Annotated in this window: 97 protein-coding genes and 1 riboswitch (2 of these 98 running past the window's edge); of the genes, 51 read left to right on the top strand and 46 right to left on the bottom strand. The window is 67.3% G+C overall.

From position 1 onward, the window contains the following. Both Q5Z10_RS16100 and Q5Z10_RS16095 read left to right on the top strand, forming a co-directional pair. Positions 1-1,226: the 3' portion of an amino acid permease gene (locus Q5Z10_RS16100; RefSeq protein ID WP_442758922.1), read on the top strand. Its footprint begins 145 nt before the window's first position; only the last 1,226 of its 1,371 coding nucleotides appear in the window; the start codon falls outside the window, past its left edge; the stop codon is at positions 1,224-1,226. Between the two features lie 105 nt (positions 1,227-1,331). Then, the gene (locus tag Q5Z10_RS16095; protein ID WP_303636385.1) at positions 1,332-1,742 is read left to right on the top strand and encodes a VOC family protein; all 411 of its coding nucleotides are present in this window, start codon (positions 1,332-1,334) and stop codon (positions 1,740-1,742) included. A 187-nt stretch (positions 1,743-1,929) separates the two neighbouring features. Here Q5Z10_RS16095 and gcvP read toward each other — a convergent pair whose 3' ends face one another. Beyond that, the gene (gene gcvP, locus Q5Z10_RS16090) at positions 1,930-4,797 is read right to left on the bottom strand and encodes an aminomethyl-transferring glycine dehydrogenase (protein WP_303636384.1); all 2,868 of its coding nucleotides are present in this window, start codon (positions 4,795-4,797) and stop codon (positions 1,930-1,932) included. 62 nt (positions 4,798-4,859) lie between these two features. Further along, positions 4,860-4,962, bottom strand: a riboswitch (glycine riboswitch). 298 nt (positions 4,963-5,260) lie between these two features. On the opposite strand from gcvP, the gene Q5Z10_RS16085 reads away from it, so the two are divergent. The 3 genes from Q5Z10_RS16085 to Q5Z10_RS16075 all read left to right on the top strand — a co-directional run bounded on the left by Q5Z10_RS16085 (position 5,261) and on the right by Q5Z10_RS16075 (position 7,993). Beyond that, on the top strand, positions 5,261-6,487 hold the full coding sequence (locus Q5Z10_RS16085) for a multidrug effflux MFS transporter (RefSeq protein WP_303636383.1): 1,227 nt from the start codon (positions 5,261-5,263) through the stop codon (positions 6,485-6,487). Positions 6,488-6,627: 140 nt separating this feature from the next. Further along, positions 6,628-7,524 carry a siderophore-interacting protein gene (locus Q5Z10_RS16080; RefSeq protein WP_303636382.1) on the top strand — a complete coding sequence of 299 codons (897 nt, stop codon included), beginning with the start codon at positions 6,628-6,630 and terminating at the stop codon, positions 7,522-7,524. A 76-nt stretch (positions 7,525-7,600) separates the two neighbouring features. Continuing rightward, complete coding sequence (locus Q5Z10_RS16075; protein WP_303636381.1) at positions 7,601-7,993, top strand: hypothetical protein; 393 nt, start codon at positions 7,601-7,603, stop codon at positions 7,991-7,993. 203 nt (positions 7,994-8,196) lie between these two features. Here Q5Z10_RS16075 and Q5Z10_RS16070 read toward each other — a convergent pair whose 3' ends face one another. The 4 genes from Q5Z10_RS16070 to Q5Z10_RS16055 form a co-directional block, all read right to left on the bottom strand. Continuing rightward, entirely contained in the window at positions 8,197-10,161 is a 1,965-nt protein-coding gene (locus Q5Z10_RS16070; protein WP_303636380.1) for a M2 family metallopeptidase, read from the bottom strand. A 557-nt stretch (positions 10,162-10,718) separates the two neighbouring features. Then, entirely contained in the window at positions 10,719-12,368 is a 1,650-nt protein-coding gene (locus tag Q5Z10_RS16065) for a phosphoethanolamine transferase (protein ID WP_303636379.1), read from the bottom strand. After that, positions 12,365-13,117, bottom strand: coding sequence for a phosphatase PAP2 family protein (locus Q5Z10_RS16060; protein WP_303636378.1), 753 nt, complete (start codon positions 13,115-13,117; stop codon positions 12,365-12,367). The genes Q5Z10_RS16065 and Q5Z10_RS16060 overlap by 4 nt, the downstream gene beginning before the upstream one ends. Before the next feature lie 112 nt (positions 13,118-13,229). Then, positions 13,230-14,933 (bottom strand): ArnT family glycosyltransferase, encoded by a 1,704-nt coding sequence (locus Q5Z10_RS16055; RefSeq protein ID WP_303636377.1) that lies wholly within the window; start codon positions 14,931-14,933, stop codon positions 13,230-13,232. Between the two features lie 131 nt (positions 14,934-15,064). Between Q5Z10_RS16055 and Q5Z10_RS16050 the strand changes: the two genes are divergently transcribed. Further along, positions 15,065-15,775 (top strand): response regulator transcription factor, encoded by a 711-nt coding sequence (locus Q5Z10_RS16050; RefSeq protein ID WP_303636376.1) that lies wholly within the window; start codon positions 15,065-15,067, stop codon positions 15,773-15,775. Then, positions 15,756-17,045: a sensor histidine kinase gene (locus Q5Z10_RS16045; RefSeq protein ID WP_303636375.1), complete on the top strand. Its 1,290-nt coding sequence runs from the start codon at positions 15,756-15,758 to the stop codon at positions 17,043-17,045. The genes Q5Z10_RS16050 and Q5Z10_RS16045 overlap by 20 nt, the downstream gene beginning before the upstream one ends. A gap of 49 nt (positions 17,046-17,094) precedes the next feature. On the opposite strand, the gene Q5Z10_RS16040 is transcribed toward Q5Z10_RS16045, so the two are convergent. Then, positions 17,095-17,484: a VOC family protein gene (locus Q5Z10_RS16040; RefSeq protein ID WP_303636374.1), complete on the bottom strand. Its 390-nt coding sequence runs from the start codon at positions 17,482-17,484 to the stop codon at positions 17,095-17,097. Between the two features lie 157 nt (positions 17,485-17,641). Between Q5Z10_RS16040 and Q5Z10_RS16035 the strand changes: the two genes are divergently transcribed. Both Q5Z10_RS16035 and Q5Z10_RS16030 read left to right on the top strand, forming a co-directional pair. Further along, positions 17,642-18,892, top strand: a complete 1,251-nt coding sequence (locus tag Q5Z10_RS16035) for a DUF819 family protein (protein ID WP_303636373.1) — start codon at positions 17,642-17,644, stop codon at positions 18,890-18,892. Between the two features lie 210 nt (positions 18,893-19,102). Continuing rightward, a complete protein-coding gene (locus Q5Z10_RS16030; protein ID WP_303636372.1) occupies positions 19,103-20,248 on the top strand; it encodes a DUF3103 family protein in 1,146 nt (381 codons plus the stop codon). 388 nt (positions 20,249-20,636) lie between these two features. Here the strand turns inward: Q5Z10_RS16030 and Q5Z10_RS16025 are convergent, their stop codons facing one another. Continuing rightward, the gene (locus Q5Z10_RS16025; RefSeq protein WP_303636371.1) at positions 20,637-20,861 is read right to left on the bottom strand and encodes a YbdD/YjiX family protein; all 225 of its coding nucleotides are present in this window, start codon (positions 20,859-20,861) and stop codon (positions 20,637-20,639) included. Continuing rightward, positions 20,861-22,942 (bottom strand): carbon starvation CstA family protein, encoded by a 2,082-nt coding sequence (locus tag Q5Z10_RS16020; protein WP_303636370.1) that lies wholly within the window; start codon positions 22,940-22,942, stop codon positions 20,861-20,863. Before Q5Z10_RS16020 ends, Q5Z10_RS16025 begins: the two co-directional genes overlap by 1 nt. Before the next feature lie 266 nt (positions 22,943-23,208). Here Q5Z10_RS16020 and Q5Z10_RS16015 point away from each other — a divergent pair, with 266 nt between their 5' ends. Continuing rightward, positions 23,209-24,060, top strand: coding sequence for a pirin family protein (locus tag Q5Z10_RS16015; protein ID WP_303636369.1), 852 nt, complete (start codon positions 23,209-23,211; stop codon positions 24,058-24,060). A gap of 191 nt (positions 24,061-24,251) precedes the next feature. Here the strand turns inward: Q5Z10_RS16015 and Q5Z10_RS16010 are convergent, their stop codons facing one another. The 4 genes from Q5Z10_RS16010 to Q5Z10_RS15995 all read right to left on the bottom strand — a co-directional run bounded on the left by Q5Z10_RS16010 (position 24,252) and on the right by Q5Z10_RS15995 (position 29,285). Next, on the bottom strand, positions 24,252-24,710 hold the full coding sequence (locus tag Q5Z10_RS16010; protein WP_303636368.1) for a hypothetical protein: 459 nt from the start codon (positions 24,708-24,710) through the stop codon (positions 24,252-24,254). A gap of 196 nt (positions 24,711-24,906) precedes the next feature. Next, positions 24,907-25,626: an aquaporin Z gene (gene aqpZ, locus Q5Z10_RS16005; RefSeq protein WP_303636367.1), complete on the bottom strand. Its 720-nt coding sequence runs from the start codon at positions 25,624-25,626 to the stop codon at positions 24,907-24,909. Positions 25,627-25,746: 120 nt separating this feature from the next. Beyond that, positions 25,747-26,610: a pirin family protein gene (locus Q5Z10_RS16000; RefSeq protein ID WP_303636366.1), complete on the bottom strand. Its 864-nt coding sequence runs from the start codon at positions 26,608-26,610 to the stop codon at positions 25,747-25,749. 611 nt (positions 26,611-27,221) lie between these two features. Then, the gene (locus Q5Z10_RS15995; protein ID WP_303636365.1) at positions 27,222-29,285 is read right to left on the bottom strand and encodes a 3-hydroxyacyl-CoA dehydrogenase NAD-binding domain-containing protein; all 2,064 of its coding nucleotides are present in this window, start codon (positions 29,283-29,285) and stop codon (positions 27,222-27,224) included. Between the two features lie 234 nt (positions 29,286-29,519). Here Q5Z10_RS15995 and rpoE point away from each other — a divergent pair, with 234 nt between their 5' ends. The 9 genes from rpoE (at position 29,520) to recO (ending at position 38,149) form a co-directional block, all read left to right on the top strand. Next, the gene (gene rpoE / locus Q5Z10_RS15990) at positions 29,520-30,140 is read left to right on the top strand and encodes an RNA polymerase sigma factor RpoE (RefSeq protein ID WP_303636364.1); all 621 of its coding nucleotides are present in this window, start codon (positions 29,520-29,522) and stop codon (positions 30,138-30,140) included. Then, a complete protein-coding gene (locus Q5Z10_RS15985) occupies positions 30,137-31,000 on the top strand; it encodes an RseA family anti-sigma factor (RefSeq protein ID WP_303636363.1) in 864 nt (287 codons plus the stop codon). Before rpoE ends, Q5Z10_RS15985 begins: the two co-directional genes overlap by 4 nt. A gap of 74 nt (positions 31,001-31,074) precedes the next feature. Continuing rightward, the gene (locus tag Q5Z10_RS15980; protein ID WP_303636362.1) at positions 31,075-32,607 is read left to right on the top strand and encodes a DegQ family serine endoprotease; all 1,533 of its coding nucleotides are present in this window, start codon (positions 31,075-31,077) and stop codon (positions 32,605-32,607) included. A 180-nt stretch (positions 32,608-32,787) separates the two neighbouring features. Continuing rightward, entirely contained in the window at positions 32,788-34,581 is a 1,794-nt protein-coding gene (lepA, locus tag Q5Z10_RS15975; RefSeq protein ID WP_303639206.1) for a translation elongation factor 4, read from the top strand. Positions 34,582-34,635: 54 nt separating this feature from the next. Then, complete coding sequence (gene lepB / locus Q5Z10_RS15970) at positions 34,636-35,430, top strand: signal peptidase I (protein ID WP_303636361.1); 795 nt, start codon at positions 34,636-34,638, stop codon at positions 35,428-35,430. A gap of 34 nt (positions 35,431-35,464) precedes the next feature. Beyond that, positions 35,465-35,848 carry a DUF4845 domain-containing protein gene (locus tag Q5Z10_RS15965; protein ID WP_303636360.1) on the top strand — a complete coding sequence of 128 codons (384 nt, stop codon included), beginning with the start codon at positions 35,465-35,467 and terminating at the stop codon, positions 35,846-35,848. Continuing rightward, complete coding sequence (gene rnc, locus Q5Z10_RS15960; protein ID WP_303636359.1) at positions 35,838-36,518, top strand: ribonuclease III; 681 nt, start codon at positions 35,838-35,840, stop codon at positions 36,516-36,518. The genes Q5Z10_RS15965 and rnc overlap by 11 nt, the downstream gene beginning before the upstream one ends. After that, positions 36,515-37,411: a GTPase Era gene (gene era, locus Q5Z10_RS15955; RefSeq protein WP_303636358.1), complete on the top strand. Its 897-nt coding sequence runs from the start codon at positions 36,515-36,517 to the stop codon at positions 37,409-37,411. The genes rnc and era overlap by 4 nt, the downstream gene beginning before the upstream one ends. Positions 37,412-37,429: 18 nt before the next feature. Next, positions 37,430-38,149, top strand: coding sequence for a DNA repair protein RecO (gene recO, locus Q5Z10_RS15950; protein ID WP_303636357.1), 720 nt, complete (start codon positions 37,430-37,432; stop codon positions 38,147-38,149). Between the two features lie 162 nt (positions 38,150-38,311). Here recO and Q5Z10_RS15945 read toward each other — a convergent pair whose 3' ends face one another. After that, complete coding sequence (locus Q5Z10_RS15945; RefSeq protein WP_303636356.1) at positions 38,312-39,037, bottom strand: hybrid sensor histidine kinase/response regulator; 726 nt, start codon at positions 39,035-39,037, stop codon at positions 38,312-38,314. Between the two features lie 128 nt (positions 39,038-39,165). Here Q5Z10_RS15945 and rlmD point away from each other — a divergent pair, with 128 nt between their 5' ends. From rlmD to Q5Z10_RS15900, 9 genes are all read left to right on the top strand, one after another. Next, positions 39,166-40,500 carry a 23S rRNA (uracil(1939)-C(5))-methyltransferase RlmD gene (gene rlmD, locus Q5Z10_RS15940; protein WP_303636355.1) on the top strand — a complete coding sequence of 445 codons (1,335 nt, stop codon included), beginning with the start codon at positions 39,166-39,168 and terminating at the stop codon, positions 40,498-40,500. 33 nt (positions 40,501-40,533) lie between these two features. Further along, positions 40,534-41,019 (top strand): CYTH domain-containing protein, encoded by a 486-nt coding sequence (locus tag Q5Z10_RS15935; RefSeq protein ID WP_303639205.1) that lies wholly within the window; start codon positions 40,534-40,536, stop codon positions 41,017-41,019. Positions 41,020-41,090: 71 nt separating this feature from the next. Then, entirely contained in the window at positions 41,091-41,792 is a 702-nt protein-coding gene (locus Q5Z10_RS15930) for a DsbA family oxidoreductase (RefSeq protein WP_303636354.1), read from the top strand. Positions 41,793-41,917: 125 nt separating this feature from the next. Continuing rightward, on the top strand, positions 41,918-42,925 hold the full coding sequence (gene nagZ / locus Q5Z10_RS15925; protein WP_303636353.1) for a beta-N-acetylhexosaminidase: 1,008 nt from the start codon (positions 41,918-41,920) through the stop codon (positions 42,923-42,925). Then, on the top strand, positions 42,925-43,479 hold the full coding sequence (locus tag Q5Z10_RS15920) for a hypoxanthine-guanine phosphoribosyltransferase (RefSeq protein WP_303636352.1): 555 nt from the start codon (positions 42,925-42,927) through the stop codon (positions 43,477-43,479). Before nagZ ends, Q5Z10_RS15920 begins: the two co-directional genes overlap by 1 nt. Before the next feature lie 82 nt (positions 43,480-43,561). After that, complete coding sequence (locus tag Q5Z10_RS15915) at positions 43,562-44,308, top strand: S-methyl-5'-thioinosine phosphorylase (protein WP_303636351.1); 747 nt, start codon at positions 43,562-43,564, stop codon at positions 44,306-44,308. An 88-nt stretch (positions 44,309-44,396) separates the two neighbouring features. Continuing rightward, the gene (locus tag Q5Z10_RS15910; RefSeq protein ID WP_005410590.1) at positions 44,397-44,603 is read left to right on the top strand and encodes a cold-shock protein; all 207 of its coding nucleotides are present in this window, start codon (positions 44,397-44,399) and stop codon (positions 44,601-44,603) included. A 114-nt stretch (positions 44,604-44,717) separates the two neighbouring features. Continuing rightward, positions 44,718-45,986 (top strand): FAD-dependent oxidoreductase, encoded by a 1,269-nt coding sequence (locus Q5Z10_RS15905; RefSeq protein ID WP_303636350.1) that lies wholly within the window; start codon positions 44,718-44,720, stop codon positions 45,984-45,986. A gap of 180 nt (positions 45,987-46,166) precedes the next feature. Beyond that, entirely contained in the window at positions 46,167-46,436 is a 270-nt protein-coding gene (locus Q5Z10_RS15900; RefSeq protein ID WP_303636349.1) for a hypothetical protein, read from the top strand. A gap of 31 nt (positions 46,437-46,467) precedes the next feature. Here the strand turns inward: Q5Z10_RS15900 and pdeM are convergent, their stop codons facing one another. From pdeM to Q5Z10_RS15880, 4 genes are read right to left on the bottom strand one after another with little or no spacing between them, the layout of a single operon-like run. After that, positions 46,468-47,109 (bottom strand): ligase-associated DNA damage response endonuclease PdeM, encoded by a 642-nt coding sequence (gene pdeM / locus Q5Z10_RS15895; protein ID WP_303636348.1) that lies wholly within the window; start codon positions 47,107-47,109, stop codon positions 46,468-46,470. Beyond that, the gene (locus tag Q5Z10_RS15890; protein ID WP_303636347.1) at positions 47,099-49,558 is read right to left on the bottom strand and encodes a ligase-associated DNA damage response DEXH box helicase; all 2,460 of its coding nucleotides are present in this window, start codon (positions 49,556-49,558) and stop codon (positions 47,099-47,101) included. The genes pdeM and Q5Z10_RS15890 overlap by 11 nt, the downstream gene beginning before the upstream one ends. Next, positions 49,555-51,162 carry an ATP-dependent DNA ligase gene (locus Q5Z10_RS15885; RefSeq protein ID WP_303636346.1) on the bottom strand — a complete coding sequence of 536 codons (1,608 nt, stop codon included), beginning with the start codon at positions 51,160-51,162 and terminating at the stop codon, positions 49,555-49,557. Before Q5Z10_RS15885 ends, Q5Z10_RS15890 begins: the two co-directional genes overlap by 4 nt. Continuing rightward, positions 51,159-52,157 carry a ligase-associated DNA damage response exonuclease gene (locus Q5Z10_RS15880; protein ID WP_303636345.1) on the bottom strand — a complete coding sequence of 333 codons (999 nt, stop codon included), beginning with the start codon at positions 52,155-52,157 and terminating at the stop codon, positions 51,159-51,161. The genes Q5Z10_RS15885 and Q5Z10_RS15880 overlap by 4 nt, the downstream gene beginning before the upstream one ends. A 113-nt stretch (positions 52,158-52,270) precedes the next feature. Between Q5Z10_RS15880 and Q5Z10_RS15875 the strand changes: the two genes are divergently transcribed. After that, positions 52,271-53,908, top strand: coding sequence for an acyl-CoA dehydrogenase family protein (locus Q5Z10_RS15875; RefSeq protein WP_303636344.1), 1,638 nt, complete (start codon positions 52,271-52,273; stop codon positions 53,906-53,908). Between the two features lie 136 nt (positions 53,909-54,044). On the opposite strand, the gene Q5Z10_RS15870 is transcribed toward Q5Z10_RS15875, so the two are convergent. From Q5Z10_RS15870 to Q5Z10_RS15860, 3 genes are all read right to left on the bottom strand, one after another. After that, positions 54,045-54,455, bottom strand: coding sequence for a hypothetical protein (locus Q5Z10_RS15870; RefSeq protein WP_303636343.1), 411 nt, complete (start codon positions 54,453-54,455; stop codon positions 54,045-54,047). Positions 54,456-54,608: 153 nt separating this feature from the next. Further along, positions 54,609-54,950 (bottom strand): hypothetical protein, encoded by a 342-nt coding sequence (locus Q5Z10_RS15865; protein WP_303636342.1) that lies wholly within the window; start codon positions 54,948-54,950, stop codon positions 54,609-54,611. 122 nt (positions 54,951-55,072) lie between these two features. Next, on the bottom strand, positions 55,073-56,248 hold the full coding sequence (locus Q5Z10_RS15860) for a thiolase family protein (protein ID WP_303636341.1): 1,176 nt from the start codon (positions 56,246-56,248) through the stop codon (positions 55,073-55,075). Between the two features lie 181 nt (positions 56,249-56,429). Here Q5Z10_RS15860 and Q5Z10_RS15855 point away from each other — a divergent pair, with 181 nt between their 5' ends. Beyond that, positions 56,430-59,270 (top strand): autotransporter serine protease, encoded by a 2,841-nt coding sequence (locus tag Q5Z10_RS15855; protein ID WP_303636340.1) that lies wholly within the window; start codon positions 56,430-56,432, stop codon positions 59,268-59,270. An 84-nt stretch (positions 59,271-59,354) separates the two neighbouring features. Here the strand turns inward: Q5Z10_RS15855 and Q5Z10_RS15850 are convergent, their stop codons facing one another. Then, a complete protein-coding gene (locus tag Q5Z10_RS15850) occupies positions 59,355-60,452 on the bottom strand; it encodes a Glu/Leu/Phe/Val dehydrogenase dimerization domain-containing protein (RefSeq protein WP_303636339.1) in 1,098 nt (365 codons plus the stop codon). A 269-nt stretch (positions 60,453-60,721) separates the two neighbouring features. Between Q5Z10_RS15850 and Q5Z10_RS15845 the strand changes: the two genes are divergently transcribed. Continuing rightward, positions 60,722-61,801, top strand: coding sequence for an HDOD domain-containing protein (locus tag Q5Z10_RS15845; RefSeq protein ID WP_303636338.1), 1,080 nt, complete (start codon positions 60,722-60,724; stop codon positions 61,799-61,801). A gap of 3 nt (positions 61,802-61,804) precedes the next feature. On the opposite strand, the gene Q5Z10_RS15840 is transcribed toward Q5Z10_RS15845, so the two are convergent. From Q5Z10_RS15840 to Q5Z10_RS15830, 3 genes are read right to left on the bottom strand one after another with little or no spacing between them, the layout of a single operon-like run. Continuing rightward, positions 61,805-63,373, bottom strand: a complete 1,569-nt coding sequence (locus Q5Z10_RS15840; RefSeq protein WP_303636337.1) for a phospholipase D family protein — start codon at positions 63,371-63,373, stop codon at positions 61,805-61,807. Positions 63,374-63,421: 48 nt separating this feature from the next. After that, the gene (locus tag Q5Z10_RS15835; RefSeq protein ID WP_303636336.1) at positions 63,422-64,120 is read right to left on the bottom strand and encodes an RNA pseudouridine synthase; all 699 of its coding nucleotides are present in this window, start codon (positions 64,118-64,120) and stop codon (positions 63,422-63,424) included. Between the two features lie 48 nt (positions 64,121-64,168). Next, complete coding sequence (locus Q5Z10_RS15830; protein WP_303636335.1) at positions 64,169-64,669, bottom strand: M48 family metallopeptidase; 501 nt, start codon at positions 64,667-64,669, stop codon at positions 64,169-64,171. A 61-nt stretch (positions 64,670-64,730) separates the two neighbouring features. Here Q5Z10_RS15830 and Q5Z10_RS15825 point away from each other — a divergent pair, with 61 nt between their 5' ends. Together Q5Z10_RS15825 and Q5Z10_RS15820 are read left to right on the top strand one after the other, a co-directional pair. Next, entirely contained in the window at positions 64,731-65,288 is a 558-nt protein-coding gene (locus tag Q5Z10_RS15825; RefSeq protein ID WP_303636334.1) for a DUF2058 domain-containing protein, read from the top strand. A gap of 107 nt (positions 65,289-65,395) precedes the next feature. Next, complete coding sequence (locus Q5Z10_RS15820; protein WP_303636333.1) at positions 65,396-65,662, top strand: DksA/TraR family C4-type zinc finger protein; 267 nt, start codon at positions 65,396-65,398, stop codon at positions 65,660-65,662. A 42-nt stretch (positions 65,663-65,704) separates the two neighbouring features. Here the strand turns inward: Q5Z10_RS15820 and Q5Z10_RS15815 are convergent, their stop codons facing one another. Together Q5Z10_RS15815 and Q5Z10_RS15810 are read right to left on the bottom strand one after the other, a co-directional pair. Further along, complete coding sequence (locus Q5Z10_RS15815; protein ID WP_303636332.1) at positions 65,705-66,298, bottom strand: mechanosensitive ion channel family protein; 594 nt, start codon at positions 66,296-66,298, stop codon at positions 65,705-65,707. 35 nt (positions 66,299-66,333) lie between these two features. Then, positions 66,334-66,513: a hypothetical protein gene (locus tag Q5Z10_RS15810; protein ID WP_303636331.1), complete on the bottom strand. Its 180-nt coding sequence runs from the start codon at positions 66,511-66,513 to the stop codon at positions 66,334-66,336. Between the two features lie 127 nt (positions 66,514-66,640). On the opposite strand from Q5Z10_RS15810, the gene Q5Z10_RS15805 reads away from it, so the two are divergent. The 3 genes from Q5Z10_RS15805 to Q5Z10_RS15795 are packed head-to-tail and all read left to right on the top strand — an operon-like array spanning position 66,641 to position 68,636. Then, positions 66,641-67,219, top strand: coding sequence for an RNA polymerase sigma factor (locus Q5Z10_RS15805; protein ID WP_303636330.1), 579 nt, complete (start codon positions 66,641-66,643; stop codon positions 67,217-67,219). Further along, positions 67,216-67,746, top strand: coding sequence for a hypothetical protein (locus Q5Z10_RS15800; RefSeq protein ID WP_303636329.1), 531 nt, complete (start codon positions 67,216-67,218; stop codon positions 67,744-67,746). The genes Q5Z10_RS15805 and Q5Z10_RS15800 overlap by 4 nt, the downstream gene beginning before the upstream one ends. Before the next feature lie 11 nt (positions 67,747-67,757). Beyond that, the gene (locus Q5Z10_RS15795; RefSeq protein WP_303636328.1) at positions 67,758-68,636 is read left to right on the top strand and encodes a DUF4097 family beta strand repeat-containing protein; all 879 of its coding nucleotides are present in this window, start codon (positions 67,758-67,760) and stop codon (positions 68,634-68,636) included. 49 nt (positions 68,637-68,685) lie between these two features. Here the strand turns inward: Q5Z10_RS15795 and Q5Z10_RS15790 are convergent, their stop codons facing one another. From Q5Z10_RS15790 to Q5Z10_RS15780, 3 genes are all read right to left on the bottom strand, one after another. Then, complete coding sequence (locus Q5Z10_RS15790; RefSeq protein ID WP_012511788.1) at positions 68,686-68,868, bottom strand: hypothetical protein; 183 nt, start codon at positions 68,866-68,868, stop codon at positions 68,686-68,688. An 11-nt stretch (positions 68,869-68,879) separates the two neighbouring features. Further along, on the bottom strand, positions 68,880-69,131 hold the full coding sequence (locus tag Q5Z10_RS15785; protein WP_345783999.1) for a YkgJ family cysteine cluster protein: 252 nt from the start codon (positions 69,129-69,131) through the stop codon (positions 68,880-68,882). A 271-nt stretch (positions 69,132-69,402) separates the two neighbouring features. Beyond that, entirely contained in the window at positions 69,403-70,764 is a 1,362-nt protein-coding gene (locus tag Q5Z10_RS15780; RefSeq protein ID WP_303636326.1) for an Hsp70 family protein, read from the bottom strand. Positions 70,765-70,961: 197 nt separating this feature from the next. On the opposite strand from Q5Z10_RS15780, the gene Q5Z10_RS15775 reads away from it, so the two are divergent. Continuing rightward, positions 70,962-71,297 (top strand): zinc ribbon domain-containing protein YjdM, encoded by a 336-nt coding sequence (locus Q5Z10_RS15775; RefSeq protein ID WP_303636325.1) that lies wholly within the window; start codon positions 70,962-70,964, stop codon positions 71,295-71,297. 6 nt (positions 71,298-71,303) lie between these two features. Here Q5Z10_RS15775 and Q5Z10_RS15770 read toward each other — a convergent pair whose 3' ends face one another. Beyond that, the gene (locus Q5Z10_RS15770) at positions 71,304-72,488 is read right to left on the bottom strand and encodes a transglutaminase domain-containing protein (RefSeq protein ID WP_303636324.1); all 1,185 of its coding nucleotides are present in this window, start codon (positions 72,486-72,488) and stop codon (positions 71,304-71,306) included. Positions 72,489-72,717: 229 nt separating this feature from the next. Here Q5Z10_RS15770 and Q5Z10_RS15765 point away from each other — a divergent pair, with 229 nt between their 5' ends. From Q5Z10_RS15765 to Q5Z10_RS15750, 4 genes are all read left to right on the top strand, one after another. Further along, positions 72,718-73,320: an HD domain-containing protein gene (locus Q5Z10_RS15765; RefSeq protein WP_303636323.1), complete on the top strand. Its 603-nt coding sequence runs from the start codon at positions 72,718-72,720 to the stop codon at positions 73,318-73,320. A gap of 49 nt (positions 73,321-73,369) precedes the next feature. Beyond that, positions 73,370-73,549 (top strand): oxidoreductase-like domain-containing protein, encoded by a 180-nt coding sequence (locus Q5Z10_RS15760; protein ID WP_303636322.1) that lies wholly within the window; start codon positions 73,370-73,372, stop codon positions 73,547-73,549. Continuing rightward, positions 73,546-74,163 carry a DUF998 domain-containing protein gene (locus Q5Z10_RS15755; RefSeq protein ID WP_303636321.1) on the top strand — a complete coding sequence of 206 codons (618 nt, stop codon included), beginning with the start codon at positions 73,546-73,548 and terminating at the stop codon, positions 74,161-74,163. The genes Q5Z10_RS15760 and Q5Z10_RS15755 overlap by 4 nt, the downstream gene beginning before the upstream one ends. A gap of 95 nt (positions 74,164-74,258) precedes the next feature. Next, positions 74,259-75,584 carry a virulence factor family protein gene (locus tag Q5Z10_RS15750; protein ID WP_303636320.1) on the top strand — a complete coding sequence of 442 codons (1,326 nt, stop codon included), beginning with the start codon at positions 74,259-74,261 and terminating at the stop codon, positions 75,582-75,584. A gap of 69 nt (positions 75,585-75,653) precedes the next feature. Here Q5Z10_RS15750 and mprF read toward each other — a convergent pair whose 3' ends face one another. After that, positions 75,654-78,218 carry a bifunctional lysylphosphatidylglycerol flippase/synthetase MprF gene (gene mprF / locus Q5Z10_RS15745; protein WP_303636319.1) on the bottom strand — a complete coding sequence of 855 codons (2,565 nt, stop codon included), beginning with the start codon at positions 78,216-78,218 and terminating at the stop codon, positions 75,654-75,656. A gap of 192 nt (positions 78,219-78,410) precedes the next feature. On the opposite strand from mprF, the gene Q5Z10_RS15740 reads away from it, so the two are divergent. Then, positions 78,411-78,758, top strand: coding sequence for a RidA family protein (locus tag Q5Z10_RS15740; RefSeq protein WP_176020002.1), 348 nt, complete (start codon positions 78,411-78,413; stop codon positions 78,756-78,758). Positions 78,759-78,840: 82 nt separating this feature from the next. Here Q5Z10_RS15740 and Q5Z10_RS15735 read toward each other — a convergent pair whose 3' ends face one another. The 10 genes from Q5Z10_RS15735 to Q5Z10_RS15690 all read right to left on the bottom strand — a co-directional run bounded on the left by Q5Z10_RS15735 (position 78,841) and on the right by Q5Z10_RS15690 (position 88,658). Continuing rightward, on the bottom strand, positions 78,841-79,215 hold the full coding sequence (locus Q5Z10_RS15735; RefSeq protein ID WP_303636318.1) for a hypothetical protein: 375 nt from the start codon (positions 79,213-79,215) through the stop codon (positions 78,841-78,843). A gap of 592 nt (positions 79,216-79,807) precedes the next feature. Then, positions 79,808-80,221 carry an Rnf electron transport complex subunit RnfB gene (gene rnfB / locus Q5Z10_RS15730; protein ID WP_303636317.1) on the bottom strand — a complete coding sequence of 138 codons (414 nt, stop codon included), beginning with the start codon at positions 80,219-80,221 and terminating at the stop codon, positions 79,808-79,810. Positions 80,222-80,246: 25 nt separating this feature from the next. Further along, a complete protein-coding gene (locus Q5Z10_RS15725) occupies positions 80,247-80,837 on the bottom strand; it encodes an HAD family hydrolase (RefSeq protein WP_303639204.1) in 591 nt (196 codons plus the stop codon). Positions 80,838-80,913: 76 nt separating this feature from the next. Continuing rightward, complete coding sequence (gene metG, locus Q5Z10_RS15720; protein WP_303636316.1) at positions 80,914-82,995, bottom strand: methionine--tRNA ligase; 2,082 nt, start codon at positions 82,993-82,995, stop codon at positions 80,914-80,916. Positions 82,996-83,097: 102 nt separating this feature from the next. After that, positions 83,098-83,541, bottom strand: coding sequence for a DUF2147 domain-containing protein (locus tag Q5Z10_RS15715; protein WP_303636315.1), 444 nt, complete (start codon positions 83,539-83,541; stop codon positions 83,098-83,100). A gap of 126 nt (positions 83,542-83,667) precedes the next feature. After that, positions 83,668-84,069 carry an SMU1112c/YaeR family gloxylase I-like metalloprotein gene (gloA2, locus tag Q5Z10_RS15710; RefSeq protein WP_303636314.1) on the bottom strand — a complete coding sequence of 134 codons (402 nt, stop codon included), beginning with the start codon at positions 84,067-84,069 and terminating at the stop codon, positions 83,668-83,670. Beyond that, complete coding sequence (locus Q5Z10_RS15705) at positions 84,066-85,136, bottom strand: serine hydrolase domain-containing protein (RefSeq protein ID WP_303636313.1); 1,071 nt, start codon at positions 85,134-85,136, stop codon at positions 84,066-84,068. The genes gloA2 and Q5Z10_RS15705 overlap by 4 nt, the downstream gene beginning before the upstream one ends. Before the next feature lie 16 nt (positions 85,137-85,152). Then, the gene (locus Q5Z10_RS15700) at positions 85,153-87,096 is read right to left on the bottom strand and encodes a DUF885 domain-containing protein (protein ID WP_303636312.1); all 1,944 of its coding nucleotides are present in this window, start codon (positions 87,094-87,096) and stop codon (positions 85,153-85,155) included. Positions 87,097-87,192: 96 nt separating this feature from the next. Then, positions 87,193-87,978, bottom strand: a complete 786-nt coding sequence (locus tag Q5Z10_RS15695; RefSeq protein WP_303636311.1) for a queuosine precursor transporter — start codon at positions 87,976-87,978, stop codon at positions 87,193-87,195. Then, positions 87,975-88,658, bottom strand: coding sequence for a DUF502 domain-containing protein (locus tag Q5Z10_RS15690; RefSeq protein WP_303636310.1), 684 nt, complete (start codon positions 88,656-88,658; stop codon positions 87,975-87,977). The genes Q5Z10_RS15695 and Q5Z10_RS15690 overlap by 4 nt, the downstream gene beginning before the upstream one ends. A gap of 76 nt (positions 88,659-88,734) precedes the next feature. Here Q5Z10_RS15690 and Q5Z10_RS15685 point away from each other — a divergent pair, with 76 nt between their 5' ends. Continuing rightward, positions 88,735-90,051 carry a hypothetical protein gene (locus tag Q5Z10_RS15685; RefSeq protein ID WP_303636309.1) on the top strand — a complete coding sequence of 439 codons (1,317 nt, stop codon included), beginning with the start codon at positions 88,735-88,737 and terminating at the stop codon, positions 90,049-90,051. An 8-nt stretch (positions 90,052-90,059) separates the two neighbouring features. Here Q5Z10_RS15685 and Q5Z10_RS15680 read toward each other — a convergent pair whose 3' ends face one another. The 5 genes from Q5Z10_RS15680 to Q5Z10_RS15660 all read right to left on the bottom strand — a co-directional run bounded on the left by Q5Z10_RS15680 (position 90,060) and on the right by Q5Z10_RS15660 (position 94,740). After that, positions 90,060-90,776: a hypothetical protein gene (locus Q5Z10_RS15680; protein ID WP_154264141.1), complete on the bottom strand. Its 717-nt coding sequence runs from the start codon at positions 90,774-90,776 to the stop codon at positions 90,060-90,062. Between the two features lie 45 nt (positions 90,777-90,821). Then, on the bottom strand, positions 90,822-91,274 hold the full coding sequence (locus Q5Z10_RS15675; protein ID WP_032128978.1) for a DUF4442 domain-containing protein: 453 nt from the start codon (positions 91,272-91,274) through the stop codon (positions 90,822-90,824). Between the two features lie 193 nt (positions 91,275-91,467). Further along, a complete protein-coding gene (locus Q5Z10_RS15670) occupies positions 91,468-92,157 on the bottom strand; it encodes an ABC transporter ATP-binding protein (RefSeq protein ID WP_100461260.1) in 690 nt (229 codons plus the stop codon). A 33-nt stretch (positions 92,158-92,190) separates the two neighbouring features. Beyond that, positions 92,191-93,465, bottom strand: a complete 1,275-nt coding sequence (locus Q5Z10_RS15665) for an efflux RND transporter periplasmic adaptor subunit (protein ID WP_303636308.1) — start codon at positions 93,463-93,465, stop codon at positions 92,191-92,193. Between the two features lie 492 nt (positions 93,466-93,957). Further along, positions 93,958-94,740, bottom strand: coding sequence for a 4'-phosphopantetheinyl transferase family protein (locus Q5Z10_RS15660; RefSeq protein WP_303636307.1), 783 nt, complete (start codon positions 94,738-94,740; stop codon positions 93,958-93,960). A 586-nt stretch (positions 94,741-95,326) separates the two neighbouring features. On the opposite strand from Q5Z10_RS15660, the gene Q5Z10_RS15655 reads away from it, so the two are divergent. The 8 genes from Q5Z10_RS15655 to Q5Z10_RS15620 all read left to right on the top strand — a co-directional run. After that, positions 95,327-96,022, top strand: coding sequence for a thioesterase II family protein (locus Q5Z10_RS15655; RefSeq protein ID WP_100461253.1), 696 nt, complete (start codon positions 95,327-95,329; stop codon positions 96,020-96,022). 20 nt (positions 96,023-96,042) lie between these two features. Next, positions 96,043-96,876: an SDR family oxidoreductase gene (locus tag Q5Z10_RS15650; protein ID WP_154264138.1), complete on the top strand. Its 834-nt coding sequence runs from the start codon at positions 96,043-96,045 to the stop codon at positions 96,874-96,876. A gap of 60 nt (positions 96,877-96,936) precedes the next feature. Next, the gene (locus Q5Z10_RS15645) at positions 96,937-99,885 is read left to right on the top strand and encodes an amino acid adenylation domain-containing protein (protein ID WP_303636306.1); all 2,949 of its coding nucleotides are present in this window, start codon (positions 96,937-96,939) and stop codon (positions 99,883-99,885) included. Between the two features lie 51 nt (positions 99,886-99,936). Next, complete coding sequence (locus Q5Z10_RS15640; RefSeq protein WP_303636305.1) at positions 99,937-101,322, top strand: hypothetical protein; 1,386 nt, start codon at positions 99,937-99,939, stop codon at positions 101,320-101,322. 44 nt (positions 101,323-101,366) lie between these two features. Beyond that, entirely contained in the window at positions 101,367-102,176 is an 810-nt protein-coding gene (locus Q5Z10_RS15635) for a thioesterase II family protein (protein WP_303636304.1), read from the top strand. After that, entirely contained in the window at positions 102,177-109,106 is a 6,930-nt protein-coding gene (locus Q5Z10_RS15630) for a type I polyketide synthase (RefSeq protein WP_303636303.1), read from the top strand. 73 nt (positions 109,107-109,179) lie between these two features. After that, positions 109,180-111,999 carry a non-ribosomal peptide synthetase gene (locus tag Q5Z10_RS15625; RefSeq protein ID WP_303636302.1) on the top strand — a complete coding sequence of 940 codons (2,820 nt, stop codon included), beginning with the start codon at positions 109,180-109,182 and terminating at the stop codon, positions 111,997-111,999. Next, positions 111,984-114,464, top strand: partial view of a type I polyketide synthase gene (locus tag Q5Z10_RS15620; RefSeq protein ID WP_303636301.1) — the 5' end (the start) only. 2,694 nt of this gene lie beyond the right edge of the window; only the first 2,481 of its 5,175 coding nucleotides appear in the window; its start codon is at positions 111,984-111,986; the stop codon falls past the right edge of the window. The genes Q5Z10_RS15625 and Q5Z10_RS15620 overlap by 16 nt, the downstream gene beginning before the upstream one ends.

Raw genomic sequence — 114,464 nt, 5'->3', positions numbered from 1 at the left:
CGGCGGTGCTGGTGTCCTATCTGGTGGCCGGCGCGCTGGTGATCATCGTGATGAACGCGCTGGGCGAAATGGCGGCGGCCAAGCCGACCAGCGGCGCGTTCTCGGTCTACGCCGCCGATGCCATGGGCGCCACTGCCGGTGCGACCGTGGGCTGGCTGTGGTGGGTGCAGCTGGTGATCGTGATCGCCGCCGAGGCGGTGGGTGCGGCCGGATTGCTGGCCACGGTATGGCCGGCCATACCGGTGCCGATGGCGGCGCTGGCGTTCATGCTGTTCTTCACTGCGATCAACCTGCTCGGCGTGAAGAACTTCGGCGAGTTCGAGTTCTGGTTCGCCATCCTCAAGGTGGCCGCGATCCTGGGTTTCATCGCCATCGGCATCGCCCTGCTGATGGGCTGGCTGCCGCAGGTCGCCTCGCCGGGCCTGAGCAATTTCACCGCCCATGGCGGCTTCGCGCCGAAGGGGCTGGCCGGCATCGGTGCGGCCCTGCTGGTGGTCGTCTTCGCGTTTGGCGGGACCGAGATCGTGGCGGTGGCCGCGGCCGAGACCGAAGATCCCGAGCGCAGCATCGCCCGCGCGATCCGCACCGTGGCCTGGCGCATCCTGGTGTTCTACATCGGCTCGCTGAGCGTGATCATCGCGGTGGTGCCGTGGACCAGCGAGGCGCTGAAGTCACCCTTCGCCGCGGTGCTGGAGGTCGCCAATATTCCGGGAGCGGCCACGGCCATCACCCTGATCGCGGTGATCGCGCTGCTGTCGGCGCTCAACGCCAACCTCTACGGCGCCTCGCGCATGATGTACTCGCTGGCGCAGCGCCGCGAAGCCCCGGCCGTGCTGGGCTGGACCGACCCGCGCCAGGTGCCGGTGATCGCGGTGCTGGCCAGCGTGCTGTTCGGCTTCGCCGCCACCGTGATGGAGCTGCTGTTCCCGGACAGGGTGCTGCCGGTGCTGCTGAACATCGTCGGTTCCACCTGTCTGCTGGTATGGACGCTGTCGCTGGTCTCGCAGCTGGTGCTGCGCAGGCGTGCGGATCGCCTGGGCACCCGCCTGCCGTTCCGCATGGCCGGCTTCCCGTGGCTGACCGTGTGTGCGCTGGCGATCCTGGCGCTGATCTTCGGGCTGCTGCTGAGTGAAGCGCATACCCGGCTGCAGTTCCTGGCGATGGTAGCGCTGACGGCGAGCATCGCCGCCGGCAGCGCCATCGCCCGCCGCCTGCGCGAGGCCTGATCGAAACCGCCGGGCCGGGCCCGGCGCTGCCGATACACGGTGCGCACATCCGCGGTGCCATCCTGATCCCCGGGGCCTGAGCGGCCCGTCGAACAGGAGCACCGCATGCTGCGCAGCCGTCCCTTCCTGATGTTCACCGGCCAGGCCGAGGCCGCGCTGGCCCTGTACGCCGAGGCGTTCGCTGATTTCCGCCTGCTGGCCCTGCAACGCCACCCGGAAGGGCCTGGCGCCGGCGTGCCCGGGCAGGTACGCCAGGCCATCTTCCTGCTGGGGGGCACTCATTACCTGTGCTTCGACAGCCTGGATGTGCACGACTTCACCTTCACTCCCTCGATCTCGCTGTTCGTGGAATGTGCGGGGACCGAGCAGTTCGAGCGCGCCGCGCGGGCGCTGGGCGAGGGCGGGCACTGGTTGATGCCGGTGGGCGAGTACGATTTCAGCAATCGATACGGCTGGGTGCAGGACCGTTTCGGTGTGTCCTGGCAGTTGAGCCTGGGGCAGATGCCGGACCCGTGATGCGTGCTGCCGCTGCGCTCGCCGGGCATGGCCCGGCGCTACCGGAACATGCCGGGCTGGTGATGGGTGCTGCCGCTGTGTTCGCCGGGCATGGCCCGGCGCTACCGACTACCGGAACATGCCGGGGCCCTGCCGCCGCTGGCGCTGCGGGAAATGAAACGGCCCGCTTGCGCGGGCCGTTTGTCGATCAGGCCTCGACCTCATCATCCTTGTAGGCATCGACCGGGATGCAGGCGCACATCACGTTCTTGTCGCCGTACACGTTGTCGACGCGGGCGACCGGCGGCCAGTACTTCTGCAGCTTCAGGCTGGGCAGCGGGAAGGCGGCCAGCTCGCGCGGGTAGGCGTGGGTCCACTCGCTGGCAGTCACCGCGGTGGCGGTGTGCGGCGCATTCTTCAGCGGGTTGTCCTCGCGGTCCAGGCGCCCGTCCTCGATCGCTGCGATCTCTTCGCGGATCTGGATCATCGCGTCGATGAAGCGATCCAGCTCATGCAGCGATTCGCTCTCGGTCGGCTCGACCATCAGCGTGCCGGCCACCGGGAAGCTCAGGGTGGGGGCATGGAAGCCGAAGTCGATCAGGCGCTTGGCCACGTCCTCGGCACCGATCCCGCTGGTCTTTTCCAGCGGGCGCACGTCCAGGATGCACTCGTGCGCGACCAGGCCGTTGCGGCCGGTGTACAGGGTCCTGAAATGCGGAGTCAGGCGCTTGGCGATGTAGTTGGCGTTGAGCTGGGCCACCTGGGTCGCCTTGCGCAGGCCTTCAGTGCCCATCATCGCGATGTACATCCAGCTGATCGGCAGGATCGAGGCGCTGCCGAAGCTGGCCGCGCTGACCATGCCGACCGGGCCGTGGTCGCCCAGCTTGCCGGGCAGGAACGGTGCCAGGTGTTCCTTCACCGCGCACGGGCCAACGCCCGGGCCGCCGCCGCCGTGCGGGATGCAGAAGGTCTTGTGCAGGTTCAGGTGCGAAACGTCCGAACCCCACTTGCCCGGCTTGGCCACGCCGACCAGGGCGTTCATGTTGGCGCCGTCGGTGTACACCTGGCCGCCGTGCTGGTGGATGATCTCGCAGATCTCGACCACCTCTTCCTCGAACACGCCGTGCGTGGACGGGTAGGTCATCATGATCGCGGCCAGGCGGTCGCTGTACTTCTCGGCGTTGAGGCGGATGTCCTCGACGTCGACATTGCCGTTGGCGTCGGTCTTGGTCACCACCACCTTCATGCCGCACATCTGCGCAGACGCCGGGTTGGTGCCGTGCGCCGAATCCGGGATCAGGCAGATATCGCGATGGCCCTCGCCGCGCGAGCGGTGGTAGGCACGGATCGCCAGCAGGCCGGCGTACTCGCCCTGCGCGCCGGAGTTCGGCTGCAGGCTGACTGCGTCGTAGCCGGTGCACTCGACCAGCATCGCTTCCAGCGACTCGATCAGTTCCTTGTAGCCCAGCGCCTGGTCGGCCGGCACCAGCGGGTGGATCTGCGAGAACTCCGGCCAGGTCACCGGGATCATCTCGGCGGTGGCGTTGAGCTTCATGGTGCACGAGCCCAGCGGGATCATCGTGCGGTCCATCGCCAGGTCCTTGTCGGCCAGCGAACGCAGGTAGCGCAGCAGTTCGTGCTCGCTGTGGTGGGTGTTGAACACCGGGTGGGTCAGGAATTCAGACTGGCGCAGCAGGCCGGCCGGCAGGGCGTCGGCGGTGCTGGCATCCAGCGCGTCGATGTCGGCCTGTGCACCGAACACGGCGGCCAGTGCGACCACGTCGGCGCGGGTGGCGGTCTCGTCCAGGCTGATGCCGACCGAGTCGCTGTCGATCGCGCGCAGGTTGTAGCCGGCGGCGCGCGCCTTGGCGTGGATCTCATCGGCATGCACGCCGGTGACATGCAGGGTGTCGAAGAAGTTGCCACCCACCTGCACGCCGGCGCTGCGCAGCGCCGCGGCCAGGATCGAGGCCAGGCGATGGGTGCGGCGCGCGATGCGGGTCAGGCCTTCCGGACCGTGGTAGACCGCGTACATCGAAGCCATCACCGCCAGCAGCACCTGCGCGGTGCAGATGTTGGAGGTGGCCTTCTCGCGGCGGATGTGCTGTTCGCGGGTCTGCAGGGTCAGGCGGTAGGCCGGATTGCCCTGTGCATCGATCGACACGCCGATCAGGCGGCCCGGCATCGAGCGCTTGTAGGCATCACGGCAGGCCATGAACGCGGCGTGCGGGCCACCGAAGCCGAACGGCACGCCGAAACGCTGGCTGTTGCCGACCACGATGTCCGCCCCCCATTCGCCCGGCGCGGCCAGCAGGGTCAGCGCCAGCAGATCGGTGGCCACGGCCACCAGCCCGCCGCGCGCGTGCACGGCATCGACCAGCGCCTTGTAGTCGCCGACCTGGCCGAAGGTGTCCGGGTACTGCAGCAGCAGGCCGAAGGCTTCCGCTTCCAGCGCTTCGGCCGGGGTGCCCACGCGCAGCACGATGCCCATCGGCTCGGCACGCGTGCGCAGCAGTTCCAGCGTCTGCGGGTGCACGGCGTCGTGCACGAAGAAGGTGTCCGACTTCGACTTGGCCGAGCGCTTGGCCAGGGTCATCGCTTCGGCGGCGGCAGTGGCTTCGTCCAGCAGCGAGGCGTTGGCGATCTCCATGCCGGTCAGGTCGGCACACAGGGTCTGGAAGTTGATCAGCGCTTCCATGCTGCCCTGCGAGATTTCCGCCTGGTACGGGGTGTAGGCGGTGTACCAGGCCGGGTTCTCCAGGATGTTGCGCAGGATCACGTTCGGCGTGTGGGTCCCGTAGTAGCCCTGGCCGATGAAGCTGCGCAGCACGGTGTTCTTGTCGGCGATCGCGCGGATCTTCGCCAGCGCCTGCACTTCGGTGATCGATTCGGGCAGTGCCAGCGGCGCCGGCGACTTGATCTTGGCCGGCACGATGGCATCGGTCATCGCATCCAGCGAGGCGTGGCCGATGACGCCGAGCATCTGCGCGATCTCGGCATCGTTGGGGCCGATATGGCGCTCGACGAACGCGGAATGATGCTCGAGCTCACGCAGGGAAGGGGTGTTCTGGGACATGGCGAAGGATCCGTCAGGAAAGGGCACACGCACGGGCACAAGCCGCCGGTCGGCGGTCTGCGGGGCGCCCCTCTGTCCTTTTGCCTGAGAGTTTGGAAGCGCGGCGGACCGCTGCTTCGTGCCCCTTCGGCGCCGGATCGATCCGGTCTCTCCAGAGTTGTGTTACGGGTGGTATCGGGCCTGAGCGATTACGGGCGTTGCGCCTTCGGCAGCGGTGTTCCGCTTCTCCCACCGTGTTGCCCGCCGATTATAGCCCGTTGCAGGCCTGCGGGCCGCGTCCCGGGACCCCGCTGCGCCTGAATGGCCGATGGCCCGGGCATGCGTTTTGTGCAGTTCTGCATGGCGCCGGGCGCAATCCCCGCCTATGATGGTCGGACCCTCGTATTCATCTGGCGCCGTCCCTGCTGCAGGGGATCGGCGCCCGCCGTGCGTGCCACGCATGGCCCTGCCGGACGCCTGCCCGATGACCGCCGCTGTTGCTCCCTCCACCCGCCGCATGGCCCTGCTGCTTGCTGGGCTGGCCATGTTCGGTCCGTTCTCGATCGACACCATCTTCCCCGCCTTCCCGCAGCTGGCCCAGCGCCTGGCCGTGGACGAGGTGGCGGTGCAGCAGACCATCAGCGTGTACCTGCTGTTCTACGGCCTGATGAGCCTGGCGCACGGGCCGCTGTCCGATGCCTGGGGCCGCAAGCGGGTGATCCTGGCCGGGCTGGTGGTGTTCGTCGGCGCGTCGGTCGGCTGCGCCCTGTCCACCGACCTGGGCACGCTGCTGCTGTTCCGCGCGCTGCAGGGGCTGTCGGCCGGCGTCGGCATGATCGTCGGCCGCGCGGTGATCCGCGACCTCTACCACGGCCACGACGCGCAGCGGCTGATGAGCCAGGTGTCGATGCTGTTCGGCATCGCGCCGGCGATCGCACCGATCATCGGTGGCTGGATCCTGCTCAGTGGCGCCGGCTGGCCGCTGATCTTCTGGTTCCTGGTGGTGTTCGCCCTGGTGCTGCTGGCCGCCACTGCGCGCTACCTGCCCGAGACCCACCCGGTCGCGGCGCGGGTGCCGCTGTCTCCGCGCATGCTGCTGCGCGACTACGTGCGCATCGGCTTCAATCCACGCTTCCTGCGCCTGGCGCTGGCCGGCAGCATCGGCTTCGGCGGCATCTTCCTGTACATCGCCTCGGCGCCGATGTTCGTGATGCAGCACCTGCACCTGGGCGAGGGCGGCTTTGCCTGGCTGTTCATCCCCACCATCGGCGGCATGACCACCGGCTCGTTCCTGTCCGGACGCATGGCCGGGCGCACCACCGCGACCCGCCAGGTGGCAACCGGCTTCCTGTTCTGCGCGGTCTCGGCGCTGCTCAACATCGGCTATGTCGCGCTGTCGCCGCAGTTCGTGCTGCCGTGGGCGGTGCTGCCGATCTTCCTGGGCGGGCTGGGCATGGCGCTGATCTTCCCGATCCTGGCCCTGGCGGTGCTGGACATGTACCCGCAGCAGCGCGGCCTGGCCTCGTCGCTGCAGGCGTTCACCCAGCTGATGATCAGCACGGTGGTGGCCGGTGTGGTGTCACCGCTGTTGAACGCCAGCCCGCTGCACCTGGCACTGGGCCAGGCCGGCTTCTTCGCGGCCGGCTTCGTGTTCTGGTACTGGGAGCACCAGCGCGAGCGCGCATCACAGGCAGTGGGCACGGCGCATTGAGCAGCACGCACGGGTAGGGTGCCGATGCGCGCGCGCCGGCGCCGCAACCGCGCGTGGCCGGGCTAGGCTGGGGCCTCCAGCCAGCCGTCCGTGGGTGCACGACCGCCAGCCGTTCCGATGTGGTCGCATGAGGTATCCCCATGGCTGCGCAGCAGACCTACCGCTTGTTCAACGTGGCGCTGAAGGAGCGCCGCGTTCTTTCCCCCTCGCTTGACCGGATGGTGTTCAGTGGCGCCGACGTCGCTCACATGAAGACCGGTGGCCCGGACCAGCGCATCAAGGTGTTCTTCCCCTTGCCGGGCCAGGATGCGCCGGTGGTGCCCAGCGGCGAGGACTGGTACGCCCGCTACCGTGCGCTGGCCGACGATGTGCGCCCACCGATGCGTACCTACACCATCCGCCAGCTGCGCGCCGAGCAGGGCGAGGTCGACGTGGATTTCGTGCTGCACGGCGAAACCGGGCCGGCCTCGCGCTGGGCCATCCACGCGCGGCCGGGCGACCGGGTGGTGCTGCTGGCGCCGGACGCCGACTGTGCCGACAGCAGCGAAGGCTGGGAGTGGAAGCCGCCGGCTGGCGTCGGCCAGGTCCTGCTGGTGGCCGACGAGACCGCGCTGCCTGCCGTGGCCGGCATCCTCGAGGCATTGGCCGCGATGCCGGAACCGCCGCGCACGCTGGCCCTGCTGGAGGTCGCCCAGGCCGGCGACGCGGTCCCGCTGCGGGCTCCGCCCGGTGCCGAGCTGGTCTGGTTGCCGCGCGGGCAGGCCGCGCACGGGCAGCCGCTGCTGCACGCGGTGCAGGCCCGGTTGCCGGCGGCCTGCGCGGTCGCCGGCGACACCGGGCTGGACGAGATCGACGTGGATTCACAGATTCTCTGGGAACCGTCCGCGGCCGGCGCGGCCGGTCCGTTGTACGCCTGGGTGGCCGGTGAGGCCGGCGCGGTGATGGCGATCCGCCGTCATCTGGTCCGGGACTGCGGGCTGGACCGCCGCGCGATCACCTTCATGGGCTACTGGCGGCAGGGCAGGGCACTGGACTGAGCGCGGCGCGGCGGGCGTGAACCGGCCTGAGGGTGCCGTGGGTTATCCTTGCGCCCCCGCAATGCAAGCCCCACTGATGTCCACCTCTTCGAAATTCCGCCGCGACCAGCGTCGCCGCCAGGAACAGCAGGCCGCCAACAAGGCGGCGGCCAAGGCCTCGCCCGTCGAACCGCATGCCGAACTGCGCGACCCGCAGCGCACGCTGCTGGCCGGCATCGTCCGCCGCGATGGGGAGTGGGTGCTGGGCATGGATGGCCGCATCGCCGGCCAGAGCGAGAGTGCCGCCCAGGTGCTGGCGCTGATCATGCAGGCCGGTGAGCTGCACGAACGCAACGGCACGCCGGTGCGGCTGGTGTATTCGGATGCACTGCGCGATGCCGCACAGGCCGAGGCCAAGGCCCAGGGCCGCACCTTCGACGAGTTCAAGGCCGAACTGGCCGCGCAGCTGGCGGCAAAGAAGCACAACTGACGCCCATTGCGGTAGCGCCGGGCCATGCCCGGCGAGCACAGCGGTGCGAGGAAGAACGCCGGGCACGGATCACGCCCACTGCCTGGCGAAAGGCTCCGCGCGCATGGCGATGCGTTCGTCGCAATGGCGCCCCCCGGTCACGGCGCGCGGCCCGGCGCTACCCGAATGAAAAGGGGCGGATCCTCGCGGACCCGCCCCTTCTTTCATCTCGCCGCCGGGGCCGCGCTGGCCTGCCAGCCGCACATCTGGCCTTCGTTCTGCTGCTTCAGCCACTCGTTGACCGGGCTGAAGTACTCGATCATCGGGCCGGCGTCGAGCTTGTCGGTACCGGTCAGCTCCTTCAGCGTGGCCTGCCACGGCTGGCTGGCCCCCTTGCTCAGCATCGCCCAGTACTTCTGCCCGGCTTCCTTGTTGCCGTAGAAGGTGCACTCGTGCAGCGGGCCCTTGTAGCCGGCCGCATCGCACAGGCCCTTGTAGAACTGGAACTGCAGGATGCGCGCCAGGAAGTAGCGGGTGTACGGGGTGTTGCCCGGCACGTGGTACTTGGCGCCCGGGTCGAAGAACTCCTCGCCGCGGGTGCTGGCCGGGGCCACGCCCTGGTACTTGGCCTTCAGGTCCCACCATGCCTTGTTGTAGTTGTCAGGCGTGATCGAGCCGTCGAACACGCCCCAGCGCCAGCGGTCGATCATCAGGCCAAACGGCAGGAACGAGACCCCGGACAGCGCCATGCGCATCTGGTTGTTGATCACCGCCTCGCGGCTCTCGGTCGGTGCATCGACCAGGCCGATCGAGCTGAGGTACTTGGGCGTCATCGCCAGCACGATGGTGTCGCCGATGGCTTCGTGGAAACCATCGTTGGCACCGCCCTGGAACAGCGGCGGCAGCGGGTTGTAGGCCAGGTCGTAATAGATGTGGCCCAGCTCGTGGTAGATGGTGGTGAAGTTCTCTTCGTTCGGCTTGATGCACATCTTGGTGCGCACGTCGCCTTCCATGTTCATGTCCCAGGCGCTGGCGTGGCAGACCACGTCGCGGTCATCGGGCTTGATGAACTGGGTCTTGTCCCAGTACGACTGCGGCAGCGACGGCATGCCCAGCGATACGTAGAAGTCCTGCGCGCGCTCGGTCATCTGCTTGGCGGTACGCAGCTCGGCCTCGCGCTGGGCCTTGTACTGCGCGGCCACGTTGGCATCCTTGCCAGCCTTGGCCAGCGCCGCGCTCAGGTTGGTCTGGTACTGCTTCTCCAGCGCGGCGGTGATGTCCAGGCTGCCGGCGCCCGGGTAGGGCTCCAGCTGGTCCCACAGGTTGGACCAGTCCTGCTGCCACATGTTGCCCAGCAGGTGCGCGGCGATCAGGCCATTGCCCACTTCGGCCTTGTCCTTGCCGTAGGTCTTGTCCAGCTTGCCGCGGGCGTAGCAGTGCAGCTGCTCGTACATCGGCTTGACCTGTTCCCACAGGCGGTCGGTTTCCGGGCCGATCTGTTCCGGCGGCATGTCATAGCCGCTGCGCCACATCTGGCCGGCATCGCTGAAGCCCATGCCCTTGGCGCCCTCGTTGACCAGGCTGACGAACTGCTGGTAGTCGCCGCGCATGCTCTTGGTGGTGCTGTGCCAGCCCTGCCAGGCATCGAGCTGGGTGTCGTAGTCGCGGCTGCGCGCCAGCACCTGCTCCAGCTCGCCCAGCTGGCGGCAGGAGTTGGGATCGCTGGCGTCGGTGCAGTACTTGCCGGCGCCGTAGCTGCCTTCCATGCGGGTGGCGATCTGGGTCAGCTGGGCCAGCTTGGCCGGGTCGCGTGGCGCCGGCATCGAGGACATCAGTTTCAGCAGGTGGATGGCGCGCTTGCTGTCCTCGGTCATCGGCTGGCCGTCGAACTTGCCGGCCTGCTCGATCCAGCTGTTGAGCTGGGTCAGCGAGCGCTCGTTGGCCTTGGCCGCGATGCGCTCGGAATCGCTGTTGATGTAGGTGGAGGACAGCCACTGGGCCGAGGTCATCTCCGGATAGGCGGCCTTGAACTCCGCATTGATGCGGGCCACGAACTGGTCGGCGGTTTCGCCGGCCGGCGCGCTGCTGCTGGCGGTATCGGTGCCGGGTGCGGCGTCCTTTTTGCAGGCGGCCAGGGCCAGCGTGGCGGCGGCAACGGCCGCAGCCAGCAGGAGATGACGGTGTTTCACGGGCGGTCCTTGGGTGGTGAACGACCGGCGAAGGCTAGTGGGCGGGCGGTGCCACCGCAAGTGGCGGAAGTCGGTTGGGTTCGGCAGGGCTGCGCCCTGCACCTGCCGAAGCCTTCAGGCAACGGCAAAGGCCGAAGCAACAGCAGAAGCGGGCGCTCCGTGGTTTGGCGGGGCGGTGTGGGCTTGCAGGACACGCCGTAAACCCATCCTTGGGGGCTCGATGGCGCCATCCATGGCGCCAACGGTCCTGCAAGCCCACACCACCCCGCCTCTGACAGATTCCGTGTGCTGCCGGTAGGTGTCGACCTTGGTCGACACATCTGTCAGATATCGAAAATCAAGGTAGTTCCAACAGATCGCGGAAATCTGTCGAAGGCGGGGTGGGTCCGGTTGCGGGGGCGTGAGCGCCATGGATGGCGCGACCGAGCCTACAAGGACGTATTTACGGCGTCCCCCGCCACCGGACCCACCCCGCCATCCCACGGAATGCACGCTGTTGCTGTTGCTTTGGTCGTTGCCTCTGCAGGTGCAGGGCTGCAAGCCCTGCCGAAAAACCCCTAGCCCTCGCAATTGGCGAACACGTCGCGGTCGCGCTCGTACAGCGCCGTCTTCACCTGCATCAGGCCCAGCACCGACGGGAACAGGTTGTCATGGTCGGCATAGGCCGCCGAACGCCTGCGCAGGCACTGCAGGTCCAGCCCGCGGCTGCGGGCAAAGCCCGGCGAGAACCACATCGTCATCGGCACCCGGGTCTGCTCGGCAGGCGCGATGGCGTAGGGCACGCCGTGCAGGAACAGGCCCTTCTCGCCCAGCGACTCGCCGTGGTCGGACAGGTAGATCAGTGCCGTGTCGTAGTCCTGCATGCCCTGCAGCGTGCCGATGGTCTTGGTCAGGAAGTGATCGGTGTACAGCACGGCGTTGTCGTAGCTGTTGGTGATCTCTTCGCGCGAGCAACGGCCGATGTCACGGGTATCGCAGGTCGGGGTGAAGCGGCGGAACGCGGGTGGATAGCGCTCGAAGTAGGCCGGGCCGTGGTTGCCCAGCTGGTGCAGCACCACCACCCGGTCGCCCGGTTTCGCACGTACCTGGGTGGCCAGGTCCTGCAGCAGGATCTCATCCATGCAGCGGCCAGCAGCGCACAGGCCCGGCGTAGTGGCATCGGCCAGCGACTGGAAGGCCAGGCCTTCGCAGACGCCCTTGCAGCCGGACTGGTTGTCGCGCCACAACGGCGTGATGCCGGCGCGGTTCAATACGTGCAGCAGCGACTGGTGCGCCCGGATCTTCTTCTCGTCGTAGTCGTGGCGGCCCCACGGCGAGAACAGGCAGGGCAGCGACACTTCGGTGCTGGTGCCGCACGAATGCATGTCCGGGAAATTCACCACGGCGGCCTGCGCCAGTTCCGGGGTGGTATTGCGCCCGCCGTTCAAGCCCCAGTTCTGCGCGCGCACGGTTTCGCCCATCACGATCACCAGCAGGCGAGGCCTGCTGCTGGCGGCGCGTGGCGTGGCGCTGGCATCGGTGCCGATCGGCAGCTTCGGCGCGCGCTGCACCGGATTGTCGCCGCGCAGCGCACGCGGCAGGCCCAGCAGCACGTTGGCCGGCGTGGCCAGATAGCGCACTTCGCGCTGGTTGCGCATCAGCGCCGACACATCCTGGAAAGACAGCAGCGCGCCGCCGAGCGCGGTTGCCGCCGCCAGCAGCAGGAATCCGGCACGCCACAGCAGGCTGCGGCCCCAGTGCCGGCGGTGCAGCCGCACGCGCCACAGCAGCGCCATCGGCAGCACGGCCAGCAGCAGCACCGGCCACAGCAGCGAGAGGGTCAGCAGCTCGCGGCTTTCCTTCGGATCGGTCGCCAGTACATTGCGCAGCATGTCCGCATCCAGATAGATGTGGTAGCGGCCCATGTAGTGCGCTGCAAACGCGGTCACCAGCAGCAGTGCGCTGATCACCACCTTGGCGTTCCAGCGCCAGACCAGCAGGCCCAGCAGCACGCCGTGCGCACCCAGCAGCAGCAACAGCAGCGACACCGCGTAGCGCAGGCTGCCCGGATGGCTGGCCATGGCGCTGTGCCAGAACAGTCCATTGCCGGCGACGGCGAAGAACGCGCAGGCCAGTACGATCAGGCCTTCGCTGGACAGCTGCGGACGCCAGCCGCGCACCGCGGCCAGCGACGGCAGGCGCAGCGTACGTTGCACGGACACGTTCATGCGCTGGCCCCCTGCCGACGGCGGAGCGGGCGGGCCAGCACGCGCTTCACCGCCAGGAACAGGCCCAGCGACAACAGCCAGCAGATCAGCGCCGTGGCGATGTCGTGCGAAAGGAAGTGGGCCCCGCGCAGCTGCTGGCCGATGCCGAACACCAGGCCGCTGCCCAGGCCGATCGACAGTGCCGGCCAACGCCATGCCGGGCGCCACAGCAGTGCGAAGAAGTACAGACACAGCCACGCGTAGCCGGCGCTGGCGTGGCCGGCCGGGAAGCAGGCCGGGGCCGCCATGCCCGCCGGGCGCGTGCTGAACAGCCCGATGTAGGGCGCGTGGCCGCCATAGCGCAGCAGGTCCCAGGGGCAGTCCATCGGAACCAGCGACTTCAGCAGCGAGACCGTGCCGGTACCCAGCGCGATGGCCAGCACGACGTACAGCAGGGCCCACCGAAGAACGCGATCACGCCCATGCCGCCAGTGGTGGAAACACAGCAGCAGCGCCATCAGCGCCGCAGCGGTGCTCAGCCACTTGCCGGCCCTGTGCAGCACCGCGCGGGTCAGCCATGCGTCCTGCAGCGCCCAGCGGCCACCTTCGAGCTTGAACAGATGGTCGGCAACCCACTGGTCACCGCCGAAGCCCATCAGCAGCGTGAACGCAGCAGTCCCGATCACCACGGGCAGCCACAGATGGGTCAGAGCAAAGCGCGGTGTCAGCGACGCGGGTGCAAGAGGGGGAGCGAGGGAGCGCGCAGGCATGCAGGAGGGGCCGGATGCTGGAATCGGCGGCCATGCTCGTCATCCTCATGTCGGAGAAGGGTCGTACGCGCGTTCGCGACGGGTTAATGCCGCGCCTGCGGCGCGCGGCGATTCAGTCTTCTTCCTGGGATGCGCCGGCGCGTTCGGCGTGGCAGCGGCTGTCCCAGGCGGTGCCCGGCAGCAATTGCCAGCGGTTGCGATTGGCCACCCCGATATCGATCACCTGCGCAGGGTCCACGCAGGGACTCATCGCCTCCTCCAGGACCAGCACCCAGCGCTTGCCCGGCGCCTGCGCCAGCCATGCCCCGGCGTCATGCCACTGCTCTGCCCAGGGACGCTTGAAGCCGAACTCGCGCACCGGCCGGTCGGCCTGCAGCAGATTCTGTTCACGCCATGCCAGCAGAGCCAGTTCCGCGTCGGGGCCGATCCGCGTCCCGACCCGACGCATCACCGCCGACGCCGACGCGTAGGGGTCCAGGGCCGGGATCAGCACCAGCCCGTACAGCATCCACAACATGCCGTGCGCCAGCAGCACCAGCACAGCTGCGCGGCGCACCCGCAGCCACAGCGCGGCGCTGGCCAGCGCGATGGCGAAGGTCAGCAGGCCATCACCCAGTACTGGCAGCAGCGTGTCGGGCATCGCCCGGCGTGCAAGCTGCGCCTGCGCCCACGGGCTGTCGGTCAGCATCATCACCCCCAGCGTGCCGGTGGCCAGCATCAGCACCAGGCTGTAGCCGAACAGGTAGCGCCGCACGCACCGGCGCCGCAGCAGGCCCGGCAGCAGCGGTGCCACCGCCAGTGCCATCGCCGGCAGCATCGGCAGCACGTACACCTCGCGCTTGCCGGGGCTGGCGGTGAAGAACAGCAGCACCAGCGCGGCCCACCCCAGCAGCAGCCATTGGCGGCGGTCGCCGCGCCGCAGGCGGCGCCACCACGGCCTGGCCAGCAGCGGCAGCAGCAGGCTGCCCGGCAGCCACAAGGTGGCGATCACCTGCAGGTAGTACCAGGCCGGCTGCCGGTGGTGCCAGGCGTTGGCATAGCGCGTGCCGGTCTGCTTGAACAGCAGTTCATGGGCGTAGGACTGCAACGTCGCGCTGGGCTCGTGCAGCAGTGCCCAGCCCAGCGGCGCCAGCCACACCGCCGTGCCCAGCAGGAACGCCGGCAGCAGCCACAGCAGCGTGGCAGGATGCGCGCCGCTGACCGGGCGTCCGCGGTGGCGCTGGTACAGCCACCCGCCGAGCCAGGGCAGCACGATCAGCAGCGGCAGGAAACCCACGCCCTTGGTCACGGTGCCCAGCCCGGCGGCGAAACCGGCCAGCCACAGGGCCGGCAGATTGCGGCGCTCGCACAGGTGGCGAAGCAGCCCCCACAGGGCCAGCGTGGTCATTGCCACCAGGACCATGTCGATCTGCGCACGCTTGGCCATCAGGCCGAACTGCAGCGTGCAGAACAGTGCCCCCAGCGCGTACAGCGAATGGCGCGGCGACCACAGCCGGCGTGCCAGGTCCGAGACCAGCCACAGGCTGAGCAGGGCGGCCAGCAGCGACGGCAGCAGGAACGACCACTGCCAGCTGCCCACCAGCTGGTGCGCGGCCGCCTGCAGCCACATGAACACCGGAGGCTTTTCGGCGTACAGCTCGCTGCCGCGGTGCGGCAGCAGCCACTGCCCGGTCTCGACCATGGTGCGTGCGGCCAGCACGAAGCGTGGTTCGTCCGGCGGTTGCGGCTGGCGCATGCCCAGCCCGGCGGCCAGCGCCATCACCATCAGCAGCCACAGCAGGGGAAGATGCCAACGGCGGGGCAGGGCAACGGGCACGGCGGGCTCCGGATGCAAAACGGACAGTCTGGTCGGGCGCAGGTGGGAAAGCTGTCGGAGCCGCGTCAGGACGACCGTATTCCGACATCGGCGGCGCTACCATGGGCCCACTTCCCGTGGATCGTTCGCGCATGCGCCTGTTGGTGATCGAGGACAACCGCCAGTTGGTGGCCAACCTGTTCGATTATTTCGAGTCGCGTGGACACGTGCTCGACGTCGCCCCCGACGGCGTCACCGGCCTGCACCTGGCCGGCAGCCATCCCTACGACGCGGTCATCCTGGACTGGATGCTGCCGCGCATGGAAGGGCCCGAAGTCCTGCGGCGGCTGCGCGCCGAGCATGCCTCCGAAGTACCGGTGATCATGTTGACCGCGCGTGATGAACTGCCGGACAAGATCGCCGGGTTCCGTGCCGGCGCCGACGATTACCTGACCAAGCCGTTCGCCCTGCCGGAACTGGAGGTGCGCCTGGAAGCGCTGTTGCTGCGCGCGCAGGGCCGCAATCCGCGCAAGCGCCTGCAGGTGGGTGACCTGGTGCTGGACCTGGCCACGCTGGAGGCGCAGCGTGGCGGCCAGGTGCTGCATCTGTACCCGGCCTGCCGCAAGCTGCTGGAAGTGCTGATGCGGGCCAGCCCGGGCGCGGTCACCCGCCAGCAGCTCGAGTTCGCCCTGTGGGGTGACGAGCCGCCCGATGGCGACCTGCTGCGTTCGCATGTGTACGAACTGCGCCGCAGCGTCGATGGCCCGTTCAATGACAAGTTGATCCACACGCTGCCGCGGGTCGGCTACCGGCTGGCCGCCAGCGCAGGGGGAGAGGCCGGCCATGACCACCCAGGCGCGTAAGCCGGGCCCGCTGTACCGGCGCGTGGTGTGGTGGCTGCTGGGCTATCTCGCGCTGATCTCGCTGGCGGTGTTCAGCGTGGGCAACTATGTGCACGAGCACGCCGAGCACGCAGCCTGGCGCGCGCTGCTCAATTCCGAGCTGGACAGCATCGTCGAGCACACCGAGCACGAGCCGCACTACCGCTGGCAGGACTCGGACACCTTGAGCCTGTACCGCTTCGACCAGGCGCGGCTGCCCGACAGCGTGCGCGTGCTGCCTCCCGGCCTGCACGACGGGGTGATGATCGGCGAGCGCGAAACCGCGGTGATGGTGCGGGACACCGAGGCGATGGGACGGGTCGCGCTGGCCCTGGACATCTCCGACTTCCATGACCTGGAGCAGTTCGCCACGCGCTGGGTGATGCTTGCCGGCATCATCATGGTCTTCGTCACCGTGCTGATGGCCTCGTTCGGCATGGAGCGCATGGTGCGTCCGCTGAGCCTGCTGGCCCAGCATATCGGCGCACTGCGGCCCGGAGAACAGGGCCAGCGCATCGACGTCGATCCGCGCGGCAGCTCGGAACTGCACACCATCGCCGATGCGTTGAACGATTACCTTGACCGCAACGAGCGGTTCGTCGAGCGCGAGCGGGTCTTCATCAGCACCGCCAGCCACGAACTGCGCACACCGATCGCAGTGATGACCGGCGCCGCCGAACTGGCGCTGGAGCAGCCGGGCCTTCCCGAACGCGCGCGCCAGCAGGTGCAGCGTGTCCTGCGCACCGCGCAGGGGGTGGAGCAGTTGGTCGAACTGCTGCTGGTGCTGGCGCGCGATCCGGCCCGGCTGGCCGCGCACGCCGAACGCATCGCACTGGACCAGCTGCTGCCGGAAATCGTCGATGACCACCGCCATCTGCTCGGCGACAAGGACCTGAGCATCGACATCCAGGCCGCACCGGTCGATATCGTCGCGCCCCTGGCAGTGGTCCAGGCCGCCATCGGCAATCTGCTGCGCAATGCCATCGAGAACAGTGGCCGTGGCCGCATCGAGCTGCAGCTGACCGCAGCGGCGGTGCTGACCCTGCAGGACCCGGGCCATGGCATGAGCCCGGAGGAGATCGCGGCGATCCACGCGCGGATGGCGCGCGGCGAGCGCAATGACAGCGGCGGTATCGGTCTGGACCTGATCGCGCGCCTGTGCGGGCACCTGGGCTGGACCCTGCAGCTGCAGCCCTGCCAGCCGCGCGGCACCCGGGCCACGCTCGATTTCGGGGCCTCACGTCCAGGCTGAACCGGGCGGGTCCGGATTCGGCTGGCACCCGCCCCCGGGCTGCAGGCCGTCAGCGGCCTGCCGGCCGTGCCACGTGCTGGTCGATCAGGATCACGTTGCCATCAGGGTCGGCCAGCTGCAGATAGCCCGTGCCCTGGCCATCGGGATCGGTGCGCACGGCCAGTTCGATCCCCTTCGCATCCAGTTCGGCCTGCAGCGCGCGCACATCCTGGAACGCCGCCAGCTCCTGCTTGTGCTGGTCCCAGCCGGGGTTGAAGGTGAGCAGGTTGCCCTCGAACATGCCCTGGAACAGGCCGATGACGATGCCGTCGTTGCGCAGCACCAGCCAGTTCTGCGTGGCGTCGCCGCCGGTCACGGTGAAGCCGAGTGCTTCGTAGAACGCGCGCGAGGTGGCCAGGTCCTTGACTGCCAGGCTGACCGAAAAAGCACCAAGTTGCATGGGAACCGCTCCTGGGAGGCATGCCCGATTCTCCGCAGCTGCGCGCCGGCGGGCAAGCAGCGCAGCATGACCCCGCGTGAAGACGATGTTAATCTCACCCTGCGCCGCCTTATGCGGCGCTTTTTTTTAACCGCTCTTTCGATCGACAGAGGATCCCATGCCGACCGAACCCGCTACTGCCCTGATCAGCAACGACATCGTTGGACTGGGCCTGATCGCCGCCACCCTCGCCCTGATCTTCTGGGCCGCCAGCGGTCCCACGCCCCTGCTGAAGAAAATCTTCGCCTGGGTGCCGGCGCTGCTGCTGTGCTATTTCATTCCCGCCATCTACAACACCGCCGGTGTCATCGACGGTCACAACACCTCGCTGTACAACCCTGTTGCCCGCGACGTGCTGCTGCCGGCAGCGCTGGTCCTGCTGACCCTGTCGATCGACCTGAAGGGCATCGCCAAGCTGGGACCGAAGCTGCTGCTGGTGTTCTGCGCCGGCACCGCCGGCATCATGCTGGGCGCGATCGTATCGTTCCAGGTGATGAAGCTGATCCATCCGGAAACGGTGGCCGGTGACACCTGGGCCGGCATGGCCGCGCTGGCCGGCAGCTGGATCGGCGGTGGTGCCAACATGGTCGCCATGCGCGAAGTGTTCGGTACCGACGCCACCACCTTCGGCCAGTTCGCCGTGGTCGACGTGGCCTGTGCCAGTCTGTGGATGGCGATCCTGTTGTTCATGGCCAACCGTGCCCAGCAGATCGATGCGCGCAACGGTGCCGACACCCGCGCCATCGACGAGATGAAGGCGCGCATCAGCGCCTACGAGGCGCAGAACGCGCGCATCCCTAGCATGACCGACCTGATGGTGATCGTCGGCGTGGCGCTGGGCGGCGTCGGCCTGGCCCATGCGATCGCTGCGCCGCTGTCCGGCTGGTTCAAGGCCAACGTCAGCTGGGCCAGCCAGTTCAGCCTCGACAGCCCGTTCGTCTGGGTGATCCTGCTGTCCACCGCGACCGGCCTGTCTCTCAGCTTCACCCGCGCGCGCCGCCTGGAAGCGGCCGGTGCCTCGCGGCTGGGCACGGTGTTCCTGTATTTCCTGATTGCCTGCATCGGCATGCAGATGAACCTGTTGTCGCTGCTGGATCGGCCGTGGCTGTTCCTGCTGGGCGCGATCTGGATGGCCACGCATGTGCTGGTGCTGTGGATCGTGGCCAAGCTGGTACGGGCGCCGTTGTTCTTCTTTGCGATCGGATCGCAGGGCAACATCGGTGCGGCGGCATCGGCGCCGGTGGTGGCGGCGGCGTTCCATCCGACACTCGCCCCGGTCGGCGTGCTGCTCGGCACGGTGGGCTATGCCACCGGCACCGGGCTGGCCTACGTCACCGGTTTGATCCTGAAGTGGATGGCCACCGGCTGAGGCCCCGCGGTTCCTGCCGGTGGCGGTTCGGGTGCGCGGTGCCTGCCGTGACCCGGATCCACCGGCGTTGCCGGGCAGGGCCGTGCCCCGGCCTTCTGGTGCGTGCTGCAGGCGGAACTGTGCGGTACATACCGGAACGCATGGCGGTACCGTCGTAGCGTTGTCCGCTCATGTCGCTGATGGACAGTGACGTTCCGAGGGGGAGATGTGATGACGCAACGATGGATGATGCGAGGGGCTGCGGCGCTGGTGCTGGTGTTGAGCAGTGCGGCGGCAGCGGCGCAGGCGCAGCGCGTCGCACAGGGCGGCGGCGTGCAGGCGGTGACCGAGGCCAGTGCACGCGAAGTGGCGGCACTGATCGCCCAGCCGGGCTTCGGCGAGGCCGTGCGCACCACGCTGGCCGCATCGCCGGCGCAGGGCGTGGCGCTGGATACGGTGTTGGCGCGCTTCGATCCGCAGGCCCGTACCCGCGCCCGTGCCGTGCTGGCCAGCAACGACCGGCAGCTGCGCCTGGCCAAGGGGCTGCCGGAACACGGACAGGCACTGCTGCAGCTGCGTGCCTACGTGCCCGAGGGCCACGCGCTGGCGGCCATCCCCCCGGGTCAGCTGTGGGTGGCCAGCCTGCCGCGGGGCAATGACCGCGACTGGACCACCATCACCGCCTACGATGCGCAGGGGCGCGCGCACGTGCTGGATGCGAAACAGGCTCCGGACGTTGCAGTGCTGATCGTCGATGTCGATACCCGCCGCTCAGTGCAGGAGGGCATGGCGCTGGTCAACGCCGGCCTGCGCGCACGCGGGCTGCAGTCGCCCGAACGGATCCAGCTGTCGGCTGACGGTACGCAGGCTTCGCTGGACATCACCCGCCTGGACCGCATCCGCCTGGCCGACGACCAGGAGCCCTGGGCGCTGGGGGCGGCCGAGGTGTTCGCGGTGGTTTCCGGTCTGCAGCTGGGCGCCAGCGCACCGGAGATGGTCACCGTCGACCTGCCGTACCTGGACGACGACGGCACCGACTACACCCCGCAGCAACCGCTGATCCTGTGGGGCAACTATCGATTCAACGCCGCCAACGTGCAGCTGTTCGAGGATGACGGCGATACCAATTACCAGGAGCTGCTGGTGGCGCTGAGCAACGGCGTCAAAGCGGCATTGGGCGCGTTCGCACCGGAGTATGCCGTCATCGCCGACATCGCCGGCGCGATCCTCAAGGCCATGCCCACGTCGTGGTTTGCCAATGACATCGACTATATCGACAGCTACTACCTGTTGCAGCGCGGCCAGGCCTACCAGGACAGGATGGGCGCGGCCAACAACGCCAAGGTCACCCTGACCCCGATCACCCTCACGGAGTAGTCCGGCAGGGCGGGACCCGCATTCGCCGACATCCACGAACAGAAGGGGCCCTGATCCGTTCTCCAGGGAAAACGGATCAGCCCCCGGATGATTCGCACCGTCACCGGACATCTGTCAAAGGCGGAGCGGTGTGGGTTGGCAGGACCGTTGGCGCGATGGGCCCGAGGCATGCCTCGGGCGGGTTGGGCAGGACGCCCAACTCCGGTCCTGCCGTGTGCGCAGGACAGCGCACACGAGCAAGGCGCCATCGAGCCCCCATGGGTGAGGGCGCTTTGCTTGCGAAGCACGGCTTCGCAGGCGCCCGAACGCACAGCCGCCAGCCGTTGCAGTTGATGTTGCCGTTGCCTCTGCGGGCGCCGGGCTGCACGCCCGGCACCCACCGAGAACCTCAACAGCAACGGCCACCGTTGCGCCCGCCGTAGCGCGCTTCCTGCCGCTCGCGGAAGAACGTCTTGTAGTCCATCGGCTCGCGGTCCGGATGCTTTTCCCGCACGTGCCGCACGTAGTTGTCGTAGTCGGGAATGCCGCAGCACAGCCGCGCCGTCTGCACCAGGCGTCGCCACACACGGCGATGCGCCTGGTACTGGCCTACCGGTACCAGTTGCGTGCTCATTACAGATCCACCATTTCATGCGGCTTGAGCGCCACGTACGGGGTCTCGCGGTCGCTGCGCTGCGGGTTGCGGCGCGCCGCCACGATCGTCTTGATCGAGTACACCAGCACCGCCGCCACCACCAGCAGGAACAGCGCGGTCAGGCCGGTATTGACGTAGGCATTGACCACGATCTGCTGCATCTGCGCCACCGACTTGGCCGGTGCGGTGATGGTGCCCGTGGCCAGGGCGTCCTGGAACTTGTGTGCCTGGGCCAGGAAGCCCTGTGCCGGGTTGCTGTCGAAGATCTTGATGAAGCCAGCGTAGGTGGTGCAGATCAGCAGCCACACCGCCGGCAGCGCGGTCACCCAGGCGTAGCGGTCACGCTTCATCTTGAACAGCACCACCGTGCCGAGCATCAGTGCGATGCCGGCCAGCATCTGGTTGGAGATGCCGAACAGCGGCCACAGCGTCTGGATGCCGCCGAACGGATCGACCACACCGGTGTACAGCAGGTAGCCCCACAGCGCCACGCAGCCAGCGGTACCGATGATGTTGGCGGTCCACGACTCGGTCTTCTTCAGCGCGGGGACGAAGTTGCCCAGCAGGTCCTGCAGCATGAAGCGACCGGCACGCGTACCGGCATCGACGGCGGTCAGGATGAACAGGGCTTCGAACAGGATCGCGAAGTGGTACCAGAACGCCATCATCGCGTCGCTGCTGCTCGGAATCGCCTCGTGCAGGATCTGCGCGATGCCGACCGCCAACGTTGGCGCACCACCGGCGCGATGCAGGATGGTCGGCTCGCCGATCGCCGCCGCCGTCGCGGTCAGCTGTTCCGGGGTGATGGTGAAGCCCCAGGTGTTGGTGATGTAGTGCGCGGCCGACGCGGCATCGGCACCGATCACCGCCGCCGGGCTGTTCATTGCGAAGTAGATGCCCGGATCGATGATCGAGGCGGCCACCAGCGCCATCACCGCCACGAACGACTCCATCAGCATGCCGCCGTAGCCGATGTAGCGCATGTGCGCTTCATTGGCCAGCAGCTTCGGCGTGGTGCCCGAGGAAATCAGTGCATGGAAACCCGATACCGCACCGCAGGCGATGGTGATGAACAGGAACGGGAACATGCCGCCCTTCCACACCGGACCGTCACCGCTGGCCGCGAACTGGGTCAGCGCCGGCATCTTCAGCTCGGGCATCACCACGAGGATGCCGATGGCCAGCGCGATGATGGTGCCGATCTTGAGGAAGGTGGACAGGTAATCGCGCGGCGCCAGCAGCAGCCATACCGGCAGCACCGAGGCGACGAAGCCGTAGCCGATCAGCATCCAGGTGATCTGGGTGCCGGTGAAGGTGAACGCCGGGCCCCAGGTCGGGTCGGCCGCCACCTTGCCGCCGAACCAGATCGCGGCCAGCAGCAGGATCAGGCCGACCACCGAGATCTCACCGATCTTGCCGGGGCGGATGTAGCGCATGTACACGCCCATCAGGATCGCGATCGGCATCGTGGCGATCACCGTGAACATGCCCCACGGGCTCTCGGCCAGCGCCTTGACCACCACCATCGCCAGCACCGCCAGGATGATGATCATGATCAGGAACGCGCCGAACAGCGCGATGGTGCCGGGCACCTGGCCCATCTCCTCGCGCACCAGGTCACCCAGCGAACGGCCGTTGCGGCGGCTGGACAGGAACAGGACCATGAAGTCCTGCACTGCGCCGGCCAGCACCACGCCGACCACCAGCCACAGCAGACCGGGCAGGTAGCCCATCTGCGCGGCCAGTACCGGGCCGACCAGCGGGCCGGCACCGGCAATGGCGGCGAAGTGATGGCCGAACAGCACGTGCTTGTTGGTCGGCACGTAGTCCAGGCCATCGTTGTTGATCACCGCCGGCGTGGCCCGGGTCGGATCCAGCTGCATCACCTTGTTGGCGATGAACAGGCTGTAGAAGCGGTAGGCCACCAGGTACAGCGACACCGCGGCAACCACGATCCACAGTGCGTTGATGTGCTCGCCGCGGCGCAACGCCACGGTACCCAGGCAGAACGCGCCGAGCAGGGCCAGCAGCGCCCAGCCTATTTTGGAAAACCCTTTCATGAGGTGCTCTCTCCCGGAAAGATGGTCAAAGAGTCCCGCGTGCCCTTGGCAGGGTCAATGTGTCCAGGACTATTGGGCGGTAGTACTTTGGTCGAACATGGCCGGCGCCCGGGGCAGGGATCTGATGCCCACAACGCGCGTTGCGGCGGCACGCGGACATGACGCGCAGCGAACACCAGGGATGGAACAATCGGTTGCGGTGCCATCCATTGGCGCCGCGCGCGACGGCCTCCATCTTTACCGGCATCCACCCAACAGGAGTCGCCATGAGCCTTCCCGAGCCGGTCCGCGTGCTGCGGACCATCCGTGGCATGCCCACCTCCGATGGTGCCGGCGTGCGCCTGACCCGGGTCATCGGCGGGCCATCGCTGCCCGATCTGGATCCGTTCCTGCTGCTGGATGAATTCGGCACCGACCGTGCCGAGGATTACATCGCCGGCTTCCCGGAGCATCCGCATCGTGGCTTCGAGACCGTCACCTACATGCTCGATGGGCGCATGCGCCACCGCGACAACCACGGCAACGAGGGCCTGCTGACCCCGGGCAGCGTGCAGTGGATGACCGCAGGCCGCGGCCTGGTCCATTCGGAGATGCCCGAGCAGGAAAGCGGGCAGATGCGCGGCTTCCAGCTGTGGGTGAACCTGCCGGCGCGCGAGAAGATGACCGCGCCGAAGTACCAGGAATTCGCCCCCGAACGCATCCCGGTGGTGCAGCCGGCCGAGGGCGTGCAGGTCAAGGTGATCGCCGGCACGGTGGACGGCACCGCAGGGCCGATCACGCAGCCGGCGACCGATCCGCTGTACCTGGACATCACGCTGGCGCCCGACCGTGCATGGACCCATGCGCTGCCGGAAGGGCACAACGCGTTCGCCTACGTGTTCGAGGGCGCCCTGACCGTGGGCGAGCAGGACGCCGCGCGTGACGTGGCGCGCCAGGAACTGGCGGTGCTCGGTGGCGGTGAACAGCTGCACCTGTCGGCGGGAAGCGAAGGCGCGCGTCTGATCCTGGTGGCCGGCCGGCCGCTGCGGGAACCGGTGATGCGGCATGGCCCGTTCGTGATGAACACCCGGCAGGAGCTGATGCAGGCCTTCGTCGATTTCCAGGAAGGCCGGTTCTGAGCGCACACGACGCATCATTGCCGCACAGTGCCGGTAGCGCCGGGCCATGCCCGCATGCAGTGGGTAGCGCCGGGCCATGCCCGGCGGCTTTCCGGTAGAACCGGCAATGCGCCATGCCGGGCAAGCCCCGGCGCTGGCGATAGGGTGACCGATGCTGCGGGGATCCTGCCAGGCAGTCATCCCCGCCACCGTCAGCGCCCGTCGGCCACGGCCGAGGGCGTCAGGTTCATGCCCTGCGCAAGCTGCTGCAGGCTGCCCAGTTCCTCGGTGCTGCCCGGGTACAGCGCGATCTGCGCGTACCGGCCCTTGTCCAGCTTGACCACGCTGATGCGGCGCTCGGCATAGCCGGGCGGTTGCTGCCCGCCCAGGTCCGGCTGGTACCAGTACATCGATTCGCCGGCGAAGCTGCCCTTTTCCTGGCGCAGCGATCGGCTCAGCGGAATGCCCGGGTCGCGCTGGCTGAGCATCAGGCTCAGCACTTCACGGCCATCGCCGGTGGCAGCGCGGCAGACCAGGAACCCGGACTGCACCTGCTGCTGCCATTGCAGGCCGCTGCTGGCAGGCAGCGAAGGACATTCAACCGGGACCTGCGCGGCGGCATGGGCCGCGGCGAACAGCAGGCTCGACAGGACAACAGGCGCGAACTTCATGCATCCCCCAAGGTGGCGTGTCGTTGGCACCGCCGGTGGCACCGGCGGTCGTGGCATCCCATCCCCGGATGCCGTTCCGCCCGGCGCATGCACGGGCGGATGACCAGACCTTAACGGAACGTGAGCGATCGCACAAATCGCGGTTACATCCGTAACCATTGCGGCCGAAGGTCGGCCGCAATGGTGCCGGTCGTGCTCAGCGGTCGTTGCCGATCCACTTGTAGATGATGCCGCCGATCGCGCCGCCCAGCAGCGGAGCCACCCAGAACAGCCACAGCTGGCCGGTCGCACCGCTGCCGGCAAAGAACGCCACGGCGGTCGAGCGTGCCGGGTTCACCGAGGTATTGGTCACCGGAATGCTGATCAGGTGGATCAGGGTCAGGGCCAGGCCGATCGCCAGCGGCGCGAAGCCGGCCGGTGCCCTGCCGTGGGTGGCGCCCATGATCACGATCAGGAACACCGCGGTCAGTACCACTTCGCACAGGAAGGCGGCGGCCACGCTGTAACCACCGGGCGACAACGCGCCGTAGCCGTTGCTGGCGAACGCGCCGGCCTGGCTGCCATCAATGGCGAAACCGCTGGCACCGGAGGCGATCTGCAGCAGGATGAAACCGGCCAGCAGGCCGCCGGCCACCTGCGCGATGACGTACGGCACCAGGTCCCGGGTCGGGAAGCGGCCGCCGGCCCACAGGCCGACGCTGACTGCCGGATTGAAGTGCGCGCCGGAGATGTGGCCGAACGCATAGGCGCCGGTGACCACGGTCAGGCCGAACGCCAGCGCCACGCCGAGGAAACCGATACCCAGGGGATTGCCGTCGCCACCGAACTTGGCAGCCAGTACCGCGCTGCCACAGCCCCCCAGAACCAGCCAGAACGTGCCGAGGAACTCGGCGGCCAAGCGTTTACCCATGCTCATGTGATGCACTCCTTTGACGGTGAAAGTGTGATTTATGTCACATTTCAGTGATCAGCGGGTGACTGTAGCGTCAACGCCGGGTGCAGAGATACACCGTCGCATGTGTGCAGCACGCGATGTTCAGTACTGCGGCAGCGGAATGAATTCCTTGTCGTCGCCGGGAATGGTGCCGAAGCGGCCGGCCTCCCAATCGTGCTTGGCCTGCTCGATGCGCTCCTTGGAGCTGGAGACGAAGTTCCACCACAGGTGGCGCGGTCCATCCAGCGGTTCGCCACCGAACAGCATGGCCTTCACCGGCGTCTTCGCGCGCAGGCGGCCCACCGCACCGGCTTCGGGGATGATCAGATGCTGCGCGGGTACATCCACGCCATCCAGTTGCGCCTGGCCTTCGAGGATGTAGAGCGCGCGCTCACGGTGGCCGTTGTCGATGTCGATCTCCGCCTCCGGATCGAGGTCGATCGCCACGTTGAGGGTATCGGCGAACACCTTCACCGGCGATTCCTCGCCGTACGCGCGCCCCGCGATCACCCGCAGCCAGGCGCCGTTGCGGCGCTGCTCGGGCAGGGTGGCAGCGGCGTGGTGGTAGAACGCCGGCTCGATTTCCTCGTGCGATTTCGGCAGCGCCACCCAGGTCTGCATGCCGTGGATCGGGTTGTCATGGTCGCGGTCCGGTTGCGGTGTGCGCTCGGAATGGGCGATGCCGCGGCCGGCGGTCATCCAGTTGACGTCACCGGGACGGATGACCTGGTCCGAACCGAGCGTATCGCGGTGGCCGATCGCGCCCGACCACAGGTAGGTCACGGTGGCCAGGCCGATATGCGGATGCGGGCGCACGTCGATGGCCGTCCCGGGGTGCATGAGTGCCGGGCCCATCTGGTCGACGAACACGAACGAGCCGATGCTGCGGGCCTGCAGGGTCGGGACGGCGCGACGGACTTCCAGGCCGCCGATGTCGTGCACGCGCGGGGCGATGATGGTGGTCATGCGGGCGTTCTCGCTGGCAGGGATCAGGTGATCAGCATCGCATGCAGCTGTGACCGGGGCATGCCCCGTATGGGCAACAGGGTGTTCCAGCCAACGGCGCAGCCCCTCGTGGCTGGACGGTCGAAAGCGGGTCATGTGTTTGGGCCGGGCGGGTGGGTTGCGCAGGACACGCCGTAAACCCGTCCATGGGGGCTCGATGGCGCCATCCATGGCGCCAACGGTCCTGCGCAACCCACCCACCCGGCCTCTGACAGTTTCCGTGTTCATCAGCCACGGAAAAGAAAAAAGAAAATCAAAATCAAACGCCGGTCGCTTCGCTCTTGGTATCGGACCAAGTTCAACATCCACCCGTTTGCGTTAGCCATCACCAAGGTTCGCAGTTCACCCACCGTCACCGGGAAACTGTCAGGGGTGGGGTGGTGTGGGTGGGCAGGACCGTTGGCGCCATGGATGGCGCCATCGAGCCCCCATGGACGGGTTTACGGCGTGTCCTGCCCACCCACACCGCCCCGCCCAACAAACAGAAAAGCCAGAGCCGGCTGTTGCTCCGGCTCCGGCTCTGGCTGTTGATCCTGCGGGTGCCGGGCCGCAGGCCCGGCCGATAAAACCCCTTACACCACCGGTTCGCGCAGGGCCGGGTTGTCCCAACCCGGACGCGGCGCAAAGCGATCACCATGGCGCTGCTGCAACGCCTTCAGACGCTCCACGATCACGTCGGCACCCACCGCTCGGATGTGCTGGATCGGACCACCGCGGAACGGCGCGAATCCGGTGCCGAAGATCACCCCCGCATCCAGCAGGTCCGCATCGGCCACCACGCCGTCGTGCAGGCAGGCCACCGCTTCGTTCAGCAGCGGCAGGATCAGGCGGTCTTCCAGATCGGCCGGCGCCTGGTAGTTGCCCGGCACATCCGGCTTCTTCGGCTTGCCGTTCTCCCAGGCATAGATGCCCTGGCCGTCCTTCTTGCCGCGCTTGGCCGGGTCCACCGTCTGCAGCGCCGCGGGAATCTGCAGGCCGAGGAACGGCGCCAGTTCCCTGCCGACACCCGCCGCCACGTCCAGGCCGACGGTATCGATCAGCTCGATAGGGCCCATCGGCATGCCGAACTTCACCGCCGCCTTGTCGATCACCGGCCCCGGGATGCCCTCGGCATACGCGGTGGCGGCTTCCAGCATGTACGGGAACAGCACGCGGTTGACCAGGAAGCCCGGACTGCCGGCCACCGGCACCGGGAACTTGCCCAGCGCCTTGCAGAACGCGGCCAGGCGGCGCTCGGTTTCCGCCGCCATGCCGTCGTGGTGGATGATCTCCACCAGCGGCATCTGCGCCACCGGGTTGAAGTAATGCAGGCCGGCAAACTGCGCCGGGCGCTGGATGTGGTCGCGCAGTTCCAGCAGCGGAATCGACGAGGTGTTGGTGGTCAGCAGCGCGTCCTGCTTCATCGCCGGCTCCAGCGTCTGGTACAGCGCACGCTTGGCGTCCGGGTTCTCGATGATCGCTTCGATCACCAGATCGGCCTCGGCCACGCCGCGGCCCTCCAGGTCGGCACGCAGGCGCGCGGCCACTGCCGGGCGCTTGCTCTCATCGCGTACCTTCTTGGCGAACAGCGCCTGCGCGCGTTCCATGGCCGGGTCGATGAAGCGCTGCTCACGGTCCTGCAGGGTCACTTCGAAGCCCTTGTAGGCGGCCCATGCGGCGATGTCACCGCCCATCACGCCAGCACCGACCACATGCACGTGGCGGATGCCCGAATCACCGCCACCCAGGCCCTTCAGGCGTTCGGTGAGGAAGAAGATGCGGATCAGGTTGCGTGCAGTCGGCGTGCTGGCCAGTTTCACCACCGCACGGCGCTCGGCATCCAGGCGCGCCTGCACCGGCTTGCCACCACTGCGCTGCCAGGTGCTGATCAGCGCATAGGGGGCCGGATACTGGTCCTTCTTCGCCTTGCGCGCCACCTGCTTGACCATCTGCGGCGCCAGCAGCTGGCGTGCCGGCCAGGTGTTGGTCGCCCACGCCAGCGCACGCTGCTTGAACGGCCGGGTCGTGCCGGACAGCGCCAGTGCCACCGCGGTATCAAGCACCACCGCCGGGGCCACCACCTTGTCGACCAGGCCGATGCCGCGCGCGGCCGAGGCCGACAGGGTACGACCGGTCAGCATCATGTCCATTGCCGCCGGGGCGCCGACCAGCTGCGGCAGGCGCGCGCTGCCGCCCCAGCCCGGGAAGATGCCCAGCTGCGTTTCCGGCAGGCCGATCCGGGTCGAACTGTCATTCGATGCCACCCGGTAGCGGCAGGCCAGCGCCAGCTCGGTGCCGCCGCCCAGGCAGTGGCCGTGGATCGCGGCCACGGTCGGGCAGGGCAGCTCGGCCAGCTTCTGGTAGGTGGACTGGCCGCGGCGGATGGCATCGTTGACGGTGCCGCGGCGGTCGAATTCCTGGAATTCCTTCAGGTCGGCGCCGGCGATGAAGCCGGCCTTCTTCAGCGACTGGATCACCACGCCCCTGGGCGGGTCCAGGGCGATGCGCTCAAGCAGGTCGCCCAGTTCCAGCAGCACGTCCTGCGACATCGCGTTGACACTGCTGTCCTGACGATCCAGGGACAGGACCACCACGCCATCGTCGCGGATCTCGGGGTGCCAGTGGCTGAAGCGGAGACCATCGAAGCTTGAGAGCATGGACGTTCCATCCGGTTGTGTATGGAGAAGCGGCTATGATCCAGAGGTTGTTTCCCCCGCGTCAAATCCCAATAGCAGGGGGGGGCGCCCCTGGATCCAGAGCCTGGAACCGGGACGCTAACGGAACGGTGGTTAAAAGCTGGTGCGGCGCCAGGTGATCGGCGACTGAACTTTTCCCGGGATTGGCAGTCTCATTGCCCGACGTCGGTTGGGCTGACAGGAGTGCGGCCCCTCATGGCCGATGTTGATACACCTCAGGAGCTGGATCTGGAACTGGTCCGGCGCGTGCAGCACGGCGAGAGCGCCGCGTTCGATGTCCTGGTGCGCAAGTACCAGCATCGGGTCGTGGCCCTGGTCGGTCGCTACATCGCCGACTGGAGTGAATGTCAGGACGTGGCCCAGGACACTTTCATCCGCGCCTATCGTGCGATCGGAAGCTTCCGCGGCGACGCCCAGTTCTCAACCTGGTTGCATCGGATCGCCGTGAACACCGCCAAAAACTACCTGGCTTCACACAATCGCCGCCCGCCCACCGATGACATCGACATCGGCGATGCCGAGCAGTTCGACAGCGGTACCCGGTTGCGCGATACCGATACGCCCGAGCGCGAGCTGATGCGCCAGGAACTGGAACAGACGGTGATGAAAGCCGTCAACGCGCTGCCGGAGGAACTCCGGTCGGCGATCACCCTGCGCGAAGTGGAAGGCCTGAGCTACGAGGAAATCGCGCAGAAGATGGGGTGTCCGATCGGCACCGTGCGTTCCCGGATCTTCCGGGCGCGCGAGGCGATCGACATCGAACTCCGGCCGCTGCTGGACATCGGCAGCGCCACCCGTGAGAAGAGCCGCGTATGACCCGTCATCCTTTCAACGAATCACACGATCATCAGTCGCCTGCCGGGCAGCGCCTGGAGCAGCGCCATCGCGAACAGCTGTCGGCCCTGGTCGACGGCGAACTCGGTGCCGATGAGGCGCGCTTCCTGCTGCGCCGCATGGAGCACGACCCGGAGCTGGGCGGCTGCCAGGAGCGCTGGCAGCTGCTGGGCGACGTGATGCGCGGCCAGGCCTCGCTGCTGGCACCGGCTGGGTTCAGCGCCGCGGTTGCCGCTGCGATCAGCGCCGAACCGGCACCGCAGACCGACGCGAGGCGCCAGGTCCGTCGCAGTGGCTGGCGTGCCTGGGGCGGTGGTGCCCTGGCGGCCTCGGTGGCGGCGGTCGCCCTGTTCATGGGCCGCGAGAAGCTGCAGGAGGCGCCGCCGGTCGATGTCGCCGCACCGCAGGTGATTGCCAGCCAGGCCGAGCTGCCGGCAGCGCCGGCGCCGGTCACCGAAGCGTCGGCCGCTCCTGCGGCGATCGGGCTGGCCAGCGCTCCGGCGGTGGCTGTGGCCGCGGCCAGCCGCCGCCAGGATGCCCGCCGCGCCAGTGCCACCCGCAGCCAACAGGCGGCACGCGTGGCCCAGCGTGACGTACAACCGCAGCGGGCGGTGGCCAGCCAGGCGCTGACCCCGACCGTGCCGGCCAGCGCTGCGCGCAGCCTGCCGTTCGGCGAGGTGGGCAGCCTGCAGGCCCGCCCGTGGCCGCGTTCCAGCCTGGCGCCGGCCGCCGGCGGTGCGCTCAACGCCAGCTTCCCGGCCGCTGCCGGCGGCGCCGCGTTCTATCCCTTCGAGCCGCGCCTGCAGGACGACCTGCCGGCGTCGCAGCGTCCGCGCGACTGAGCCGGACACCGTCACGCCCCGCCGCTGGCGGGGCACCTCTTTTCCCTTCCATCCGACCCGGAGGTTGCCGTCCGATGACTCCCCGACTCCGCACGCACGCCATTGGCCTGTTCGCATTGACCCTGCCGCTGGTGGCCTGCGCCCAGGCGCCGGCGCCCGCTGCACAACCGCAGGCCGCCGCCGCCGCCGCACCGCGTGCGCCCGCGCAGCCGCTGGTCAGCGGCCTGCCTGACTTCACCCATCTGGTCGAGCAGGTCGGCCCCGGCGTGGTCAACGTCGATACCACCATTGTGCGCAGCAACCGCCAGGCGCGCGGTGGCATGGGCCCCGACGACGAGATGCCGGAATTCTTCCGCCGCTTCTTCGGGCCTGACTTCCCGATGCCCGGGCAGGGCCCGGGGGGCCAGGACGGCGGCCCCAGCATCAAGGGCCGCGGCATGGGCTCGGGCTTCATCATTTCGCCCGATGGCTATGTGCTGACCAACTACCACGTGGTCGCCGATGCCAGCGAGGTGAAGGTCAAGCTGGGTGACCGTCGCGAGTTCACCGCCAAGGTGGTCGGCAGCGACCAGCAGTACGACGTGGCCCTGCTGAAGATCGAGGGCAAGAACCTGCCGACCGTGCGGGTGGGCGATTCCAACAGCCTCAAGCCGGGGCAGTGGGTTGTCGCAATCGGCTCGCCGTTCGGCCTCGACCACTCGGTGACCGCCGGTGTGGTCAGTGCCCTGGGCCGCAATACCGGCGGCCCGGACCAGCGCTATGTGCCGTTCATCCAGACCGACGTGGCGATCAACCAGGGCAATTCCGGTGGTCCCCTGCTCAACACCCGCGGCGAAGTGGTCGGCATCAACTCGCAGATCTTCTCGGCGTCCGGTGGCTACATGGGCATCAGCTTCGCGATCCCGATCGACCTGGCGATGAGCGCCGTCGAGCAGATCAAGAAGACCGGCAAGGTGACCCGCGGCCAGCTCGGTGCGGTGGTGCAGGAAATCGACGGCCTGAAGGCCCAGGCGATGGGCCTGCCGGACAGCCGTGGCGCGCTGGTCAACCAGATCGTGCCGGACAGCGCTGCAGCCAAGGCCGGGGTGAAGATCGGAGACGTGATCCGGACCGTCAACGGCGCGCCGGTCAACAGCTGGTCCGACCTGCCGCCGCTGATCGGGGCGATGTCGCCGGGCAGCCGGGTCACCCTCGGGGTGATCCGCGACGGCAAGCCGCGTGAGCTGAGTGCGACCCTCACCGCGCTGGCCGAGGACGCACAGGGCAGCGCCCGCGGGCCGTCCGCCGGCAACGACGCGGCCGCGCCGCAGACCGGCGCCAACGCCCTGCTGGGCCTGGACGTGGCCGATCTGACCGCACCGCAGCGCAAGCAGCTGGGCCTGGAGTCCGGTGAAGGCGTGCGCATCACCGCCGTGAAGGGGGAGGGCGCACGCGATGCGGGCCTGTCCGGCGGCATGGTGATCCTGCAGGTGGCCAGCACTCCGGTTGGCAGCGTGGAGGCGTTGAACCGCGCCCTGTCCAGCTACCGCAAGGGCGATGTGGTCATGCTGCTGGTCCGCACCGGCAGCGGCAACAGCGCCTTCGTGGCGGTCAAGGCAGGCCCGTAACCCGGCCGCCGGCGGCCATTGCGGACCGCTGCGTGCCCCCGAAGCCCCGCCCTGGCGGGGCTTCGGCCGTTTCCAGCCCGGTCCGGCCAGGCCGCCCACGCGGTCAGGGCCCGGGCATGCGATAATCGACCGTTACCCTGACGACGCCGCGCGCCGCCGCCACCTATGTCTTCTGATTCGATGCGGAACATCCGCAACTTCTCCATCATCGCCCACGTCGACCACGGCAAGTCCACGCTGGCCGATCGCATCATCCAGCTCTGTGGCGGCCTGCAGGCCCGCGAGATGGAGGCGCAGGTGCTCGACTCCAATCCGATCGAGCGCGAGCGTGGCATCACCATCAAGGCCCAATCGGTATCGCTGCCGTACCTGGCCAAGGATGGGCAGACCTACCACCTGAATTTCATCGACACCCCCGGGCACGTCGACTTCTCCTATGAAGTCAGCCGCTCGCTGGCCGCCTGCGAAGGCGCGCTGCTGGTGGTCGATGCGGCTCAGGGCGTGGAAGCGCAGTCGGTGGCCAACTGCTACACCGCCGTGGAGCAGGGCCTGGAAGTGGTGCCGGTGATCAACAAGATCGACCTGCCCACCGCCGACATCGAGCGTGCCAAGGCCGAGATCGAGGCCGTGATCGGCATCGATGCCAGCGACGCAGTGCCGGTCAGCGCCAAGACCGGCCTGAACGTGCAGGACGTGCTGGAAGCCATCGTGCACCGCATCCCGCCGCCGCAGCCGCGCGACACCGACAAGCTGCAGGCGCTGATCATCGACTCCTGGTTCGACAACTACCTGGGCGTGGTCTCGCTGGTGCGCGTCATGCAGGGCCAGATCAAGGCCGGCGACAAGCTGCAGGTGATGTCCACCGGCCGTACCCACCAGGTCGACAACGTCGGCGTGTTCACGCCCAAGCGCAAGGTGATGCCGGCGCTGAAGGCCGGTGAAGTGGGCTGGGTCACCGCCAGCATCAAGGACGTGCACGGTGCGCCGGTCGGCGACACCCTCACCCTGGCCGCCGACCCGGCGCCGAAGCCGCTGCCGGGCTTCCAGGAAATGCAGCCGCGCGTGTTCGCCGGCCTGTTCCCGGTCGATGCCGAAGACTACCCGGACCTGCGCGAAGCGCTGGACAAGCTGCGCCTGAACGATGCCGCGCTGCGTTTCGAGCCGGAAAGCTCCGAAGCGATGGGCTTCGGTTTCCGCTGCGGCTTCCTCGGCATGCTGCACATGGAAATCGTGCAGGAGCGGCTGGAACGCGAGTACAACCTGGATCTGATCAGCACCGCACCGACGGTGGTGTACGAAGTGCTGAAGACCGACGGCACCATCATCAGCATGGACAACCCGGCCAAGCTGCCGCCGGTGAACCATGTCGAGGAGATCCGCGAGCCGATCATCCGCGCCAACGTGCTCACCCCCGAGGAGTACATCGGCAACATCATCAAGCTGTGCGAGGAAAAGCGCGGCAGCCAGATCGGCATCAACTACCTGGGCAGCCAGGTGCAGATCAGCTACGAGCTGCCGATGGCCGAAGTGGTGCTGGACTTCTTCGACAAGCTGAAGTCGGTCAGCCGCGGCTACGCGTCGCTGGACTACCACTTCGTGCGCTTCGATGCCGGCCCGTTCGTGCGCGTGGACGTGCTGATCAACGGTGACAAGGTCGATGCGCTGTCGCTGATCGTGCACCGCAGCCACGCCGACCGCCGCGGCCGCGAGCTGTGCGAGAAGATGAAGGACCTGATTCCGCGCCAGCAGTTCGACGTGGCCATCCAGGCCGCCGTCGGCTCGCAGATCATCGCCCGCACCACGGTCAAGGCCATGCGCAAGAACGTCCTGGCCAAGTGCTATGGTGGCGACGTTTCGCGCAAGAAGAAGCTTCTGGAAAAGCAGAAGGAAGGCAAGAAGCGCATGAAGCAGGTCGGCCGCGTGGAAATTCCGCAGGAAGCCTTCCTGGCCGTGCTGCAGATGGACAACAAGTAAGCTCCGAAACCGGCCTGCGGGCCGATTGTCCGGTGACGTTGCAAAGGACCCAGAATGAAACTGTTTGAGATCCTCCTGGTCGTGCTGACCCTGGCCTCGGGCCTGATCCTGCTGGCTGACAAGCTGTACCTGGCCAAGCGCCGTGCCCAGCGCGCCGGCCTGCTGGATACCGAGCCGGTGCTGGTGGATTACTCGCGCGCGTTCTTCCCGGTGCTGGCGATCGTGCTGATCGTGCGCAGCTTCATCGCCGAGCCGTACAAGATCCCGTCCAGCTCGATGATGCCGAACCTGCTGATCGGCGATTTCATCCTGGTCAACAAGTTCTCCTACGGCCTGCGCCTGCCGATCACCAACACCCGCTTCGTGCCGGTCGGCGATCCGGCGCGTGGCGACGTGGTGGTGTTCCACTTCCCGGGCCACGGCGACAACGACCCGGCCAAGGGCGAGAACTTCATCAAGCGCGTGATCGGCGTGCCGGGCGACACCGTCGTCTTCGAAGGCGACGGCCTGATCCTCAACGGTGAGCCGCTGAAGTACGACAACAAGGGCATCTATGCCGGCCATAAGGGCCAGGGCGAGGGCGCCAACCTGCTGGTCGAGCACCTGCCGGGCCGCACCCACACCGTGCTGGAGACCGACTACCCGCGTGGCCAGGGCCAGTGGACCGTGCCGGCCGGCAAGTACCTGGTGATGGGCGACAACCGCGACAACAGCGACGACGGCCGTTTCTGGGGCCTGCTGCCGGAAGAGAACCTGCGCGGCAAGGCCTTCCTGATCTGGCTGAACTGCCAGGGCTGGTTCTGCAAGGACGGTTTCGAGCCGTCGCGGATCGGCTCGAGCATCAACTGACTTCACATCCACTCGCGTATCTGGGGAGAACGCAATGAAGACGATGAACACGCAGCGCGGCATGACCCTGACCTCGTTCCTGACGGTCCTGATCGTGGTGGGTTTCTTCCTTTACATCGGCATGAAGCTGTTCCCGATGTACCAGGAGTACTACGCCGTGCGCTCGGCGATGAAGAGCCTGGCCAAGGAGCCCGGCATCGGCAGCATGGCGCCGGCCAACATCCAGGACCTGTTCTTCAAGCGGCTGTACATCAACTACTCGGAAAACGTGAAGCCGTCCAACGTCAAGTTCGACCGTCGAGATGATGGATGGACCCTCAATGTCAGCTACGAAGTGCGCCGCCCGCTGGTCGGCAACCTGGACGTGGTTGGCAAGTTCGATTCCTCACAGGACCTGACCCGTAGCGGTGCCGAATAAATCCTTCCAACGTGGTGACCTGATCGGTCACGTCTTCGGTGACCCGGGCCTGCTCAAGCAGGCGCTGACCCACCGCAGTGCCGGCGCGCCCCACAACGAGCGGCTGGAATTCCTCGGCGACAGCATCGTCAACATGATGGTCGCCGAGGCGCTGTACCAGCGCTGGCCCAAGGCCGACGAAGGGGCGCTGACCCGTGCCCGCGCCGAACTGGTGCGCGAGGGCGCGCTGGCGGTGATTGCCCGGACCCTGCAGCTGGGCGAGCGGCTGACCCTGGGGCCAGGTGAAATGAAGTCGGGCGGGCATCGCCGCGACTCGATCCTGGCCGACGCGGTCGAGGCGGTGGTCGCCGCGATCTACCTTGACGCCGGATTCGAGGCCTGCCGGGCGGTCGTCCTGCCCTGGTTCACCGCCTCGATGGAGGCGCTGCCGGCTACCGGCAGGCCGGACAAGGACCCCAAGACCCGCCTGCAGGAATGGCTGCAGGGCCGACAGAAGGCGTTGCCGCAGTACGAACTGGTGTCAGAATCCGGTGACGACCACGCCAAACACTTCCGGGTACGCTGCAACGTAGCGGACCCGGCCGTCAGCACCGAGGGCGAAGGCCCTTCGCGGCGGATTGCCGAACAACAGGCGGCTGCGGCCGTCCTTGAACAACTGGATTCCAAGTGAGCGAACAAACTCCCCATCATTGCGGCAGTGTGGCCGTCATCGGCCGCCCCAACGTGGGCAAGTCGACCCTGACCAATGCCCTGGTCGGGGCCAAGGTCAGCATCGTGTCCAACCGGCCGCAGACCACCCGTCACCGCCTGCTGGGCATCGCCACCTATCCGGAAGGCCAGCTGGTACTGGTCGACACCCCCGGCCTGCACAAGGTGCAGAAGCGGGCGATGAACCGGGTGATGAACCGCGCCGCGCGCGGCTCGCTGGAAGGCGTCGATGCCGGCCTGCTGGTGATCGAGGCGGGCCGCTGGGATGAGGAAGACAGCCTGGCCTTCAACGTGCTGCGTGATGCCGGCATTCCGGTGGTGCTGGTGGTCAACAAGATCGACCGCCTGAAGGACAAGGGCGCGCTGCTGCCGTTCCTGCAGGAGGTGACCGCCGGCCGCGACTTTGCGTCGGTGCATCCGATTTCCGCGCAGAAGCGCAACGGCCTGGACGCCCTGGTCCGGGATGTGCTGGCGCTGCTGCCGGAAGCGCCGCCGATGTTCGGCGAGGACGAGATCACCGATCGCAGCCAGCGCTTCCTGGCCGGCGAACTGGTGCGCGAGCAGCTGATGCGCCAGCTGGGCGAGGAACTGCCGTACGCCACCACGGTGGAGATCGAGCGCTTCACCGAAGACGGCAACCTGCTGCGCATCGGTGCGGTGATCTGGGTCGAGCGCGAAGGCCAGAAGGCGATCGTGATCGGCAAGGGCGGCACCCGCCTGAAGGAGATCGGGGCCAAGTCGCGCCTGCAGATGGAGCGTCTGTTCGGGGCCAAGGTGTTCCTGGAGACCTGGGTGCGCGTGCGTGAAGGCTGGTCCGACGACGAGGCCGCACTGAAGGCCTTCGGTTACGAGTAACCCGGAACGGTCGCTTCGATGCTGATCGAGGACGACACCGGCTTCGTGCTGCATGCACGGGCCTACCGCGAGACCAGCCTGCTGGTCGAAGTGCTGAGCGCGCAGCACGGCCGGATCGGCCTGCTCGCGCGCGGCGTCTCCACCGCCAAGGGACAGGTGCTGCGCGCCGCCCTGCAGCCGCTGCAGTGGATCCGCTTCAGTGCCCTGCAGCGGGGCGAACTGGCCCAGCTGCGCGGCGCCGAGGCGCTGGACGCCGCCCCGCGGCTGGTGGGCCAGGCAATGCTGGCCGGCTTCTACCTGAGTGAACTGACCCTGCGCCTGGCCCCGCGCCAGGACCCGCTGCCGGAGCTGTACCTGGCCTATGGCGAGGCGCGCGCACGGCTGGCGGTGGGGGCCGGCCTGGCCTGGACCCTGCGGCGCTTCGAACGGGAACTGCTGGCGGCGCTGGGTCTGGGCTTCGATCTGGACAGCGCGAGCGACGGCCAGCCGATCGACCCGGCGGCGCGCTACGAGCTGGACCCGCAGGAAGGCGCGCGGCGGCTGCTGAGCGAGCGGGGCGGGGAACGCCGGGCGGCGGCCACGGGCTCGGCGCTGCTGGCATTGGCGGCCGACGAAGAGCCCGAGGCCGCCGACCTGGCCAGCCTGCGCCTGCCGATGCGACGGGTGCTGGCCCATCACCTGGGGCCGCGCGGCCTGAAATCCTGGGAACTGCTCGAGCAGCTCGCTCCCAGGCGTTGAGGGTGTCCGGCAGGGCCTGCAGCCCTGCGCCTGCCGAGGCCAAGGCACGAGCCAGAGCAACAGCAACAGGGTGCACCCCGCCATCCCACGGGATGCCCGCTTTTGACGTTGGATTTGACGTCAGCTTCGGCAGGTGCAGGGCGCAGCCCTGCCGAACACCCCTCAATGCAGCAGGGCAGCCACCGCGGCGCGGAACCCGTCCTGGGCCAGCCCGGACTCGGGCGCATGATGCAGCTGGCGCACCGCACGACCCAGCCGTGCCGCACCGACGAAACCGCAGCTGGCCTGCAGCCGGTGCAGCTGGCTGCGCAGCTGGCGTTCGTCATGCTGGTGCACGGCCTGCTCGACCGCATCGCGTACGCCTGGCAGCTCGGCCAGGAACAGCTCGCGCAGGGCGATCAGGTGGTTGCGCTGGCCATTGAGCGCGGCCAGTGCCGCGGTTTCGTCCCAGTCCTCCACCGCCAGTTCCACCGCCGCCGGCGGGGGCGGGGTCGGGCCGGCAGGACTGTTGACCAGGGCACGGCGGACCGCCTTCAACAGCTGGTCACGGCCCAGCGGCTTGACCAGCGTGTCGCTGAAGCCGGCCTCGCGCAGGCGCGCATGAATGGAGGCATCGCCATCGGCGGTGTGTGCCAGTGCCGGCGTGTCCGGGTGCGAACGGCGCAGCTGATGCAGCAGCTGGGCGCCGTTGCCATCGGGCAGGTTGACGTCGATCAGCCACAGATCGTGGGCGCCGGGCTCGGCGCGGGCCAGGGCGCTGGCCAGTGAGTCAGCGGTGTCCACATCGGCTGGTAACGTTTCCAGCGCGGCTTTGAAAAAACCACGGCTGATGATGTCGTCCTCGACAAGCAGGAAACGGGGCCGGCCGGCCCGCGGGGTCATCTGCATCAGGGCTGCCTCCATGTCAGCTGGGGTCAATCATCAAGCACGGCGACCGCTGGCGCAAGCGGCCATCGGCCCCGCCGGCCAGGATCTGCGACAATACGGCCCCATTTTTGCCCGCAGCCTGTCGCCACGTGGCCCGATCCCGCTCCCGCATCGACCGTACTCCTTTCCAGACCGAGATCCTCGACCTCAGCCATGACGGTCGCGGCGTCGCCCGCCGTGAGGGCGAAGGCGGCAAGGTCACCTTCATCAGCGGCGCCCTGCCGGGCGAAGTGGTGATGGCGGAGCAGACCGCCCGCAGCCGCCACTTCGACGAGGCCCGCACCCTCGAGGTGCTGCAGGCCTCGCCGCAGCGGGTGACCCCGAAGTGCCCGCATTTCGGCACCTGTGCCGGCTGCGTGCTGCAGCACCTGGAGGAAGGCCAGCAGATCGTCGCCAAGCAGCGCGTGCTGATGGACAACCTGGGACGGATCGGCCACGTGACGCCGGGAACCGTGCTGCCGCCGCTGGTCGGCGACAGCTGGGGCTACCGCCGCAAGGGCCGGTTCTCGGTGCGCCGGGTCGAGAAGAAGGACAAGACCCTGGTGGGCTTCCGTGAACAGGACCCGCGTTTCGTCGCCGACCTCAGCCAGTGCCTGACCGTGATCCCGGAAATCGGCACCAAGGTCGAGGCGCTGTCGACCTTCATCGAATCCCTGGATGGCAAGCGCGACATTCCGCAGATCGAGTTCATCGCCGGTGACCAGGCGGTGGTGCTGACCGTGCGCCACCTGCAGCCGCTCAGCGACGCCGACCGTGCCGCCTGGGCTGCCTTCGGCCAGCAGCACGGCTTCGTCATCTACCTGCAGTCCGGTGGCGTGGACACCGTGCAGCCGCTGGACGGGCAGGGTGTGCCGCTGTCGTTCCGGCTGGCGCCGTGGGATGTGGAACTGGCGTTCCGTCCGCTGGATTTCATCCAGGTCAACGCCAAGCTCAACGAGAAGATGATCGCCCATGCGCTCGACCTGCTGGAACCGGGCGAGGACGAGCGTGTGCTCGACCTGTTCTGCGGGCTGGGCAATTTCACCCTGCCGCTGGCGCGCCGCGTGCGTGAAGTGGTGGGCGTGGAGGGCGATGCCGGGCTGGTGGCGCGTGCGCGCGCGAACGCCGAGCGCAATGGCCTGGCCAATGCGCAGTTCCACAGTGCCGACCTGACCCAGGACCAGCGCCATACCGCATGGATGCGCCAGGGCTTCGACAAGCTGCTGCTGGACCCGCCGCGGTCGGGCGCGATCGAAGTGCTGCAGCAGCTGCCGTTGAAGCAGTTCAAGCGGATCGTCTACGTCAGCTGCCACCCGGGCTCGCTGGCCCGCGACGCCGGCTACCTGGTCAACGAGCAGGGCTTCACCCTGGTCAGCGCCGGTGCGATGGACATGTTCCCGCACACCGCGCACGTGGAAAGCATCGCGGTCTTCGAGAAGCGCTGAGCGGCGGTCATGCCCATCGCGCATAATGGCGCGATGGGCATCGAAATCGAACGCAAATTCCTCGTCACCAGCGAGGCCTGGCGCACCGCTGCGCATCGGGTGATCCCGATGGCGCAGGGCTACATCAACGACATCGGCGCGCTCGACCGTGGCACCCAGAACGCCTCGGTGCGGGTGCGCATCGAAGGCGAAACGGCCGCGCTGAACCTGAAGTCGCGCACGATCGGGCACACCCGCCAGGAATTCGATTACCCGATTCCCGTACAGGACGCGCGGGCGCTGCTGGCGCTGTGCGTGGGCGGGCTGATCGACAAGCGCCGGCACCTGGTCGAGCACGCCGGGCTGGTCTGGGAAGTGGACGAATTCCTTGGCGACAACGCCGGCCTGGTGGTCGCCGAGGTCGAGCTGGCGCACGCCGACCAGGCCATCCGCCTGCCGGACTGGGTCGGCGACGAGGTCACCGACGACGCGCGCTACTACAACGTGGCACTGGCCAATCGCCCCTATTCACAGTGGTGAAGCACGCTGTCCGCTGAGCCGCGTCGTCGTCGCCCCCTTTAACACGTGGCGGCGATCCCCATCTGCTGTGGATGAAGATCGATATCTACTCCGACGTGGTCTGCCCCTGGTGCTGGATCGGCAAGCATCGTTTCCAGCAGGGCGTGCAGTTGCTGGGCGCCGACGCGCCTGAACTCGACATCCACTGGCAGCCGTTCCAGCTCGACCCGGATGCGGATGCGACCCCGGTGCCGCTGCGCGAGGCGTATGCGCGCAAGTTCGGTGGCGCCGAGCGCACCGCGCAGATCCTCGACCAGACCCAGACCACCGCACGGGCCGAGGGCCTGCCGATGGATTTCAGCCAGGGCCAGGTGCGGGTGACCACGCTGCCGGCACACCGGCTGCTGTGGCTGGCCGGCCAGCACGGCGTCCAGGATGCCGTCGGCGAAGCCCTGTTCCGCGCCCATTTCGCGCACGGCCGCAACCTGGCCGACCCGGCCGTGCTGGTGGAGGCCGGCGCTGCCGGTGGCCTGGCTGCCGATGAGATCCAGCAGATGCTGGCCTCCGACCTTGGCCTGGCCGAGGTCGAGGCACGGCTGGCGCATGCCCATGCGGTGGGCATTTCCTCGGTCCCCACCTTCGTCATCGACGACCGCTGGGCCATTTCCGGCGCGCAGCCGCCAGAAGCGTTCGCCCAGGCCCTGCGCCAGATCGCAGCAGAGCAGGGCGCGGCGAGCGGCGGCGAGAGCGGCGGCGAGGGCGACGCCTGCGGGGCTGACGGTTGCCGCGTGTGAAGGCATGACCCGGTGGCGCGGCGCAGCGCATCCCCCGGCCGCGCATCGCCCCCACCTGCGTCGGCGGGCCGGTTCTGCGACAATGCGGCACTGCGCCATGCGGGCGCCCGTTGTGGAGATCGACCATGCTGCTGATCGGCGTCGCCGGCACTGAACTGACCGCCCAGGAACGCGACTGGCTGCAGCACGATGCCGTGGCCGGGGTGGTGCTGTTCAAGCGCAACTTCGCCTCGCGCCAGCAGGTCACCGAACTGAGCGCGGCGATCCGAGCCGCCGCGCCGCGCCCGCAGTTGATCTGCGTGGACCAGGAAGGCGGCCGCGTGCAGCGTTTCCGCGAGGGCTTCAGCGAACTGCCGCCGCTGCAGGACATCGGTGCGCAGTACGCCGCCGACCCGCAGCAGGCGCTGGCGCTGGCCGAACAGCACGCCTGGCTGATGGCCAGCGAAGTGCGCGCCAGTGGCGTCGACCTGAGCTTTGCGCCGGTGGTCGACCTCGGCCGCGGCAACCGCGCCATCGGCAACCGCGCTTTCAGCGAAGACCCGCAGGTGGTGGCCGCGTTCACCGCCGCCTACGTGCGTGGCATGCATGCCGTCGGCATGGCCGCCACGCTCAAGCATTTCCCTGGCCATGGCACCGTGCTGGAAGACACCCATGTCGATACCGCGATCGATCCGCGTGCGCTGGACGAGCTGCGTGCGCAGGACCTGGTTCCGTTCGCGGCCGGCATTGCCGCCGGTGCCGATGCGGTGATGATGGCGCACGTGGTCTATCCGCAGATCGCGCCGGAACCGGCCGGCTACTCGCCGCGCTGGATCCAGGACATCCTGCGCGGCGAGCTGGGCTTCCGTGGCGTGGTGTTCTCCGATGACATCGGCATGGCGGCCTCGCACAGCGCCGGCGGCGTGCCCGCGCGCGTGCATGCGCACCTGGACGCCGGCTGTGATGTGGTGCTGGTCTGCCACCCGGAGCTGGTCGATGAAGCCCTGCACGCCGTGCAGGGACGCTCCCTCAATACCGCTGCGCTGCTGGGCCTGCTGGGCCGCGGCGCACTTGGCTGGGACGGCCTGCTGGCCGATGCCCGCCATGGCGACACCCGATCCCGTCTGCTTGAAACCCTTGGAAGAACCGTCTGATGCCGAACCTCACCATTTCCCAGGCCCTGGCCCAGGCTGACCTGCTGGTCGACCGTCCCACCATCGACAAGGCCATCGCCGGTATCGCCGACGCCATCGCGCGCGATTACCAGGGCGAGGTGCCGCTGTTCCTGTCGATCATGCATGGCGCGCTGCCGTTCGCCGGCCAGCTGGCGCTGGAACTGGGCACGCGCGGCCAGGACGTGCAGTTCGATTACCTGCATGCCACCCGCTACCGTGGCGAGACCACCGGCGGCGACCTGGTATGGAAGCACAAGCCGGCCACCGCGCTGTTCGGCCGCCGCGTGCTGCTGGTCGATGACATCCTCGACGAGGGCTATACGCTGCAGGGCGTGCGCACCTGGTGCCTGGAGCAGGGCGCCACCGACGTGCGCATCGCGGCGCTGACGGTGAAGAAGCACGACCGCGCGCTGCCGGACGTCAGCGCCGACTACGCCGGCATCGAACTGCCCGACCGCTACGTGTTCGGCTTCGGCATGGACGTCAACGAGACCCTGCGCTGCGTGCCGGCCATCTACGCGATGAAGGAGTAACCGCGCGGCCGTCCGCGGCCCCGTGTGTCCTGCCGCCGGCATCTTCGGGTGCCGGCGTTCGTCTTTTCCTGGAGTGCCTTGAATGCAACAGATTGCCCTGGCCGTGATCGGCGGAACCGGTGTCTACACCCTGGCCACGCTCGACGACGTGCAGACCCACGAGGTCGATACCCGTTTCGGCCGACCGTCCGGCCCGGTGCGCGTCGGCACGCTGCTCGGCCACCGCGTGGCCTTCCTGGCACGCCATGGTGAAGGCCATTCGCTGCCGCCGCACAAGATCAACTACCGCGCCAACCTGGCCGCGCTGCAGCAGATCGGGGCGCAGCGGGTGCTGGCGCTGAACACCGTGGGTGGCATCGGCGATGCATTCGGTCCGCGCGTGCTGGCCTGCCCGGACCAGGTGATCGATTACACCTGGGGCCGCATCAGCACGATCTGTGAAGAAGAAGGCAGCGACGTGCTGCACGTGGATTTCGGCCATCCGTACACGCCGATGCTGCGCAGCAAGATCCTGGCGGCGGCGAAGGTGACCGGCGTGAAGGTGCACGATGGCGGCTGCTATGGTGCAACGCAGGGGCCGCGCCTGGAAACCATCGCCGAGATCGCGCGCATGCGCCGTGATGGCTGCGACCTGGTGGGCATGACCGGCATGCCCGAAGCCGCGCTGGCGCGCGAGCTGGGGCTGGATTACGCCTGCCTGGCGATCGTGGCCAACTGGGCCGCCGGCTGTGGCGATGGGGAGGAGATCACCATGGCCGAGGTGCTGGCCAACGTGCAGGCCGCCAGCAACGGACTTCCGGAACTGGTCGGCGAATTGGCACGGGGGTGATTGTCTTCGCGTAGCAAGCTTTGCATACTCAGCTTGTGCGCGGGTTCAGCGTACACCACCCATTCATTGCATAAGGTCTCGCATCACCATGCCGAACGGTACCGTCAAGTGGTTCAACGACGCCAAGGGATTTGGCTTCATCTCGCCGGAGGATGGCAGCGCCGACGTGTTCGCGCACTTCTCCGCCATCAACTCCAAGGGCTTCCGCAGCCTGCAGGAAGGCCAGCGTGTCACTTATGACGTGACCCAGGGTCCGAAGGGTGCCCAGGCGTCGAACATCACGCCGGCCGAGTGATCCACTCGTCAGTGCGTTGAAAACCCCGCTCCGGCGGGGTTTTTTTTTTGCAGCCGCGTTGCGCCCCGGCGGGCGCCCGGTTCTTTTGCGATCCGGCTCGGGCACAATGCGGGCATGACGGAACGACTGCGCATTGCCGTGATTGGCTACGGTACCGCGGGCCAGGCATTGGCCATCCTGCTGACCCGTGACGGCCACGAGGTGGAGATCTTCGAGCGGGTACCGACGCCGGGACCGGTCGGGGCCGGCTTCCTGCTGCAGCCCAGCGGTCTGCAGGTGCTGTGGCAGATGGGCCTGCTGGATGCGGTACGCGCGCATGCGGCGCCGGTGCACCGGTTGTATGGCGATACCCCGTGCGAGCGCGCGGTGATGGACATGGGCTACGCCGGCCTGGATCCGCGCCTGCACGGTCTCGGCATGCAGCGCGGAGCGTTGTACTCGTTGCTGGATGATGCGCGCGCCGGTGCCGGGCAGCTGCATGCGGGCACGGCCATCGTCGACGTGGACAGCGCACAGGGACGGGTGCGTGATGCCAGCGGCCGCACGCATGGTCCGTTCGACCTGGTGGTCGCCGCCGATGGCGCGGCATCGACGCTGCGCGCGGGGATTGCCGGCGGGACCCGGCTGGACCGGGTGTATCCCTGGGGAGCGTTGTGGTGCCTGCTGCCGGCCGGTGACTGGCCGCACCTGGACCAGCTGCGGCAACGCTATGTGGCGGCGCGCAAGATGATCGGGCTGTTGCCGGTGGGAACCCGCCCCGGTGATGACACCACACGGCTGAGCTTCTTCTGGAGCCTGCCACGCACCGATTTCGAGCGCTGGCAGCGCGACGGAATGGCGCCGTGGCTGGAGGAACTGCACGGACTGTGGCCGCAGGCCAGCGCACGCTTCGCCCATCTGCAGGAGGCGGACCAGCTGGCCCGCGCGGTCTATCGCGATGCGGTGGTGACGCAGTGGCACCAGGGGCGGCTGGTACTGGCCGGTGATGCGGCCCATGCGATGAGCCCGCAGTTGGGGCAGGGCGTCAACATGGCGCTGCTGGATGCGCTGGCGCTGCGCGATGCGGTGCGCTGCCACGGCGGCAGTGAGGCGGCTCTGCGCAGGTACCAGGCACAGCGGCGCGCGCATGTGGCGGTGTACCAGCGCTGGAGCCGTTGGCTGACGCCGCTGTTCCAGTCCGACCGCGATGGCTGGGCGCGTGCGCGCGACGTACTGCTGGGGCCGATGGGGCGATTGCCCGGTGGCCGTGGTCACATGCTGCGCGTGCTCAGCGGTACCCAGCAGGGGTGGTGGGGCGCGATGTCGCTGGATCCGGCCTTCATCGACGCACTGGCGAACGCACCTGCGCCGGCTGCGGCCACGCCGCTGCCGGCCACGGCGTGAAGCCTGTCGTCACGTCAATTAACGGTTGCCTCACTCGATGTGTGCGACAAGAGATGAGCACGCGACAGCCGCGTCGCCCGTTTTCCTTTCCGTGATCAATCATCGCGCGTGGCCCGGGCGGCGGTGTCGTCGCGGCCTGCTGCGGCCCGGATGTGCCGCCTGACGGAAGAGGAGGACGCCATGTTGTTCGCGGTCGAAGAGCTGGAATCGGAAATCTGCAAGCTGCGCGGATTGCTGCGGATGCTGCACGAAGACCAGCCCGACGTACTGGAAGATGTGTTCGAGTTCCACGTGGGCAGCCTGATCAGCCACGCCGCCCCCGAACACCATGGCCACATCCGCGCCTGTGCACACGACATGCTCACCGCCATCCGGACCCTGCCACGGCGCAGCGACCCCGGTCCGGCGGATTTCACGCTGATGCCCGGGCTTGCCGCGCGCCCGGCGTGATCCTCCGGTAGCGGCGCCGCCGCGCTGACCGCTAGCGGGCCGGCAGTGGCACGACGCTGCCTTCCACGCACGCCAGCAGCCGCTCACCCGGTGACAGCACCGGCACCATGCCGGCGGTGAATGCCGAGAACGCGGGCAGGATGGTGATGTCCGTGCGCAGCCAGAAGGCGGGAAAGCGCCGCCGCAACGCCGGCAACGCAACCTGCGGATGCAGGTGGCCGGCCAGCACGTGCGCATCGCTGGCCGGCTGTGGTTCGTGGCGCAGCAGGAAGGGCCCCAGCCGCGCATCGTCATGCATCTCCACCTGCAGTGCGGCGCGCGGCAGCTGGCGGTCGTGGTTGCCGCGCACCACATGCACGTCCAGCGTGGCGTGCTGCTCGCGCCAGCCCATCCATTGCTGGTACCACGCTGCGCGATGGGCCGGGCCATGCAGGATGTCGCCGAGGATCCACAGCTGCCGGCAGCCGTGCACCGTCAGCAGGTGCTGCAGCCGCTGCAGGTCATCGCGGGTTCCGCCGGCGGGCAGGGCGATGCCGGCGCGGCGGAACACATCGGCCTTGCCCAGGTGCAGGTCGGCGATGAACAACGCGTTGCGTGCCGGCCACAGCAACGCGCGGCCGCCCAGCAGCTGCATCGATTCGCCCGCCAGCTGCAACGGCAGATCATCGGCCATGGCGGCGCTCCAGCTGCTGCGCGGCACGCTGCACGCGGGTACGCCAGTCCTCGTTGCTGAACTGGCCGCGCAGGCGCTCGGCCCACAGCGGAAATGCCAGCGGGGTCAGCGATGATGGATGCTGCAGTGACAACGGCCGCGTGGCGATGCGTGCCAGCACCTCCTGCACGCCAGGCAGGTCAAGGCTGTCATGCAGCACTTCATGCTCGGCCAGGGCCAACAGCAGATGCTCCGGATCATGCTCGCGCAGCACGTCGTGCAGCAGCCCGGCCGAGGCCTGCAGCTGGCGCAGCGAGCGCGGCATGCCGCCTGGCAGGCTCGGCACCAGCAGCCCGGCCACGCGCGCGATGCCACGGAACTGGCGGCGCGCCAGCTCGCCCAGGTTCACTGCTTCGCGCAGGTCCTGCAGCAGGTTGTCCTGCGCCAGCAGGACGCGCCACTGCGCGGCCTGCAGGTCCACCGGCGTCGCCGGCGCCAGCACCAGGCCATGGTCGTTCACCGCGTAACCGATGCTGTTGCGCTGGCGGCGCGTGCAGCGCAGCGCCAGCAGCGCGGCCAGTGCTTCGTGCACATGGCGGCCCGCGAAGGGGTAGACGAACACGAACTGGCCTTCCCGCCGCCGCACCTCCTCCACCAGCAGGTGCGCGGGCGAGGGCAGCGCCGACAACCGTGCCTGCAGGGCCAGCAGCGGCGCGAGCCAGCGCGACTCCGGACTCGGCCGGTCGCCGGACAGCACCGCTTCCAGTTCGCGCCCGAGCGGCATCGACAGCGGCAGCTGCCCGCCCTGCCAGCGTGGAACGACGCCGTTGCCGCCGCCGCGCGCGCGGCGCACATAGGCGGTCATGTCGCGCAGCTGCACCAGCTCGAGCAGGCGCCCGGCGAACTGGAAGCGGTCACCGCGCCGCAGGCGGCTGGCGAACTGTTCTTCCACGGCGCCCAGGCCTCCACCGCGCAGGAACTGCACGCGGACGCTGCCATCGCTGCTGATGGTGCCGATCGACAGGCGGTGGCGCAGCGCCTGGCGCCGGTCGGTCATGCGGTACAGGCCGTCGGCACCGCGCTCCACCTTGTGGAAGTCCGGGTAACGGGACAGCGCGTTGCCGCCCTGCACGATGAAGTCGAGGACGGCGTTCCACTGCGCGTCCTGCAGGCCGGCGAAGGCATGGGTGGTGCGCACCTGCGCCAGCAGCGCGTCGGCACTGAAGCCTTCGCCCAGGGCGCGGGTGATCGCGTGCTGTGCCAGCACATCCAGCGACAGCGTGGGCGGGCGCCGCGCCTCGGTGATCCCCTCCTGCAGGGCACGGCGTACCGCAGCGTATTCGGCCAGCTCCAGTGCATGGCTGGGAATGCACAGGATCTCGCCACTGGCACCGGGCCGGTGGCGCGCACGCCCGGCACGCTGGCGCAGCCGCGCCACGCCCTTCGGGCTGCCCAGCTGCAGCACCTGGTCCACGGCCGGGAAATCCACGCCGAGGTCGAGGCTGGAGGTGGCCACCACGCAGCGCAGGGCGCCGGCACGCAGGCCGTCCTCCACCTGCTGGCGCAGTGCCGGATCCAGCGAGCCATGATGCAGGGCCAGTGTGTCCGGTTGCTCCGGCCAGACCGCAGCCAATGCCTGGTGCCACAGCTCTGCCTGCGCCCGCGTGTTGGTGAACAGCAGGCTGCTGCGCGCGTGCAGCAGTGCATCGAGCACGCGTGGCAGCTGTGCCAGGCCGAGATGCCCGGCCCAGGGGAAACGTTCGCCGGGATCGGGCAGCAGGCTGCGCACGATCACCGGGCGCTGCCGCGCGCCTTCCACGATGGGGGCCTGCGGCCGGTCCGGCAGCAGGACATCACGCGCCTGCGCCAGGTTGCCCAGCGTGGCCGACAACCCCCACAGCTGCAGCGAAGGCGCGGCTGCACGCAGGGTTGCCAGATTCAGCTGCAGCAGGACGCCGCGCTTGTTGCCCAGCAGCTCGTGCCACTCATCCACCACCACGCAGCGCAGCTGCTGCATGCGGGCCAGCGTGTCGGGATAGCTCAGCAGCAGGGCCAGTGATTCGGGCGTGGTCACCAGCACGTCGATGCGGCCTTCGCGCGCCAGGCGCCGCTCGCGGTTGCTGGCATCGCCACTGCGCAGCCCGACGCGCCAGCCCAGGCCGAGGCCGTCGATCGGCGCCTGCAGGGCGCGCGCGGTGTCGCTGGCCAGCGCGCGCAGCGGGGTCACCCACAGGACCTGCAGTGGCCGCACCGCGCTGGCACGCTTGGGCACCGGCGGAGGATCCAGCATCGCCTGCAGCAGCGGGCCACCGAACATCGCCAGTGTCTTGCCGCTGCCGGTGGGGGTATGCAGCAGGCCTGATTCGCCCGCCAGGTAATGGCGCCACATCGCGCGCTGGAATGGCAACGGGCGCCAGCCGCGGCTGCCGAACCAGTCCTGCAGACGGCCCAGCGCGTCGCTGCGCTTCATCGCGCCAGGGCCTGCAGCTGCGCCAGCTGGTCGGCCTCGGCGGCGGGCTTGTCGTGGCGCCAGCGCAGGATGCGGGGAAAACGCACGGCGATACCGGACTTGTGGCGCGCGCTGCGGTTGACCGCCTCGAAGCCCAGTTCGAACACCTGCTGCGGACTGACACTGCGGACCGGGCCAAAGCGCTCGCGCGTATGCGCGCGGATCCAGCGGTCCAGGGCCAGGATCTCCTTGTCGTCCAGCCCGGAATAGGCCTTGGCCACCGGCACCAGTGCGTCGCCATCCCAGACCCCGAAGGTGTAGTCGGTGTACAGCGTGCTGCGCCTGCCATGGCCGGCCTGCGCGTACAGCAGCACCGCATCGATGGTGAGCGGATCGACCTTCCATTTCCACCAGTCGCCACGCCGGCGGCCGGACTGGTAGACCGAGTCGCGGCGCTTGAGCATCAGGCCTTCCACGCCGCGCGCGCGCGCGGCATCGCGCAGCTTCGCGGCATCGGACCAGTCATCGGCCGGCACTTCGGGTGACAGCTGGATGCGCGGGTCGCCCAGCGCACCCAGCAGTCCGGCCAGCTGCGTGCGGCGCTCCTGCAGGGGCAGCTCGCGCAGATCGCGGCCTTCGCGTTCCAGCAGATCGTAGGCCAGCACCCGCACCGGGGTGTTGCGCAGCGTGGCCGCGCCCGGCTTGCGACGCTGGATGCGGGTCTGCAGCGCGGTGAAGGCACGCGGCAGGTCGGCCGTGCTGTCCCAGGCCAGCAGTTCGCCGTCCAGCACGCAGCCATCCGGCAGCGCGGCTGCGGCCTGTTCGATTTCCGGGAAGCGGCCATCCAGGCGTTCTTCGCCACGTGACCACAGCGCGACTTCGCCGCGTCGCTTCAGCAGCTGCAGGCGGATGCCGTCCCATTTCCATTCCAGCAGCCAGGCACCGATCTCGCCCAGCCGTTCGGCGGGCAGGCCTTCCAGCGGCGACGCCAGGAAGAAGGGGTAGGGCTGCTGGCGGTCGGTGGGCAGTTCCTGCGGCGACAGCAGCGCCGCCAGCAGTCCGGGCGACGGAACCCACTCACCGAGCATGCGCTGGGCGATGCGGGCGATGTCCAGCCCTGACCATTCGGCCAGCGCCTGCTGCACGACCCGTTGCGATACACCGACCCGCAACGCGCCGGTCAGCAGCTTGTTGAACACCAGCCGCTCGGCGGCGGGCAGGCTTCGCCAGCCCGCGACCACCGCGGCACGGCGCACGGCTTCAGGCTGGTTGGCGACGGCCAGCAGATGCTGTTCGATCCAGTCCGCCAGAGGGCGCTCGGTCGCCGCGCCGGGTGGATCATCCAGCAGCAGGGTCAGCGTCTCGGCCAGGTCGCCCACCTGCGCGTAGCTGTCCTCCACCAGCCAGGCAGGCAGTGCGGATTCCTCGGCGATCCAGCTGCGCAGTTCGGTGCTGCCGGCGATCTTCCTGCGCGCGCCACCGACCTTGCCGCCGCTGAGCAGGTACAACGCCCATGCCGCATCGTGTGCACCGGCATGGGCGAAGTAGTCGATCAGGGCCGCGCGCTTGTCCAGTGTGGCGGTACTGCGGTCCAGGCGCTGGTACAGCGCGGCGAAGGCCTTCATTCCTCGCTCCCGAAATCGGTGCGGAACGCTTCGGCGGCGACCCCGCGTTCGCGCAGGAACGGAATCAGCGCATCGGTGTTGCCGTGGGTGGCGATCACCCGCTTCGCGCCGGTCTGTTCGATCGTCTGCAGCAGCGCCGGCCAATCGGCGTGGTCGGACACCACGAAGCCCCGGTCGACGTTGCGACGGCGGCGGTTGCCACGCAGCTGCATCCAGCCCGAGGCGAAGCCAAGCTGATGGCGGCCGAAGCGCCGCAGCCAGGGCGTGCCCGCGGCCGACGGCGGCGCCAGGATCAGCTGGCCGGCCGCATCGGGCTGGCGCCCCTGTTCGGCCACGGTGAGGGTATCGAGCATCGCGATGCCCGCCTCGCGGTAGACCGATACCCCGTTGGCAATGGCCCCGTGCAGCCACGCGGGCTGATCATCCAGCGTGCGCAGTTCGGCCAGTACGCGCTGCGCCTTGCCCAGGGCGTAGCACAGCAGCACGGCGGCCTCGCCGCGCTGCGCGCATTCGCGGCGCCATGCCACGATGTCGGCGGCGACGGCGGCGGTGTCGGGCCAGCGGTAGATCGGCAAGGCAAAGGTGGCTTCGGTGATGAACGTATCGCAGGGCACGACCTCGAACGGTGCGCAGGTGGGATCCGGCTGGCGCTTGTAGTCGCCCGAGGCGACCCAGACCTGTTCGCCGTCGTCGATGCGCACCTGTGCCGAGCCGAGCACATGGCCGGCCGGATGCAGCGAGACCTGGACCCGGCCCAGCGTGAACGGCACACCGTCGGCGTGCGCCTGCAGCGGGACCTCGCCGAGCCGCCAGCGCAGGATCGGCACGCTGCCCTGGCTGCAGTGGTATTCGCCCATTCCCGGGCGCGCATGGTCGCCGTGGCCATGGGTGATGACCGCGCGCGGCACCGGCCGCCACGGGTCGATGTAGAAGCCACCGGCTGCGCAGTACATCCCTTCCGGCCGCAGCACCACCAGATCGTCATTGCCTGCCATGCCGCCACTGTGGCGCGCCGCTCGTGCACGTCGCGAGAACCGGCCTGAACGCGGAGTTGCCAGCGGATGCGGCACAATCGGGCCGCACACCTCTTGCCGGCGGGATGGAACGGATGAGCGGACCCAGCTTCAGCAGCAGTGCGCCCTACGAGACCCACGTGGTGCTCAACCAGCCGCCGCCCTTCGCTGGCCGCCAGCTGTGGACCGATGACATCGCGCTGATCGAAGCGGTGCAGCGCGAAGGGGCCGCAGCGTTCGCACCCCGGCTGGCGGTGTACGGCGGCCTGGCCGGTGACCCGCTGTACCGGCTGGGCTTCGATGCCAACCGTGACCGTCCGCGCCTGCGCACCCACGATGCGCAGGGTCACCGGATCGATACGGTGGAGTTCCACCCGGCCTACCACCAGTTGATGCAGGCCGCCAAGGAGCATGGGGTGGCCGGCCTGTCCTGGCACGAGCCACAGCCGGGCGCGCATGTGGCACGCGCGGCGCTGAGCTATCTGCACCACCAGGCCGAGGCCGGCACCAGCTGCCCGCTGACCATGACCCACGCGGCGGTGGCGGTGCTGCGCGCGCACCCGCACCTGGGCGAGTGGTCACGCAAGGCGGCAGCACCGGTGTACGACCCGCGCGACGTGCCGGTGGCCGACAAGGCCGGCATCACGCTGGGCATGGGCATGACCGAGAAGCAGGGGGGCTCGGATGTACGGGCCAACAGCACGCGCGCCGAACCGATCGACGGCGAGCGCTACCGCCTGATCGGGCACAAGTGGTTCTTCTCGGCACCGATGTGCGATGGGTTCCTGGTGCTGGCGCAGGCACCGGCGGGCTTGACCTGCCTGCTGATGCCGCGGCGGCTGGCCGATGGCGATCGCAACGCGTTCCGCCTGATGCGGTTGAAGGACAAGCTTGGCGACTGGGCCAATGCCTCCAGTGAAATCGAGCTGTGCGGCGCGCAGGCCTGGCGCGTGGGCGAGGAGGGCCGTGGCGTGGCCACCATCATCGGCATGGTGATGATGACGCGGCTGGACTGCATGCTGGGTGCTGCGGCGGAAATGCGCATGGCGCTGGCGCAGGCCCTGCATCACGCGCGGCACCGGCGCACCTTCGGCAAGCCGCTGGTGGACCACCCGTTGATGGCCAACGTGCTGGCCGACCTGGCGCTGGAATCGGAAGCGGCCACGGTGCTGGCGATGCGCATCGCGCGGGCGGTCGACCAGGCCGCCGCGGATCCGGTGCAGGCGGCACTGGCGCGGCTGGGCACTGCGCTGGGCAAGTACTGGATCTGCAAGCGCGCAGCGGTGTTCATCAACGAGGCGCAGGAGTGCCTGGGCGGCGCAGGGTATGTCGAGGAATCGATGCTGCCGCGGCTGTACCGGCAGGCACCGCTGAATTCGATCTGGGAGGGCAGTGGCAACATCCAGTGCCTGGACGTGCTGCGCGCGCTGGCGCGGGAGCCGGAGACACGCGCCGCGCTGCAGGCGGAACTGGAGGCCATGGCAAGCCGCGATGCGCGCTACGCGGCGGCGCTGGAGCGCTGGCGCGACGCAGCGGCACCGGATGAGGCCCAGGCGCGGGTGTTCTGCGAACGTACCGTGCTGCTGCTGCAGGCGGCACTGCTGCTGCGTGCACGCAGCCCGATGGCCGAGGCATTCATCCGCAGCCGTCTGGACGGCGGGCACGGGCTGGCCTTCGGCACCCTGCCGGCCAGCCTGGATCTATCCGCGCTGCTGGCACGCGCGCTGCCGTAGACGCTGGCGGGAAGCAGAAAAGCCGCGGTCAGGCCGCGGCTTTTCTGCAGGTACCGGCCGCTGCCGGCGAGCGCAGCGGTGAAGGATCGGTAGCGCCGGGCCATGCCCGGCGAGCGCAGCGGTGAAACCCTTCGCGTCAGTGCTTGGCTTCTTCCTTGGCGGCATTGGCCTTGGCGTCGTTGGCGACATCACGTGCCTTGTCGGCGACCTTCTGCGCGGCGTCGGCGGTGGCATCGCTGGCATGCGCGGCGGCATCGGTGGCGGCAGCCTTGGCTTCGCTGGCGGCCTTGGCCGTGGCATCGGCGGCCTTGTCCAGCGCCTGCTGGGTATCGGCAGCGGCCTGCTCGGAAGCGGCAGCGGTCTTGTCGGCGGCATCGCGGGTGGCGGCCGCAGCCTGGTCCACCGCGTCACGCGCCGCAGTGCCGGCACTGTCGGCGGCCTGCGCAGCATCCTGGCGCGCCTGTTCGGCTTCGGGGCCCTTGCAGGCGGCCAGTGCCAGCAGCAGGGAGGCGGCCAGCAGGGAGGTGGTCAGCGGACGAATCTTCATGGCGGTCTCCGTTACTGCAATGGATGGGGACGCCAGCCTATTCATGCCATTGTGAAGGTGCGGTCATCGCCTGCGCTGCGCGGTCCGCGCGCGCAAAGAAAAAGCCGCTGGCGAACCAGCGGCTTTTCCAGAACAGCCTGAAGAAAGAAGTGATTACTTCTTGGCTTCTTCAGCAGCGTCCTTGGCCTGCTCAGCGGTAGCTTCGGCAGCCTTGGCGGCGTCCTTGGCTTCGCCAGCAGCGGCGTCGGTGGCAGCGCCGGCAGCCTGGGCAGCAGCGTCGACCGAAGCGTCAGCAGCGGTGGCGGCGGTGTCAGCGGCCTGCTGGGCAGCGTCGGCGGTCTGGGCGCCAGCAGCGGCGGCCTGGTCGGCGGCGGTCTGGGCTTCGGTGGCGGCTTCGTTGGCCGAAGCAGCGGCGTCCTGGGCAGCTTCCTGCTTCGAGCAGGCGGCCAGGGCCAGAGCCAGGGACATCGCGACCAGCAGCTTGTTGATGCTCATTGTGTGAATCCTCGTCGTTAGATTAGGCAACGCGCAACTGCGCGCCGACAACATGATGACAAGCCAAGATTGGCTGTCAAGCGATCCCGCATTCATTTTTGCGAAATCAGCGTTAAATCCTTTCAGATCAATTCGATGGCGATTGCAGTCGCTTCACCGCCACCGATACACAGGGTGGCAATGCCGCGCTTGCCGCCCCGCGTGCGCAATGCGTTGACCAGCGTCACCACCAGGCGCGCGCCGGAGGCACCGATCGGATGGCCCAACGCGCAGGCACCGCCATTCACGTTGAGCTTGTCGTGCGGGATGCCCAGTTCGCGCATCGGTGCCATCGCCACCACGGCGAATGCCTCGTTCACTTCGAACAGATCGATCTGGTCCAGCGACCAGCCGGTCCTGGCCAGCAGCGCGTGGATCGCGCCGATCGGGGCGGTGGTGAACCACTCCGGTTCCTGCGAATGGGTGGCATGGCCGACGATCCGCGCCAGCGGCTGCAGGCCACGTGCGGCGGCGTCCTCTTCGGTCAGCAGGACCACGGCGGCGGCACCGTCGGAAATGCTGGAGGAACTGGCCGCCGTCACGCTGCCATCCTTCTTGAAGGCCGGGCGCAGGGTCGGGATCTTGGCGATGTCCGAACGGCCGGGCTGTTCGTCGCTGGCGACCTCGACCTCGCCCTTGCGGGTGGCGACCTTCACCGCGACGATCTCGTCGGCGAAGGCACCGTTGGCCTGCGCGGCCTGCGCGCGCCTGACCGACTCGATGGCGTAGGCGTCCTGCTCCTCGCGGCTGAACTGGTACTTGTCGACCGCACATTCGGCGAATTCACCCATGGCCTTGCCGTCGTAGGCGTTGACCAGGCCGTCGTGGGCCATGTGGTCCACCGCCTGGAAGTTGCCGAAACGGTTGCCGGTGCGCGAATTGGGCAGCAGGTGCGGGGCGTTGGACATCGATTCCATGCCGCCGGCGACAACGACCTTGGCCGAACCGGCCTTGATCAGGTCGTGCCCCAGCATGATCGCTTTCATGCCCGAGCCGCAGACCTTGTTGAGCGTGGTGGCACCCACCGACAGCGGGATGCCGGCGGCGATCGCCGCCTGGCGGGCCGGTGCCTGGCCGAGGTTGGCCGGCAGCACGCAGCCCATCAGGACTTCGGAGACGTCGCTGGCGGGGACGCCGGACTGTTCCAGGGCGGCGGCGATGGCGGCCGCACCGAGCGTCGGCGTCGGGACGCCGTTGAACTGGCCGAGGAAGGAGCCGATGGCGGTGCGCTTGGCGGCGGCGATGACGATGTTGGACATGGCAATCTCGTTGATGCGTGAACAATGTTCGGAAAGGAGACCGCGGGCGTTGGAAGCGCTGCGGTTTCCCGGCAGACTGCGTGGGGGTCGGCCAAGTATAGAGGGTCGACGGAGGCTGCCGAGGGGCAGCACTGGATGCCTGCCCGGATCGCGGCAGGCCCACGTTCATGGGAAGGAATCGATGGAACGTAAGACGATGGGAAGGTCGGTGCTGGCCTCGGCGCTGGCGATGGCGCTGTCGGCGTGTGGTGGCGGTGGGGGCGGCGGCAACGTGCGCATCGATCCGCCGCCGGTGACGCCGCCGGTGACACCACCGGTGACGCCGCCGCCAGCCTCCAAGCCGCTCGAGCCGGCCGTGGATGCGCATCTGGCACAGACCCAGGCGCGTGCGGCACAGGCCACCGGCGCCAGCGGACGCGGTGTGCGGATCGGCATCGTCGATTCGGGCGTGACCCGCACCGCCGCAGCGCTGAACGGCCGGGTGGTGGCCAACCTCAACTACATCGATCCGGCCCGCAACAATCTCAACGTCGACGACGTGGTCGGGCACGGCACCGCGGTGGCCAGCCTGGCCGCCGGTACGGCGGTCGGGGTCTGGCCGGGTGGCATCGCCCCCGGGGCGGAAATCGTCTCGGCGCGGATCATCGCCGATAAGCCACCGGCGGATGACGGCAGCGGCCGCGGCAATTCCTTCAGCGGCCCGCTGGGCGTGGCCGGGGTCCACCAGGACCTGATCCGCTATGGCGTGAAGATCATGAACAACTCCTGGGGCGGGCTATACTGGACCGACCTGGGCACCACCGCGCAGGTGGCCGCCGAGTACCGTCCGTTCATCGTCGACAACGGGGGCCTGGTGGTATTCGCCGCGGGCAACGACGGGCGTGACCAGCCGAGCAGCGTGGCGGCCCTGCCGAGCCAGCGCGGCGTCGGCGGTTCGCTGCCGGCGGCTGACCTCGAACGCGGCTGGCTGGTGGCCACCGCCATCGACCCCAACAAGCCGGGGCAGCGCGTCGACTGGGCCAACGCGTGTGGCGATGCCGCGCGCTATTGCCTCACCGCGCCCGGCAGTGCGGTGTTTCCGGAGCCGGGCACCGACAAGTACCTCTGGAACTACGGAACCTCGTTCGCTGCGCCGCTGATCTCCGGCGCCGCTGCACTGGTCTGGGAACGCTATCCGTACTTCAACAACGATCTGGTGCGGCAGACCCTGCTGGGTACCGCCACCGACATCGGTGCGCCCGGTGTCGATGCGGTGTTCGGCTACGGCATGCTCGACATCGGCAGTGCGATCAAGGGCCCGGGGCGTTTCGACTGGGGGGATGTGGTGGCCAACGTCGATCTGGCGTCAACCGGTTCGACCTGGGGCAACAACATCGCCGGCAATGGCGGCCTGGTGAAGCGGGGCGAAGGCAGCCTGGTACTGACCGGCAACAACAGCTACAGCGGCGCCACCCGTATCGAGCGTGGCCGCCTTGGCCTGCGCGACGGCGCGGTCATCCGTTCCAATGTCAGCATCGATGCGATGGGCGGCAGCCCGCTGGCCGCCGGCCTGCAGTTCATGCCGGGGACGCCGCGGGTGATCGGCAACGTCGACAACGCGGCCAGCGTGGTCCTGGCCACTGCCGGCACCGCCGCGACCATCGAGGGCAACTACACCCAGCGCGCCGGTGCGCAGCTGGTGGTCGCACTGGGCGTGGACCCGCTGCGGGTCACCGGCACGGCGGCGCTGGCCGGTGGCGTGACCGTCGATGGCATTGTCTCCGGCTACGTGCCGCAGGTCGGCAGCCGTCAGGGCCTGATCCACGCCGACGGTGGCGTCAGCGGTACGTTCACCACCCCTGTGGCCACCACCGGTGCCAATGGCCTGACGCTGCTGCAGGCGCAGTACGGTTATGGCAGCAACGACGCATGGATGGACCTGACCCAGGTCAGTGTGTCGGCCGCCGCATCCGGCCTTGGTGCCAGCGCGCAGGCATCGGCGCTGCGGGTGCAGTCGGCATTCACGGCATTGGATGGCAGCGCCACCCTGCAGGGCTCGGCGTTCGGCGCCGCAGCCGGTGCATTGCAGCGCACCGCAGGCGGCACCAGCGGTCTTGCCGCAGCGCTGGAGAGCCTGTCCGGGCTGGCGCACGCGCGAGCCGAAGCCTCTACCTTCGACAGCGTCGACATGGCGCGGCGGGCGGTTGCCGAACGCTTCGATCGCGTGCAGGCCGCACCGCGGCTGCGCGGCGCCTGGCAGAGCGCGTTGGGCGAGGCGGGGCAGGGCAGCTTTGCCGGCAATGCCAGCGACAGCCAGGGCTGGATGGCCGGCCAGGATGTCGCGCTCGGCAGCAACGGCCTGCTGGGCATGGCCTTCGGTGAAACCCGCAGCAATGGCGGCAGCAACGTCGGTGGCGACCGCGGCCGCGACCGCCAGGCGCAGGCGCAGCTGTATGCCGGCTGGAACCTCGGCCGCGGCTATGCACTGGCCCAGTTCGGTACCGGCCAGTTCCAGCGCGAGCTTGATCGCCAGCTGCTGCTCGGCGCCGGCGCCTACGGTGTGTCGGCGCGGTACGGCGGTCGTTTCAGCAGTGCCAGCATCGAAGGCGGTTACCGCTTCGGCCGCATCGGTGCGTCGCTGACGCCCTACCTCGGCGCCAGCAGCACCCGCCTGGATACCGACGGCTTCAGCGAACAGGGCGGCTTCGGCTTCGGCCTGCGCGGGGAGGCCGCGCGTGCACAGCGCAGCCAGTTGCTGGCCGGGCTTCGTGGCGAGCGCCAGTGGGGCCGCTGGAGCATGCGGGGCCATGCCGAATGGCAGCAGCGGTTGGATCGGGGCGAGTCGGCGTGGCAGGCCAGTTTCGTCGGCATCGATGCCTGGGCGCCGCTGGCCGGCGTGAACACACCGCGCGGCAGTGCCTTGATCGGCCTGGCGCTGGAATCGGCGTGGGGCCGCAACGGTCGCCTGAGCCTGGGCATCGATCAGCGCGTCGGCGGTGATGATGCACGCCAGGCGGCCCTGCGTTACAGCGCCGGCTTCTGACCGCGGCGCGCCGGTCAGGGCCGGCGGTGGTCTGTGTGGGTGCCGGCCGAACGGCGGCACCCACACGCTGCAGGCGCGGGGCGATCAGCCGCCGCGCAGGTTGCCCAGGCGCGGGGTGCTGCGGCCGAGCGGCATCTTCAGCTTGCCGATCGACAGGATGCGGCTCTCGGCGATGCGGTCGGCGGCGCGCTGCGGCGCGATGTTCTCGCGCTGCGACAGTTCGAAGATGCGTGCCAGGTTGTGGTAGATGCTGCGGATCAGCCGCATCGCCCGCTCGCGGTTGTAACCGTCGATTTCCAGCGAGACATTCATCACGCCACCGGCATTGACCGCGTAGTCGGGTGCATACAGGATGCCGCGCGCATGCAGTTCGTCGCCGATCTCCAGGCTGGACAGCTGGTTGTTGGCGGTACCGCAGATGATCTTCGCCTTGATCCGCGGCAGGGTGTCGGCATTGATCGCCCCTTCCAGCGCGCACGGTGCGAACACATCGGCATTCACTTCGTGGATCTCGTCCGGCTTCACCGCTTCGGCACCGAAATCGCTCACCGCGCGGTCGACCAGGGTGCTGTCCAGATCGGTGACGTACAGCTTGGCACCGCGGTCGCGCAGCAGCTTCACCAGCTCCATGCCGATGTGGCCCAGGCCCTGCACCGCGATGCTGGTCTTGCCCACTTCCTCGTGGCCGAACTTGAAGCGCATGGCGGCCATCAGTGCCTGCAGTGCGCCGTAGGCGGTGAACGGAGCGGGGTCGCCCGAGCCGCCGTGGACCTGGTGCACGCCGGTGACGAACTGGCTCTCCAGGTAGATGTTCTCCATGTCGTTGACGTCGGTACCGACGTCCTCGGCGGTGATGTAGCGGCCGCCCAGCGAATCGACATAGCGGCCGAAGGCGCGGAACAGCACTTCGGTCTTGTCGGTCTTGGGGTCGCCGATGATCACGGCCTTGCCGCCACCGACATTGAGGCCGGCCAGCGCATTCTTGTAGGTCATCGTCCGGCTCAGGCGCAGCACATCGGCCAGCGCGTCATCGGTGCTGGCGTAGGGGCGCATGCGCACGCCGCCCAGGGCCGGGCCCAGGGTGGTGTTGTGGATGGCGATGATCGCCCGCAGGCCGGCATCCTGGTTGTGGCAGAACACCACCTGTTCGTGGCCGGTGGTTGCGAGGGTTTCGAATAGCATGGGGTCTCCGATGGCGCGATCAGCGGTCAACCGCGGCGAACGTGCCAATGAACGGTAGGGTCCGAAAACAAAAAAAGCGACGTCGTCGGTGCAGGGGGACGGGTCGCGCGGCGCCATTCTAGTCCATTCCCCCGGGATGTGCCGTGGAGGCGGTGGCGGCCCGGGTTAAAGAAGATGAAAGTGCGGCCGATGCTGCGACGACGGCAGGTCGCCGGAGTGGCGAAGGTGCAGGCAGTGGCGGCAGCAGGACAACGACAGGATGGGCGGCGATGAGGTCGGGCTGGTGGCATGCCCTGACCGGGTGGCTGTCGCGGCTGACCGGGGATGCCCCGGCGCGGCTGGCGGCGGCGCCCCGGCAGGCGGTGGCGGCGGCCGCGGCCAGCCTGCAGGGCGAGGCGCTGCCCGCAGCGGAGATCGCCGGGCATCTGCAGCGTGGCCTGCATGCGCTGGCGCTGTACCCGCGCCTGGCCGGCGAGCCGGCCGCGGCCAGTGCCTGCGGCCTTGCCGAGGCGGTGGACCGCGCGCTGCAGGACCGCGACTGGGCAGCCCGGCAGCTGCCGCGTCGCCCGCAACTGCTGCCGCAGCTGATCCAGACGGTCAATGACGACGTTGCCTCGGCGCGGGTGATGGCGGCGATCATCGGCCAGGACCCGGTGCTGACCGGCAATCTGCTGCGCATTGCCAACAGCCCTGCCTACAAGGTGCACGAGCGGCCGGTGGAGAGCCTGCAGCGGGCGGTCACCCTGGTCGGCACCGAAGGGGTGCGGCAGATCATCAGCGCGGTGCTGGTGCAGCCGGTGATGCAGGTGCAGTGCGATGCCTTCCCGCAGTTCAGCGCGATCATCTGGGAGCACGCGCTGCTGGCCTCGCGGGCCGCCGCCGATCATGCACGTACGGTGACCTTCGGCGACGCCTTCGCCGCGCAGTGGCTGGGACTGGTGCAGGGCCTGGGCGCGGCGCTGGTGATGCGGCAGCTGCTGCATGAAGCGCAGGCGCGTCAGGAAGACGTGGAACCGGCGCTGGCGCTGCAGCTGCTGCAGCAGTGGTCGCAGCCGCTGGCGCGGCGGGTCGCCGCGGCCTGGGACCTGCCCGAGCCGGTCCACCAGGCGCTGGACGCCAGCGCCGAAGGGCCATTGGCCGACAGCCTGCGCCTGGCCAGCGCCGCCGCCGCGGCCAGCCTGCTGTGCCGGCATGGCCACGCCAGCCAGGGACGCATGCTGGCCCTGCTGGAACAGCTGCCGGCCGCGCCACCGCATGCGCTGCGCTGGATCTGGCGGCGCCTGCACGGGCGCAATGTGGAAACCCTGGACGAGGCGCTGCACGGCGAGGGCGACGGCCCCGCGCCGTGACCGCTACAGCTGTGACTCCAGCGGCAGCCAGCTGATCACCCGTGCCGTCCAGCGTTTGCCGGGACCGCTGCCGGGTTCGCTGGCCACCCAGTGGGGCGGCGGCTCGCGCTCCAGCCAGCGCAGGCGGTCGTCGCCGTCCACGGCCAGCCACCAGCTCTGCGCGGGGCTGGCCAGGCGCAGGTACTCCGCGCGCAGCTGCGCACCCAGCACCGGATCGTCGAACAGGACGCCCATCTCGGTGTTGAGATAGGCCGAACGCGGGTCGAGGTTGAACGAGCCGACGAAGCCACGCCGGTCGTCCACCAGCAGCGCCTTGGTGTGCAGGCTGGCGCCGCTGCTGCCGAACAGGCTGCTGCCACCGGCCGGGCCATGTGCCTTCAGTTCGTACAGGTGCACCCCGGCCTTCAACAGCGGCACCCGGTACCCCATGTAGCCGCCGTGCACGGCGGCCACGTCGTTGGCCGCCAGCGAATTGGTCACCACACCCACCTGCACGCCACGGCCCGCCATGGCCGTCAGGCCTTCCAGCCCGTCAGCGCCCGGCACGAAGTAGGGTGAGATCAGCAGTGCCTTGTTGCGCGTCGACTGCAGCTGCTGGACGAGCGCGCTGACCAGCCAGTCGTCGCGCGCATCATCGCGGTGCTTCATCGGCGGGTCCGACACGATCTGCACGTCGCCGCTCCAGTGCAGCGGCTCCGGACTCGGGCGCTGGCGATGGCGTGAGTCGGCCACCCGCTGCAGGTACGGCCGCGCCGCTTCACGCTGTGCTTCGTGGTCCGACTCGCGCACCAGCAGCCGGAGCTGTGCCTCGGTGTGGAAGGCCAGCGCGGCGATGGGGATGGCCGCGTCGCTGTTCCAGTAGTCATCGAAGATCCGGTTGGCCTGCTGCACCGCCGGCCCGGCCACCACCAGGTCCAGGTCCTGGAAGTTCACGTCGCTGCGCGCGCTGAAGTACTCCTCGCCGATGTTGCGGCCACCGACGATCGCAATGCGTCCGTCAGCGATCCAGCTCTTGTTGTGCATGCGATGGTTCACGCTGAACGCGCGTTGCACCAGCTCCAGCGTGCGTGCGATGCCGCTGCGGTTGCGGAACGGGTTGTACAGGCGGATCTCGATGTTCGGATGCGTGTCCAGCGCCATCATCAGCGCATCCTTGTCCTTGGCATTCATGTCGTCGAGCAGGATGCGCACGCGCACGCCGCGCTCGGCGGCGTCATACAGCGCCTTGGCCATCAGGTGGCCGATCAGGTCGTCATGCCAGATGTAGTACTGCAGGTCGAGGCTGCGGCCAGCATGTTCGGTGATCATCGCGCGCGCCGCGAATGCGTCCATGCCATCGCTCAGGAACGCCACGCCGGACTGGCCCGGATGGGCGGCCTGCAATGCCACCATCTGGCGGTCGATGGACGTCTGCGCGGGCTGCAGCGGCAGTACATGCGACGCTTCGCCGCGTGCCTGCGGTGCCAGGTGGTCGGCCAGCAGCAGACCGGACAGGACCAGCAGGAGCAGGGCGGCGATGATGATCGCGGCGATGCGCAGCAGGCGTCGCCACAGGGGTTTGCGCGGGCTCATGGTACCGATGGTAGATCCACGCCATGCGTGGATGCCACCTGCCTGCCGTCAGAACCGCTCGTCGCTGCCCAGGTAGCGCCACTGCCCCGCAGGCAGCGGGCCCAGCGCGACGCGGCCGATGCGCAGGCGGCGCACGCCCAGCACCTGCAGGCCGGCTGCGCTCACCGCGCTCTTCAGGCCCTTGGCGGTCAGCCCCTTGCCGGCGAAGCGCAGGCGCTGCTCGCTCTGCCAGCTGACCTTGGGGCCGCCGGCTTCATGCTGCAGGCGCGCCATCAGCCAGGGGCCGCGCTCCGGGCCGCCTTCGCCGACCTCGACCAGGTATTCCTGTTCCGTCCGGCCGAGATTGCGCTGCAGGTGGGCCAGCGCCGCCGGATCCTGGCTGACCACCACCAGCCCGCTGTCATCGGCCGGCAGTGACGCGGCCAGCTGCAGGCCATGGAAATGCCGCTGCAGCGGACGCACGGCACTGGCATCGAGTTCGCTGCGGGTATCGGCACGGACCATCGCGCACAGCGCCTCCGCCGGCACGCCGGCCGGCTTGTGCAGCAGCATGCTGGCGCGCTCGGCCTTGCTGTCGCTGGCCTGCTCGTTGACCACGATGCTGGCGAGCTCGTCCACCGGGCGCTGCGGTTGTTCCACCACCTCGCCATCGACACTGACCCAGCCGCCTTCGATGTAACGCCGTGCTTCACCGCGCGGGATGCCGAGCAGGGCGGCGAGGCGTTTGTCGAGGCGGGTCGGTTCCATGGCGGAAAGGTCGGGCAGGGGGGCGCGCAGTGTAGCCCCTACGCCGGTTCAGCGCTGGCCACGGTGGGCCAGCTCGGTCAGGTACAGGCGGGTATCGAACTCGAGCTGCAGGTAGTCCGGCTCCATGTGCTGGCACAACTGGTAGAAGGCCTTGTTGTGGTCGGCCTCCTTCAGGTGTGCCAGTTCGTGCACCACGATCATGCGCAGGAACGCGGCCGGCGCCTGCCGGAACACGGTGGCGATGCGGATCTCGCGGCTGGCCTTGAGCCGGCCACCGTGCACGCGGGAAATGGCCGTGTGCGTGCCCAGGGCGTGCTTGATCACTTCCAGCGTGTTGTCGTAGCAGACCTTGTTGAGCGGCACCGACTTGCGCAGGTAACGGTCTTTCATGTCCTGGGTGTAGTCGTACAGCTGGCGGTCGCTGCGCACCTCGTGCGGATCCGGATAGCGCTGCTGCAGCCAGGGGCCGAGCTTGCCCTGCGCCAGCAGATCGCTGACCTGTGCGACCAGGGGTTCGGGGTAGCCGGTGAGGTACTTCAGGACAGCCATGCAGGGGCGTCGGCGCGTCGGTAGAATGGGGCATCCAGATTACACGCGGTACGCATCGACCATGGCAAAGCCCAACGCGCTGCAGGAACAATTGCTCAAGGCCGGCCTGGCCAAGAAGTCGCAGGCCAGCGCGGCGGCACGCGAGCAGGCCAAGGCCCGCCAGGGCAAGGCGGCGTCGACCTCGGCCGAGGTCCAGCGTGAAGCTGAACGCGCGCGGGCGGAAAAGATCGAGCGCGACCGCGCATTGGCTGCCGAGCGCAATGCCCAGGCCAGGCTGGCTGAACAGAAGGCGCAGGCGAAGCAGATCATCACTGCCCACGCCGTGGCCCACAAGGGCGATGACGAGTACCGCTTCAGTGACGGCGCGGCGATCCGCACCCTGCTGATCGATCCGAAGCTGCGCAAGGCTCTGTCGGTCGGCGTACTGGTCATCGTTGCCAACGGCGAAGGCTACGCGCTGCTGCCGCGCGCGGCCGCCGAGAAGGTGCGTGAACGCGCCCCCGAGGCCATCATCGTCGACCATGGTCAGCCGGGCTCGACGGCCGAGATCTCCACCGGCAATGCCGAAGACGATGCCTACTACGCCCAGTTCCAGGTGCCGGACGACCTGGTCTGGTAAGGCGTTGCTGAACCGGCCGGTACGTGCGCCGCGCACGGCCCGGCGCTGCCGTTTGCGCTGGGGTGTATCGTCCCCATATCAGGCAGACACCCCTGCGGAGGATGGCCATGGCGACCGGATGGGCGGGCGATGGCGCGGTCCAGGACCAGATAGACGCCACCGTCGATGATGCGATTGCCCGCGCGCGGCGCCAGCTGCGCCGCGGACCGGGTCTGGAACACTGTGAGGAATGCGACGCGCCGATTCCGTTGGCGCGGCGCCAGGCCGTGCCCGGCGTGCGCCTGTGCGTGGCCTGCCAGCAGGCGCACGACGAGGACGCGCAGGCCAGCAGTGGTTACAACCGGCGCGGCAGCAAGGACAGCCAGCTGAGGTAAGCGGACGCGTTGCAGGGCGCAGCCCTGCAGGGAAAAACACCCTCAGCCGTCGCCCTGGATGCCGCCCGGCGCCTGTGCCGGATCGCGCCAACGGCGCACGGTGCGCTGGAAGAACAGGTTGTTGGGCAGCTGCAGCACCGTACCCTGATGGCCATCGCCGGTTTCCTGCAGCGTGGTGTAGATCAGGTTGACGTCGATCACGCGTCCCTTCAGCCCCGGCTTCTCGCCGTTTTCCAGTACCTCGATGTAGTCATGCAGGCGGAACGGCCGCGTGGTGAAGATCAGCAGCGTGCAGAAGATGTTGGACAGCACGCTCCAGGCAGCGAAGAAGGCGACCGCACCCACCGCGGCAAAGCCGGTGAATGCCGTCCACAGCACCGACGGCGACGCGCCCAGCAGGCTGAGGATGTACAGCACTGCGCTGAAATAGACCACGAAGCTGGTGATCCGGCGTGCGCCCATCACCATTTCCGGCGGCAGCGTGTAATGATCGGCGAAGCGGCGGATCAGGCGGCGCGCCAGCACCCGCAGCAGCCAGGCGGCCAGCAGGGTGAGCAGGATCTGCAGGGCGATCCCGAGGTCATGCAGCCAGGGATGGGTCCAGGCCGGCAGGTGGTCTTTCAGCGACAACATCATGGGGCGACAGCGTGCAGCGGGAACGGGCCCTGATGTTACCCGGCGCGTGCCGGGGTTTCGACCGCCTGCGCCCAGGCCAGGCAGAGCACGTCCTGGCGGTGCTGCTGCAGGCAGGCGCGGCCGCTGTCGGTGCGCCAGTGCAGGGACACGTCGCAGGCCTGCAGCAGCACGCAGGTTGCGATCGCCAGCAGGGCGGCACAGGTGGGACGGGACATCGGAGGCTCCTGGCCGGGCGGGCCTGCGGGGGGACCTGTGGATGGATGCAGCGGGCCGCAAAAAGGTTGCATGGGCCGCCGTGCGTGCTGCTCTAAACCTTTTTCCGGAGGCCTGCATCCAACGGATATGCTCGACACCACCATGCCCGCGCCGCCTGCTGCCAACGACGCCATCGACGAACCTGCCCTGGTGCGGGCAGCCGCGTCCGGCGATACCGCAGCGTACGAGCTGCTGTACCGCCGCCATGCGCCCCGGGTGTTCGCTGTGCTGTGGCGCCTGTGCGGCGGCCAGCAGGCGCGCGCCGAGGACGCGCTGCAGGAAGCGTTCCTGCAGGCCTGGAAGGCCTTGCCGGGCTTCCGTTTCGAAAGCAGCCTGTCGACCTGGCTGCACCGGCTGGGGGTCAATGCGGCGTTGATGGAGCTGCGTGGACGCGCCGGTGGCCGCGACCATGACAGCCTGGAGGACGTGGATGGCGGACTGCCGGAGATGGCGGTGCAGGATGGCTGTGCCGGCACCGAGCGCGATCTGGAACGCGCGCTGGCCACCTTGCCGCCGCGTGCGCGCGCGGTCCTGGTGCTGCACGATATCGAAGGCTGGAAACACCATGAAATCGCCGACCAGCTGCAGATGGCGGTCGGTAGTTCCAAAGCACAGCTGCACCGTGCGCGCGGTCTGTTGCGCGCACGCCTGGGAGACATGACATGAGTACGCACGACCCCGATCACGACCTGCTGGCACGCCTGCGCGCGTTGCCCGATGAACGTGTGCTTCCCGAGGATGGCTGGGCGCGGTTGTCGGCGCGCCTGCCAGCACGCGGACCCGCGCGCGCGCCAGCCGACACCGCCACGGTGGTCGCGCTGCCGCGCCGGATGAAAGCGCGCCGGTGGTTGCCGCTGGGAGCCGCGCTGGCGGCCAGCCTCGCCGTCTACGCGGTGGCACCGTGGCGGCATGCACCGTCGGCGGTGCCGCCACCTGCGCCCAGCGGTCTGCAGCTGCAGGCCGCGGCCATGACCGAACAGTACCGGCAGGCGGTGGCGGCGTTGCCCGATGGCACTGCACCGGAATGGCAGCCGGCACTGCATGAACTGGACCGCAGCGCGGAGCAGATCCGCGCCGCCATGGCGCAGGATCCGCGGGCGCCGCACCTGCTTGGACAGCTCAAGCGTACCTATGCGCTGCGGCTCGAACTGACCCGGCAGGCGGCTCACGCCGCCGCCGGCATGACAACCTGAGGAGACCCTCCATGCGATCCCTTCTTTCCGTCTGCGCGGTGCTGCTGCTGACCCCGGCCGTGGCCCTGGCCGAGACCCGTGTCGATGAGCGCCACTCCCTCGCGGCGGGCGGCCGCATCGAACTGAGCAACGTGGCCGGCAAGGTGACCGTGCGCGGCTGGGACCGCAATGACGTGCAGCTTACCGGCACGCTCAGTGACGGCCTGCAGCTGCGCCAGGAGAAAAGTGCCAACCGGGTCCGCTGGGAAGTGGAGTACCCGCGCCGCGGCAACAGCGGCGGCGCCACGCTGATCCTCAACGTACCGCGTGCGGTCGAGGTGCTGTTGAACACCGTCAGCGCGGACCAGGACATCAGCGGTATCGATGTGCGGCGCCTGCAGGCCGATACGGTCAGCGGCGCGCTCAGCGCGTCCGGCCGCAGTGGCGACAGCGTGCTCAACACGGTCAGCGGCGATGTCACTGCGCGGCTGCAGACCACCCGCCTGGACGTGAACACGGTCAGTGGCCGGATCGAGGCCGGGGGCGGTGTGTCCGGCGAGATCGGAGCGCAGACGGTGTCCGGCCAGGTCGGCGTCGACGCCGGCAGGATCCAGCGCCTGGTCGTGGAGACCGTGTCCGGCGGCATCGATCTGTCGGCCGCGGCCCTGGCTCCGGGAGGCCGCATCAACGTGGAATCAGTCAGTGCCTCGGTCAAGCTGCGCCTGCCGCGCACGGTATCGGCGCAGCTGTCGGTGAACAGCTTCAGTGGTTCGATCAACAGCGATGCCGGCACGGTGGAACGCCCACGCTACGGCCCTGGCAGCCGGCTGGACGCGCGGCTGGGCAGTGGCGACGGCGATATCCGCGTGCAGTCGCATTCGGGAAGCGTGCAGGTGCGCCTGGATCGCTGAGCGCGACCCGGCAGGCCGCGGCGGCAGCGCCGCCGCGGTCGGGGGAGGGTCAGCTGGCTTTCTTCAGCGCCCAGGTGGTACCGAGAACTTCGATCTTGCCACCGCTCTTGCGGAACGCGGCCAGGTCCGAAGCGATCGAATCGCTGCTGACCACGGTGCTGGCGGATGCGCCCTTGCGTTCACTGCGGATGCTGTTGCTGGCCTTCGCGGGGGTCTTTGCCTTGCGGGGCATGGTGGCTCCTGTCAGGTGGAAGGGGAGGAAAGCGCACAGGACTCGGCCTGGCGCAGGTAATCCTGCCGCTCGCGGCGGCAGTCATCGCCGCCCATCGAAAACTGGCGGCAGATCGCCGGGCGCTGCGGGTAGATCGTGCAGCGCAGGTGATAGGGATCGATCGCCGCGCACCAGCCTTCCTCGTTGCGCGCCATCACGGCACGGCCGTGCGCGTCGCGCGAAAGGTACTGGCCGGGCACATGGTCGCCGGGCTGCAGCAGCACCGGCAGCCGGCAACAGACCGCGTCACAACGGCGGCAGTCGATGGGTGCTGGTTCAGCGTCAGGTTGTGCGGCCACAGGGGCCAGGCGGGTGCCCAAAGCGGGTCTCGATGGCGGCTCGGGTGCTGCGCGGACCATGAACGAGCCAGGAAGGCATGGCCGCTAGGCCCGCCGGGCGGGCCAGGCTGCACCATGGACACACACCAGCGCGGCCGGTGGAAGGTGCAACGGATTTCTAGCCGGCCAAGGGTAGCGCAGGTCGCGTAACGTTTTGTTAATCCTGGCTGGCTGCGGCCAGCGCCAGGCCCTGCACCACGCCCAGCGAGGGCTCGCCGTGCACCATCCGGGCGCCCGGGAAGGCGTCCGCGGCGGCCTGGCGCAGGTAGCCGGCGCGGGACATGCCGCCGGTCAGGAACACCGCATCCGGGTCGCCGCCGATGTCGCTGCGGACCTGGGCCAGCAGTTCGCGGATCTGCTGCAGGTAGCCCTGCGCAGCAGCGGCCAGGCCGTCGGCATTGCTGTCCACATGCAGGTCGCGGGCGATGTAGTCCAGCGTGCTGCGGTGCTCGGTGGCCGCGCTGAGGGCGATCTTGGCGCGTTCGACGTCGCGGTACAGGCGCGCGGTGTTGCCGGTGTCCTGCAGCGCCTGCAGGCGCGCGCCCCAGGGCGCGTCCACCTGGTCGTAGCGGTGCTGTCGGAAGTCGCGCTGGCGGGTCATGTCCTGCACGGTGGCCGCTTCCACGTAATGGTGGTTGGGCACGCGGGTGATGCCGCGACCGAACAGCGGCATGTAGGCGGACAGGCTCAGGGCCAGATCGATGTCGGTACCGCCACGGGCGATGCCCCAGGCGCGGTGGATGCGCGGCGCCTGGCTGCCGCCCACCTCGGCATGGGCGATATCGGTGGTGCCGCCGCCGATGTCGACGATGACGGCCTGGTGCCGTTCCTGGCTCCCGGCGTGGTAGTGCATGGCCGCCGCGGCGGGTTCTTCGAGGAAATCGATCTGGTCGAAGCCGGCCTGTGCCGCCGCCTCGCGCAGGATCTCCAGCGCCTGCGCATTGCCGGCCTCGCCGATCGAACTGCGGAACTGCACCGGCCGGCCCAGCAGCGCCGCGCGCAGCGGCTGGCCGAGCTGGGCGCTGGCGGTCAGCCGGATGTGTTCGAGGATGTGCGCGGCGATGCCGGTGATGGTCTGTTTCGCGCGCGGGTGCAGGTTGTAGCCGAGCATCGATTTCGGGCTCTGCACCAGGTTGCCTTCGTGCTCTTCGAAATAGGCGTCCAGGGCCTCATCGCCGTAGATGGCGTTCTGCAGCAGGTCGCTGGCGCTGCGTTCCCTGCCGGCGCGCGCTTCCATCCATTCACGGCGAAGGGCGCGCAGGGCTTCGCGGCGCAGCGCCTGCGGCGTGCGTTCCTGGCCCGCTGCACGCGCGGCACGGGCGGCGCTGTCGATCATCTGCTGCAGTTCGTGTTCCTGGCCGGCATCGAGCTGGAAGTCGTCCGGGTCGGGCACCACGCCGGGAAAGTAGACGCTGGTGCGGAACTGTTCCGCATCGCCGAAGCGGATCGGCAGCAGCTGTCCATCACGGACAATGGCGGCGGCGGAGTTGCTGGTACCGAAGTCGATGCCGAGGCGCATGGGGCGTTCCGGGGGCGGGCGGGGGCCGCGCACTCTGCTGCAGTTCGGCGCTTCCTGCAAGTTCTGCCGGGCGTCGGTGCGGTTGAACGCCCCTGGCGCTGGTCCGGGTGCGGCGTCTCGCCGCGCCAGCGGGGGAATGGGCCGGACCGGCGGCCGGCTACAATGGCCGCTGTTGATCCACGTTGAGGTACTTGCTGATGTCGTCTGTTCCTGCCTGCCCGCAGTGCACCCTGGAAAACACCTACGCCGATGGCGCACTGTGGATCTGCGCCGACTGCGGCTTCGAGTGGACTGCCGAAGAAGGCGCTGGGGCGACCCTGGTGGTGCGTGACAGCAATGGAAATACGCTGCAGAGCGGCGACACCGTCACCGTGATCAAGGACCTGAAGGTCAAGGGCTCCTCGATTCCGCTGAAGCAGGGCACGGTGATCCGCAACATCCGTCTGGTCGAAGACGATGCCGAGCACATCGAAGGCAATTCGGACAAGATCAAGGGCCTGGTGCTGAAGACCTGCTTCCTCAAGAAGGCCTGACCGCCTTCAGCGCTTGGCCTGCTGCGCACGCCAGCGTGACAGGCTGTCCAGCTTGGCCTGGTAGCGGGCCTGCTGCGGCGCGCCGCCCAATTCCTGCGCGCGCTGCAGTTCCCGGTCGGCGCGCTGCAGCCTGCCGGTCAGGAAGTACACCCGCGCCAGGCCGAAGTGGAACTGGTGTGCGCTGTCGTACAGCCGCACCGCCCGCCGGTAATAGGTGATGGCCTTGTCCAGGTCGCCGGCACGTTCGGCCTGTGCGCCCTGCATGTACTGCGCGAACGGATCTTCGCGCTGCACCGACTGCAGCTTCTGCGCCAGCGCCTGGGCCTGGGCGGTCATGCCAAGCTTGCGGTACAGCGCGCTGGCATTGTTCAGTGCCGCGCTCTGGCGGCCATCCAGGCGCAACGCGGTGTCCAGCGCGCGGCGCGCAGCCTGGTCATCACCCAGCCGGTTGTCGAGCACGCCCAGGTTGTTCCACGCCGAGGCGAACGTTGCATCCTGCGCAAGCGCGGCGTCGAAGAACGCCCGCGCACCGGCCAGATCGCCGTCGGCCAGCTGTTCGGCACCGCGGTTGTTGTAGTAGTGCGCCAACGCGCGCGCGCGCCCGATCGGCTGCGGCCCGTGGCGGTCGTACAGTACGTTGCGGTCCAGATCGACGGTGCCATAGCGCCCGCCGACATCCACGCCGGCGTTGACGTGGCCGACGCTGTAGACCACGCCCTGGTCCTGGTCCTGGTACCAGGACACCACCTGGCCCACTTCCTGCACCCGGGCCTGGATGCCCGCCTCATGGGCGAGGGTGACGAACAGCAGGGTGAACGCCAGGCAGTTGGCGCGCTGGTGCTGCCAGACCTCGGAGACCGTGTAGGTGGCTTCCGCGTCGTACTGCAGGTCCAACCCGTGCTGGCTGAAGATCATCTCCACCAGCGCCTGCAGGCGCTGGTCGCGCGAGTAGCTGCGGCTGATCACCTGCTTCTGCAGCATCTCGCGCATCGCCGCAGGAATCGCGAACACCTCATCGGGCGTGGGCACGCTGGACGCGGTCACCTTCACCGCAGCGATGGTGGTGATATCGCCGGGCGGGACCTGCGCCGGAACCGGGGATGGGGCGGTCTGGGCGGTCTGGGCGGACAAGGCCGGCGCGCCGAGCGCGGCCAGAGCGGCGAGGAAGCATCGAGCGGCAAGCGGGCGCATGACAGTTTCCGGCAGCGGCGGGTGGCCCCGCCTGTGACCAGTGTAGACCCGTGCGCGGCGGGCTGCATCCCGGCGCGGCCAGGCGTGCCGGTCATCCACACCCGGTGTGGACCAGCCCTCGGCAAAGCTGTGGACAACCGGTCCCGGCCCTTGCCGGGCCTGGGGTGTGAGCGGGTGGTGAAAAAACCATCAGCTTGCCCGGCGCTGCCCGTGGCGGGATCATCCGGCCATGGACTTCGCCCCGCTCGCACTCGCTCCCGCGCACTGGCAGGCCCTGCAGGATGCCTATGCAGTGCCGCCACGTGCCTACCACCACTTCGGCCACGTGCGCGCCGTCCTGCAGCACTGCCAGGACGTGGCCGAAGGCCCCGGTTGGCAGCGCCCCGGCGAGATCTATCTGGCGGCGCTGTACCACGACGCGGTCTACCAGGCCGGGCGCAAGGACAACGAAGCGCGTTCGGCCGCGCTGGCGGTACAGGCCATCGCGCAGTGGCCGGAACTGGCAGCACTGGATGCTGCGCGGGTCGAACAGCTGATCCTGCTCACCGCGCGGCATGGCGAGCTCGGCCCCGACCAGGTGGATGCCGAGGCTGCGTTGTTCCTGGATTGCGACATGGCGATCCTGGCCGCGCCGGAAGCGGTGTTTTCCGCCTACGACCGCGGCGTGGCCGAGGAGTACAAGGGCGTGGTGCCGGGCTTCCTGTATCGCGCCGGGCGCCGTCGCTTCCTGCAGGGACTGCTGCGCGCGCCGCGGATCTTCCTCAGCGATTTCTTCCACCAGCGCCTGGATGCCGACGCGCGCGCCAACCTCCGCCGCCGGCTCGGGGCCTGAGCGCGCCGCTACACTAGGCCTCTGCCATCGCGTGGTGCCGTTTCCTGCCGTGACTGTCTCCGATACCGCTTCCGACCCCCGCCCGCTGCCCCCGGAAGAACCCGGTCCCAACGAATGCTGCGGCAGTGGCTGTCCCTTGTGCGTGCTGGACCTGTACGCCGAGGAACTGCAGCGTTACCGCAAGGCGCTGGCCGACTGGCTGCTGCGACACCCCGGAGAAACCCCGTGAGCCGGGCGCGCCCGGCGGCACTGCTGGCCCTGGTGGCGCTGCTGCTGTTCGTGGCGACTGCGCTGTGGACCCAGTTCGCGCGCGCCGATCTGGACTGGGTGAAGGCCACGCTCAGCCTGTACCTGCATGGCCCCTGGGGGCTGGCACTGCGCAGTGCCTACTGCCTGCTGGCACTGGCCATCGCCGTGCTCGGCGTCGCCCTGTACCGGCACAGCGTGGGGCCGCGGCGCAGTGCCGCCGCGCCGCTGCTGTTCGTGGTGGCGGCCGTGGGCCTGGCCACGGTGGCCATCGGTGACAGCTGGTTGCCGCAGGCAACACCGCTGCTGGCGCCCTTCATCCATGGCCTGGCGGCCAATACCGCCTTCCTGTGTGCCAGCGTCGGCATGCTGCTGCAGGCGTGGTATCTGCGCCGCGAACCGGGCTGGCGGCGCAGTGCCGCGCTGTTGTGGGGCTGGGCCTGGCTGGCCTTCGTACTGCTGTGGCTGCACGTGCTGTGGCGCAGTGGCCCGCCCCGCGGGCTGGGCCAGAAGCTGGTGATCGCGGTGATCGTCGGTTGGCTGTTGTGGCTGGCGCTGGCGCTGTATCGCCGCGGCAGCACTCCCCGCACGCGCTGAATCGGCTGCCGGCAGCCGGCAAACCACCCGCACCGGTACGTGCCGCACACGCGGCGGCGGCGTATCGTGTGCGCATTCCAACGGGATGCGAAGCGATGCGTGCAGGGCTGGGCAGGGCGATGGGGCTGATGATGGCGCTGGCAGCATTGCCGGCGTCGGCGGCGGTGCAGCAGGTCAGCCACGGGCGCTTCGATCAGGTTCCGGTGCATCTGCCGGCCGGCGCGCCGCAGCGCGTCGTCATCTGGTTCCATGAAGGCGCCGGCGATGCCAGCGGCGCGCCGATCGAGGCATTGCGCGCCGATGGTGCGCTGGTGGCCGCGGTGGATGTGGCGCATCTGCGCGGCGTGCTCACGCGCGAGGGCAACAGCCACTGCGCGTTCGGGGCCGGTGACGTCGAGAATTTCTCGCGCTGGGTGCAGGCGTTCCTGCACCTGCCGGGCTACCACCTGCCACTGGTGGGCGGCAGCGGTGAGGGCGCCGAACTGGCCTATGCGCTGGCTGCGCAGGCCGATACCCAGGTGTTCGCCGGGTTGCTGACCGACGGCTTCTGCCCGGCCGATGCGCATGAGCGGATGGTCTGCGGCGACGGCGTCAGGCACGACCGCCTGCACCCCAGTGAACTCAATTTCCCCTGGTTGAACGCGGGTGGCAGCGCCGGCTGTGCCGCTGCCGCGCCGTTCGTGCAGCAGGTGGCGATGGCGCGCGATTTCAGGCGCACTGCCGCTGGCGATGCCACGCCGGGGCTGCTGGCGGCCGCGCGGGTGATCGGCGCACAGGCGGGTGTTGCCCTGGCGCCGCCGCCGGACGCCTTGAAGGGACTGCCGGTGGTGGAAGTGCCGGCGCAGGTCGGTGGCGACACGCTGGCCATCTTCGTTTCCGGCGACGGCGGCTGGGCCGGCCTCGACAAGGAGGTGGCCGGCGCACTGGCCGCGCAGGGCGTGGCCGTGGTCGGCATCGACTCGCTGCGCTACTTCTGGAGCGCGCGCACGCCGCAGGGATTCGCCGCGGATCTGCAGAAGATCATCGCCCACTACCGGCAGCAGTGGCAGCGCGACAAGGTGATGCTGATCGGTTTCTCGCAGGGCGCCGATGTCCTGCCGGCCAGCATCAACCAGCTTGATGCGGGCACCCGTGCACGCCTGGAGCGCATCGTGCTGTTGTCGGTGGGCCGCAAGGCCGACTTCGAATTCCATGTCAGCAACTGGCTGGGCGGCGGCGGCGACGGCCTGCCGATTGCACCGGAGGTGGCCAAGCTGCCGGCCGCAAAGACGGTGTGCGTGTATGGCGACAAGGACGAGGACGCGCTGTGCCCGGACCTGCCGGCCAATGACGGCGTGCAGAAGGTCACGCTGCCCGGTGACCATCATTTCGGCGGTGATTACGATCGCCTGGCCGAGGTGATCCTGAAGGGTGGCGCGTGACCTGCGGCGCGCCGCCGGGCATGGCCCTTTGATCAGGCAGCGCCGGGCTACGCCCGGCGGAACGTGGCCTCAGGTCCGCTGTGGATCCAGCGAGATCAACCGGGTGGCATCGAGCAGCGCCGCCGGCAGGTGCATGCCACCGGGGGCGGCGAGATAACGCGGGCGCCACTGCGGGTCGAATTTCGATTTGAACCGGCGCAGGCCGCTGAAGCCATAGAAACGTTCGCCGTGCCGCGCGAGCAGGCCGGCCACCCGGTTCCAGCGTCCGGCCAGGCGATGCTGGGCCAGCCCCGACAACGGCGCCATGCCCAATGAGAAGCGTGCGTAGCCCTGCGCGCGGCCCCACAGGAACAGCTCGATGAACAGGAAATCCATCGTGCCCTTGGGCGCGTCGTTGACGTGCCGCATCAGGTCCACCGAGAGCTCGGCGCCGGCCGGGGCCTGCCACAGGTTGGCGAACGCCACGATGCGGTCGTCGGCCTCCACCAGGGCGATCGGGAAGCGCATCAGATAGTCGGGGTCGAAACTGCCCAGCGAAAACCCCTTCTCGTCGCCGGACTTGTCTTCCAGCCAGGCGTTGGAAATGGCATGCAGGCGCGGCAGCAGCGCGGGGATCTCCTCCACCGCTGCCACGCGGAAGCTCAGCCCGCCGCGCTTGCCACGGTTCCAGGCCTGGCGCAGGTCGGCACGCTCGCGGCCTTCCAGGCCGAAGTCGTGCAGCGGCACCATCGCTTCTTCGCCCAGCTTGACCAGGCCCAGGCCGAGATCGAGGTAGGTCTGCCAATAGGCTTCGCCGACCTGGTAGAACACCGGGCGCAGGCCCAGCCGATCGGCTTCTTCGCGGAAACGCCAGATCAGTCCGCGCGCCACTTCGGGCGGTCCGACCGGATCGCCCATCGCGATCAGTGAACCGCCATAGCGCTGCATCATCACAAAGCCCTTGCGGGCCTCGTCGCGCAGCACCGCCTTGTCGGCGGTCAGCACCAGGCATGCCTGGGTATCGGTGGCACCGGCCAGTACCGGTGCCAGTGCCTGCAGGGTCGCCTCATCGGCCGCAGGCAGCGGGCTGCGCGTGCTGTGCAGCAGGCGGGCCAGGCCGAACATCACCAGCGCCAGCGCCACCACCAGCAACGCGCGCAGCGCGCGTGGCGCATTGCCGGATACCGCGAACTGCCACCACAGCTCATTCTGGTACTCGACATGGCTGTAGGTGAAGAACAGCAGCCAGGTGACGGCCACCAGCACCAGGCCGAGGTTGCGCAACCACGGCCACGACCATGCCTCGTCCAGCAGTGCGCCCTGGCGGTAGAACTCGCGGCGCGCGGCCCACAGCGCCATCGCCACCAGCAGCGCCGACAGCGCGATCAGTGGCTGGCCACCGCGCAGCCAGATCGGCAGCGGCGCGATCACGCAGATCGCCATCGCCAGCATCCAGGCCGCATGGCTGCGGCGGGCCAGGCCCTGGCCGATCAGCAGCAGGGCGACACCGGCCAGGCTGCCGACCAGGTGCGAGGTTTCCAGGATCGGCAGCGAGGCAGTGACCAGGTGCCGGCGCGGTGTCGGCAGCGTGCCGTCGATCACCAGCGCCGCGCCGACGCTGAACGCCGCCAGCGCGATGATCTGTGGCAGCCAGGGACGCAGCGCATTCCAGCCGGCGCGGGTGGCACCGGCACTGGCCTGCAGCGGCTGCCGCAGCGCCGGCGCCAGCGCCAGCAGCGTGGCCAGCAGCAACGGCAGCACGTAGTAGGTGACGCGATAGATCAGTGCCGCCGCCAGCACCGCCGCCGGCGCCACCTGTGGCAGCAGTTTCAGCAGGCTCCACTCGAACACGCCCAGCCCGGCCGGCACGGTCGAGACCAGCCCGGCCAGCACGGCCACCAGGTACAGGCCGACGAAGCCGGGCAGGCCGGTCGGGGTGGAATCGGGCAGCAGCACGTAGAACGCGGCGCTGGCCAGCACCAGCTCGATCACGCTCAGCACGGTGACGCCGAGCATGGTGCGCCGGTCCGGCAACCACAGGCCGTGGCCGAAGATGTGGAACTGCCGGCCCTGCCGACCCACTGCCGCCACGGTGACCGCGTAGGCCAGCAGTGCCAGCACACCGACCGCGCGCACCGCCTGCGGATCCAGCGGCAACGCCAGCGCAGCCGCGGCCGGCTCCATGCACAGCGCCACGCCGATCAGCAGCCAGGCGCCGAACACGAAGCCGAGCGTGCTCATCAGCACCACCTGGCCGATCTGCGCCAGGTCCAGGCCGGCGCTGCGGTAGCCGCGCAGGCGCACCGCGCCGCCGGTCAATGCGGCAAAGCCCACGGTCTGGCCGAGGGTGTGGGCCAGGAACGCGGTGATGCCGATCCGCGCCGGGTGCACGCGGATGCCGCTGCGGCGCAGCCCGATCGCATCGAAGCCGATCAGGCAGGCATAGCTGGCCAGGCCGAGCAGCACCGTCAGCGCGATCTGTGCGGCACTGAGCTGGTGGAAGGCCTGGCGGATGGCGCGGTAGCCGTGCTCATCGAATTCACCGGCCAGGCCATGCAGGGCCAGCGCGAGGATCAGCAGCGGAACGATGATGGTGACGACCCGCTTCCAGGGTGCGGTGGAAGGGGAGAGGGTGGAGTCGGTCGGGGCGGTCATCGGCGCAAGGGTGCGTCAGTAGGGGCGAGGGCGGTGTCAACGCAGGCGTGGCGCATCGTGCGCCTGCCGGCGCGGTTTGACCAGCGCCGCTGCTGTGCCGGAAGTGGCGGCATCCACTGGCCGCAACGGGTACACACTTCGCGCTCCAGCTGGGTGAGAATGCAGTCCAGACCACCCGCAGGAGCCACGCCCATGATGGAGCGTTACGACGTCGGACCGCGCATGTCCGAGATGACCGTGTACAACAAGGTCGCCTACCTTTCCGGCCAGATTCCGGAAGACACCAGCCAGGACATCACCGGCCAGACCCGGCAGGTGCTGGCCGAGATCGACAAGCTGCTGGCGCTGGTCGCCAGTGACCGCCAGCACGTGCTGCGGGCCGAGATCTTCCTGGCCGACATGGCCGATTTCGAAGGCATGAACAAGGCGTGGGACGAGTGGGTGGTTGAAGGGGCGACGCCGGCCCGTGCCACGGTGGAGGCCAAGCTGGCCCACGCCGACTGGAAGGTCGAGATCATCGTTACCGCGGCCGTGCCGTAATGACCGGGCAGGGGTCAGACCGGTTTTCCACGGGACACCGGATCTGACCCCACGCGTCGGGCAACGGGCGCTGCACCGTCCGCTACCGCTGCGGCTGCAACCGTGAGCTTGCCTGCGTGCACAAGGCCAGGCAGGCCAGCATCAGGCCTTCCATGACCCGGTCGCCGACGTACTCCGCCGGCGCGCCGTTCTGCCGGGTGCGCTCGGCGGCCAGCAGGACCTCCTGCACCACGCGCAGCCCGGCCAGCGCGCAATCGGCATCGGCCAGCGCCATGCACCGGCTGGGGATTTGATGCCGCTCCGGCCATGGCTGACCGTCAGCGGCGGCACCGGTGCCGATGCGGCGCAAGGTCGCAACCAGCGTGGTGGGATCAGGCGATGGCGACTGTTCCGTGTCCTCGCCCGCAGCGGCCGGGCCGAGGTAAGCGTGCAGAGAGGAGAAATCCGAGGCGTTCATGGCAAGGCTCCGTGCTGGACAGACGGTAGCCGCCACCCAAAGGTGGCGGACGGAGACGTGGCTCGAAAACCGGTGTCGAACGATCCGGCTGGCCCGAAGACCTCCACGCCCCGCCCGCCATGACCGGCCGACGGATTGCCAGCCGGCGCCACGCAAGATGACGCCGGCTGGCAAGCGTAAACAACGTTCGACAAAACGGGTTTTCGAAGCCCGGCCACCCTTTCCGGTGGCTCACCATCTGTAACCCCGCCGTGGCTGAATGCCAATCAGACAAGTTGCAATGCCTGCAACGTACAGGACGCTTCCGGCATTTTTGCATGCTGTTGAGCCGCCTCGAACGCCAGTGGCGCCACGGTCGCGATAGACCGGGCAATCTGCGACATGCATCGTGATTCGATCGTCGCCAGCGTGCGCACGCAAGGTTGATTGCGACGAGGGTTCTTGGCGTCGGAGAGAGTGTGCGGACCAAGGTCCGCACCTGCCAACCCCCGCCCACCCGCCCAGATCATCAAACCCAGGCAGCCGACGCTCCCAGCTGTTGCCGTTGCTGTTGCTCTCAGCGCAACGCGACGCCGCCGCGCCGCAGAAGAAACTACACCAGCACCAGCTCGATGCAATCCACCGGGCAGGGTGGGATGCACAGCTCGCAGCCGGTGCACAGATCGGCAATCACGGTGTGCATGTACTTGGCGCCGCCGACGATGGCATCGACCGGGCAGGCCTGGATGCACTTGGTGCAGCCGATGCAGTCCGCTTCCACGATCAAGGCCACCTGCGGCGGCTTGTGCTCGCCCCGGCTGCGATCGAATGGCAGTGCCGGCACGCCCAGCACCTGCGCCAGTGCCCGCGCACCGGCATCGCCGCCGGGCGGACAACGGTCCACGCCCGCCTCGCCACGCGCCATCGCCTGTGCATAGGGGCGGCAGCCGTCGTAGCCGCACTGCCCGCACTGGGTCTGCGGCAGCACACGGTCCAGGCGTTCGGTCAGGGGAGGGATCAGGCTCATGCGTGGCGAAGGCTGCGCGTTGCGGTCATTTCAGGGGTTTGCCGCGATACCAGCGTTCGTGGGCCAGCGCCAGCATCGGCCGGTCCTCGCTGCTGTCACCGTAGGCATGGATGCGCGCGTAGCGCGACAGATCGAAGCGGCGGCGGATGTGATCGACCTTGCGCGGACCGCAGTCGCCGCCAGCATAGCGGCCGGTCAGTCGTCCGCCATCGCTTTCCAGCTGGTTGCAGATCAGCTGCAGGCCCTGCTGCTCGCACCACGGGCGCAGGTACAGGTCCAGCGAACCGGAGACCACCACCACGGTGTGCTGCTGCTGCTTGTGCCAGCGGATCTGCTCCAGCATCTCCGGACGCACCACTTCGGGCAGCACCTCGCGGGCAAAGCCGGCGGCCAGCGTTTCGATGTCATCGGCGTGGCGCTCGCGGAAGGTCAGGCGGGTCACGCGGGCGCGGATACGCGCGGCCGAGATCAGTTTCAGCCTGTACGCCAGCAGCCAGGGCCCGACTTTCCACCAGGCCTGGGCCAGCTGTTCGGCGGTGGCCACCCGGCGCAGGAAACGGCCGTAGGTATCGCAGGTGGTAACCGTGTGGTCGAAGTCGAACAGCGCCAGCTCCATCCTGCCGTCTCCCGTTGCCGTGCTAGCCATGGCGGTTTCCCCGACCGGGCGCGGCGTGGGCCGCGCCCGCGCCGGATCAGCGGACCGGCATGCCCGGCTGCGCGCCGCTGTCGGCGTCCAGCAGGGCCAGTGCGCCGCCGTCGAAACCGGCCGACAGGATCATGCCTTCGCTCAGGCCGAAGCGCATCTTGCGCGGGGCCAGGTTGGCGATGAACACCACGCTGCGGCCGACCAGCTTTTCCGGCTCGCCGTAGCTGCCACGGATGCCGGAGAAGATCTGGCGCTTGCCCAGCTCGCCGGCATCCAGTTCAAAACGCAGCAGCTTGTCCGAGCCTTCCACGAACTCGCACACCAGCACCTTGCCGATGCGCAGGTCGAGCCTGGCGAAATCATCGATGCCGATGTAGGCCGGGGTGTCGGCGCTCTTCGCCGGGTCCTTGGCCGGGGCCGGGGCCGCCGGCTTCACGGCGTCGGTCGTGGCGGCGGGGGCCGCTGCGGCGGCGGTCTGCAGGGTGTCCTTGGAGGCGTCGATCATGGCGTCAATCTTCTTCGGGTCGATACGGGTGAACAACGGGGTGTAGTCGGTGATGCGGTGGCCCAGCAGCGGCTGTGCCAGCTCGGTCCAGTCGTTCACCGGCGCGGCCAGGAACGCTTCGGCCTGCGCGGCGGTGGCCGGCAGCACCGGCTTCAATGCGGTGACCAGCACGCGGAACAGGTTCAGGCCCTGGCTGCACACCGCCTGCAGCTGCGCGTCGGCGCCTTCCTGCTTGGCGATCACCCACGGCTTCACATCATCGATGTAGCGGTTGGCTTCATCGGCCAGGGTCATGGTCAGACGGATCGCGGCAGCCGGGTCGTTGCGCTCGTATGCCTCGCGGATCGGCGCCAGGCCATCGACGAAGCGCTGGTACTGCGCGGCATCGGGCAGCTGCGCGGCCAGCTGGCCGTCGAAGCGCTTGCTGATGAAGCCGGCGCAGCGGCTGGCGAGGTTGACGAACTTGCCGACCAGGTCCGCATTGACGCGCGCGATGAAGTCACCCAGGTTCAGGTCGAGATCGTCGACGCCGCCGCTGGACTTGGCCGCGAAGTAATAGCGCAGCGCTTCCGGTTCCAGGCCGGCATCCAGGAACGTGCGGGCCATCACGAAGGTGCCGCGCGACTTGCTCATCTTGGCGCCGTCCACGGTCAGGTAGCCGTTGACGTGCAGGCGGGTCGGCGCACGATGGCCGGTGCCGTGCAGCACCGCCGGCCAGAACAGGCCGTGGAAATTGACGATGTCCTTGCCGAGGAAATGGTGCAGCTCGGTGCTGGTGCCGGCGCGCAGGTGCGCTTCGAAGTCTTCGCCGATCCTGCCGCACAGCGTCTGGAAGCTGGACAGGTAGCCGATCGGCGCGTCCAGCCAGACGTAGAAGTACTTGCCCGGCTGGCCGGGAATCTCGAAGCCGAAGTACGGCGCATCGCGCGAGATGTCCCACGCGCGCAGGCCGCCTTCGGCATTGAGCCACTCGCCCAGCTTGGCCTTCACGCCCGGCAGTGCGACGTCGCCGCCCAGCCAGTCGCGCAGGAAGCCGTCGAAATGGCCCACCTCGAAGAAGAAGTGCTCCGAATCGCGCATTTCCGGCGTGGCCCCGGAGATGACCGAACGCGGTTCCTTCAGGTCGGTCGGCGCATAGGTGGCACCGCACACTTCGCAGTTGTCGCCGTACTGGTCGGCGCTGCCGCAGTTGGGGCAGATGCCCTTGACGTAGCGGTCGGGCAGGAACATGCCCTTGGCCGGGTCGTAGAACTGCGCCACCGAACGGCGGCTGATGTGGCCGGCCGCTTCCAGCTTCAGGTAGAACTGCTCGGTCAGCGCCTTGTTGGCCGCCGAGTTGGTCGAATCGTAATGATCGAAGGCGACGCCGAAGGCGGCGAAATCGCGCTCATGGCTGGCCTGGATGGCGGCGATGAAGGTTTCCGGGGTGACCCCGGCCTTCTCGGCCGCCAGCATGATCGGCGTGCCATGGGTGTCGTCGGCGCAGACGAACCAGGCCTTGCCGCCACTCATTCGACGCGCGCGCACCCAGATGTCAGCCTGGATGTAGCCGACCAGGTGGCCCAGATGCAGCGGGCCATTGGCATAGGGCAGGGCGGTGGTGACGAGTGCGGTACGGGTCATGGTCACGGGGTGCAGCCAGGGGGAACCGCAGATTATCGCATGCCCGCAACGAGGTGACCCGGCCGGGGCCGGGTCACGTGGGCGGGTCGCTGGGCCGGACGCTTACTCGCGCTGCCAGGTCTGCGCGCGGCAGATGAAGGCGACGCAGCCGGACACGTCCAGCTTGGTGCCGCCCGGCTGCAGTTCCATCTTCGACTTGTAGGTCTTGCCGTTGGCCGGGTCGAGGATGGTGCCACCGGACCACTTGTTGGCGCCGTCGGCCTTCAGGTTCCAGAGGATGGTCATGCCCTTCACCGGCTTGTTCTTGTTGGCGCCTTCACAGCCGTCGCAGACCGGGTTGGGCCCCTTGTCCGAATGCAGGATCTCGACCACCTTGCCGGACAGGGTGCCGTTGGCGGCCTGGGTGATCTCGACGATCGACTTCACCTTGCCGGTCTTGTCGTCGATGGTCTTCCAGCGGCCGGCGGCGCCATCGGCCGCCTGTGCCGAGAGTGCGGCCAGGCACAGCGGCAGCGCCAGCAGCAGGGTCTTGAAGGTCTTGCGCATGGTCCCCTCCCAGGGTTCATTCCGGCACGATGCCGTACGGGTCGACTGTATACCCATTCGGCGGGGTATGGGGAAGGGGCCGCTGCTGTCCCCCCCCTGGGGGGAGGGCGGCCTGCGGGTCCTGCATCAACCGACTTCGTACAGCTCCAGCGGAAGCCCGTCCGGATCGGCGAAGAAGGTGAAGCGGCGGCCGGTGTACTCGTCCACGCGGATCGGTTCGCAGTCCACGCCGTGTGCGGCCAGGCGCTGGATGAAGGGCTCCAGCGCGGCAACACGGAAGGCCAGGTGGCGCAGGCCCTGGGCTTCGGGGCGGCTGGGGCGTGGCGGCGGTGAGGGGAAGGAGAACAGTTCCAGCTGGCCGCCGTCGGGCAGGGCCAGGTCCAGCTTCCACGAATCGCGTGCGGCGCGGTGGTTCTCGGCCAGCACGCGCAGGCCGAGGATGCGGACGTAGAAGTCCCTGGAGCGGGCGTAGTCGCTGCAGATCAGGGCGGCGTGGTGGATGCCCAGCAGGGCGTTCGGATCGGTCATTGCAGGATGTCCAGCCAGCGCCGGGCGATTGTCAGGGCCAGCGGATAGGGTTCGGGGGCGTTGCGGTTGCTCAGCACGATCACCGTCAGCTGGTGCTCGGGGTAGCGCACGATCACGTTGCGGAAGCCGATGCTTTCGCCGCTGTGCCACTGCGCACCACCGTTCAGGCGCCAGCCGAAACCATAGTGCGGCACGTCGGCTTCGGGGGTGGCGGTGGCCGGGCTGAACATGGCCGTGCGCGATGCGGCTGACAGCAGGCGGTCGTCGTACAGGGCCGCGTCCCAGCGTGCGAGGTCGTCCAGCGAGGAATAGATGCCACCGTCGCCGAGCACGGCACTGGTCGTGCTCTGGTCGGTTCGCTGCCAGTGGCCGTCAACCTCGCTGTAGCCATAGGCACGCTGCGCGATCTGGTCGACCCCGTCCTGGTGGGCGACGGTGTGGGCCATGCCCAGCGGCTGGAAAATGCGCTGCTGCAGGAAACCGGCAAAGTCGATGCCGGCGGCGCGGCCGACGATCAGCGCCAGCAGTGCGTAGCCGCTGTTGCTGTAGCGGTAGCGGCTGCCGGGGGCGAAGGCGAGTCGATCTTCGCGGGCCAGCAGCGCCAGCACGTCGGCGTCGCGGACCTGCCGGGTGTCGGCAGGGTCCATCAGCGCTTCGTAGTCCAGCAGGCCGCTGGTGTGCGACAGCAACTGGCGCAGGGTGATGCCTGCGGCGGCCGGCGGAAGTTCCGGCAGCCAGCGCTGCGCGGGCTGGTCCAGTGCCAGCCGGCCGTCCTCCACCAGCAGCAGGACCGCGGCCGCGGTGAACTGCTTGCTGACCGAGGCCAGCCGGAAGTTGCTGGCCGCTGTCACCGCGGTGTGGTCTTCGACCACCGCCAGGCCGTAGCCGCGGCGGAACACCGGCTTGCCCGCATGCAGCACCAGCACCGCTGCGCCCGGCACCTGGCCATCGTAGGCCTGCATCAGCCCATCGATGCCGGCATCCGGCGGTGCCAGCGGTGCCGCCGCCAACACCGTCAACGGCAGCAGCGCGAGAACGGCGGCACACAGCAGGGCGGCAGGGCGCATGGCGGCTCCGTGTCGGTCAGGGCGTGGGGGCCGGCGTGGCAGCGGCTGGTTGCGACAGCCAGCGTTCGATCTTGTGGTCCAGCACATCCAGCGGCATCGAGCCGTCCTTCAGGACTTCGGCGTGGAAACGACGCAGGTCGAAGGCTGCGCCCTGGCGGGCCCTGGCCTTGTCACGCAGGGCGATGATCGTGGTCAGGCCGGCGACGTTGGACAGGGCCTGCCCGGGCTGGGCCATGATCCGTTCCACTTCCGCATTGGCATCGTCAGCGCTCATGTCCACGGTCTTCTGCAGATAGGTCACGGCCTGCTGTTTGCTCCAGCCCTGTGCATGCACGCCGGTGTCGGCCACCACCCGCGCGGCGCGCAGCAGGCGCGAGTAGAGGTAGCCGATCCGGTCGTAGGGATCGGCATAGGCGCCGAGTTCCTCGCCCAGCGTTTCCGCATACAGGCCCCAGCCTTCGATGAAGGCCAGGTCGCCGCCGAGGCGGCGGAAGCGCGGCAGCTTGGCCAGTTCCTGCTGCAGGCCCAGCTGCACGTGGTGGCCGGGGATGGCTTCATGCAGGTACTGCACCGGCACGCTCCAGCGTTTGCGGCTGGGCAGGTCGCGGGTGTTGACGTAGAGCAGCCCCGGTTGCCCCGGCTGCGGTGGCTGGTAGGCCGCAGCGGCGGCGGTCAGGGCGCGCTCGGGTTCCACCGCACGGATCTCCAGCGCGGCCTTGGGCAGGGTGTCGAGCACCTGCGGCAGGCGCGCATCGACCTGCTGCTGCACCTGCCGGTAGCGGTTGAGCAGCGCATTGGCATCGCTGTACTGGAACTGGCGGTCGTTGCGCATGCTGCGCAGCAGCTTGGTCTGCGAACTGCGCAGCTTGCCATCGCGCATCACCGTGGTGATCTGCGCCTGCAGTTCCTGCACGCGTTGTTCGCCCAGCGCATGCAGCTGCGCGGCGGTCTGCTCGCTGGCCGTGGTCTGCACGATCAGGTTCGCATACCAGGCCTGTCCATCGGGCAGTGCGCCCAGGCCGCTGCTGCTGCGGGTGGCCGGCAGGTATTCGGTGGCGATGAAACCGCGCAGCGCCCGGTAGGCCGGCATGATGCGCAGCTCGATCATCCGCTTGTACTCGGCGCTGATGCGCGCCTTGTCCGTCGCGGAAATGCTGTCGGGCATGGTCCGGATCGGCGACCAGAAGATGCTCTCTTCGGCGGTGGGCTTGATCACCGCGTCCAGCTGCGGAAGCACCTTTTCCATCAGGTCACGCGGCTGCACCACGCCGGCTTTCATGCCCTGGCGCATGTTGGCGATGGCCTGGTCGAACAGGTCGGGAATGCCCAGCGAGCGCCGCGACCAGCTGTCGTAGTCCTGGGGCGTGTTGAACGGCTGGGCACCGGCGCCTGCGCCGAGAATCGCCATGATGCTGCCGATGTTGTAGTACTGGCTGATCGGCATCATCCAGCTCGGGTAGCGCTCGGCTGCCAGCGACGCGCGTGCGTCACGCACGAAGATCTCGTAGCTGAGCAGATCCTGGCCCTGCAGGCCGTCGCTGCCGATCTTCTCGACCTTGCCCAGCCATTCGGTGGTGAAGTCATGCGATTGCTGCCGCCACGCGGCGGACAGGATGTTGGGCAGCTGGTCGTTGTAACGCGGCTCGCCCTGGAAGGTGGCCTGCAGCGGATTCAACCGCATCGAGGCATCCCAGTATTCGTCATACAGCCGTTCCAGCTGAACCTGCTTGGGCACTGCCCGGGCAGGGGCGACCGGGCGCGGCGCGGCGCGGCGCGCCGAACTGCCGCGGGCCGGCGCGGTGGCACGGCTGCCGGCGCGGGCCTTCGGCTTGGCCGCCTGGCGGGTCTGCGCGGCGGCGGGGCGGGTGCCCTTCTTCTTCGCTGCTTCGGCGGGCGCAACGGCGCTGAACAGGAACAACGCGGCGATGGCGGCGGCCAGGACGCGGGGGGAATACGGCATCAAGAAGCTTCCGTGGAACACAGACCGTGGAGCTTGCACGATCCGCGCGCGTACGGCCAGCACGGGGGCGCAGTCAGCTTGGGCGGCGCTCGGGCTTCAGTCAGCCGCGGCCGCAGCGCGCAGGTCGGCGGCGCGCTGCTCGCCCAGATAGCGGGTGATCGCGCGGCGCATCAGGTACAGCAGCGGAATCAGGGCGATCGCAAAGCCCATCTTGTAGACATAGTTGACGCTGCTCACCGCCAGGAACAGCGATGTCGGCCAGTGCTGCGGACCGAGCACGAAGGCGATCCAGATCACCACGAAGCTGTCCACCAGCTGCGATACCGCGGTGGACCCGGTTGCGCGCAGCCATACGTGGCGCTCGCCGGTTGCCCGGCGGATGCGGTGGAACACCGCGACGTCGATCAACTGGCCGAACAGGAACGCCACCAGCGAACCGGCGATGGTCCACATGCCCTGGCCGAACACCGCCGCGAACGCGGCCTGGTAGTCGGGCACGCCGTGGGCCTGCATCGATGACACCCACCAGCTGGCCGGTGCCAGCGAGATCGCGGCGAAGGCGAACAGGAAGCCGTAGGCGATCAGCACCACCGCCAGCCACGAGATGAAACGCACGCCGCGCTTGCCGAAGAACTCGTTGATGGTGTCGGTCATGATGAACACCACCGGCCACAGCAACGTGCCGGCGGTGAAACTCAACGAGCCGGTCTGGCCGAACAGGTTCCAGTTCAGCGGGTCGATGCCGAGCGTGTCTTCCAGGGCGAAGATCTTCACCCCGATCAGTTCAGCCAGCACCGCATTGCCGCAGAAGAACGCGGCCAGCACGATGAACAGCAGGACGGCGCGGTCCTGCAGCGGTCGCGCATGCGGCGCCGGGGTCATTCGGAGCGGTCGCCGGCGCGGGTGAACGGCACGCTGGCCGGGGCCACCGCACCGCCGGAAATGATGAAGCTCATCGCCTGGTCGACGGTCCAGTCGGTCGGCGTCAGCAGCTCCACCGGAACGATTTCCAGATAGCCCGAGGTCGGGTTGGGCGTGGTGGGGACATACACCGCGGCCAGTTCGCGGTCGGTGCCCTGTTCCCTGATGACCCGGGTGACCAGGCCGACCGACTTCATGTCGCGGTGCGGGAAGTCGATCAGCACCACGCGCTGGGTGCTGCCCGGTTCGGTCTGCAGCATGTCCAGCAGCTTCTTGGCGCTGTCATAGATGATGCTGGCCAGCGGGATGCGCTTGATGACGGCACCGACCCAGCGCAGCAGACGCTGGCCGACCACGCGGCGGCTGGCGACGCCCACGGCCAGGATCACCAGCAGCGTGGCCAGCAGGGCGATGGTGTTCTGGATCCACTCGGCGCGGACCCAGCCCAGGTAATGCGGGAAACTGGTCGCGATCTGTTCGGACAGCGGCACCACCAGCGGGCTGGAAATGCCCGACAGCAGCACGAACACGAATTTGACCACCACCCAGGTCAGCCAGATCGGCAACAGGGTCAGCAGGCCGGTCAGGAACAGGCGCTGCAGGGAGGGGCGGGGGACCAGGGCGGGGGCTTCGAGCGACATGCGCGCATTGTAGCGGTCACCGCCGGTCGATTACGCTGGGGAATCGACTGCGGCAACGGCACATGGAAGGGAAGCTGTGTTGAAGATTCTGCGCGGGCTGGGCTGGACCCTGGCAGGCCTGCTGGTGCTGGCCATCGTGGTGTGGTGCGCCTCGCGCATGTGGCCTGTGCCCGAATCGCGGCTGCAGGCGCAACAGCGACTGGAAGCACGCCTGCCGGCGACCGGCCACAACGGTTATGCGCTGCTGTGGACGTTGCCGTTCGACGATCTGGATGCCCGCCAGCGCGAGCAGGCGCTGGCCGAGGACGTGCGTCGTTGGGAGGCCGACCTGCGGGGCAGCAGCGGCGGCCAGACACACCTGGTGGCCAACCATAGCGAGCTGCACTTGCGGCCCGGTGCCAGTTGCGGGCCGACCACCAGCGGCTGCCTCGCCCAGGTCCGCGCGGACCCGCAACGCTTCGTGGAGGCCCATGCCGGGCACCAGCAGTTGCATGCGCGGCTGGATCGGCTCGCCGAAGCAGACTACTTCGTGTCGCCGTTCCAGCCGAAGGGCGAGGGCATTCTGGTTCCGTTGCCGACCTATGGCCTGGTGATGGACGCCACCAGTGCACGCGCGCTGGCCTATGTGCAGGGCGATATCGACGGTGCCCTGCGAGGCGCCTGCCGTGGCCTGCAGCTGGGCCGGCGGCTGGTGCCCGGCAGCAGCTATCTGGTCGAGAGCATCATCGGTGCCAGCCTGGTGCAGGCCAATGCCCAGCTGCTGGCCGACATGCTGGTCGAACTGCCGGCCGACCGCCCCTTGCCGGCGGAGTGCGAACAAGCCATGCAACCGCTGCGCGCAGAGGAACAGAGCCTGTGCCGTGCCATGCAGGGCGAGTACGCGATGAGCCGGGCGGCGATCGAGTCCTCGGCCCAGGAATCTGGTGGCGTCCTGGTGCTGGATCGGAGCAGTACGTTGGCGCGCGTGGCCGGCAATCTTGGCTGGGCCTGTGGTGCGGCCGCGATGGCCGCGCTGGAGGCCGATCGGCCGTTGCCGGTACAGGCACCGCCGCAGCGGGATTTCGGTTGCCTGTCCAACGTGATGGGGTGCGTGCTGACCGAGATCGCCGCGCCTGCCTATCCCGCATATTCGTCACGGTCCCAGGATGCGGCGGCGATGGTGCGGCTGCTGGGGGCGCAGCGTTGGCTGCGGCAGCAGACGGATGATCCGGTGGACGCACTGCGGCGATTGCCGGTGCAGTTCCGCTCGCCGGTGCGGGCGCCGCAGCTGGCGGCCGACGGCCGCCACCTGCAGGTGGCGCGTCGTTCGCCGCCGCGTGGCAACGCTGAGAGCCCGTGGTTGTCCGTACCGTTGGTGGCCGGCGCCGGCGCAACCGCCGCTGCCCGCGACTGAGCCGTGGCTCAGTCGGTGCCGGCCTGCGGATCGAATGCCCAGCCATCGCCGACGGTCTGCAGCGTCCAGCGACGGGTGCCGCGCAGTGGCTGCCAGCGCACGCTGTCCTTGTCGTTCTCGATGCTGCCTTCGACGCGCCTTACCTTGCGCGTGGAGAAGTTCACGCTCAGCGATTCGGTCTTTCCGGAATTGCGCATCACCGAATCCTGGTCGTAGCCGATCAGCGCGAACGCGCCGTCCTGCCAGCGGAAAGTGAAGGCGGTGGTACCCATCGACCAGCTTCCGGCGCTGGCGAATGAAAACAGCGCGACCTTCAACGTGCCACGCTGGATGCTGACACCTCCTTCTTCAAGCGGATCGCTCATCACCGGGTTGTCCGGGCGCGGAATCAGCTGATGGTCCTGCACCGCCAGCACATAGCCGGTTGGCCGTGACCACGCCACGGCGAGAATGCGCGGGTTGCTGTCATGCGGGGAGGGGCCGAAGCCATCGTGTTCGATGACGTTGCGCGGGTCCTGCTGGCGCAGTACCAGGAACAGATCAGCGCGGCCATCCTGGTCAAGATCGCCTTCGGTGCTGGATTCAAGCGTCCAGCCGTTGGGCACGAAGCCGGCGGCAGCGGCAGCCTGTGCCGGCAGCGTCGGGTACTGCACCGGCGGCAGGTCCAGCGCATGGACCGCGCACGGCAGGGTGCTCAGCAGTGCAGCAAGGGTGTACGGGCGCATCGGGGCCTCCATGGCAGAGGCCAGAGGATAGCGCCCCAGCGATGATCAGCGTGCGTGTGGCTTCAGGCGCAGATAGACCTGCTTGCGGACCTGGGCGACCACCTCGCCGCTTTCATCGACGACATCATTGCTGAACCATCTCAGCACTTTGTCACCAGCGGCGGCTTCGGCGCGCAGTTCGTCCAGCAGTGCGTCATCGATGCGGAACGACGTACGTACGGTGCCTCTGCCGGGCTTGAGGAAATCGATTGCACCGGCACGGTCCCACACGTAGTAATCGCGGCCGAGGATGTGCAGCAGGCCAAGCATCCAGAACGGATCGGTCATCGCAAACAGGCTGCCGCCGAAATGCGTGCCGACGTAGTTGCGGTTCCAGGGCCGCATGCGCAGTTCGACGTCGATCTGCCGGTAGTCCGGCGAGACCCGGGTGACGTGGATGCCGGTGAACAGGAACGGCGGCCAGAGATTGATACCGAAGCGGAACAGGCGGGCGTTCATGCGGGTCCGGGGGCGCGGGGCGAGGCGCCCAGTCTAACCATTCGCATGCGTACGTTGTAGCCCGTAGTGTTCACATTACGAGCACTCAAGCTGACGGACGCCTTTCCATTGCGTCCGCCGCTCGCTCAGTCTCTTCCTGGTGCTGCTTTGCACCGGCAGCTTGTGCGCGGGGGCGTTGTAGCTTTACACCCCTCTAGGCATCCACGGGCACGCTCTGTACCAGGTCGGTGGCTTGGCCGTCGACGATGTGGACGTTGCGCTGCGCGCGCGCGGCCAGTTCTGGGTCATGGGTAACCATCACAATGGTAGTACCTTGCGCGTTGATCTCTTCCAACAGTTCCATCACCCCACGCGCCATCTGCGAGTCGAGGTTGCCAGTCGGTTCGTCGGCCAGCAACAGGCGTGGGCTGCCGGCCAAGGCGCGCGCGATGGCGGCGCGCTGCTGCTGGCCACCGGACAGTTCGGCAGGGTAGTGCTTCATACGCGCGCTCAGGCCCACATCGCCCAGGGCTTTTTCGATGCGCTGTCTGCGCTCGGCCGAGGGCAGGCAGCGATAGCGCAGCGGCACATCGACGTTGTCGAAGAGGTTCAGGTCTGGGATCAGGTTGAACCCCTGGAAGATGAAGCCGATTTTCTGATTGCGCAGTCGCGAGCGCGCGTCATCGCCCAGGTGGCTGACATCCTGGCCGTCCAGCACGTACTGACCGGTCGTGAAGGTCTCCAGAAGCCCGGCGATGTTGAGGAATGTGGTTTTTCCTGAGCCGGACGGACCGGTGACGGCTACGAACTCGCCCTCGCGCACATGCAGGTCGAGCGAGCGCAGCGCGTGGGTTTCCACCTGTTCGGTGCGGAAGACCTTGGAGACTGATTGCATCTGGAGCATGAGGGAATCCTTGCAGGTAGGAATCGAAAAGAATCAATGGACGGTCACGCGCTCGGCATCGCCGAACTGGTCGCTGCCGGAGACGACGACGCGCTCACCTGGCTGCAGGCCGGAAAGCACCTCGACCTCCCCAAGGCTGGAGGCTCCGAGCCGGACTGGGCGGCGCACCGCGCTGCGCCGTTCCATGACGTATGCGTAGCGGCCACCGGACTGCTCGACGAACGGGCCGCGTTCGAGCTTGAGCACGTTGCGACGGGTGTCCAACAGTATCCGCGCGCTCATGCGCTGGCTCTGGCGCAGGTCCGGCGGCTGCTTCCCAGAAAAGCGCAGTCGCGCGGTGACCTCGCCGTTCACCACCTCCGGCGACACCGCTGAGACAGCGCCGGGGAATGGTTCGCCGCTGCCGCTCGTCAACTGCGCTGGCATGCCGATCGCCAACTCGCGCGCAAAGCTTTCCGGCACCTTGATCTCGACTTCGAATTTGCTCAGATCGACCACGCCAAGCACAGGTTCGTTGGCGGCAACGTGCGTGTGTTGTAACGCCTGAACCTGGCCGATCTGGCCGTCGAACGGCGCGCGCAGGGTCAGTGCATCAACTTGGCGCTCCACTTCCGCAACGACGGCCTTCTGGCGATCAGCCAGCAGCTTCTTGTTGCGCGCGTCCAAGGCTGCTCCCTGGCTTTTCAGGCTGGCATCCTGCAGGGTGTGCTGCAGTTCGATCTGGGCCCTCTTCAACTCGTCCTGTGCCTTGGCCAGATCCACCTGCGGCACAGCGCCACCGTCATAGCCCCGCTGGTAGCGCTCCAGGTCGCGCTGTGCGGCGGTGCGCACCAGCCCAGCCTGGTCGGACAGCTTGGCGCCAGCGGCGCGGGCGAGAGTGGCATCCAGCGCGGCACGGCTGGCCTCCGCTTCGAGGCCCGCAAGCGTGGCCTTCTCTTGGGCCAGCTTGCTGCGCAGTTCCGGGCTGTTGATCACCGCCAGTTCCTGGCCCTGTTTGACGGCGTCACCAGCCACCACCTTCAGGGTCACGGTTCCTGCGGAGATGGCGTACAGCACAGGGCTGTTGGCGGCTATGACGCGACCATCGGCGGCAATGTCGCGGACCAGATCACCGCGGCTGACCTCGGCGATGCGAACGCGCTTGGCATCGAACGAGCGTGTACCGGCACTCCAGCCGGAAATCGTCCAACCAACTGCGGTCAGTCCGATCAGCGCGGCGGCACCTGGCCAAAGGAAGCGGCGCCAAGCTGCATGTGGCTTGCGAAAAGTGAGGGCCTCGTCCTGCGCGGAGGTATCGCGAATCGCCATCAACTATCATCCTTGGTGGTCTGCGGGTCGTTCGGCACGTATGTGCGCGCTACTGCAGTCGATCCGGGCAGCTATCCGGACGCGAAGTTCCGGGAGGGCGCTTGGCGCCGGCACATGTACGCTCCATCTGGACCGAGCGTGACTATCGGGGCCATGGTGACGAGCGGTCGGTGGATGGAACGTGGTGATCGGTGCATGCAATGTCCTTTGAGGACGATGACTATAGCGTCAGGGCTCCAGCAAATTTCACGCCACTCCATGGAGTGCGCTGAATCAATGAACGGCCTGCTCTTCGGGCGTCCGGACCTTATGACAAGGTCGGACGATGAACCAAAGGATCGAAACGGGGAGTACTGTGCCCCGTCGCATCCGAGGATACACGTGAGCATGGAGTTGTCACTACCTATCGAAGATTGCTCAGGATGTAGCATCGCTGCAACAGATGAGTATGCATCATGGCCCGGATGACGGGGCTGCTGGCCAAGATGCCGATCACCACCCGCACCAGGTGATGTAAGTATCCGGGCCCAGAGATGCGAAATGGAATACTACAGTTGCCCCTGCACGCAGGGTGGGGGCCAAATCCAGAGTGAGCTGCCCCAGAAGGGTGTTGTCTGGTAGCGTGAAGTCGACGATGTCGATGGCTGAAAAATCGAAGTAGTTCCGCACATAGGGAAATGCTGCTTTGAAAAAGCTCTCTTTGCACGAAAAAATGATTGTTGATGCATCTTGTGGCCCAAGAGCATCCGACAGGCTGGTTACGCAGGTGTGTTCGGATGGGTTGAGCGCGACGCTATGGATGGCCGGTACGATGGACTCCGAGACGACATGTTCGATATCGATGCCAATGGCGCGATGCCCCGGCGCGTCTAGCCGCCTCATGGCGACCGCTACCGCAGTTCCGTCCACATGGGAAATGCTTCCTGCGTAGTCGTTCGGCCATTCAGGGCTTCGAAGCAGGCCAACCGGAATCTCGTCCACGTTGCACTGTAGGGCCCGAAGCGCCCTGACGGCGGCGCGACGCCCCGCGATGAACTCTGCCTTGCGCCTGGGCACGCTCCCTGCAATTGATGGTGGGATTGCGTGATCAACTGCGTTGGCTTCGCGGTCTTCTGGTGGCGGAATTTCGATTATTTCAGAGAACAGATCGATGCGGACGGTCGATGGTGAAAAAAGCGGATCGCGAGTCATCAGAGACGGTTCGCGCCCTGCATCAAGACGGATCAGAGGGCCATTGAAATGGCACAGGGGAGTGCGAAATTTCCTCTGGGTCATCGCGGTTCCGACTGTTCTAGTCACGTTCTGGTCGATGTTGATACAGGGAATTCCAGCAGGTAGCTACGTGCAAGTAGTCATGGGTTGGATGGCCCATGGTGGGGGGGGGGCAGGCCAGTTGCCGCGATACAGGCGCGGCGTTGCCGGCTTGATGTGGCCATTCAAGAAAAGTCATGCATCCTGTGTGCCTTCAATTACTGCCGGTGCAGCAGGCCATGACGGCAGTCCGCAGGCGCGTACTTGTCTGAGGGCTGCGATGGCTGTGCCGCCGGCCTCGAAGGTGACAACCAACGGCGCGGCATGTGCTGAATGCACGGATCGAGCGGGCAGCAGGTCCCATCACACACCCCGGAACTCAGCGCTCGACATTCAGCGCGAGCCAGGCTCAGGCGCTCTCGCCTCTGTTGCTCCAGCGCCTGCCGTAACGTAAGCAGAATCGCGTTTGACTTTGGCAGCGGCATCACATGATACTCGGCGAAGGGGTCTTGAGCATCGTTGACCAAACCACTATTCGGGGGGAGATGCCTTGGGTTATCTGGGGGCGTCCTTGCTTGCCGCAGTTCATGAAGAAACATGAGCACGATAAATGAATAAGCCTCAGCTGCTTTGCCTCCCATTTGCTGGTGCGGGAGCGTCGTTCTTCAGTGAGTGGAAATCGATGACGGAACGTTTTGACGTCGTTCCGATCCAGTTGCCGGGTCGCGAGAAGCGCTTCTGCGAACCGTTCTTCACCGATGTGTTTGAGGCCTCGGCTGGCCTTGCGTCCGAGTTGCCAGGACTGGTCGATCCGGATCGGGACATCGTTCTCTTCGGGCACAGTCTCGGCGCCGTTCTGGCCTACGAGCTAACGCGTGCGCTTGTACGCCAAGGCAATCATCGCGTGATTGGCTTGGCGGTCAGCGGGTCGCCTGATCCCTGGACGCCACGGAAGGAGCGCGCCACCGGTTTGGACGATGAGAAGTTCCTCGCACGCGTCAGCGAGTTTGCTGGATACACGCACAGTGCACTGGAAGATCCGCTGATGCGGGAGCTGCTGCTTCCTGTCATGCGCGCGGACGTCGAAATGCACGAGAAGTACAAGGCTCGTACAGACACCGCTCTCGATATTCCGATCCTGATGGTGAGGGGTGACGACGACGAGCTTATCAGCAGCGAGGAACTGCAGGGCTGGGTGCGCGCTACAAGCGCGAATGCTCATGCGGACTCATTGCCAGGAGGGCACATGTATCTGACCGAGCGCCCGGGGGAGCTGCTTGAGATGCTTGAGCGGCGCTTCCTTTAGCTGACCCGGGAGATCATGAAATGACCCTGCCGAGGTTGTCAGGAAAAGTTGGGATCGTCACGGGTGCAGCGAGAGGGCTTGGGCGTGCATGCGCCTTGCGTTTCGCAGAGCACGGCGCCGACCTGCTGCTGATCGATGTGGCCAAGGATCTGCCGGGTGTGTCGTATCCCCTGGGAACTGAGAGCCAGCTTGCGTACACCGCCGAGCTATGCACGGAGGCTGGCGCCGCCGTGCAAACGGCCCATGTTGATGTGCGCAATCAGGCGCAGATCGACGCTGCGGTAAACCAGGCGATTGCGCGCTTTGGGCGGATCGATTTCCTGGTCAACAATGCCGGCATCGCAGCGCCGTCGGGAAAGATCGCCCATGAGATTACCGAGGATGAGTGGGCGTTGATGATCGACGTGGATCTCAATGGTGCCTGGCGAATGATTCGCAGCGTCGGGAAAATCATGCTGGATGCACGCTCCGGAAGCATCATCAACATCGCCTCGACAGCCGGGCTGGTGGGTTACCGCCACTTTGCCGGATACGTCGCGGCCAAGCACGGAATTATCGGCCTGACCAAGGCGGTGGCTCTCGACTACGCGCCATACAAGGTGCGTGTGAATGCCATCTGTCCGGGCTCTGTTCGTGATGCCGATCATGTCGAGGGGCGTATGCTCTCGGAAATAGCGCGCTCGCTGGACGTCGCCGTAGCCGAGCACGAGGACGTGTTCGTGCAGGCCCAACCCATGAATGAGCTGATTGAGCCCGAAGATATCGCAGCGGCGGCCTTGTGGCTTGCCTCGGATGAGGCCGTCCGGATGACCGGCAGTACAGTGACGGTGGACGGGGGCTTCTCCATTCGCTGAGTTGTGCACGCTTGGAAGCCGCGGGTTACCGCCCATCACGTGAAACGGACATTGCGTACTATGGAAAGCGCCTCTATTTTCTCGAAGCTGAAGGACGCGGCTTGCGCCGATACAGTTGGCGCCATGCGCAAGCGTGCAGGCTGGAACAGCCATGCCTTCGCCTGCCGCCTCGATGCTGCAGTTGATGAGGGCAACGTCGCCGCCGCTCTGGGAGTGCTGGACGAACGGTTTTCATGCGCGGGATGGCCGCGTTCCGTTGCCCAATTGCATGTGACTCCAGTGGGCTCGCCCTCGACATCGGAAGTGGCGTTGCGGCAACGCATGCGTGAGATGTCCCGCCCCTTGTCTCGCGGGACCGGTCAGGTTCTGCGCGCAACACTGTTGCGGTACGGTGATGGGCACAGGGATTTCATTCTTGTCGGTGACCGCGACGTACTGGATCAGGACGCTTTGCAGCGCATCGTGCAGTACTGCTTTTCTCGCGGTGACGCTCCTCCGCCCATCGAACAACGGCAGGCGCTGGGGCCAACGGCGGACGAGATCCATGCATTCGTCAGTTCGGATGTGTCACCCGCTCTGGAATGGGACGGTCGCGGGGCTCGCCAGGCCGGGCAGGGCACACTGGAGATGGTCACTGGCATGCAGGTCGCACCTGAGCACTGGCTGGCGGCGTTGGGCCTGGTTCTCTCCTGTTTCCACGGCAAGCCAGCGCCCGCAGTTGCGATTCTGCAGGAAGCGCCCTCGCAAGGCAGCGGAATCGAGTTGGGAGTCACCGGTTTTCGGCTCGCAAACCCGATGTCGGCTGGAAGCACCAGCGTATCTTGTGCGCTGGACCACGCGCGTGCGCAGCTCAGCGGCGCGATGCGCTACACCGAGAGCTTGCTGGGCACCCTGATCGGAAAGCATCAGTTCGCTCTCGATGTCAGTGTCAGCATGATATTTCCGCTGGACGTTTCACCCGATGTCGAAGGAATTCTGGACATCGAGTACCTGCCCTGCAGCAGTGCCATTTTTCCTGTCACGCTGATCGCAGGCCGGCAGGGAAGCGGCCATCTCACCTGTCACTTCGATGAGGCGCTGTATTCGACGCCATCGATGCAGTGGCTGCTTCGTTGCCTGGTCCACGTATGCTCCCAGTTGAAAGAAGAAGGCGCTGCGCGGCTTGTTGACGTAGAACTTCTGCCGCAGACCGCGCGCGGGGAAGTGGTGGCGCTTGGTCGTTCCGAGCCGAGGCACGTCCCCGGCGATGATGACCGCATCGAAACTGCTTTTGCGCGTGTGAGCGCACAGCAGCCTGATGCAATCGCGATTTCCTACGGCGATGACGTGCTGACCTACGCCGAGCTCGATCATCGATCGAGCCTGTTGGCCGGTGCATTGGCGGCGCGCGGTGTGAAGCCCGGATTCTTCGTCGGCATCTGCCTCAACCGATCGGCGGCGGTGGTTATCGCCATGCTGGCGATCGTGAAGTGCGGTGCGATCTACGTGCCTATGGACCCCGCTTACCCGCACGACCGCCTGCAGTACACTGCAGGCGATGCTGGTTTGACGCTCACCATCACCGAAGATGGCACATTTCCCGACGTGCCCGGCATGGTCGTGACGACAGTGCCGGAGCTCGAACGCGAAGCCGACCCGGCTCGGGTCTGGCGTGCGGCAGGTGCCGCTGCAGGCGACGCGGCGTACATGATCTATACCTCCGGATCGACAGGTCGCCCCAAGGGTGTACTTGTCCCGCATCGGAACGTGATTGCTCTGATTGATGCGACCCGTGAAGGCCTCGAGCTTTCGCCGCGCGACACCTGGACGCTGTTTCACTCCAGCGCGTTCGACTTTTCCGTTTGGGAGATCTGGGGCTGCTTGCTGACCGGTGGACAGTTGGTCGTCGTCCCGCACTGGGTGTCCCGTGACCCTGAGCTTTTCCGTGAGCTCATTGCACGCAAGTCGGTCAGCGTGCTGAACCAGACGCCTTCCGCCTTTTACCAGTTGATCGAAGTCGATCAACGCGTTCCGGTGAGTGATTCACTTCGGCTCGTCATATTCGGTGGAGAGCCGCTGGATGCACGGGCGTTGTTACCCTGGTTCGACAGCCACGCCGAGTCGCGATGCCGGCTCGTCAACATGTTCGGTATCACCGAAACCACCGTGCATGTCACATGGCAGGATGTGCGAAGGCGCGAAGCCCTCGCTGGGTCCCGCTCGGTTGGCACGCCGATCCCTGGTTGGCACCTGTACGTCATGGATGATCAGCAGCGTCTCCTGCCGCCCTGCGTTCCCGGGGAAGTCTATGTCGGCGGTGCCGGCGTAGCCCTTCGTTACCACGAGCGTGAAGACCTTACCCAGACACGCTTCATGCCCGATCCTTTCCAGGAAGGCATCATGTATCGCACCGGTGACCGTGGCTGCATGCTCGCCAACGGTGTGCTCGAACATCTCGGACGGCTGGACAACCAGATCAAGCTGCGCGGCTTCCGAATCGAGCTCGACGAGATCCGCCGCGTCCTACTCGGCCACGATGCGGTTGGCGCTGCTGCCGTTCTCTTCAATCAGCCAAATCAGGCCGACCCGGCATCTGGCCGCATCGATGCGTATGTCGTAGCCGATGACGCCAGCGAGGCGGGTATCCGCGCCCATCTGGCGCGCCTTCTTCCCGAGCACATGGTGCCTTCGACGCTCACCTTCGTCCGGACGATGCCGCTCACCACAAATGGAAAGCTTGATACCAAGCGCCTTCCTCCGCCGAAATCGCCCGCCCCAGTCGCTGTAGCTTCGGTGACCGACAACGCCGCGCAACCGCTGTCAGCCTTGGAACAGGTGATGTGCACGATCTGGCAGGGCGTGCTCGGCAGGGAGATTGGCGCGGACGAGAACTTCTTCGATCTGGGCGGGAATTCGCTTCTCGCCGTACGCATCTCATCGGCTATGAGGAAGCAGGGGCTCCCTGCCTTGTCGATGAGATACCTTTACACCCACCAGACCATACGAAAGCTGGTAGCGGCGCTGGCCTGATGGCGCATGAGTGTATGGGGCGGAGCTCGACTACAACCGACGGGAATTTCCATGGATCAGGACATTGTGCGAAATCATGCGGCCGTATCCATTGCCGGCCAGGCTTTCCTGGATTACGCGGTGGTCAAGGCCAACTGCCTGGAACCAGTCGCGCTTCTCGATGACAGCTTGCCGCCGCTGTTCCGCAATTATCAGTACCCTCTGCATTCCTGGCCATGGTTCCTCGGCGAGGAAATGCGCAAGATTCTGGAAGACTGCGCCTGCCAGGTGCCGCGGTTGGTGCAGCGGGCGATCGAAGTTGAATTTGGCGATGACTATCAGCGGCTTGCTGGCTACTTTGGCTTGTCCGAGCTGGCCGCTGAACTTTACATGGCGGTGGGGGTTGACCCGTCCCAACTGATGCATCGGACGGATGCCATCCTCACCGAGGATGGTCTGAAGATCATGGAGATCAACGTCGGCTCGAACATCGGTGGCTGGCAGATCCAGTGGATGGATGCCTTGTACCGCAAGCACCCCTCGCTGCAGGAATTTTTCGGCCAGGTTCGTTGCGAGTCCAAGGATATCCCGCTCGCGTATATGACGCAGATCGTCGAAAGCGCCAGGGCCGTATCCGATGACGGGGATGCAGCAGTGCATGCTTTCGTGTTGGTGCCCGCTGACTTCATGGAAATTGCTGATAGCGAGCAGACGATCAACGCCGTATTCCAGGCGGCGGCGGCTGCATGTGGATGCCGCGGGGTAATGCACTTCGCGAGCGATTACGCCGCGTTGAAATTCACGCCTGCCGGCGTCTATCTCGATGAGCTGAGGATTACTGCGATCGTCTCCTCGTTCCCTGGCGATGATGGCCCGACGCAGCCAAAAGAGCTTTTCCGCGCCTATCTGGGTGGGCAGGTCGCGTGGCCGGACAATCCTTTCATCGTCCCGATCCGCGACAAGCGTTCGCTGGCGTTGCTGCACAAGCACAAGGAAAGTCCGGCATTCAACGAGCAGGAGCGGCGCCTGATCGACTACTTCATCCCATGGGGCAGTGACGTCAGTCCAAAGCACGTCGAGTTCAAGGGGACGCGCGTTGACCTGGAGACGCTTTTGCTCCAGTGCAGGGAGAAGTTCGTCATCAAGATCGCGTACGGCGCCCAAGGCAACGATGTGCACGTAGGCAGGTTCAAGAACGATGAGGAATGGGCGAAGGTGGTTGCGCAGGCCCTGCGCGAGCCAGGTTGGCTTGCACAGGAATTCTGCAGCTCGTTGCCCTTCTACGGGCAGTCGGGGAGTCGGGGTTACCAGCTCCATGATGTCGTGTGGGGAGTTTTCGGCTTCGGCACGAAGTACGGCGGGTGTTGGCTACGCCTGATGAAGCGTGGCGACAGCGACGGCGTCATCAATTCTGCCAAGGGCGCTCAGGAAACGATCGTCTATGAAGTGTTTGCATGAGATCAGCTGGCATGCGTCCGGCCACCAGCCATCAGGGAGAGAGCATGATGTTGAATTCCAACCCTTGGACGATGGCGTTCAAGCCCAATCCGCAGGCGCGGATGCGCCTGTTCTGTATCCCGTATGCAGGCGCCGGGGCATCCGCGTATCGTGATTGGCATGCTTCGATCCGCGGTGATGTGGAGGTCGTCGGCATCCAGCTGCCAGGGCGTGAAAGCCGCTTTTCAGAGCCGCCGCTCGTTTCGATCGACGACATCGTCGGTCAGCTCACCGAGGTCATCGCCCAGCACGGCGATAAGCCCTTTGTCCTGTTCGGGCATAGTCTCGGCGCACTTGTCAGCTATGAGCTGACCCGGGCAATCCAGCAGCTTCGAGGAAGTACGCCTCGCCACCTCATCGTCTCCGGAACACGCGCGCCATGTTGCCCGCGGCGGGACGATCCGATTCACCAACTGGATGACGACACCTTCCTTGACAGGATCAAGTCCTTCAACGGCACCCCGCCCTCATTGCTGCAGGACATGGAGCTGATGAAGCTGTTTACGCCGTTGCTGCGTGCTGATTTTCGAGCAGCAGAATCCTACCGGTACGTCGACCGGGGTCCGATCTGGTGCCCGGTCACGGTGCTGGGCGGGGACGAGGATGATGGCGTGCCATTGGACGACCTGAGTGCCTGGTCATCCATGTGCAGTTCGCGATACGACAGGCATGTTTTCCACGGTGATCACTTCTTCATTCACAAGCACAAAGCAGCGGTCATCGACATCATCAATAGAGTCTTCGATGGCTTGCTGTCGCAGGGCAGGGGGCAGCCATCGGCAACCCGCGGCATGCTTGAAGAAGGCTTGATCTGAATGAATGCCAGGGACGTGGTGCAACAGGCACTGGACGCGGGTATCGCGCTGTACATCAAGGATGGAAAGCTGGCGTACAAGGCCAAGCGCGGTGCATTTACCGAGTCCCTGCAGGCACTCGTAAGGGCGCATAAGGGTGAGATAGAGCAGTATTTTGCCGCGCAGGCCGCCGCGCCCGGGGAACCGGATTCGGCTTTATCGCCGGTGCCCGTGCCGGATCGTGGCATCCTCTCCTTTGCGCAGCAGCGGCTCTGGTTCATTGACCAGCTCGGCCATGGCAGCGCGCAATACAACATGCCTGCGGCGCTTCGCCTGGCGGGGACGCTCGATACGCAGGCCCTGCAAGCGGCCTTGAACGAAATCATCCGTCGCCACGAAGTGCTGCGGACTACCTATCGGAAGACGGCGATGGGGGGCGTCCAGGATGTTGCATCCTCCTTGAATGCCTCGTTACCGGTAGTGGACTGGACCGGTGTACAGGAGGATGAGCAGGCCGCCCGGGTCGAAGCGATGCTTCGCCATGAGCAATCCACCCTGTTCGACCTGGCCCACGACCCCATGGTGCGCGCGTCGTTGGCCCGGCTTTCCGCCGACAACCATGTCCTGTTCCTGACACTGCACCACATTGCAGCAGACGGTTGGTCTCTTGGGATTCTGGTCCGCGAGTTTGCCGCCCTTTACCAGGCATTTGTCGAAGGGCGCGAGCCTGAGTTGCCACTGCTTCCCATCCAGTACGCCGACTACGCACACTGGCAGCGACGTACGGCATCCAGTGGGCTGAATCAGAGCCACTTGAAATTCTGGCGCGACGAGCTCGCAGGTTCCCCGCAACTGCACAACCTCCCGACGGATCGGTTGCGCAGCCCGCAGCAGGCAACGGCAGCCAAATCGGTGTCCCAGATGGTGGACCCGCCCCTGCTGGCCGATCTGGTCGCGCTGGGAAGCCGTCACGGGGCCTCGCTGTTCATGGTGCTTCATGCGGCGTTTGCGATTCTCCTGGCGCGCTGGAGCGGGGACGACGATATCGTCGTGGGTACGCCGGTTGCGGGTCGGGATCATGAGGATGTCGAGCATCTGATCGGCTGCTTCGTCAACACGCTTGCCTTGCGCAGCCGCGTTACACCAGGCATGTCGTTCGAGCAGTTCCTGCGGCAATCACGGGCGTCCACCCTGCGCGCTTACGCGCATCAGCAGATACCCTTCGACATGGTGGTTGAGAGCCTGAATCCACCGCGCAGCCTGAGTCACCCACCGTTGTTCCAGGTGATGTTCGCGCTGCAGAACTACGACATGAGCGCACTGACGCTGCCCGGCCTGACCGTCGAGGAGCTCGTCTCTGGGCCTCAAAGTTCCAAGTTCGATATCGGGGTCATCGCCATTGAATCCGAAGGCGCCCTGCGGCTGTCGTGGACGTTTGTCGATGGCCTGTTTGAGCTTTCGTCCATGCAGGGGATGGCATCAAGCTATCTCAACCTGCTGCGGGCGATCGTGGCCGAACCGGCCCAGGACATCCATCTGCTGCCGTTGCTGAGTGCAGAACAGGCCGCCGGGATGTACGAGGAGGCGCGGGCCCGGCAGGGCTGCATAGTGCGGGACGCGCGCGGCGCCCTGCAGCCCCAGGGAGCGGCGGGACACGTGGGCCGCATGCGCGCCGGGCTGGCTGCCGCCGATGGCGCGCAATGGCATAATAGCGGCGAGATCGGCTTCCTGCGCTCGAACGGTGACATCACGATCCTGCGCGAGGCGCGTGATACCGAGACGCTCAACGGACATCGGGTCGCGATCAAGGCCATCGAGGCGGCACTCCTTGATACGGGCTTGGCCGAATCGTCTGTCGCAAGGATGCTGACGTATGGCGAAGCGGAATCGCCGGCGTTGGTCGCGTATGTCGTGCCGCGCGAGGACAGCCGGGGAACTTTCACTGACGATTGCCTTGAAGCCCTGCGCGCACGTGTGCCGGATTTCATGCTGCCGACCGTCTTCGTTGTGGTTGAGTCGATCCCCTTGATGGTGAACGGCGCGGTCGACGTCGCCCGGCTCCCCATCCCAGCTCTTCCGATTGCTGCGGTGGCCTCACACACGCCGCCGAGCCTCGCGCTGGAACAGCAACTGTGCGAGATCTGGTGCCTGGCGTTGTCGTTGCAGTCGGTGGGTATCCATGACAGCTTCTTCGACGTGGGCGGCACGTCATTGCACTGCATCATCGTCCAGCAGGAGATCCTCAATCGTACCGGGCTGAAGATCGAGGTTACGGACCTGTTTACCTATCCCACGATTGCGGGGCTGGCAAAGCACCTTCAGCACCGCCAGCGCGATGCCGAAGAAGCGGACGCCGGCCTGCCGCGGGATCGTTCCGAGCCGTTGATGGCAGACAGCAACGGTCATTCGCCGAGTGGTGCCATCGCCATCATTGGCATGGCGGGACGTTTTCCCGACGCGCGCGATGTCGATGCGTTCTGGGAGAACATCAGGGCCGGTACGGAATCCCTCACTGTCTTCACCGACGAGGAACTACTGGCCGCAGGTGTCGCCCCGGCGCTTCTGACCGATGCTGCCTACGTCAAGTCGGGCGTGGTGCTTGAAGGGATCCGCGAATTCGATGCGGCGTACTTCGGCTTCACACCGCGCGAAGCCGAAGTCATGGATCCCCAGCAGAGACTGCTGTTGGAATGTGCCGTGGAAGCACTGGAGCAGGCCGGCTATGGCGACCAGGCCACTACGCGGGAAATAGGTGTCTACGTGGGCACGGGGGAGAGCCATTATCTGTTCGAGAACCTGCTGCCCCAGTCGGCGCTGCTCGAAACGATGCGCATCGCCGTCATGCATGGTACCCGTCCCGATTTCATGGCCACGCGCCTATCCCACCGGCTGAACCTGGCTGGCCCGAGCATCAGTGTTGGTACGGCATGCTCAACATCGCTGGTTGCCATACACCAAGCCGTCCAAAGCCTGCTGGCAGGCGAATGCGAGATGGCGCTGGGCGGAGGAGCGTCGATTTCGCAGCTCGGTCCGCGCGGCTACCTGTACCAGGAGGGCTTCATTACCTCACCGGATGGACATTGCCGCGCCTTTGACAAGGATGCCGCCGGTACCCGAAGCGGCAGCGGCGCAGGCTTGGTGCTGCTCAAACGCCTGGAGGATGCGCTCGCCGATGGCGACACGATCCATGCCATCATCAGAGGCGCGGCCATCAACAACGACGGTGCGGACAAAGTAGGCTATACCGCGCCGAGCGTACTGGGTCAGGCGCGCGCCATCGCCCGCGCGCATGCCGTGGCGGGCGTCGCCGCCGACTCTATCGGTTACGTCGAAGCGCACGGAACCGGGACCCTGCTGGGCGACCCGATCGAGATGCGGGCGCTGGCCATGGCATTTTCTGGCGCGGCCACGCAGTCCTGCGCACTGGGCGCCGTCAAACCCAACATCGGTCACCTCGATTCGGCTGCCGGCGTGGCGGGCCTGATCAAGGCCGTGAAGGTGCTGAGTGAGCGGCAGATTCCGCCCACCGTGAATTTCAGGCAGCCCAACCCCCAGATCGACTTCGATAACAGCCCGTTCTACGTAAACACGGAGCTCAAGCACTGGCCCAGCGGGGAGACACCCCGCCGCGCCGGTGTCAGTTCATTCGGTATCGGCGGCACGAATGCGCACGTGGTACTCGAGGAGGCCCCCGCGATCAGGCAGGGACGGGGCTATCGGACGCATCACCTTGTACTGCTGTCGGCGAAGACGCCCAGCGCGCTTGCACGGCAGGCGTCGAACCTTGCGCAATGGATGGAGGGACACGCCGAGGCGGAACTGGCTGATGTGGCATACACGCTGCAGCGGGGCCGAACGGCGCATGGCCACCGCCTTGCATTCGTCGCCGAAACGATTCCCGGCGCCGCGCAGGCGCTCGCCGACAACACCGGCGAGCGCAAGATCGCGTCCGCCAACGCGTTCGTCGAAGATGCATCGGTCGTCTTCATGTTCACGGGCCAAGGCTCCCAGTACGTTGGTATGGGAGCGGGGCTGTATCGCGTCGAGCCGGTGTTCAGGGAAATGGTCGACAACTGCGCGACCTTGCTGGTGCCGCACCTCGGCCTGGACCTGCGCCAGGTCATGTTTGGTGCCGCAAGCGATCCATTGGCGCAGGACGCCATCGTCCGCACCGATCTTGCGCAGGTCGTGCTCTTCGTCTTCGAGTACGCGCTGGCTCGACAGTGGATGGATTGGGGTCTCCAACCAGCGGCCATGTTGGGGCACAGCCTTGGCGAGTACGTCGCTGCCTGTCTGGCTGGCGTGTTCACACTGGAAGATGGCCTGAAGCTGGTCGCCGCGCGCGGCCGCCTCATGCAGCAGGCCGCGCCGGGACGCATGCTTGGCGTCCGGCTGGGTGAAGAGGCGGCACGGGCGCTTGCCATGCAGTGGTCCTGTGAACTGGCCGCCGTGAATGGACCTGACGACTGCGTGATTAGTGGTCCGCGGGATGCCATCGATGGCCTTGCTGCGAACCTGAGCCAGCGCGATGTGTCTTGCCGCGTGCTCCACACCTCTCACGCGTTTCACTCGCGGATGATGAACGACGCGGCGATGCAACTGGGCGATCTGGTTCGGTCCATCCCGCTCTCGGCTCCCGTACTTCCGTACATTTCCAATGTCACCGGACGCTTCATCGAAGGCACCCAGGCAACAGATCCGGATTACTGGATCCGTCACGCCGTTGGCACGGTCCGCTTCGCCGATGGCCTGGGGACGCTGTTGGCCGACACTTCCGTCCTGCGCCGCAAGCGCCTGATGCTCGAGGTGGGGCCTGGCATTGCACTGACCTCGCTGGTGCGCAGGCAGGCAAAGAGCCCCGATGTGGCAGCCATCGCATCCGCCAGGCATCTGCATGATGAACGCGATGACAATGCCGTGCTGCTTGAAGCCCTTGGCCAGCTATGGGTTCACGGTGCAGCGATAGATTGGCGCGGCTTCCATTCTGGTGAGCAACGACGCCGAATTCCGCTGCCCGCCTATCCGTTCGAACGCCAGCATTACTGGATAGATGCACCCAGCGACGGGGTGCACGATGGCAGAACAGAACGAATCGCTCGGCTGGACGGCGGTTTCCATGTCCCGACGTGGATCCAGGCGCCCGCCTTGTTGCCGGCAGCGCCTGCGGACGACCGCAGCCTTTGGCTCATCTTTGCCGACGAGGGCAGCATGGGGGCACGTCTGGGGCGCAGGCTGGCTCGTGGCCACGCGCGCGTTGTGACGGTTTCCCGTGGTGGCGCCTTCATGCAGGAAGGAGAGAGCGCGTACCGAATCGATCCTGGCTCGGAGCAGGACTACCGGCAATTGATCGGCGTGCTGGCCATGCACAAGCCGGAGCAGTTGCGCGCCGTGCATCTGTGGAGCACCGACGGCTACGACATCGTCGATTCCTGTGATCGCACCGAGCATGCGGAGATCATGGCGTTCGGCAGCCTTCTTTACCTGGCCAAGGCCTGTGATGCGGTCATGCCACAGACCGGTGTGGAGCTGAACGTGGTTACCCGGAACGTCTTCAGCATCACCGGTGGCGAAACCATGGCACCGGAATATGCGCTCGCGTCGGGACTGGTCAAGGTCATTGCGCAGGAGTACCCACAGTTCCGCACCGCGCACGTCGACCTGACCACTCCAGCTTGGAATGATGTGGACCTGCAGCGCGGGGTAGAGCAGCTGCTGGCGGAGTTCGCGGCGGCAGAGCGGCCCGCGCAGGTGGCATACCGCGGGCGCAAGCGCTGGCTCCAGCGTCATGAGCCGATGCTGCTCTCGCGCCCGGAACGGCCAACGATCCGGAAGGGGGGCACCTATCTGATAACTGGCGGTATGGGGCGGATCGGCCTGCAGTTGGCACGGGAACTGGCACGGCAGGGAGCGGGGACCCTGGTTCTTGTCGGCCGGGCGGCATGGCCCCCCCGTGAAACCTGGGCGACCTTGCGCACGGACGGATCCAGGGTCCGGGCGGCGGGGCTCGAGGCCCTGCTGGCGGTCGAGGCGCTTGGGGCGAACGTAAGCATCCAGCGTGCCGATGTGGCATCGCTGGAGCAGATGCAGCAGGTGATCCGTGAGACCGAGCAAGCCTTCGGTCCCATTCACGGTGTCATCCACGGGGCTGGAAAGGTGCACGATGCACTATGCCCATTGGGCGGCATTGGTCTTCAGGACCGCCATGAGCAGTTCCAACCCAAGGTCGCGGGTACCCAGGTGCTGGACAAGGTGTTGGCCGGGCGTGAACTCGACTTCTGCCTGTTGATGTCCTCGCTATCTTCCGTGCTGGGCGGCCTCGGCTTCGGCGCGTACGCGGCCGCCAACAGCTACCTCGATGCCTATGCGCAATGGAAACACCATCAGGGCGACACCGCATGGCGGGCGATCAACTGGGACGCCTGGCGATTTGCGGATTCTGCAGCCGCTGATGGCTTCGGCATGAGCGTCAAGCAGGGAACCGAGGCGCTGGATCTGATTCTTGGCGCGCCACCGGTGCCGCAAGTCATCATTTCCACCGGTGATCTGGCCACCCGCGCCGGCACGTGGCTTCGACCGGCTGGCGACGCGCCAGTACTTGCTTCAGCACACGCCCGGCCAACGATACACACGGTATTTGCGGCGCCCAGGAACGCCCAGGAAACACGCCTGGCCAGTATCTGGCAGGAGATGCTGGGGTTCACCGAAGTCGGCGTTCATGACAACTTCTTCGAACTTGGTGGTGATTCAGTGCTCATCACGAAGTTGCTGGCCAGGATCCGCTCGTGCCCGGAGTTCGATGGCGTCAACCTCACAATCAAGCATCTTTTCGAAATGCCCACCGTCGCACAGCTTTCAACATGGGTGGACGACGCACGCCAAGCGGCCGAACTGGCGATGAAAAGCGAGTCACTGCGCGCGCGCAGCAAGACTGTCGAGATGGGTGAGATTTGAAGTCATCGCGTCCGGCGCAACGATGACGGCAGATAGGTATTGGACACCGCATGAACTACCCTGGGGGCGACTGATGGATATCAAGAATCTGGTGAACAAGGCGCTCGACGCCGGCATCCTGTTGAGTGCCAGGGAGGGTCGCCTGGTTTTTGAAGTGACGGGCGCACCGCTGTCGGTCGAGTTGCGCGATGAACTCCGCACGCACAAGGATGCGCTGCTTGCCTACCTTGCAGGGCACGACGCATCGGTGGCCCAGGCCGCCAACGCAACGAGTGTGACCCGCATCCAACCGGGGATGATCCAGGGCGGCAGGCGACCGCTCTCCTACGCACAGCACCGCCTGTGGTTCATCGATCGGATGGGAGGGAGCAGCCAGTACAACATGCCCAGTGCCTATCGCCTAGAAGGTGTTCTCGACCGCGCAGCGTTTGCGCGCGCATTCCGCGATGTCGTTCAGCGGCATGAAGTGTTGCGCACGAACTTTGTGGAGGAGCATGACGGCGTCGTCCAGTGCATCCATGATCAGATTGACCTGCCACTGGTCGAAGTAGACCTCACGGCGCTGCCGGCGACCGAGCGGGAGTATGAAATCCATCGCATCTTCAGCCAGGATGCGGTTGCTCCCTACGACCTTGCGTTGTCTCCCCTCATCCGTATTCACCTCCTGGCCCTGGCCGAGGAAGAAAACGTGGTGATCGTCAATATGCACCACATCGTTTCTGATGGCTGGTCGATCGACATCCTGATACGCGAATTCGCCATGCTCTACGCCGCCTACCGCGATGGGCAGGCGCCTGAGCTGGAGCCATTGGCGATCCAGTATGCCGACTATGCGCAATGGCAGCGCGCATGGATGGAAGGTGGCGCGATGGAAAGCCAGTTGGCCTTCTGGCGTTCGCAGCTTGACGGCATCCCCGCAGTCCACAACCTGCCGCTGGACAATCTGCGCAGGTCACAGCAGGACTTCTCGGGCGGGACCCATGTCCAGGCGTTCGGCGCCGGGCTTTCGGCCCGCATCCGGCAGTTCTGCAAAGAGCACGACGTTACGCCTTTCATGTTCCTTGAGACGGTGTTCGCGCTTCTTGTCCACCGACTGAGCAACGCCCAGGACGTTGTGGTCGGTACCCCGGTCGCTGGCCGGGAGCATCGTGAGACGCAAGCGCTGATCGGATTCTTCGTGAATACGGTTGTCATACGGAGCCATTTCAAACGGCCGCTGTCATTCGATGAACTGCTGCGCAGAAACAAGTCGACGATCCTCGACGTATTTTCCTGCCAGCACACGCCCTTTGAATTCCTGGTTGAAGAAGTCAAGCCAGCACGCAGCTTGAGCTATAACCCCATCTTCCAGCTGATGTTCAATTTCCAGAGCGTAGGACAGTCCGAACTCGTGTTGCCTGGGCTCAGCCTCACGCCACTGTTCGCGCAGACGGGGGTCACCAAGTTTGATCTGTCGGTGGATGTCACCGAATCGGCGGGAAGCATGACTGCGGTCTGGGGATACAAGACCGCACTGTTCCGGGAAGAGGCGGTGGCCCGCTTCGGGCAGAGCTACCTCTTGCTGATAGAGGGCGTATTGGGCAATCCGCGCGGAGACGTGACGCAACTTCCGATCCTGCCTGATGGCGACCGCAAGCTGCTCGCGCAATGGAACGACACCGCTCATCCATTCCCCGACACCTGCATCCACAGGTTGTTTGAGGCGCAGGTGGCGCGCACGCCAGACGCCGTTGCTGTGTCGTACGCCGATGAGCACCTTTCCTATGCGGAGCTGGATGCACGTTCCAACCAGCTCGCACATGCCCTGGTTGCCCACGGGGTCGCCGCCAATGCCTTGGTCGGTGTGGCCATGGAGCGATCGCTGGAGATGGTGATTGCATTGCTGGGCATCCTGAAAGCGGGAGGCGCCTACGTCCCGCTGGATCCTGGCTACCCTGACGATCGGCTTCGCTTCATGGCCAACGATGCCCACGTGCGCCTCATTCTTACGCAGGAACGCTTCCGGCTGCGTTGGCACGGCTTCGGCATGACTTGCTTGGCGGTGGACGATCCGGGTGTCCTGCAGCTGGCGGCTCACCCAGGCACGCCCGTAGCGGCCCAGCAGGACTCCTCGGGCCTGGCTTATGTCATCTATACCTCCGGATCGACCGGCACGCCAAAAGGCGTGATGAACTCGCACAGGGCACTGGCCAATCGTATCGACTGGATGCAGCGGCAGTATCTTCTCCAGGCCGATGATCGCGTCCTGCAGAAGACGCCATACAGTTTCGACGTTTCCGTGTGGGAATTCTTCTGGCCGTTAACGGTCGGCGCGAGCATTGTCATGGCCCGGCCAGGCGGTCACAAGGATCCGCATTACCTGCGGGAGGTCATCCGCAAGGAAGGCGTTACGACGCTGCACTTCGTGCCATCGATGCTCGGCAGCTTGCTTGATGCGATCGCATGGTCCGACTTGACCTGCGTGCGCAGGGTATTTGCAAGTGGCGAGGCATTGAGCCGGCCCTTGGTGGAACGCTACTGGGCGACGGGCACGACGGCCGAACTTCACAACCTCTATGGACCTACCGAAGCCGCCATCGACGTGAGCTACTGGGATTGTCGGCATGTTGCCGAGGACGGGGGCGTGCCAATCGGCCGTCCGATCAGCAACGTCCAGCTGCACGTTCTCGACGCAGATCGCCAGCAGGTACCCGTGGGGTGTTTCGGTGAGCTCCACATCGGCGGCGTTGCCGTCGCTCAAGGCTACGTAGGCAATCCTGACCTGACGGGTGAGAAGTTCATCGCCAACCCTTTCTCAAGCATCGCCGGTGCCAGGCTCTACAAGACCGGCGATCTGGCGCGCTGGCTTCCGGGGGGTATCTGGAATTTGCCGGACGGATGGATCATCAGGTGAAGTTGAATGGGCTTCGTATCGAACTGGGTGAGATCGAAGCGCGTCTGCTGGCCCAGGCCAGCGTGCGTGATTGCGTTGTCGTTGCCGCCAGTGAGGGGGCCAATCACCAGCGCCTCATTGCCTACCTGGTCAGCGACCGGGTTACGGAAGAAATGGAGGCCGCTGAGAGGCAGGAACGGCAGAGTACGGAAATCGGCATCCTCAAGTCCGGACTGAAACAGTACCTGCCCGAGTTCATGGTGCCTTCGTCATTCGTGTTCATGGATGCGCTTCCGCTATCGGCCAACGGGAAAGTGGACCGGAACGCGCTCCTCAAGCCTCCCTCGTCAATGGCACGCGGCACCTATGTGGCGCCGAGGCAGGCGCTGGAGCGGGATCTGTGTCGCATATGGAAACGCGTGCTCGACGTCGAAGAGGCTGGTATCCACGACAATTTCTTCGAGATCGGAGGCACGTCGCTGCTTTGCATCACGCTGCAGAAGCAGATCAACGACGATCTGGGGCGCGCCATCGCGCTCACTGACATCTTCGAGTTTCCTACGGTCGCCGAGCTGGCAGCACACCTGCGTCGGTCAAGCGGAAGTTCGTTCGATCCACGGATTGATGCGGACGAAGGCGACCGCGCGCGGCAGGGCTCGGGTGAAGTTGCCATCATTGGCATGGCAGGACGCTTCCCCGATGCGAACGACATTGAAACATTCTGGCGGAATCTCGCAGCTGGCCATGAAGCCTTGGGCGAGTTCGACGACGAAGAACTGCTGGCCGCTGGCGTGAGCCGCCAGCAGCTTGAGTCCCGGGACTACGTGAAGCGGGGCGTGCTCCTGGATGACCTGGATCAATTCGACGCCGGGTTCTTCGGTCTCACTCCCCGCGAGGCCGAAGTGCTGGATCCGCAGCAGCGCCTCCTTCTCGAATGCGCTGTCGAGGCACTTGAACATGCGGGTTATGGCGACGCCACGCGGCCGCGCCAGGTGGGGGTGTTCGTGGGGCAGAGCGAGAGTCTGTACTTCCTCAACCACCTCCTCAGCCGGCAGGATCTGCAGGAATCGCTTGGCGTCAGTCTACTCCACGCCAACAGCAAGGAGTACACATCGACGCGTCTTTCCTACAAGCTGAATCTTTCCGGGCCCAGCGTCAGTCTCGGAACCGCTTGTTCGACATCGCTCGTTGCAGTACATCAGGCCTGCATGAGCTTGCTGCAGGATGAGTGCCGAATGGCGCTTGCCGGTGCGGCCAGTGTGTCCCAGCTTGGGCCGCGGGGGTACCAGTACAGGGAAGGGGGGATCGCATCGCCTGATGGGCACTGCCGTGCCTTCGACGCTGCCGCTGCGGGCACGCGGGCCGGGAGTGGCGCCGGTCTGGTACTGCTAAAGCGGCTCGAGGACGCCTTGGCCGATGGCGATACGATCCATGCGGTGATCAAAGGATCGGCGACCAATAATGACGGTGCCGCCAAGGTGGGCTACACCGCGCCGAGCATTTCCGGTCAGGCGGCGGTTATCCGCCAATCGCAACGTCGTGCGGGGGTGAGCGCAGACAGCATTGGGTACATCGAGACGCACGGTACTGGCACGCGCATGGGTGACCCGATTGAGATCAAGGCGCTGGCAAGCGCCTTTGCCGGCATCGGCCATGACGGCTGTCTGCTGGGTACGCTCAAGCCCAACATCGGCCACCTCGACACGGCAGCCGGCGTCGCCGGCCTGATAAAAACTGTGCAGGTTCTGAAACACAAACAGTTCCCGCCCGCCATCAATTACGATCGAGCCAACCCGGAGATCGATTTCGGCACCACGCCATTCCAAGTCAATACGGTGCTGCGCGACTGGGAAGAGAACGGCCGGCCACGCCGTGCCGGTGTCAGTTCGTTTGGCATCGGGGGAACCAACGCCCATCTGATTCTCGAAGAAGCACCTCCGGTCGCCGAAAGCGAAGCCCTTGAGGGCTCCGTGCTTCTGGCGGTATCGGCAAGGTCGGCTACGGCACTGTCGGTCGCGAAATCCCGCCTGGCACGGCATCTTCGGCGCTTCCCCGAGCAGGCGCTGGCAGATATCGCCTACACGCTGCAGGTGGGGCGTACGCACCATGCCCACCGCTTCGTTGTAAACAGCAGTGATGCACTGGACGCCGCAGCACGTCTGGAGGAAGCATCGTCCGGTCTGCCGCCGGCCATCGTCAAAGAGGGCCAGCGCGTCGATGTTGTGATGATGTTCACGGGGCAGGGGGCGCAGTACGCGGGCATGGCACGTGGGCTGTACCAATGCCAAGCCGCATTCCAGACAGCCGTGGACGAGTGCGCCGAAATGCTGCGCGATCATCTCGACTGCGATATCCGCGAGGTCATCTTTGCGGACACGGCCGATGCGCGGCTCAGTCAGACCCGGTTCGCACAGCCAGCGTTGTTTGTCATCGAATACAGCATGGCGACGTTGCTCGAGTCGTGGGGTGTCCGCGCCGCCGCGATG

The organism is Stenotrophomonas sp. 704A1 (assembly GCF_030549525.1).
GTDB classification, from domain to species: domain Bacteria; phylum Pseudomonadota; class Gammaproteobacteria; order Xanthomonadales; family Xanthomonadaceae; genus Stenotrophomonas; species Stenotrophomonas tuberculopleuritidis.
Note: the sequence above shows the minus strand (reverse complement) of the source record. Positions and strands in the feature narration are given on the sequence as shown.

Bases quoted from the DNA above. Each gene is read 5' to 3' on its own strand.
- Q5Z10_RS16095 (WP_303636385.1), top strand. From the start codon at position 1,332: ATGCTGCGCAGCCGTCCCTTCCTGATGTTCACCGGCCAGGCCGAGGCC.
- gcvP (WP_303636384.1), bottom strand. From the start codon at position 4,797: ATGTCCCAGAACACCCCTTCCCTGCGTGAGCTCGAGCATCATTCCGCG.
- Q5Z10_RS16085 (WP_303636383.1), top strand. From the start codon at position 5,261: ATGACCGCCGCTGTTGCTCCCTCCACCCGCCGCATGGCCCTGCTGCTT.
- Q5Z10_RS16080 (WP_303636382.1), top strand. From the start codon at position 6,628: ATGGCTGCGCAGCAGACCTACCGCTTGTTCAACGTGGCGCTGAAGGAG.
- Q5Z10_RS16075 (WP_303636381.1), top strand. From the start codon at position 7,601: ATGTCCACCTCTTCGAAATTCCGCCGCGACCAGCGTCGCCGCCAGGAA.
- Q5Z10_RS16065 (WP_303636379.1), bottom strand. From the start codon at position 12,368: ATGAACGTGTCCGTGCAACGTACGCTGCGCCTGCCGTCGCTGGCCGCG.
- Q5Z10_RS16060 (WP_303636378.1), bottom strand. From the start codon at position 13,117: ATGCCTGCGCGCTCCCTCGCTCCCCCTCTTGCACCCGCGTCGCTGACA.
- Q5Z10_RS16050 (WP_303636376.1), top strand. From the start codon at position 15,065: ATGCGCCTGTTGGTGATCGAGGACAACCGCCAGTTGGTGGCCAACCTG.
- Q5Z10_RS16045 (WP_303636375.1), top strand. From the start codon at position 15,756: ATGACCACCCAGGCGCGTAAGCCGGGCCCGCTGTACCGGCGCGTGGTG.
- Q5Z10_RS16040 (WP_303636374.1), bottom strand. From the start codon at position 17,484: ATGCAACTTGGTGCTTTTTCGGTCAGCCTGGCAGTCAAGGACCTGGCC.
- Q5Z10_RS16035 (WP_303636373.1), top strand. From the start codon at position 17,642: ATGCCGACCGAACCCGCTACTGCCCTGATCAGCAACGACATCGTTGGA.
- Q5Z10_RS16030 (WP_303636372.1), top strand. From the start codon at position 19,103: ATGACGCAACGATGGATGATGCGAGGGGCTGCGGCGCTGGTGCTGGTG.
- Q5Z10_RS16025 (WP_303636371.1), bottom strand. From the start codon at position 20,861: ATGAGCACGCAACTGGTACCGGTAGGCCAGTACCAGGCGCATCGCCGT.
- Q5Z10_RS16020 (WP_303636370.1), bottom strand. From the start codon at position 22,942: ATGAAAGGGTTTTCCAAAATAGGCTGGGCGCTGCTGGCCCTGCTCGGC.
- Q5Z10_RS16015 (WP_303636369.1), top strand. From the start codon at position 23,209: ATGAGCCTTCCCGAGCCGGTCCGCGTGCTGCGGACCATCCGTGGCATG.
- Q5Z10_RS16010 (WP_303636368.1), bottom strand. From the start codon at position 24,710: ATGAAGTTCGCGCCTGTTGTCCTGTCGAGCCTGCTGTTCGCCGCGGCC.
- aqpZ (WP_303636367.1), bottom strand. From the start codon at position 25,626: ATGAGCATGGGTAAACGCTTGGCCGCCGAGTTCCTCGGCACGTTCTGG.
- Q5Z10_RS16000 (WP_303636366.1), bottom strand. From the start codon at position 26,610: ATGACCACCATCATCGCCCCGCGCGTGCACGACATCGGCGGCCTGGAA.
- Q5Z10_RS15995 (WP_303636365.1), bottom strand. From the start codon at position 29,285: ATGCTCTCAAGCTTCGATGGTCTCCGCTTCAGCCACTGGCACCCCGAG.
- rpoE (WP_303636364.1), top strand. From the start codon at position 29,520: ATGGCCGATGTTGATACACCTCAGGAGCTGGATCTGGAACTGGTCCGG.
- Q5Z10_RS15985 (WP_303636363.1), top strand. From the start codon at position 30,137: ATGACCCGTCATCCTTTCAACGAATCACACGATCATCAGTCGCCTGCC.
- Q5Z10_RS15980 (WP_303636362.1), top strand. From the start codon at position 31,075: ATGACTCCCCGACTCCGCACGCACGCCATTGGCCTGTTCGCATTGACC.
- lepA (WP_303639206.1), top strand. From the start codon at position 32,788: ATGCGGAACATCCGCAACTTCTCCATCATCGCCCACGTCGACCACGGC.
- lepB (WP_303636361.1), top strand. From the start codon at position 34,636: ATGAAACTGTTTGAGATCCTCCTGGTCGTGCTGACCCTGGCCTCGGGC.
- Q5Z10_RS15965 (WP_303636360.1), top strand. From the start codon at position 35,465: ATGAAGACGATGAACACGCAGCGCGGCATGACCCTGACCTCGTTCCTG.
- recO (WP_303636357.1), top strand. From the start codon at position 37,430: ATGCTGATCGAGGACGACACCGGCTTCGTGCTGCATGCACGGGCCTAC.
- Q5Z10_RS15945 (WP_303636356.1), bottom strand. From the start codon at position 39,037: ATGCAGATGACCCCGCGGGCCGGCCGGCCCCGTTTCCTGCTTGTCGAG.
- Q5Z10_RS15935 (WP_303639205.1), top strand. From the start codon at position 40,534: ATGGGCATCGAAATCGAACGCAAATTCCTCGTCACCAGCGAGGCCTGG.
- Q5Z10_RS15930 (WP_303636354.1), top strand. From the start codon at position 41,091: ATGAAGATCGATATCTACTCCGACGTGGTCTGCCCCTGGTGCTGGATC.
- nagZ (WP_303636353.1), top strand. From the start codon at position 41,918: ATGCTGCTGATCGGCGTCGCCGGCACTGAACTGACCGCCCAGGAACGC.
- Q5Z10_RS15920 (WP_303636352.1), top strand. From the start codon at position 42,925: ATGCCGAACCTCACCATTTCCCAGGCCCTGGCCCAGGCTGACCTGCTG.
- Q5Z10_RS15915 (WP_303636351.1), top strand. From the start codon at position 43,562: ATGCAACAGATTGCCCTGGCCGTGATCGGCGGAACCGGTGTCTACACC.
- Q5Z10_RS15910 (WP_005410590.1), top strand. From the start codon at position 44,397: ATGCCGAACGGTACCGTCAAGTGGTTCAACGACGCCAAGGGATTTGGC.
- Q5Z10_RS15905 (WP_303636350.1), top strand. From the start codon at position 44,718: ATGACGGAACGACTGCGCATTGCCGTGATTGGCTACGGTACCGCGGGC.
- Q5Z10_RS15900 (WP_303636349.1), top strand. From the start codon at position 46,167: ATGTTGTTCGCGGTCGAAGAGCTGGAATCGGAAATCTGCAAGCTGCGC.
- pdeM (WP_303636348.1), bottom strand. From the start codon at position 47,109: ATGGCCGATGATCTGCCGTTGCAGCTGGCGGGCGAATCGATGCAGCTG.
- Q5Z10_RS15890 (WP_303636347.1), bottom strand. From the start codon at position 49,558: ATGAAGCGCAGCGACGCGCTGGGCCGTCTGCAGGACTGGTTCGGCAGC.
- Q5Z10_RS15885 (WP_303636346.1), bottom strand. From the start codon at position 51,162: ATGAAGGCCTTCGCCGCGCTGTACCAGCGCCTGGACCGCAGTACCGCC.
- Q5Z10_RS15880 (WP_303636345.1), bottom strand. From the start codon at position 52,157: ATGGCAGGCAATGACGATCTGGTGGTGCTGCGGCCGGAAGGGATGTAC.
- Q5Z10_RS15875 (WP_303636344.1), top strand. From the start codon at position 52,271: ATGAGCGGACCCAGCTTCAGCAGCAGTGCGCCCTACGAGACCCACGTG.
- Q5Z10_RS15870 (WP_303636343.1), bottom strand. From the start codon at position 54,455: ATGAAGATTCGTCCGCTGACCACCTCCCTGCTGGCCGCCTCCCTGCTG.
- Q5Z10_RS15865 (WP_303636342.1), bottom strand. From the start codon at position 54,950: ATGAGCATCAACAAGCTGCTGGTCGCGATGTCCCTGGCTCTGGCCCTG.
- Q5Z10_RS15860 (WP_303636341.1), bottom strand. From the start codon at position 56,248: ATGTCCAACATCGTCATCGCCGCCGCCAAGCGCACCGCCATCGGCTCC.
- Q5Z10_RS15855 (WP_303636340.1), top strand. From the start codon at position 56,430: ATGGAACGTAAGACGATGGGAAGGTCGGTGCTGGCCTCGGCGCTGGCG.
- Q5Z10_RS15850 (WP_303636339.1), bottom strand. From the start codon at position 60,452: ATGCTATTCGAAACCCTCGCAACCACCGGCCACGAACAGGTGGTGTTC.
- Q5Z10_RS15845 (WP_303636338.1), top strand. From the start codon at position 60,722: ATGAGGTCGGGCTGGTGGCATGCCCTGACCGGGTGGCTGTCGCGGCTG.
- Q5Z10_RS15840 (WP_303636337.1), bottom strand. From the start codon at position 63,373: ATGAGCCCGCGCAAACCCCTGTGGCGACGCCTGCTGCGCATCGCCGCG.
- Q5Z10_RS15835 (WP_303636336.1), bottom strand. From the start codon at position 64,120: ATGGAACCGACCCGCCTCGACAAACGCCTCGCCGCCCTGCTCGGCATC.
- Q5Z10_RS15830 (WP_303636335.1), bottom strand. From the start codon at position 64,669: ATGGCTGTCCTGAAGTACCTCACCGGCTACCCCGAACCCCTGGTCGCA.
- Q5Z10_RS15825 (WP_303636334.1), top strand. From the start codon at position 64,731: ATGGCAAAGCCCAACGCGCTGCAGGAACAATTGCTCAAGGCCGGCCTG.
- Q5Z10_RS15820 (WP_303636333.1), top strand. From the start codon at position 65,396: ATGGCGACCGGATGGGCGGGCGATGGCGCGGTCCAGGACCAGATAGAC.
- Q5Z10_RS15815 (WP_303636332.1), bottom strand. From the start codon at position 66,298: ATGATGTTGTCGCTGAAAGACCACCTGCCGGCCTGGACCCATCCCTGG.
- Q5Z10_RS15810 (WP_303636331.1), bottom strand. From the start codon at position 66,513: ATGTCCCGTCCCACCTGTGCCGCCCTGCTGGCGATCGCAACCTGCGTG.
- Q5Z10_RS15805 (WP_303636330.1), top strand. From the start codon at position 66,641: ATGCTCGACACCACCATGCCCGCGCCGCCTGCTGCCAACGACGCCATC.
- Q5Z10_RS15800 (WP_303636329.1), top strand. From the start codon at position 67,216: ATGAGTACGCACGACCCCGATCACGACCTGCTGGCACGCCTGCGCGCG.
- Q5Z10_RS15795 (WP_303636328.1), top strand. From the start codon at position 67,758: ATGCGATCCCTTCTTTCCGTCTGCGCGGTGCTGCTGCTGACCCCGGCC.
- Q5Z10_RS15790 (WP_012511788.1), bottom strand. From the start codon at position 68,868: ATGCCCCGCAAGGCAAAGACCCCCGCGAAGGCCAGCAACAGCATCCGC.
- Q5Z10_RS15780 (WP_303636326.1), bottom strand. From the start codon at position 70,764: ATGCGCCTCGGCATCGACTTCGGTACCAGCAACTCCGCCGCCGCCATT.
- Q5Z10_RS15775 (WP_303636325.1), top strand. From the start codon at position 70,962: ATGTCGTCTGTTCCTGCCTGCCCGCAGTGCACCCTGGAAAACACCTAC.
- Q5Z10_RS15770 (WP_303636324.1), bottom strand. From the start codon at position 72,488: ATGCGCCCGCTTGCCGCTCGATGCTTCCTCGCCGCTCTGGCCGCGCTC.
- Q5Z10_RS15765 (WP_303636323.1), top strand. From the start codon at position 72,718: ATGGACTTCGCCCCGCTCGCACTCGCTCCCGCGCACTGGCAGGCCCTG.
- Q5Z10_RS15750 (WP_303636320.1), top strand. From the start codon at position 74,259: ATGCGTGCAGGGCTGGGCAGGGCGATGGGGCTGATGATGGCGCTGGCA.
- mprF (WP_303636319.1), bottom strand. From the start codon at position 78,218: ATGACCGCCCCGACCGACTCCACCCTCTCCCCTTCCACCGCACCCTGG.
- Q5Z10_RS15740 (WP_176020002.1), top strand. From the start codon at position 78,411: ATGATGGAGCGTTACGACGTCGGACCGCGCATGTCCGAGATGACCGTG.
- Q5Z10_RS15735 (WP_303636318.1), bottom strand. From the start codon at position 79,215: ATGAACGCCTCGGATTTCTCCTCTCTGCACGCTTACCTCGGCCCGGCC.
- rnfB (WP_303636317.1), bottom strand. From the start codon at position 80,221: ATGAGCCTGATCCCTCCCCTGACCGAACGCCTGGACCGTGTGCTGCCG.
- Q5Z10_RS15725 (WP_303639204.1), bottom strand. From the start codon at position 80,837: ATGGAGCTGGCGCTGTTCGACTTCGACCACACGGTTACCACCTGCGAT.
- metG (WP_303636316.1), bottom strand. From the start codon at position 82,995: ATGACCCGTACCGCACTCGTCACCACCGCCCTGCCCTATGCCAATGGC.
- Q5Z10_RS15715 (WP_303636315.1), bottom strand. From the start codon at position 83,541: ATGCGCAAGACCTTCAAGACCCTGCTGCTGGCGCTGCCGCTGTGCCTG.
- gloA2 (WP_303636314.1), bottom strand. From the start codon at position 84,069: ATGACCGATCCGAACGCCCTGCTGGGCATCCACCACGCCGCCCTGATC.
- Q5Z10_RS15705 (WP_303636313.1), bottom strand. From the start codon at position 85,136: ATGCGCCCTGCCGCCCTGCTGTGTGCCGCCGTTCTCGCGCTGCTGCCG.
- Q5Z10_RS15700 (WP_303636312.1), bottom strand. From the start codon at position 87,096: ATGCCGTATTCCCCCCGCGTCCTGGCCGCCGCCATCGCCGCGTTGTTC.
- Q5Z10_RS15695 (WP_303636311.1), bottom strand. From the start codon at position 87,978: ATGACCCCGGCGCCGCATGCGCGACCGCTGCAGGACCGCGCCGTCCTG.
- Q5Z10_RS15690 (WP_303636310.1), bottom strand. From the start codon at position 88,658: ATGTCGCTCGAAGCCCCCGCCCTGGTCCCCCGCCCCTCCCTGCAGCGC.
- Q5Z10_RS15680 (WP_154264141.1), bottom strand. From the start codon at position 90,776: ATGCGCCCGTACACCCTTGCTGCACTGCTGAGCACCCTGCCGTGCGCG.
- Q5Z10_RS15675 (WP_032128978.1), bottom strand. From the start codon at position 91,274: ATGAACGCCCGCCTGTTCCGCTTCGGTATCAATCTCTGGCCGCCGTTC.
- Q5Z10_RS15670 (WP_100461260.1), bottom strand. From the start codon at position 92,157: ATGCTCCAGATGCAATCAGTCTCCAAGGTCTTCCGCACCGAACAGGTG.
- Q5Z10_RS15665 (WP_303636308.1), bottom strand. From the start codon at position 93,465: ATGGCGATTCGCGATACCTCCGCGCAGGACGAGGCCCTCACTTTTCGC.
- Q5Z10_RS15660 (WP_303636307.1), bottom strand. From the start codon at position 94,740: ATGACCCAGAGGAAATTTCGCACTCCCCTGTGCCATTTCAATGGCCCT.
- Q5Z10_RS15655 (WP_100461253.1), top strand. From the start codon at position 95,327: ATGAATAAGCCTCAGCTGCTTTGCCTCCCATTTGCTGGTGCGGGAGCG.
- Q5Z10_RS15650 (WP_154264138.1), top strand. From the start codon at position 96,043: ATGACCCTGCCGAGGTTGTCAGGAAAAGTTGGGATCGTCACGGGTGCA.
- Q5Z10_RS15645 (WP_303636306.1), top strand. From the start codon at position 96,937: ATGGAAAGCGCCTCTATTTTCTCGAAGCTGAAGGACGCGGCTTGCGCC.
- Q5Z10_RS15640 (WP_303636305.1), top strand. From the start codon at position 99,937: ATGGATCAGGACATTGTGCGAAATCATGCGGCCGTATCCATTGCCGGC.
- Q5Z10_RS15635 (WP_303636304.1), top strand. From the start codon at position 101,367: ATGATGTTGAATTCCAACCCTTGGACGATGGCGTTCAAGCCCAATCCG.
- Q5Z10_RS15630 (WP_303636303.1), top strand. From the start codon at position 102,177: ATGAATGCCAGGGACGTGGTGCAACAGGCACTGGACGCGGGTATCGCG.
- Q5Z10_RS15625 (WP_303636302.1), top strand. From the start codon at position 109,180: ATGGATATCAAGAATCTGGTGAACAAGGCGCTCGACGCCGGCATCCTG.